A 115343-nucleotide genomic window follows, 5' to 3' on the forward strand; every position below is an offset into this window, starting at 1 on the left:
CAACCTTCCCCGTTTAACGTTTGACGCCCATCCGGCAGCAAACGCACAAGTTACGCTTGGCGACCATAGCGTTTCGGACCCACCCCTTCCCTTCCCGAACAGGACCGTGAAACGAAACCGCGCCGATGATATTGCACACCTCGTGTGAGAAAGTAGGTCATCGCCAGGCATCCCCTCAGAAACCCCCTCCTGATACACTCAGGCGGGGGTTTCGCTTTGGGGAAAGACAAAAAGCATTCGACGGGCCCAGGAAAATTCGACCCCCATGCTGTGCTAGAATCGTCGCCGGCGGGTCTCCCCGCATTGCAGGGTGGTGAACCTGGTCAGGTCCGGAAGGAAGCAGCCACAGCCATTGACTGCAAGTGCCGGGGGTTAGGCTCGCCATTTCCATTTCTCAATCTGCTTCCCGCTTTGACGTCGGACTAGGGACATGAGTTATCAGGTTCTCGCCCGCAAGTGGCGGCCGCGCAATTTCGCCACCTTGGTGGGGCAGGAGCATGTTGTACGGGCGCTTTCGCACGCCCTCGGCGAAGGCCGATTGCATCACGCCTATCTCTTTACCGGTACGCGTGGGGTCGGCAAGACCACTTTGGCACGCATCCTGGCCAAATCCCTGAACTGCGAAGCTGGTATTACCGCGCAGCCTTGCGGTCGGTGTTCGGCCTGCGAGGAAATTGACGGCGGGCGTTTCGTGGATCTGTTGGAGGTCGATGCAGCGACCAATACCAAGGTTGACGAGATGCGGCAGTTGCTGGAGAACGCGATTTACGCGCCCACCCGGGGACGCTTCAAGGTGTATGTGATCGACGAAGTGCACATGTTGTCGAACTCGGCCTTCAATGCCATGTTGAAGACCCTGGAGGAGCCCCCTGAGCACGTCAAATTCATTCTGGCAACGACCGATCCCCAGAAGATTCCGGTGACTGTGCTCTCCCGTTGTCTTCAGTTCAATCTCAAGCAGATGCCGCCGGCGGCTATCGTCGGGCATCTCGCCCGTATTCTCGAGGCCGAAGGGGTCGCGCACGATGTTCCTGCCCTGCAGTTGATTGCCCGTTCGGCTTCGGGAAGCATGCGGGATGCCTTGTCCTTGCTCGACCAGGCGATCGCTCACGGGGCAGGTAAGGTTGAAACGGGTCCGGTACGTGAAATGCTCGGTACGGTGGACCTCGACTATCTCTTCCGCATTCTCGAGTTGCTTGCCGATGGCAACGCCGAAGGCCTTATTCATGTGGCTGACGAGATGGGGCTGCGCAGCCTCTCTTTTGCATCAGCGCTGCATGAACTGGCGTCGTTGCTCACCCGTATCCAGGTCGCCCAGCTTGCCCCGGGAGCCATGGCCGACGAAGAGCCGGAAAGGGCGCGCCTGATTCAGTTGGCGGCTTTACTGGATCCCGAGTTCGTCCAATTGGCCTACCAGATCGTGGTGGTCGGGCGAAATGAATTGGGTCTGGCGCCCGACGAGCAAGCAGGATTTCTGATGACCCTGTTGCGCCTCTACGCCTTTCGGCCCGAGAGCGCAGAACATCGCGTGCTCGCCGTTACGGCCGCCGTTCGGCGCGAGGCTGCGGTGTCCCGGGGGGGCGGAAACGCTGAGATGACGGCCGGTGGGAGTGCCGCATCGGTGCCGGCTCCGGCGGCGCTTGCGAAGGTGGTGCAGGTTGCCCCGGGCGGTTCCGGGGGCCTGCCGCCTGTCGGGAGGGGCGAAGGCGAGTCCTCGTGGCCCCAGATCGTGGCTCAATTGCCAATCAGCGGCATGGCAAAGGAACTTGCACAGCAGTGCGAACTCCGTGAACTGGGTCCTACTGCCTGCTTGTTGCGCCTCCCGCCCGAGCAGCGGCATCTGCTCATGAAGCCTGCGCAGGACAAGGTTCAGCAAGCTATTGGCGAGCACCTCGCGCGGCCCATGGCCCTGCGGATCGAAGTGGCAGCCGTCGACTCGGCAACACCCGCGGCCAGTGCCCAGCGGGATCGGGTAGAACGCCAGGGGCGGGCGGTGGCAGCCATCGAAAGCGACAGTTTTGTCCGTGAAGCTATCGAAACCCTGGATGCGACACTGGTGGAATCCTCAATCAAACCCCTTTTCTGACGGAGCCAAGTAAATGATGAAAGGCGGAATCGCCGGGCTGATGAAGCAAGCCCAGATGATGCAGGAGAACATGAAGCGGGCCCAGGAGCAGTTGGCCCAGACCGAGATCGAGGGTCAAGCCGGCGCGGGCATGGTCAAGGTGGTCATGACCTGTGCCCACGATGTCCGGCGGGTGAGCATCGATGCGTCGGTTCTGGATGACCGGGAGATGCTCGAAGATCTGGTGGCTGCGGCCGTCAACGACGCTGTGCGCCGAGGCGAGGCGCTCACCCAGGAAAAGATGGCCGGGTTCACTGCTGGGCTGAATCTCCCGCCGGGTTTCAAGCTTCCCTTCTGATTCGTGGGCGTTCCCTCAAGCCTCGAGCGCTTGATCGAGGCCCTGCGCTGCTTGCCGGGTGTCGGTCCGAAATCGGCCCAGCGTATGGCTTTTCACCTGCTGCAACGGGATCGGAGTGGGGCGCGGGCGCTTGGCGATGCGCTCCTTGCATCCCTGGAGACCCTGCGTCACTGCGAGCGTTGCAACAATTTCGCCGAAACGACGGTATGCGCGCTCTGTGCTTCGCCACGGCGCGACGGGAGCCTGCTCTGTGTCGTTGAGTCCCCGGTAGACATGAACATGATGGAGCAGACCCATGCTTATAGGGGGCTATATTACGTCATCATGGGGCGTATTTCGCCCATGGACGGAATCGGCCCACGGGATCTGGGTCTTGAGCGGCTCCTTGACCGTGTCCGGGATGGAATTGTGCAGGAAGTGATTCTCGCCACCAATTTCACCAACGAGGGAGAAGCGACGGCGCACTACCTTACGGCCCTCCTCAAACCTGCGGGGATAGGTGTGACGCGTATTGCCCGTGGGGTTCCGGTGGGGGGGGAGTTGGAGTACGTGGATAGCGGTACCTTGGCGCAGGCACTGCGCGAGCGGCGCGCCTGCATGTCCTGAGAGCGTCCGATGGCTTCAAAGAAGGGGCCGGGTGGCGTATAATCAACGGTTTGATTCAAACCCAACAACCTTATCCGTCTAGGGGTCAGCCAAATGAGCAATGAAGGAAAAATGGACTGCGGGAGGCGGCGCCTGATCGTCGCCACCGCGGCAGTGGGCGGGGCGGGGGCCGTTGCGGCGCTCGTGCCGTTCGTGTCCAGCCTTTTGCCGTCGGAACGCGCCAAAGCCGCCGGTGCGCCTGTCGAAGTCGACATCGGCAAACTTGAGCCGGGCCAGATGATGACCGTGGAGTGGCGCGGCAAGCCCGTCTGGATCATCAACCGCAGCAAGGAAATGTTGGAAACACTGCCTAAGCTGGCCGATGCGGTTGCCGACCCCAAGTCGGAAAAAGACATGCAGCCGGATTACGCTCGCAACGATACCCGTTCGATCAAGCCCGAACTCCTCGTGGTGGTGGGCATCTGTACGCATCTCGGCTGCTCGCCTTCCCAGAAGTTCAAGAAGGGTGCCGAAGAGGGTATGACCACGGAGTGGCTCGGCGGCTTCCTGTGTCCCTGCCACGGTTCGACCTTCGACTTTGCCGGACGTGTGTATAAGGCCAAGCCCGCACCAACCAACCTCGAAGTTCCGCCGCACTACTACATGTCCGACAGCCGTATCCTGATCGGCGAAGACAAGAAGGGAGCGTAACAAATGGCCGCTGGCAATTTCGACAAGTACAAGTCCGACGGCACCCTGGCCGGGAACCTGATGGAGTGGGTTGACGCCCGCTTCCCGGCGACCTCCATGTGGAAGGGCCACCTGTCCGAGTACTACGCACCGAAGAATTTCAACTTCTGGTACTTCTTCGGCTCCCTGGCGCTGCTCGTTCTGGTCATCCAGATCGTCACCGGCATCTTCCTGGTCATGCATTACAAGCCGGACGCTGCCCTCAACGCCTTCGGCGTTCCCGTCGCCTTTGCCTCGGTCGAGTACATCATGCGCGACGTGCCGGGGGGATGGCTCATCCGCTACATGCACTCCACCGGTGCATCCGCCTTCTTCATCGTGGTGTATCTGCACATGTTCCGCGGCCTGCTCTACGGTTCCTACCGCAAGCCGCGTGAGCTGACCTGGTTGTTTGGCGTCGGGATATTCCTGTGCCTGATGGGCGAAGCCTTCTTCGGCTATCTGCTCCCCTGGGGCCAGATGTCCTACTGGGGCGCCCAAGTGATCGTGAACCTCTTCGGGGCCATTCCGGTGGTCGGCAACGATCTGTCCATCCTGATTCGCGGAGACTTCGTGGTGGGCGACGCGACCCTTAACCGTTTCTTCTCCTTCCACGTCATCGCCTTCCCGCTGGTTCTGCTTGGCTTGGTGGCGGCGCACGTGCTGGCCCTGCACGAAACCGGCTCCAACAACCCGGACGGTATCGAGATCAAGGCCAACAAGGACGAGAACGGCATCCCCCGCGACGGCATCCCCTTCCACCCGTACTACACGGTGAAGGATATCGTCGGCGTCGTGGTCTTCCTGATGGTCTTCTCGGCGATCATGTTCTTCGCCCCTGAGGGGGGTGGAGCCTTCCTGGAAACGCCGAACTTCTATCCGGCCGATCCCCTGAAGACGCCGCCCCACATTGCTCCGGTCTGGTACTTCACCCCCTACTACTCCATCCTGCGGGCCATGGTGTGGAACTTCTTCGGTCTCGATGCCAAGTTCTGGGGCGTGGTGGCCATGGGTGCTTCCGTGGTGGTGTTTGCCTTCCTGCCCTGGCTGGATCGCAGTCCGGTCAAGTCGATCCGCTACCGCGGCCCGATTTACAAGACCATGCTGACCATTTTCGTCATCTGCTTCGTCATCCTCGGTTACCTGGGTACCCAGTCGCCGTCCTACTGGGGTGAAAGGATTTCCCAGGTGTGCACGGTGTTCTACTTCGGCTTCTTCTTCGCGATGCCCTGGTGGTCGCGGATGGACAAGTTCAAGCCGGTTCCCGATCGTGTGACGATGCAGTGAGGATCAACAACATGAAAAAACTTCTCATCGCCTTCCTGTTTGCGCCCCTGCTGGCCATTGCGAGTACGAGCGTCCATCTCGACAAATGGCCGGGGTCGGTCAGTGACACGGCTGCCCTGCAGAACGGTGCCAAGCTGTTCGTCAATTACTGCCTCAACTGCCACGGCGCGTCCTATATGCGCTACAAGAACCTGACCGCTCTTGGTCTGACCGAGCAGCAAGTCAAGGACAACCTGATGTTCACTTCCGACAAGATCGGTGGGCTGATGGCCGTGGCCGCGCGGGCGGACGAGCAGAAGGTGTGGTTCGGTGCCACGCCGCCGGACCTCACCATCATCGCCCGTGCCCGTGGCGATCTTGGCGCGCCGTACGCCGGGTCGGACTGGCTCTATACCTACCTGCGTTCCTTCTACCGGGACGACAACCGTCCCACCGGCTGGAACAACGTGGCCTTCGAGAACGTCGGCATGCCCCATGTGCTTTACGGGCTCCAGGGCCAGCAGGTGCTCAATCACGAGACCCACAAGCTCGAACTTGCCGTCCCGGGACAGATGTCACCCACCGAGTACGACAAGGCCGTTTCCGACCTGGTCTCATTCATGGTCTGGATGGGCGAGCCGCAGCAGGAGTTCCGCAAGACCCTCGGTTATTTCGTTCTCGCCTTCCTGGCCGTTCTCTTCGTCGTCGCCTACGCGCTGAAGAAGGAATACTGGAAAGACATTCACTGATCCGTCCTGGATCAGACCACGGCATCGCCTCCCCTCGGAAGTCAGCGGGGGGCGATGCCGAAGCGCTTTTAAGGGCTTAGCAATCATGATGAACCTTTACTCGGGCACCACCTGCCCCTTCAGTCACCGTTGCCGCATCGTCCTCTACGAAAAGGGCATGGATTTCCAGGTCATCGACGTGGACATGTTCAACAAACCGGAGGATCTGGCGGTCATCAATCCTCATAACCGGGTGCCGGTCCTGGTCGAACGCGATCTGATCCTGTTCGAGCCGAACATCATCAACGAATACATTGACGAGCGTTTTCCCCATCCCCAGTTGATGCCGGCCGACCCCATCATGCGGGCCCGGGCGCGGCAGTTGCTAGTGGGGATGGAGCGAGAGATCTTCAGCCACATCGAACCCATCGAAAAGAACGCCAAGACGGCCGACAAGGCGCGTCAGGAAATTCGTGCCCGGCTCACGGAAATCGTGCCCATCTTCAGCAAGCAGAAATTCATGCTGGGAGACGAATTCTCCATGCTCGACGTCGCCATCGCGCCGCTCATGTGGCGTCTGGACCATTACGGCATCGACCTGGGCAAGGCTGCGGCGCCGCTCATGAAGTACGCCGAGCGTATCTTCAGCCGTCAGGGCTTCATCGATGCCCTGACGCCGTCTGAAAAAGCCATGCGCAAGTAAGCCATGGATCTGCCCTCCACCAAGCCCTATCTCCTGCGTGCCCTCTGGGAGTGGTGCTGCGACAACGGATTTACCCCTTATCTCTCTGTTGTGGTGGATAGCCGGACACGGGTTCCGCGGGAATTCGTGCGTGACGGGCAGATCGTCCTCAATGTCGGACCCGAAGCCACCAATCGCCTGCAAATCGGCAATGATCTGGTTGAGTTTCAGGCTCGCTTCGGTGGCGTGGCGCGGGAACTCTCGGTCCCCATCGAGCAGGTGGCCGCCATCTACGCCCGGGAGAACGGCGCCGGCATGGCCTTCGAAGTTGGTCCTGCGGGCACCGCCGAAGTGTCGATCGGCGAAGCGCCGTCCGCCGAGACATTGCCCGCCCCGGCTGCGGACGTTGTGCCGCGTGCCCCTGACGATCCGCGCCCTGAAGGAGGGCGCCCGCACCTGCAGCGCATCAAATAAGCGCCTGACGGCGCGGTGGCGCCCCGCTTTGGTGCGCTTTGCTTGGCGCGCCCCCGCAGGTTCCGGCTAAGGCCTTGATTCACGGGCATGGCACGGGGGTTGCTCTCCCCACAGCGGAGAGAAAATGCCATGAAAAACGAAACCCGAACCACCTGCTGCTACTGCGGCGTCGGCTGCGGTGTCATCGTCGAGACCCACGACGACGTCATTAGCGGTGTGCGAGGCGACCCCGACCATCCCGCCAACTTCGGCCGCTTGTGCACCAAGGGTGCCTCCCTGCACTTGACTGCCGGCCTCGACCACCGCCTGCTGGTACCCGAGATGCGCGACCTGCGCGGCCGCCCCGGCCGCGCCATCGGCTGGGATGAGGCCCTCGACGTGGCCGCCGGGCGCTTTGCAGAAATCATCCGCGCCCACGGGCCCGACGCAGTCGCCTTCTACATCTCCGGTCAGCTCCTGACTGAGGACTATTACGTCTTCAACAAGCTGGCCAAGGGTTTGATCGGCACCAACAACATCGATACCAATTCCCGCCTGTGCATGTCCTCGGCCGTGGCCGGCTACAAGCGTACCCTGGGGGCGGACGCTCCGCCCTGCTGCTACGAGGACGTCGCCGCAGCCGGCATGCTGTTCATTGCCGGTGCGAATCCGGCCGTGGCGCACCCCATCGTATTTCGCCGCATCGAGGATGCCAAGGCCGCCAACCCGGCCCTGCGCATCGTGGTGGCCGATCCCCGCCGTAGCGAGACTGCGGCCATGGCGGACCTTCATCTTGCCCTGCGTCCCGGAACCGACGTGGCGCTGATGAACGCCATGCTCCACGTCCTGATCGCCGAGGATCTCATCGACCGCGACTTTATCGCCCGCAGCACCCAGGGCTTTGCCGAAGTCGAGGCCCTTGCCGCCGCCTATCCGCCGGCGGAAGCCGCGCGCATCTGTGGCCTGCGTTCCGAGGACATCGTCAAGGCCGCCCGCTGGTTCGGCCAATCAGCGGCGCCCCTGTCCCTCTACTGCCAGGGCCTCAATCAGTCGGTACATGGCACCGACAACAACGTTGCCTTGATCCATCTGCATCTGGCCACCGGCAAGATCGGCAAACCCGGCTGTGGCCCCTTCTCCCTCACGGGCCAGCCCAACGCCATGGGCGGCCGCGAAGTGGGCGGACTGGCCAATCTGCTCTCGGCGCATCGGGATCTCTCGTCGCCCCAGGATCGGGCCGAAGTCTCCGCCCTCTGGGGCGTGCCCTACGTTCCGGGCCGGCCCGGCAAGACCGCCGTCGATCTTTTCCGCGCCCTGAAGAGCGGCGAAATCAAGGCCGTCTGGATCGCCTGCACCAATCCTGCTCAATCCCTGCCTCACCAGGCCGAAGTGCGTGCCGCCCTGAGCGCTGCCGAATTCGTGGTCCTGCAGGAAGCCTACGGCAACACCGACACGGCGGCCTTCGCCGACCTGCTGCTCCCCGCCACCAGTTGGGGCGAAAAGGAGGGCACGGTGACCAATTCGGAGCGCCGCATCTCTCGCGTTCGCGCCGCCGTCCCAGCGCCTGGCGAAGCTCGTCAAGACTGGCGCATCGCGGTGGACTTCGCACGGCGCCTGGGCGCCTGCCTCCAGCACGACGGCGCCGACCGCCTCTTTCCCTACGCAACACCGGAAGCCATCTTCATGGAGCATCGGGAAAGCACGCGGGGTCGGGATCTCGACATCACGGGGCTTTCCTATGATCGCCTCGAGACGCAGGGGCCGCAGCAGTGGCCCTGTGCCGAAGGCGCGGCCGCCGGGCAGGCCAGGCTTTACGCCGACGGGGTCTTTGCCACCGCAGACGGGCGCGCCCGCTTCCATCCGGTGCGTCACCGCCCGACCGCCGACATTCCTGACAGCCGTCTGCCCCTCAGCCTCCTGACCGGGCGCCTGCGCGATCACTGGCACGGCATGAGCCGGACGGGAAACGTTCCGCGGCTCTACAACCACGAGGACCAGCCGGTGCTCGCCATGCATCCCTGTGACCTGCGCCATCGGGGTCTGGAAAGCGGCGACATCGTGCGCGTCCATAACGATCGCGGCGAAGTCCTGGTGCAGGTCGAGGAACGGGCGGGCCTTGCGAAGGGCCGGGCGTGGATGCCCATGCACTGGGGCAGCCGCTTCATGAGTTCCCCGGGGGCCAACGCCCTCATGCCTGCTTCCTGTGATCCGTTTTCCTTCCAGCCGGAACTCAAGCACGCGGCGGTGCAGGTTCACAAGGCCGACCTTCCCTACCCGCTGGCGGTGATTCGTCGCTGCGCCAATGTCCCCGAGGCCCTGGCGCTGCTGGAAAAGGTTCGGGTGCTCTTGGGGGCCTTCCCCTTCGCCACCGTCGGCCTGTACGGGCATTCCAGCGCCCTGGTGGTCTTGCGTGCGGCAACCACCTGGCCGCTGCCCGAGGCGGGTAGCCTGGCCGAGATCGACCGCCTGTTCGGACTCGAAGGCGATGAGGGCGCCATCGTCTTTTCCGATCCGCGCCGCGGTATCGCCAAGAAGGCTATCGCCGAAGGCGGCCGCCTGCTGGGCGTGCGTCTGGCCGGAGAGACTCTCGCCGTGAGCTGGCTCAAGGACGCCATGGCCGAAGATGACCTCGACCCCGCCCTGATCCGCTTCGCCCTGGCGCCGACGCCCAAACCCCCCATGCCCGTCGTGGCGCGGGAAGTCGTGTGCAAATGCGCCGACGTCAGTGCAACACAGATCAAGGCGGCGGCCGCCGCCGGAAGTACACTGGGGCAGATGCAGGAAACCCTCAAATGTGGAACCTTCTGTGGTTCCTGCCTGCCCGACATCAAGCGACTGGTCGCGGAATCCGCCCAGGGGGAACCCCAGGCAGTCTGACGCCGGCACGGAGGAGATACCATGAATTTCACCCATGTCATCCGGGAGATCGGCCGTGGCGCCGAAGGCTCCCGCGATCTGGGGCGCGATGAGGCCGCCCAGCTTTATGCGGCCATCCTGGACGGAGGCGTCCCCGATCTGGAACTGGGCGCCATCATCCTCGGGCTCAGGGTCAAGGGGGAGTCGCCGGACGAGCTGGCGGGCTTTCTTGCTGCCGCCAACGCCCGGGTCAACGCCCTGCGGGTGCCTCGGGGCCGGGTGAGGCCCGTGGTGCTGCCCAGCTACAACGGCGCGCGCAAGGAAGCCAATCTGACGCCCCTGCTGGCGCTGCTCCTCAAGCGCTTCGGCGTTCCCGTGGTCGTCCATGGCCTGCTCGAAGGTTACGGACGCGTCACCAGCGGCCACATCCTGAGGGAACTCGGCATCATGCCCTCGGCGACCCTGACCCAGGCGCAATCTGCCCTGGACGAGCAGGGTCTGGCCTTCCTGCCCATTACCGCCCTTTGCCCCGGCCTGGCCAGTCAGCTGGCGCTGCGCGCACGCATGGGGGTGCGTAACAGCGCCCACAGTCTGGTCAAGATGATCGATCCCTTCCGGGGCGAAGGCGTCATCGTCGCTGCCGCGACCCACCCGGCCTTCATCGACCTCATGCGTGACATCCTTACGGGGGAGGGCGGCCGTGCCCTCTTGCTGCGGGGCACTGAGGGGGAGCCCTACGCCAATCCCAAGCGCCGCCCGCGACTGGAATACCTCCACGACGGCGCCTGCGACGTGCTTTTCGACGCCGAGCACGACAGCCTCAAGGCCCTGCCCGCCCTGCCCGAGAGTGCCGATGCCGCGGTGACCGCCCGCTGGATCCGCAAGGTGCTCGACAATCACCTCCCCTTGCCGCTCCCCATCGCCAATCAACTGGCGTGCTGCCTCTACGCCAGCGGCTACGCCGAGGATTTCAACCAGGCCAAGGCCATCGTTGCGGTGGAAGGCAACGGGCTGGCCCTGGCGAACGCCTGATTTCGGTCCAAGGGCCGGGGACCGGCACAGACGGCCCTCGAGCGCCGGAAGGGCGCACCGCCATGACTCAAGGCGCACCGCAATGGTGCGGCGCACAATCCGGGTGTCCGGAAAAACCCTTATAAAACCGCGGCCTGCAATGTTGGCACGGGGATTGCAGTAGGACTCCCGACAGCGAACAGACCGCCAGCGCCGGCGGTCCGGGCCGCAAGGCTCCCAGTGGCAACGACGTCATGCGCTGAACAGACTTGTTCCGCCCACCCCGGGCATTTGCATAGATGGAGTCGCCATAATGAAAAAGCCTCGTCTCGTCATGATCGGCAACGGCATGGCCGGTGTCCGTACCGTCGAAGAGCTGTTGAAGATCGCCCCGGATCGCTACGACATCACGATCTTCGGCGCCGAGCCCCACCCCAACTACAACCGCATCCTGCTTTCGCCCGTCCTGGCCGGCGAAATGACCGTCCAGGAGATCATCCTCAACGAACTGGACTGGTACAAACAGAACGGCATCAACCTGCATGTGGGCAAGAAAGTGGTCAAGATCGACCGGGTCAAGCGCCTGGTCGTCGCCGAAGACGGCAGCACCGAGCCCTACGAACGCCTCCTGCTCGCCACGGGCTCCAATCCCTTCATGCTGCCCGTTCCGGGCAACGACCTCCCCGGCGTCATCGGCTATCGCGACATCAAGGATACCGACGAGATGATCGAGGCCGCCAAGCTGCACAAGCACGCGGTGGTCATCGGCGGCGGCCTCCTCGGCCTGGAAGCGGCCAACGGCCTCAAGCTGCGCGGCATGGACGTGACCGTGGTGCACCTGGGATCCTGGCTCCTGGAGCGCCAGCTCGACGAGGTCGCCGGCAAGATGTTGCAGAAGTCCCTGGAAGACCGGGGCCTCAAGTTCCTGCTCGAGAAGCAGACGGAAGCCCTGATCCAGGGCGAGTCCGGCCGCGTCGCCGCGGTGCGTTTCAAGGATGGCATGCAGATTCCCGCCGATCTCGTGGTGATGGCCGCGGGTATCCGCCCCAACTATGCCCTGGCGGAATCGGCCGGCATCTACTGCAACCGGGGCATCGTGGTGAACGACACCATGCAGACCTACGACCCCAAGATTTACGCTGTCGGTGAATGCGTCAGCCACCGCGGCATCGCCTACGGTCTGGTGGCGCCCCTCTTCGAGCAGGCCAAGGTGGCGGCCAACCATCTGGCGGGCTACGGCATCGGCCTCTACACCGGCTCCGTCACCTCCACCAAGCTCAAGGTCACCGGTATCGACCTTTTCTCCGCCGGGGACTACATGGGGGGCAAGGGCACCGAGGAGATCGTGCTCAACGACGCCGCCGGCGGCGTTTACAAGAAGCTGGTCATCAAGGAAAACAAGCTGGTGGGCGGGGTGCTCTACGGCGATACAGCCGACGGCGCGTGGTACTTCCAACTGCTGAAGGACGGCCGCGACATCCACGATCTGCGCGACCATCTGCTGTTCGGCCAGTCCGGCGGCGGCGACGCCGGCCACCAGGGTCAGAACAAGGCCGCCCTGATGGCCGATTCCGCCGAGGTCTGCGGCTGCAACGGGGTGACCAAGGGCACCATCGTCAAGGCCATCAAGGAAAAGGGCCTGTTTACCCTGGATGAGGTCAAGAAGCACACCAAGGCGGCTTCCTCCTGTGGATCCTGCGCGGGCCTCGTGGAGCAGATCCTGGCCTCCACCATCGGCGGTGCCTACACCCCGGCGGCCTCGGCCAAGAAGCCCATGTGCGGGTGTACCGAGCACGGCCACGACTACGTCCGGAAAGTGATCCGCGAGCAGGGGCTGACCTCCATTCCGGAAGCCATGTCCTTCCTCGAATGGAAGACCCCCAACGGCTGCGAAAAGTGCCGTCCGGCGCTCAACTACTACATGATCTCGACCTGGCCCCACGCTGCCAAGGACGATTCCCAGTCGCGCTTCATCAACGAACGGGTGCACGCCAATATTCAGAAGGACGGCACCTTCTCGGTGGTACCGCGGATGTGGGGCGGTCTCACCACCCCTGCAGAGCTGCGCGCCATCGCCGATGCTGCCGAGAAATACAACGTGCCGACGGTGAAGGTCACCGGTGGCCAGCGCATCGATCTCCTGGGGGTCAAGAAGGAAGACCTGCCCAAGATGTGGGCCGACCTCAACGCCGCCGGCATGGTTTCCGGCCACGCCTACGGCAAGTCGATCCGCACCGTGAAGACCTGCGTTGGCATGGAACACTGCCGCTTCGGCACCCAGAAGTCCATGTCCATGGGCGTCAAGCTGGAAAAGATGCTCTTCGATATGTACGCCCCCCACAAGGTCAAACTGGCCGTCTCGGGTTGCCCGCGCAACTGCGCCGAGGCCGGCATCAAGGACGTGGGCGTCATCGGCGTCGATTCCGGCTACGAGATCTATGTGGCTGGCAACGGCGGCATCAAGACCGAGGTCGCCCAGTTCCTGGTCAAGGTAAAGAGCGACGAGGAAGTGCTGGAGTATTCCGCCGCCTTCCTCCAGCTCTACCGCGAAGAGGGCCACTACCTGGACCGTACCTGCCACTACGTGGAGCGGGTGGGCCTCGACTACATCAAGAGCAAGGTGGTCGAGGACGAAGAGAACCGCAAGGCCCTCTACGGCCGCCTGGTCGATTCCCTCAAGGATGCCAAGGATCCCTGGGCGGAACGGGTTGCCGGCAAGCAGAAAAACGAATTCGAAGTACTGGAAGCTTAAGGAGAGCGCCATGAGCGATTGGAAACAAGTGTGCACCCTGGAAGACATCCCCCGTCTGGGATCCCGGGTGGTGCGCCATGAAGAAGACGGCGGCGTCATCGACATCGCCATCTTTCGCACCCAGGGCGAGGTTTTTGCCCTGCGCAACAAATGCCCCCACAAGGGCGGACCGCTCTCCGAGGGCATCGTCCACGGCAAGCAGGTGACCTGTCCCCTGCACGGCTGGAAGCTCTACCTGGAAACCGGCGAAGCGGTCGCGCCCGACGTGGGCTGCGCCCGCCGTTACCCGGTCAAGGTCGAGGACGGCGTCGTCTTCATTCAATTCTGATTCACGCGAAAGATTCCATCATGGACAAGAAAGCCTTCCTCAAAGCCGGTCACACGCCCACGCTGTTCGCCGCCTTTCTCTTCTTCGACCTCGCCTTCATGGTCTGGGTGCTGCTCGGTCCCCTGGGGGTTGCCATCGCCCAGGATCTCGGTCTTTCCCACGCCCAGAAGGGTCTGATGGTCGCCACGCCGGTCCTGGCCGGCGCCATTCTGCGCATCTTCATGGGCATCCTGGTCGATCGCCTGTCGCCCAAGAAGGCCGCCACCATCGGCCAGTTGATCGTCATCGGCGCCCTGGCCTATGCCTGGCTGGCCGGCATCCATTCCTACGCCGAAGTCCTGATCCTCGGCTGCTTCCTGGGGGTTGCCGGCTCCTCCTTTGCCGCGGCGCTGCCCCTCGCCTCCCGCTGGTATCCGGCGGAACACCAGGGTACCGCCATGGGCATCGCCGGCGCCGGCAACTCGGGGACCGCCCTGGCCGCGCTCTTTGCCCCCGGTCTTGCCGCCATCTTCGGTTGGGGCAACGTCTTCGGTCTGGCCCTCATTCCGCTGGTCATCGTCTTCTTCATCTTCATCGCCATGGCCAAGGACGCCCCCAACCCGCCCCCGCCCAAGAAACTGGCCGAATACCTGGCCGTGCTCAAGGACAAGGACGCCTGGTGGTTCATGTTCTTCTACTCGGTGACTTTCGGTGGTTTCGTCGGACTGGCTTCTTCCCTGGTCATCTACTTCAACACTCAGTACGGGCTCGATCCCAAGATGGCCGGCTTCTTCACCGCCGCCTGCGTCTTCGCCGGCTCCCTGGTGCGTCCCATCGGCGGCAACGTGGCTGATCGCATCGGCGGCGTCAAGTCGCTGACCGGCATGTACATCCTGGCCGCCATTTTCCTCACCATCGTCAGCTTCGGCCTGCCGGAAGCCTGGATGGCCCTGCTGGTCTTCGTCTGCGCCATGCTCGCCCTGGGCATGGGTAACGGCGCCGTGTTCCAGCTGGTGCCCCAGCGCTTCAAGAAGGAAATCGGCGTCATGACCGGCCTGGTCGGCATGGCCGGCGGCGTCGGCGGCTTCTACCTGGCCTCCAGCCTGGGCTACTCCAAGCAAATGACTGGCAGCTACCAGATGGGCTTCCTCATCTTCGCCGGCCTCGCCGTCCTCGCCCTGGTCGGCCTCACCGGCGTCAAGACCCGCTGGCGGACGACCTGGGGTGCGAGCCACCTGACGACGGCGAAAATCTAGCGAGCAGCGAGGAGAGGAAGTCAGCGAGGGGTGAGGAGTAGAATCGCCACCCTTCATCCCTCGCTGACTTCCCTCCTCACCGCCCCATGCCGCTCAAGGTCGCCGTCGGCTATGCCTCCCTCACGGGTCCCCGGGAACGGAACGAGGACTTCTGTGGCTTCGTGACGCCGGAAGGGGCGGAACTCGACAACAAGGGCGTGCTCGCGGCAGTGGCCGACGGTATCGGGGGTCACCGCGGCGGGCGCGAGGCGGCCGAATACACGGTGCGCGGCCTGCTCGCCGACTACTACGCCACCCCGGATACCTGGAGCGTTCCCCGGGCGCTGGAAACCGTCACCACCGCCCTCAATCGCTGGGTCATCGCCGAGGCGGCCCGCAACGCCGAACTGGCCGGCATGGCCACCACGCTCTCCGCCCTCATCCTGAGGGGGCGACGCTACACCCTGGGGCACATCGGCGACTCCCGCATCTATCGGCTGCAGGAAGGGGCCTTGCAGCAACTCACGGTGGACCACCTCTGGGAGCACCCGGAACTCAACAATGTGCTGTCCCGGGCTGTAGGCCTCGACCCGCGGGTGCTCATGGATTTCGCCGACGGCGAACTCGCCCGGGGCGACCGTTTTGCCCTGGTTTCCGATGGGGTGTGGGGCATACTCCCGGACCCGCTCATCGCCGAGGTGCTGCTCGACCATCCCGAACCCCGGGCTGCCGCGGCGGCACTGACCAGTCTGGCCCTGGCCCAGGGCGGCCACGACAACGCCAGCGCCGTGGTGGTGGATGTCCTCGACCTGCCGCCCGCCAATCTGCGCGATGCCCTCGAAGGCGAGGGGCGCCTTCCCTTGCCCCATCGCCTGCGTCCGGGGCACGAAATCGACGGCTACATCGTCGACGAAATCCTGCACGATTCCCGCGAGACCATTCTGTACCGTGTCCATCACGGTCGCACCGGCCAGGCCCTGGTACTCAAGACCCTGCAGCCGGTTCTGGAAGGGGACGAAGCCGCCATTGCCAATCTCCTGATGGAGGAGTGGCGTGCCCGTCGCGTGGTGTCCCAGGCATTCCCCCAGGTCGTGCCCGGCGAAGCGCGCAGTTGCCTCTACTACCTCATGACCTGGCACCCGGGCGCCACGCTGCAAAGGCGCCTGGACGCCGGGCAGCACTTTGCCGTGGCCGACGCCGTCCGCCTGGGCATCGCTCTGGCGAAGGCCATCGCCGTCCTGCATCGTCTCGAGATCGTCCATCGCGACATCAAGCCGGACAACGTCCACCTGGGCCAGGACGGCGTGCTGCGCATCCTCGATCTGGGGGTGGCTCTGAGCCCCGCCGAGATCAAGCCCGACGCAGCCATCGGCCAGGCGGGGACGCCCTCCTACATGGCGCCGGAACTCTACGCGGGTGCCGCGCCCGACGCCGGATTCGACCTCTACGCGGCCGGCGTCACGCTCTACCACCTGCTGACGCGCAAATACCCCTACGGTGAAATCGAGCCCTTCCAGACGCCCAGATTCGGCGAACCGCTGCGGCCGACCCGCTGGCGCCCCGACATCCCCGGCTGGCTGGAAAACGTGCTGCTGAAGGCGGTGGCGCGGGAGGCCAAGGACCGTTTCGAAACCGCCGAGGAATTTCTCCTGGCCCTGGAGCGGGGCGCCAGCCGGCCGGTGGCGGCGCCGGGGCGCCAGCCCCTGGCCCAGAAAAACCCGCTGCTGCTGTGGAAAATCGTCGCCGCCGTGTCCCTGGCGGTCAATTTCGTCTTGCTCCTGACCCTGTTGCGTTAGACTGGGGCGCCCTATCTCCGTGGCGGTTCCCATGTCCCAGGCCCTCATCCTCTTCGCCCACGGCGCCCGCGATCCGGAATGGGCGGTACCGATCCGCCGCGTGCAGGCCGCGGTGCGCGACCTGGCTCCGCATCTGGCGGTCGAATGCGCCTTCCTCGAATTCATGACTCCCGCACTGCCCGAGTGCGCCGATGCCCTCGCTGCCCTCGGGGTGGCCCGCGTCGTCGTCCTGCCCATGTTCATCGCCCAGGGTGGCCATCTCAAGCGTGACGTTCCCCTCCTCATCGAGGCCCTGCGCCAGCGCCATCCAGGGGTCCAATTTGTCCTCGCCCCGGCGATCGGCGAGAACGACGCGGTGCTGCGGGCCATGGCGGCCACGGCGGCTGCCCTGGCCGGAAGCTGAAGCTGCCGCCCGCCCCGGGGCGGGCCTTTGGTAAGATCGGGGGCATCGCCCCTCTGGCCCCGGAATTGCTTGTTTTCCCCATGCTCAGCATCCTCGTCATCGACCAATCCCGCACCCGCGCCGGCGACATCTGCGCCGCCCTGGCCCTGGCCGGCTACCAGGTGGCAGCTATCCTGGCCGATGCCAACAGCCTGACCGCCGAAGTCGAGCGTCTCCAGCCCGACGTCATCCTCATCGACACCGACAGCCCCAACCGGGACACCCTGGAGCACCTGGCGGCCATGCACCGCCACATGCCCCGTCCGGTGGTCATGTTCACCCAGGCCGAGGGCGAGACCACCATTCGCGATGCCGTGCGGGCGGGGGTTTCGGCCTACGTGGTCGATGGGGTGGATGCCAAGCGTTTGAAGCCCATCGTCGAGGTGGCGCGGGCCCAGTTCGAGGATCACCAGGCTCTGCGCCGGGAACTCGACGAGCTTTCCAAAAAGCTCAACGACCGCAAACTGGTCGAGAAGGCCAAGGGACTCCTCATGAAGGCCCGCAATCTGGACGAGGAGGGCGCCTACCACGCCCTGAGGAAGCTGGCCATGGAGCGCGGCCAGCCCATGGTGGTGGTGGCCAAGGACGTCATCGACATGGCCAAGCTCCTCCTGTAAATCCCCGAATTCCCCTGTTTCGGTGCAGGGAAATTCCGTGCTGCACCGCAACAGTGCAGCCTGTCCCGCCCCACGCCAAGGGCGAAAACCCCAAAAAAGCACGTAGTTCCAAAGGATTAGTCCGGTAGGGCTAGGCCTGGCACGACCATTGCAGTAGTCCTGCCATGGCGATCCGGTCAAAGGCGGCCGGGTCCAGGACAAAGGCGTCCATCCGGCCCGGGATTCGGGCCGGGTGTGGCGCCTTTTGTGGTTTTTATTCACGAACGAGGTCAAGGAGCACGCAATGGCAAACGACAAACTCGCACCGGATGTCGCCCCCACCGGGGTTTCGAAAACCCGCCGGGACTTCGTCTCGGCAATCACCGGAGCTTCGCTGATGGCCATGGTCCCCCCCGGCATCCGCGGCGCCGCCTGGGCCGCCGGCTCCGACGCGCCGGAGAAGAAGGAAGTCAAGATCGGCTTCATCCCCCTCACCGACTGCGCCTCCGTCGTCATGGCGGCGGTGAACAAGTTCGACGAGAAGTACGGCATCAAGATCATCCCCACCAAGGAAGCCTCCTGGGCCTCCGTGCGGGACAAGCTGGTCAATGGCGAGCTGGATGCCGCCCACGTGCTCTACGGCCTCATCTACGGTGTGCAGTTGGGCATCGGCGGCCCCAAGAAGGACATGAGCGTCCTCATGAACCTCAACCACAACGGCCAAGCCATCACCCTCTCCAATCTGCTGAAGGACAAGGGCGCCACCGACGGGCCCAGCCTGGCCGCGCTGATCGCCAAGAAAGAGCGGGAATACACCTTTGCCCAGACCTTCCCCACCGGCACCCACGCCATGTGGCTCTACTACTGGCTGGCGGCCCAGGGCATCAACCCCCTGAAGGACGTCAAGACCATCACCGTGCCCCCGCCGCAGATGGTGGCCAACATGCGGGTCGGCAACATGGACGGCTACTGCGTCGGAGAACCCTGGAACAACCGGGCCATCATGGACAACATCGGCTTTACCGCGGTCACCACCCAGGACATCTGGACCGACCATCCGGAAAAGGTGCTGGGCACCACCGCCGAGTTCTGCCAGAAGTACCCCAACACGGCGCGGGCCATGATCGCCGCCATCCTGGACGCGGGCAAGTGGATCGACGCGTCGCTGGCCAACAAGCAGAAGACGGCCGAGACCATCGCCCAGAAGGCCTACGTCAATACCGACACCGAAGTCATCGTCGCCCGCATGCTGGGCCGTTACCAGAACGGTCTGGGCAAGAGCTGGGACGACAAGAACCACATGAAGTTCTTCAACGACGGGGCGGTGAATTACCCCTACCTGACCGACGGCATGTGGTTCATGACCCAGCACAAGCGCTGGGGCCTGCTCAAGGATCACCCCAAGTATCTCGAAGTGGCCAAGCAGGTGAATCGCATCGATCTCTACAAGCAGGGGGCCGCTGCAGCCGGCGCGGCCCTGCCCAAGAGCGACATGCGGACCACCAAGTTCATCGACGGTGTGGTCTGGGACGGCAAGGACCCGGCCAGGTACGCCGACAGCTTCAAGGTCAAGGCCTGACAGATGGGGGAGGGGAGACCCTCCCCCCCAGCGACGCAACACGGAGGACATCATGAGTGCATTGACGATGAAGAGCCCCGCGGCGACCGGCGCAAGCCCCGCTCCCCGCGCCGCCAAGCCCGCCCGCCTGCGGGAAGTGGGCGCGACCCCTGCTGAAACCAAGGAAAACACAATGGAAAAGACGCCAGCCGAAGAGCCGGGAATCCCCCTGGGCGAGCGCCTCAACGCCCTGGGCCAGGCCATTCTGCCGCCCCTGCTGGGCATCGTGGCCCTGCTGGGCATCTGGTACGTGGCCACCATGAAGGGGGGCGGCATCCCCGGCCCGGTGCAGACCTGGGACGCGGCCGTGGCCCTGTTCGCCGATCCCTTCTACCAGAACGGCCCCAACGACCAGGGCATCGGCTGGAACGTGCTCTCCTCGCTGCAGCGGGTCGCCGTCGGCTTCGGCTTCGCCGCCGTGGTGGGCATCCCCATGGGCTTCATGCTGGGGCGCTCGAAATTCCTCGCCGCCATGGTCAATCCCATCATCAGTCTGCTGCGCCCGGTGTCGCCCCTGGCCTGGCTGCCCATCGGCCTCCTGGTGTTCAAGAAGGCCGACCCTGCCGCCACCTACACCATCTTCATCTGCTCCATCTGGCCGATGATCATCAACACGGCGGTGGGCGTGCAGCGGGTGCCCCAGGACTACCTCAACGTGGCCCGGGTGCTGGCCCTGTCCGAATGGAAGGTGGTGACCAAGATCCTCTTCCCCGCGGTGCTGCCCTACATGCTCACCGGCATCCGCCTCTCCATCGGCACCGCCTGGCTGGTCATCGTCGCCGCCGAAATGCTCACCGGTGGCGTCGGCATCGGCTTCTGGGTGTGGGACGAGTGGAACAACCTCAAGGTCGAGCACATCATCATCGCCATCTTCGTCATCGGCATCGTCGGCCTCATCCTCGAGCAGAGCCTCATCCTGCTCGCCAGGAAGCTGACCAAGGAATCCGCCTGATCGCCCTCTCCCCCGGCCCCTCGCCCGCGCAGCGGGTGAGGGGAGAAGCCCGAGACGCCAGTGCGTCTGCAACGTGAACGGAGCACATCATGGAAAAGTTCGTACGCATCGAAAAAGTCGGCCAGACCTTCGACACCAAGAAGGGCAAGTTCGTGGCCCTCAAGGACATCGACCTGACCCTGAAGCAGGGGGAATTCGTGGCCCTCATCGGCCACTCCGGCTGCGGCAAGTCGACGCTCCTCAACCTTATCGCCGGCCTGACCAAGCCCACCACCGGCGTGCTCCTTTGCGACGGCCGCGAAATCGCCGGTCCGGGGCCGGAGCGGGCGGTGGTCTTTCAGAACCATAGTCTGCTGCCCTGGCTCACCTGCTTCGAGAACGTCTACCTCGCCGTCGAGCGTGTCTTCGGCACCAAGGAGGGCAAGCAGAAGCTCAAGGCCCGTACGGCAGCGGCCATCAACCTGGTGGGCCTGGACCACGCCAGCAGCAAGTACCCCCACGAAATCTCCGGGGGCATGAAGCAGCGGGTCGGCATCGCCCGGGCCCTGTCCATGGAACCCAAGGTGCTGCTCATGGACGAGCCCTTCGGCGCCCTGGACGCCCTGACCCGGGCCAAGCTCCAGGACGAACTGATGAAGATCTGCGAGGCCACCAAGGCCACCACGGTCATGGTCACCCACGACGTGGACGAGGCGGTGCTCCTCTCCGACCGCATCGTCATGATGACCAACGGCCCCGCGGCGACCATCGGCGAGATCCTGGAGGTGAAGTTGCCGCGGCCCCGGCAGCGCCTGACCCTGGCCCACGACCCGGAGTACATCAATTACCGCGCCGCGGTGCTCGAGTTCCTCTACGAAAAGCAGGCCCACGTGGAAAAGATGGCCGCCTGATCCCCCTGTCTCCACCCCGCGCCGCCCGCCGCGGCGCGGCTTTGGCCCGTCGGTTCCTGCCGGCGGGCCTTTTTGTCTGGGGTAAATTGATCTGTCCCATTGATTTGCCGGGGATTAATGGGCAAATTCGATCTATTACCTTCGTCAAGCCGGCCATGTTGTCGCCCTTCAAGAAGCTTTCCACCCAGATCACCGGCATATTGGTGATCTTCTTCCTGGTTGCCCTGGGGGCCATCGGCATGACCCTGGCGCTGTCCTGGCAACTGGAAGGGGGATCGGCGGCGATCAACGATGCCGGCAGCGAGCGCATGCGCTCCTACCGCCTCAGCCACCTCATGAGTCTGGGCCTGGAAGCGGGGGCGGACCGGCTGCGCATCGACGCTGCGCTGCGGGAGGAAATCGCCCTCTTCGACAAACTCCTGGCCGACATCGGCCAGGGCGACCCCGCCCGCCCCCTGGCCCCGCCGCGCAGCGCCGAAGTGAAACGCCGCCTCGATGCCCTGCGCAACGACTGGCAGCGGCGCATGCTGCCCCTGATCCAGGACTACCTGGCCGGCGAAGGCGCCGAACCGCGCCGGGCGGCCCTGCTGCGCTACCGGGCCGAAGTCGAGGGCTTCGTGGCCGGCATCAATGACCTGGTGCTGGCCATGGAGCAGAACTACGCCTACGGCACCAACCTGCTGCGCACCTATCAATTGGTTCTGGTCCTGCTCGCAGTGTGTGGTACCGGCCTGCTGGTCCGTTTTTTCTTCCGCCTGGTCATCCGGCCGGTGGGGGTGCTGCACGACGGTCTGCGCCGCATGACCGGCGACGACCTGGGGGTGCGCCTCCCCGCGGACCGCAAGGACGAATTCGGCATGCTGGCGCGGGGCTTCAACCGCATGGCCGAGCACCTGCAGGAGGTCCACAGCACCCTGGAAGAGCGGGTCGCCACCAAGACCCGCAGCGTGGCGGAGCGCAACGACGAACTGGGACTGCTGTACGAAACCACGGCCTTCCTCAACGATCCGGCACCCCTGGAGCGGCTGTGCGAGGGCTTCATCGGTCGCGTCGTGGCGGCCACCCGGGCCGACGCGGGGGCGGTACGCCTCTATTCGTCGGGGACCGAGGAACTCATCATGATCAGCCACCTCGGTCTCTCCGAACAGTTCGTCGCCAAGGAGACCACCCTGCGTTGCGGCGATTGCCTGTGCAGCGATGTGATGCAGGGTGCCGACGCGGTCGCTTTCGAGGTCGCTAGGCCGCCGGCCCCCCTGCGGCTCAATTCCTGCGTCCGGGAGGGATTCGCCACGGCCTCGGTGTTCACCATCACCCACAACAAGCGGCGTCTCGGGGTCTTCAACCTTTACTTCAATGCCCCTCGGCCGCTGGGCGAGCGGGAAAAGATCATGCTCGAAACCCTGGGGCAGCACCTGGGCGCCGCGGTGGAAAACCTGCGCCTGCGCTCCCGGGAACGGGAAATGGCGGTCTCCGAGGAACGCAACCTGCTGGCCCAGGAACTGCACGACTCCATCGCCCAGGGGCTGGCCTTCATCAATATCCAGGCCCAGCTTCTCGAAGATTCCCTGCGGCGCAACGACGTGCCCGAGGCGGGGGCCACCCTGGACAGCCTCAAGGAAGGGATCCAGGAGAGTTATGACCATGTGCGCGAGTTGCTCGTCCATTTCCGCACCCGCATGCAGGAAATCGAACTGGAAGCCGCCATCGCCGACACCCTGGTCAAGTTCGAGAGCCAGACCGGCATCGCGACGGTTTTCGAGAAGTCGGGAAGCAGCCTCCCCATGCCCGCCGAAGAGCAGATCCAGGTCGTGCACATCGTGCAGGAATCCCTCTCCAATATCCGCAAGCACGCCCGGGCCACCCGCGTCGCGGTGAAGGTCGAGCGCAGCATGCAGGGCGTGTCCATCCAGGTCGAGGACGACGGCGTGGGCTTCGACCCTCAGAGTTCCCCGGCGCTGCATTCGGATCGCCACGTGGGACTGAAGATCATGAATGAACGGGCCCGCCGGGTAGGGGGGCAGTGCGAGATTGAATCCGCGACGGGGAAGGGGACGCGCGTCTCCCTTTGGCTGCCGCGCCAGAAAATGGAGGCAGCTTGAATGGAAAAGAAGATTCGCGTATTGATCGTCGATGACCACGCCCTGTTCCGCAGTGGCATCAAATCGCTCCTGCAGCGCCATGAGGAATTCGAAGTGGCGGATGTGGCGGGGGACGGACTGGAGGGCGTCAAGCGGGCCAAGTCCCTCAAGCCCGACGTGGTGCTGCTCGATCTGCACATGCCGGGGGTTTCCGGCCGCGATGCGGTGCGCCTCATCGTCGAGGAAGTGCCCGAAACCCGGGTGCTCATGCTGACCGTTTCGGAAGACGCCGAGGATCTGGTCGAGATCCTGCGGGCGGGCGCCAGCGGCTATCTGGTCAAGAATATCGAAACCGAGGCCCTGGTCGATGCGCTGCGCCGCACCGCGGCGGGGGAGTCGGTGGTGTCGCCGCAAATGACCGCCAAGCTGGTGCAGGGGGTGCGGGCTCAGACCCGGGTCGCTCCGGCGGTGGAACACGAGAAGCTTTCCCCCCGCGAGCGCGAAATCCTGGGCTGCCTCGCCCGGGGGGAGAGCAACAAGGAAATCGCCCGCAGCCTGACCCTGGCCGAGAGCACGGTCAAAATCCACATCCAGAATATTTTCAAGAAGTTGAGCCTCTCCAGCCGGGTGCACGCCGCGCTTTACGCCGTCGAGCACGGCTTCGCCGACCGGGCCTGAATTCGTTGCCGTAGTTCCGTTGCCCTAGTTCTACGGGCCAGTCTTGAGGCAACGCGTAGGCCAATTTGCCCGGCGAAATGCCAATCGGCCTAGTTCGCCGAAGCCTCCAGCCCGTCGGGGTCTAGTCCTCCCCCCCTAGAACGTCCCCCCACTGATGCCGCCTGCCGCCCATACCATTGAGGAATGGGCTGAAACCCGCGCCGCCCTTAATCTTGCGGGCGCCGGACGAGGTGGTTCGGAGTGCATTTTCGGGGACAGCGATGGCGAGCCAAAAAACCAAACAAATGTCGGTTCTGGTCATGAGCACACTGGCGTTCACCGTGTGCTTCATGGTGTGGATGATGTTCGCGGTGATCGGTATTCCGATCAAGACGCAACTGGGTCTCAACGAAACCCAGTTCGGCATCCTGGCGGCGATGCCGGTGCTCACCGGCTCCCTGATTCGCCTCCCTCTGGGCATGATGACCGACAAGTTCGGTGGCCGCCCAGTGTTCTTCGCCATCATGGCCGCGACCGTGGTGCCCATCTACCTCATCGGTCACGCTACCGAATTCTGGCAGTTCCTGGTGGCCGGGCTCTTCGTCGGCGTCGCCGGCGGCTCCTTCTCCGTAGGTATCGCCTACTGCGCCCGCTGGTTCGAAAAGAAGAACCAGGGCTTTGCCATGGGCGTCTTCGGTGCCGGCAACGCGGGAGCGGCGCTGACCAAACTGCTCGCCCCGTCCATCGTCGTCGCCTACGGCTGGACCATGGTGCCGACGGTGTTCGCCGCAGCGATGCTGGTCACGGCCCTGGCCTTCTACTTCTTCACCTACAGCGATCCTTCCCACAGGGTCGAATCCCACGTCACCGTCGGGCAGCAACTGGCGGCACTGAAGGATCCCAACGTCTGGAAGATTTGCCAGTACTACTCCATCGTGTTCGGCGGCTACGTGGCGCTGGCCCTGTGGATGACCAAGTACTACGTCCAGGAGTACAGCTTCGACCTGAAGACCGCTGCCTTCCTGGCCGCCTGCTTCTCTCTGCCCGGCGGCGTGCTGCGCGCCCTGGGGGGCTGGTTCTCCGACAAGTTCGGCGCCCACAAGGTGACCTGGTGGGTGCTGTGGGTGTGCTGGATCTGCCTCTTCATCCTCTCCTACCCGCAGACCGAATTCACGGTCAAGACCGTAACCGGCCCGCAGACCTACAACATCGCCCTCAGCCCGACCGTGTTCACCATCCTGATGTTCACCGTCGGCGTGGCCATGGCCGTGGGCAAGGCCTCGGTCTTCAAGTACATCTCCGACGACTACCCCAAGAACATCGGCGTCATCTCCGGCATCGTCGGTCTGGCCGGCGGCATGGGGGGCTTCCTGCTGCCCATCATGTTCGGCGCCCTGGTGGACCTGACCGGCGTCCGCTCCTCCTGCTTCATGCTCATGTACGGCGTGGTCTGGGTCTCCCTGATCTGGATGTACTGGACCGAAGTGCGCGATGCCGACGTGATGCGCGGCAAGCACGAGCTGGTCACCGCCGACAGCCTCGAATAGACAAGCTGCACAGCCTCGCCCCGGGCCAGCCGGCCCGGGTTCGTGGTTGTCGGCTGCGGCAACCATAACCTCGATGCAAAACCTTTAAGCGAAGGAAATTCCTCATGGCAAAACTCGAAAGATGGGAACCGGAGAATCCGCAGTTCTGGGCGGAAACCGGCAGCGCCATCGCCTGGCGCACCTGTGCCATCACGACCTTCTCGCTCATTTTCTCGTTCGCGACCTGGTTCGTGATGAGCGCCGTGGTGGTGCGCATGCCGGCCATCGGCTTCAAATTCACCACCATGGAGCTGTTCTGGCTGGCGGCCATCCCCGGCTTCGCTTCCGGCATCCTGCGCCTGATCCATTCGAATTTCATCCCGGTGCTGGGGACCCGGCCGGTGGTCAGCATCTCCACCATCATCAAGGTCATCCCGATGATCTGGCTGGGTTACGCCATCCAGGATCTCAACACGCCGTGGTCCACCTTCATGATCATCGGCTTCCTGTGCGGCATGGGCGGCGGTGATTTCTCGTCCTTCATGCCCTCCACCAGCATCTTCTTCCCCAAGCGCCTGCAGGGTCTGGCCCTGGGCATCCAGGCCGGTCTGGGCAATTTCGGCGTCTCCATCGTCCAGTTCGTCGCCCCCTGGATCATCGGCTTCGCCGCCCTGGGCGCCGCCGTGGGCGGCCCCCAACTGTTCACCAAGGCCGACGTGCTCAAGGATGTGGTGGTGACCAAGGACGCCGCCGGCATCGTCACCAACGTGGTGCCCAAGAAGCCCGAACTGGCCGCTGCCATCGTCCTGACCAAGGACGGCGAGGTGGTCAAGGACGTGAGCTTCCAGGCCGGTGACGCCACCAAGAACCTCAAGGTGGAGCTGAAGAAGAACGACGCCGGTGCCGTCACCGACGTCGCCCTCAAGAACGTCATCAAGAAGGACATGTGGCTGCAGAACGCCGCCTTCATCTGGGTGCCCTTCCTGGTGGTGGCCTTCATCCTGTCGGCCCTCTTCCTGAAGAGCATCAAGCTGCCGGGCCGTGGTTTCAAGGGCCAGTTCGAGATCCTCAGCTCCCGCAACCGGGCCCGGGTCCACACCTGGAACTGCACCATCACCTACATCTGCTCCTTCGGTTCCTTTTCGGGCTTTGCCGCGGCTTTCCCGATCATGATCAAGACCATCTACGGCAATTTCGACGGCGCGCCCGATCCCCTGGCCTACGCCTTCCTCGGCCCCCTCATCGGCGGTGCCGTGCGGGCGCTGACTGGCGGCCTCTTCGACAAGATCGGCGGCAGCAAGGGCATGCACTGGTGCACCCTGGGCCAGATCGCCGGCTGCGTCTTCCTGGTCTTCGGCGGCTACCTGACGCCCACCGGCGTCGAGCAATTCCAGGGTTTCCTGTGGGGAATGCTGTTCATCTTTCTGATGTCCGGCATCAACAACGCCGCCACCTTCCGCCAGTACCCCATCGTCTTCGCCTACTCCCCCGCCAAGGGCGCGCAGATGCTGGGCTGGACCGGCGCCTGGGCGGCCTTCGGCCCCTTCGTGTGGACCTCCCTGATCGGTGCCTCCATCGCCAACACCGGCAACGCCAAGCTCTTCTTCATCGGTGTCGCGGTGTTCTACGCCTACTCCGCCTTCGTCAACTGGTTCTACTACACCCGCCAGGGTTCCGAGCGCTTCGACTACGGCAACTCCGGCGGCACCTGGTGGGACAAGTTGTCCGAAGCCGAGAAGGAACAGATGCGCCAGATCGACCTCAAGAAGGCCTGATGCCGTGGGGCGGCCCCCGTGGCCGCCCTGCCGGTGCAAAGCCAACGGAACCCCACGACTTGAACAAACCTGATGTCCTTATCAACACGATCGGCCTGGCCTATGGGCTGCTGCTGATCGCCACCGCCTTCGTGCGCAGTGCCTTCACCGAAGCCATGCGCATCGATGCCTTGTTCATCAAGGATTGCACGGAGCGTACGCGGCCGCTCAACCTGCTGGCCGGTCTGCTGGTGTCCGGTTACGCGGGTTACTCACTTTTTTTCTAGGAGCAATCGATGAGTCATTTTCTTGACCGCCTGAAATTCCTCAACAAGGTGCAGAGCACCTTTGCCGATGGTCACGGCATCGTCACCAACGAAGACCGCAAGTGGGAAGATTCCTACCGTAACCGTTGGCGCCATGACAAGGTGGTGCGTTCCACCCACGGCGTGAACTGTACGGGCGGCTGCTCCTGGAAGATTTTCGTCAAGAACGGCCTGGTGGCCTTCGAGATGCAGCAGACCGACTACCCGCGTACCCGCGAGGATCTGCCCAACCACGAGCCCCGCGGCTGCCAGCGCGGTGCCTCCTTCTCCTGGTATCTCTACTCGCCGCACCGCATCAAGCACCCGATGATCCGCGGGCGGCTCCTCGATCTCTACCGCGCCGAAAGGAAGACCGGCAAGGATCCCGTCGAAGCCTGGGAAGCCATCCAGAACGACCCGGCCAAGCGCATCAAGTACGTCGGCGTCCGCGGCCTGGGCGGCTTCGTGCGCACCACCTGGGAAGAAGTCACCGAGATCACCGCTGCCGCCAACGTCTACACCATCAAGAAGTGGGGCCCGGATCGCATCTACGGCTTTTCGCCGATTCCGGCCATGTCCATGATTTCCTACGCCGCCGGTTCCCGCTACCTGTCCCTCATCGGCGGTGCCTGCGGCTCCTTCTACGACTGGTACTGCGATCTGCCCGCAGCCTCCCCCCAGACCTGGGGTGAGCAGACCGACGTGCCGGAAGCTGCCGACTGGTACAACTCCACCTACCTCATCATCACCGGCGCCAACCTGCCGATGACCCGTACCCCCGACGCCCACTTCGCCACCGAAGTGCGCTACAAGGGCGCCAAGATCGTCTCCATGGCCCCGGACTACGCCGAATACGTCAAGTTCGCCGACCTCTGGATGCCGGTCAAGCAGGGTACTGACTCCGCCGCCTTCATGGCCATGGGCCATGTGGCCCTCAAGGAGTTCTACATCCAGAAGCAGGATCCCTACTTCCAGGAGTACGCCCGCAAGTACACCGACCTGCCGATGCTGGTCCTGCTGCGCAAGCACGGCGACGGCTACGTGACCGACCGCAACCTGCGCGCCTCCGACTTCGACGGCGCCCTGGGCGAGTCCAACAACCCGGACTGGAAGACCGTCGCCTTCGACAACAAGAGCAACAGCTACGTCGCGCCCAACGGCTCCATCGGCTTCCGCTGGGGTGAGGATGGCAAGTGGAACCTGCTGGAGAAATCCGGCGCCGGCGCCGAGACCGAACTGGCCCTGTCCTGCATCGATGCCAAGGGTGACGTCGCTTGCGTCGGCTTCCCACACTTCACCCAGGGCGAGCCGAATCTCCTTTACCGCAACGTGCCGGTGCGGAAGTTGAAGCTCGCGAACGGCGAAGAGGCCCTGGTGGCCTCGGTCTTCGACCTGCAGATTGCCCAGTACGGCATCGACCGTGGCCTCGGTGGTGGCAACGTCGCCACCTCCTACGATCAGGCCGATGTGGCCTACACCCCGGCCTGGGCCGCCAAGCAGACCGGCGTCAAGGCCGCCGACCTGGAGCGCACCGGCCGCGAGTTCGCCGACAACGCCTCCAAGACCAAGGGTCGCTCCATGGTCATCATGGGCGCCGCCATCAACCACTGGTACCACAACGACCTGTCCTACCGGTCGATCATGAACCTGCTGCACATCTGCGGCTGCGTGGGCCAGACCGGCGGCGGCTGGGCCCACTACGTGGGTCAGGAAAAGCTGCGTCCCCAGGCCGGCTGGGCGCCCATCGCCTTTGCCACCGACTGGCACCGTCCGCCCCGCCACCAGAACTCCACCTCCTACTGGTATTTCCATACCGACCAGTGGCGCTACGAGACGGTGGATGCCGACGCGCTTCTTTCGCCCGCCGGCAGGAACCGCAACAAGGGCTACACCCTGGCCGACTACAACGTGGACGCCGTCCGCATGGGCTGGCTGCCGGGCGCGCCCCACTTCAACCGCAACCCCATCGAGCTGCTCTCCGAAGCCGAGAAGGCCGGCGCCGCCGATGAAGCCGCCGTCGGCAAGTACGTCGCCCAGCAGTTGAAGGAAGGCAAGCTCGACGTCGCCTTCGCCGACCCGGACAACCCGGTCAACTGGCCGCGCAACCTGATCGTCTGGCGCGGCAATCTGATCGGCACCTCCGCCAAGGGCCACGAGTACTTCTTGAAGCACCTGCTCGGCGCCCAAAACGGCGTCATGCAGGAAGGCACTGCCGGCGCTGCCTGCACCCAGGTCAAGTACCTGGAAGAAGGTCCGGCCGGCAAGCTGGACCTGATGGTGGACATCAACTTCCGCCTCAACTCCACCGGCGCCTACTCGGACATCATCCTGCCCACCGCCACCTGGTACGAGAAGAACGACCTCAACACCACGGACATGCACCCCTTCATCCACCCCCTGGGTGAAGCCGTGACCCCGGGTTGGGAATCCCGCTCCGACTGGCAGATCTTCCGCACTCTGGCCAAGACCTTCTCCGGCCTCGCCGCCAAGCATCTGGGCACCAAGAAGGATCTGGTGGCGCTGCCCCTGCAACACGACTCCGCCATGGAACTGGGTACCCCCTTCGGTCAGGTCAAGAACTGGAAAAAGGGCGAATGCGACCCCATCCCGGGCAAGACCATGGCCGCCATCAAGGTCGTCGAGCGCGACTACGGCCAGACCTACAACAAGTACATCGCCCTCGGCCCCCTGATGACCAAGATCGGCAACAACGTCAAGGGCATCGACTGGAACACCGAGCACGAGTACAAGGAACTGGCCGTTCTCAACAAGACGGTACAGGTGGAAGGCGTGTCCAAGGGCATGCCGTCCCTGGAAGAGGACATCGCCGTCTGCGACTCCGTCATGCGCATGGCGCCGGAAACCAACGGCGAGGTGGCCCACAAGTCCTGGACCGCCCTCTCCAAGAAGACCGGCATCGACCATCACCACCTCTACGCCGGCCGCCACGAGGACAAGATCACCTTCCGCGACATCGTCGCCCAGCCGCGCAAGATCATCACCGCGCCCACCTGGTCCGGCATCGAGTCGGAGACCGTGTCCTACACCGCCGGCTATACCAACATCCACGAGCACATCCCGTTCCGCACCCTGACCGGCCGTGCCCACTTCTACCAGGATCACGAGTGGTTCCTGGACTTCGGCGAGGGCTTCTGCACCTTCAAGCCGCCCGTCGATTTGAAGGCCCACCACACCGTGCCGGCCAATGTGAAGGCCAAGCCGCACCTGACTCTGTCCTGGATCACGCCGCACTCCAAGTGGGGCATCCACTCCAGCTACCAGGACAACCTGCGCATGCTGACGCTCTTCCGCGGCGGCCCCTACATCTGGGTGGCCGAGGACGACGCCAAGTCGGTGGGCATCGAGGACAACGACTGGGTCGAAGCCATCAACGCCAACGGCGCCACCATGGCCCGGGCGGTGGTCTCCCAGCGCGTTCCCCGCGGCATGGCCCTCATGTACCACGCCCAGGAAAAGAACGTGAACGTGCCGGGATCGCCCTCCACCAACAAGCGGGGCGGCATCCTCAACTCGGTAACCCGCGTCGTCGTCAAGCCGACCAACATGGTCGGCGGCTACGCCCAGCTGGCCTACGGCTTCAACTACTACGGCACCGTCGGTTGCAACCGCGACGAACAGGTCGTCCTGCACAAGGTCGAGGATCAGTCCATCGACTGGCTGGAGCGCCCGCTGACGCCGGAACGCGAAGCCCAACGCAACCCCAAGGGCATCGGCAAGCGCTGAGCGTCACGGTAACCAACATTAGGAGAATGAAATGAAAATTCGCGCTCAATTCGCGATGGTATTCAACCTGGACAAGTGCATCGGCTGCCACACCTGCTCGGTCACTTGCAAGAACGTGTGGACCAACCGCAAGGGGGTCGAGTACGTCTGGTTCAACAACGTGGAATCCAAGCCCGGCATCGGCTATCCCAAGGAATGGGAGAACCAGGAGAAGTGGAAGGGCGGCTGGACCAAGATCAACGGCAAGCTGGAACTGAAGGCCGGCGGCAAGCTGAAGAAGATCGTGCAGATCTTCGCCAACCCCAACATGCCGCAGATCGACGACTACTACGAGCCCTTCACCTACGATCACGCCCGTTTGCAGAGCGCGCCCCTGTCCGAAGCGGCGCCGACGGCCCGTCCCATCTCCCTGATCACCGGCGAGAAGATGGACAAGATCACCTGGGGCCCGAACTGGGAAGACGATCTGGCCGGCGAGTTCCACAAGCGGGCCAAGGACCAGAACTTCTCCAACATGGAGAAGGAAATCTACAAGTCTTTCGAGAACACCTTCCACCTCTACCTGCCGCGCATCTGCAACCACTGCATCAACCCGGCCTGTGTCGCCTCCTGCCCCTCCGGCGCCCTCTACAAGCGTGAGGAAGATGGCATCGTCCTGGCCGACCAGGACCGCTGCCGCGGCTGGCGCATGTGCATCTCCGGCTGCCCCTACAAGAAGGTCTTCTTCAACTGGGAATCCTCCAAGGCCGAGAAGTGCATCGGCTGCTACCCCCGCGTCGAATCCGGCATGCCCACGGTGTGCTCTGAATCCTGCGTCGGTCGCATCCGCTACAACGGCATCATCCTCTACGACGCCGACAAGGTGCTCGAAGCCGCCAGCACCGACAACGACCAGGACCTCTACAAGGCCCACCTGGACATGTTCGTCGATCCCTTCGACCCGAAGATCATCGAACAGGCCAGGAAGGACGGCATTCCGCAGTCCTGGATCGACGCGGCGCAAAAGTCGCCCATCTACAAGATGGCCGTCGAATGGAAGATCGCCTTCCCGCTGCACCCCGAGTTCCGCACCCTGCCGATGATCTGGTACGTGCCGCCGCTCTCTCCCGTGCAGTCCCAGATCGACCAGAAGAAGCTGCCCACCGAGTCCGATGGCTGCATCCCCAAGGCCGAAGCCATGCGTCTGCCGGTCAAGTACCTGGCCAACCTGCTGACCGCCGGCCGTGAGGAATACATCGTTTCGGCGCTGAATCGCATGATCGCCATGCGCTCCTACCAGCGCTCGATCCACGTCGAAGGCACGCCGGATACCCGTCCCCTGGTCGCTGCCGGCCTCACCGAGGCCCAGGCCAAGGAGATGTACCGCTATCTGGCCATCGCCAATTACGAAGATCGCTTCGTCATCCCGACCTCGCACCAGGAAATGCAGATCGACGATTACCACGGCTTCCAGGGTCAGAACGGCTTCACCTTCGGCAACGACTCCTCGCAGGGTATCTCCATGAACTCCCTCTTCCCCGAGCGGCGCAAGGAGACCATCGAGCCCCGGGAACTGGCGCCCTTCGCCGTGCCCAAGGACTACTGAGGAACGGCCCATGCAAGTCTTCAAGCTCCTTTCGGCGCTCCTCGACTACCCGACCCCCGACTTCCTGGCGGACCTGCGCCAGGCCGTCGCCGAGGCCGGGCAGGGCGGCGCCCGGGATCTGGTCCTGGGCTTCGACCGGGACCAGATCTTCTCGCCCGACGAGCGGCTGGCCATTGCGCGCTTCATCGACGACCTGCTGTCCGTCGATGAAACCGATGTCCAGTCGCGCTACGTGCAGACCTTCGACCTCACGGCCGAACACAGCCTGCACCTGACGCACCACCTCTTCGGCGAGGAAAAGACCCGCGGTCCGGCCCTCATCGATCTGACCGAGTACCTCAAGACCTTCGGCTTCACCCATCCGGAAACCGAATTGCCCGACTACCTGCCGCTGCTGCTGGAGTTCGTCTCCCAGTTGCGGGAGGACGAGGCCAAGGTCTTCCTGGGCGACGCCGGCAAGGTGCTCAAGGTCATCGCCGACAATCTGGACAAGGCCGGCAGCCCCTACGCCGCCCTCATCCGCATCATCGACAACCATGGCTCGCTGGTAAAGCTGGCGGCCTGAGGAGAAAACGAACATGGATTTCCTGCACAAGCTGATCTTCGCGGTGTATCCGTACATCGCCCTGACGGTCTTCGTCGTCGGCAGCTGGATTCGCTACGACGCCGAGCAATACACGTGGAAGACCGACTCCACCCAGCTCCTGTCCAACGCCAACATGGTGCTGGCCAGCAACTTCTTCCACATCGGCATCCTGATGATCTTCGCCGGTCACTTCGCCGGCCTCGTCCTGCCCCACAGCCTCTGGCTGGCCATGGGGGTGTCCGACATGCAGCACCAGTGGCTGGCCATCTCGGCCGGTACCGTCTTCGGCCTCATGTGCCTGATCGGCGGTTCCATCCTCTGGCTGCGCCGCATGTTCAACCCGCGGGTCCGGGCCGGCAGCCGCTATTCGGACATCTTCATCCTGTCCTGGCTGATGGTTACCCTGCTCCTGGGCCTGTCCACCATCCCGGTCTCGGTCGGCCACGCCAACCACGGCAACCCGGAAGTGATGATCGCCCTCTCCCAGTGGGTGCAGAGCATCCTCACCCTGAACCCCAAGCCTGAGTTGCTGGCGGATGTCGACGCCGTGTTCAAGGCCCACATGCTCTTCGGCATGACCGTGTTCCTGCTCTTCCCCTTCACCCGCCTCGTTCATGTGCTGACCGCGCCCATCAACTACCTGGGCCGCGCCTATCAGATCGTGCGCATGAAGCGCCGGGCCTGAGCCGGACAAAAAGCAGTTCCCGCTGTGCGCCTCAGCACGGGTGGACCTCCCTTTCCCCCCGCCCCCAGGCGGGGGGTTTTTCTTCGGCCCTCCCCATTGCCGGTCCGCCCTGAAGTTCAGGGGTCGAGGCCGAGCAGCCCGCTGACCTTGGCGCGCGGCCCTTCATCCCCTGTGGAAGCGCAGCAAGGCCGCCGTGCAGCCTTGCTTCACTTCCTCCGCGTGCCCAAGCCATGAGCGAGGCACCGGATTCCCTCCTGGTCCTGGAAAGCCCCAGCCGGCTCGCCAACCGCATCACCGCGCTCCTGGTGCTCTTCTTCATCGCCGCGGTGGTTGCCATCGGCCTCACCCTTCTGGTGTCCTGGCAGCTCGAAGGCAGTGCGGCGGCGATCAACGACGCCGGCAGCCAGCGCATGCGCTCCTATCGCATCGGCCTGCTCATGGTCGAGGGCGTGGGAGGAAAACCGGGCACCCGGGAGACCCTGCAGGAAGAACTGCAACGCTTCGACGCGGTGCTGCGCGACCTGGAATCCGGCGATCCGGTGCGCCCCATGGCCCCCCCGCGGGATGCCGACGTGGCGGCGGGGCTTTCCGCGGTGCGGCAGAACTGGCAGAGCACCGGCCGCCCCCTGGTCGAGCGTTACCTGAACGCCCAGGACGCCGCCGGCCGGTTGGCGGCCGCCGAGCTCTACGGCGACTGGGTGAGCGACTACGTGGCGGAAATCAACGCCACCGTGCTGCGCATGGAGCGTCTCTATACCTTCAATGCCAATCTGCAGCGGGTCTTCCAGATTGCCCTGGTCGTGTTGGCCGTGCTCGCCACGGCAGCCCTCATCCGCTTTTTCTTCGTTCTCGTCATCCGTCCCCTGGACCGGCTCTACGCGGGCATCCGGCGCATGGCCGACGATGATTTTTCGGTGCGCCTGCCGGTGGAAACCCGGGACGAGTTCGGCGTCGTTACCCAGGGCTTCAACCGCATGGCGGACCATCTGCAAAAGCTCTACGCCACGCTGGAGGAGCGGGTGGCGGCCAAGACCAGCAGCCTGGAATCCCGCAATCTGGAACTGGGCGTCCTCTACGAGGTGACCGCCTTCCTCAGCGAACCGGCCAGCATCGACGACCTGTGCGAGGGCTTCACCCAGCGCCTGCGCTCGGCCACCCGGGCCAGGGCCGCCTCGGTCCGGCTCTGTTCGGGTCCCGACGACGAGTTGTTCCTGGTGGCCCAGGAGGGGCTTTCGGCCGAATTCGTCGAGTGCGAGCAATCCCTTTCGCGCCATCAATGCGTGTGCGGCGAAGCCCTGGCCAGCGCGGGCCCGGTAGTGGTCAATCTGATGGACAAGCCGGCCAATCTCACCATGTCCACCTGCATCCGCGAGGGTCTGACCACGACCACGGCCTTCACCATCAGTAACGACAAAAGGGTGCTGGGCATCTACAACCTGTATTTCGATACCCCGCGGGAGTTCTCGCGGCCGGAGATCTGCCTTCTGGAAACCCTGGGCCAGCATCTGGGGGTGGCGGTGGAGAACCGCCGCCTGCGCTCCCGGGAACGGGAGTTGGCGGCCTACGAGGAGCGCAATCTTCTGGCCCAGGAATTGCACGACTCCATCGCCCAGGGGCTGGCCTTCCTCAATATCCAGGTGCAGCTTCTGCAACAGTCCCTTGATCGCCGCCGTCCCGACGAGGTCCAGGCCACCGTCGAGCAAATCCGCGAAGGCATCCACGAAAGCTACGAGGACGTGCGCGAACTCCTGGTGCACTGCCGGACCCGGGTCGGCCAGGCCGATCTGGATACTGCCATCCGCACTGCCCTGGACCGCTTGCAGACCCAGACCGGCATCACCACCGCCTTCGAGTCCACCGGCGTCGGCATCCCCTTGCCGCCGGACGATCAGGTGCAGGTCATGCACATCGTGCAGGAGTCCCTGTCCAACATCCGCAAGCACGCCCATGCCGGCCAGGTGCGGGTGCGGGTCGCGCGCAGCCCGCGGGGGACGGTCATCGCCGTCGATGACGATGGTGTCGGCTTCGACCCCGCGCAGCGGGACGAAAGCGGCCGCCACATCGGCCTCAGCATCATGCAGGAACGTGCCTTGCGGGTGGGCGGCCAGTGCGCTGTCCAGTCGGTTCCAGGCGAAGGAACCCATGTGGTTCTGACCCTGGAGCGCCGCAGCGGCAACGCAGAAAATCCAAAGGAGAGAGTGTGAACATGGAAAACAAGATACGTGTCCTCATCGTGGACGACCATGTGCTGTTCAGCCGCGGCATCAAGTCCCTGCTGCAGCGCCACCCGGAATTCGAGGTGGTGGACGACGTGTCCGACGGTCTGGAAGGCGTCAAGCGGGCCCAGAGCCTGCGGCCCGACGTCGTCCTGCTGGACTTGCACATGAAGGGCATGGCGGGGCGTGAGGCGGTCCGCTACATCAGCGAATCGGTACCGGAGACCCATGTGCTCATGCTCACCGTTTCGGAGGACACCGAGGATTTGCTCGAATGCCTCAAGAACGGCGCGGCGGGTTACCTGGTCAAGAACATCGAAACCGAGGCCCTGGTGGACGCCCTGCATCGGGTGGCCCGCGGAGAATCCGTCATTTCGCCCCAGATGACCACCAAGCTGGTGCAGGGATTCCGCACCCGGGGAACCGAGGAAGTGGCGCCGGCGGTGGAGCCAGAGAGGCTTTCCCCGCGGGAAAAGGAAATCATGGGGCGCCTCGCCCGGGGTGATACCAACAAGGAAATCGCCCGCGCCCTGGAGCTTGCCGAAAGCACCGTGAAGATCCACATCCAGAACATCTTCAAGAAGCTGCACATTTCCAGCCGGGTCCAGGCCGCGCTCTATGCCGTCGAACACGGCTACGTGGCCGGTAAGACGTAAGCAAAAAAACCCGACCCCTCGGGGCCGGGCATGGGGCCGGGCAGGGTACCGGCCGTTCCTCAGAGGAGGAAGCGTGGAAGCATCCGGAAAGTCAGGCCGGCGAAGCCGGCAGCGGGTGGGTGCGCTGCAAATGGCGGTAGGTGCACACGAGCTCCTGGGCGTGGGCCGTCTGGCCTCGTTCCAGGGCGTGTTCCATGTTTTCGATGATCATGGTGTGGAGGCGGAAAACGCCTTCCGGGCTGGTCAGGAGGGCCTCGCCCACTTCAGCTGCGACGGCGAGGGGAATGTGTTCATGCTCCGCGACCGCGGCGATTTCACCTTGGTCGAGGTCGCAATAGTCGAGTACGTCTTGCAGGGAGAGCATCGCAACTCCTTTGGCAATCAGCCAGAATGATTGTCATCGGGCCCACCGCTGGGGTGGTTGAGCGTTGTCTTTGTTGTCCCGGTCTTGGGCGTTTTTGTGGGTGACCGGCACTTCCCAGCATAGACCCGGAAATTCTCAGGTCAAGGCGCCTGAACGGCACTTCGCGGCGCCCGCCGGATTCAGTCTCCGCCACCTTCCCCTGCGGTCCCGGAATTCGTCCTGTTGCGGGCAAGCAGGCGCAGCAGTCCCTTGCGTCCCTCCTCCAGCAGCAGGGTGGTCGAGGCCACCAGGACGCTCACGCTCCATTCGGCCGTCGAAAGGTCCACGGTGCCGAACACGGCCTGGGCCGGTGTCCAGTGCACCGCCAGCGCCTGAAGACCAAGCACGGCCAGGAGGGCGAGCCAGAGTTTGCCGTTGGCGAAAAACTGAGCATTGAAGGCGCTGCCGTACTCGGCCCGGGCGTTGAATATATTGAAAAACTGAAACAGGACGAAGGTGGTGAAGGCCAGGGTGGTCGCTTTCGCCTCCTCGCCGGGCGCGGAGAGCCCCCAGGCATACACGGCGAGGGTGCCGGTCGCCATGGTGAGGCCGTAGAGGCCGATGCGCCACAGGCGTTGCCAGGAAAGGATCGAGGCGTCGGCGGCCCGCGGCTTGTCCCGCATGATTCCCGGCCGCGCCGGCTCGACGCCGAGGGTCATGGCCGGCGGGCCGTCCATGATGATATTCACCCAGAGGATCTGGATGGCCGTGAAGGGCGTGGCAAAGCCGAGGAAGGGCGCAACCAGGACGGTGAGGAGGGCGCCGATGTTGGTGGAGAGCTGGAAGCGCACGAATTTGACGATGTTGTCGTAGATGGTGCGCCCCTCCTCCACCGCGCGCACGATGGAGGCGAAATTGTCATCGGTCAGCACCAGCGTTGCTGCCTCCTTCGTTACCTCGGTGCCGGTGATCCCCATGGCTACACCGATGTCGGCCTTTTTCAGCGCGGGAGCATCGTTCACGCCGTCGCCCGTCATGGCGACGACGTGCCCCTGCGCTTGCAGGGCCTCGACGATGCGCATCTTGTGCTCGGGGGCAACGCGGGCGAAAACCGCACTTTTTTCAACCAGCAGGGCAAGTTCTTTGCGGCTCAGCCCGTCGAGATCGAGCCCTTCGTGCGTCTCGCCGCATAGTCCGAGTTCGCGGGCGATGGCGGCGGCGGTGACGGGGTGGTCGCCTGTAATCATCTTGATCTGGATGCCGGCGGCGGTGCAGGTGGTGATCGCCTGCCGCGCCTCGGCTCTGGGCGGATCGATAATGCCCACCAGGGCGAGCAGGGTCAGGTTCTCAACCCAGGGCAGCAGATCGCTGGAGGGATCGAAGGCCTCAGTGGGGATCACGCGCTCGGCCAGGGCCAGAACGCGCAGGGCCTGGCCAGCCAGCGCGTCGTTTTCGGTGATGTAGGCGGCCCGTGCCCCGGCGTCGAGGGCGATGTCCTGGTCGTCGACACGATGGCGGGACGAGCGTTCGAGCAGCACGTCCGGCGCGCCCTTGACGAAAAGGTGGACCTGCCTGCCTTCGTGGTGGAAGGTCGCCATGAACTTGGTGGCGGAATCGAAGGGGATTTCGGCAATGCGGGGCAGGTGGTCGAGGGCGCTCTCTGCGTCCAGCCCGGCCTTTGCCGCCAGGGCGAGCAGGGCGCCCTCGGTGGGGTCGCCGATCAAGCGACCATCCCGAATGCGGGCATCGACGCACAGCGCGGCAGGCAACAGCACGTGGCGAAAATCGTCGTCGCCCTCGATGGCGCCGGCGGCACCGTAACCCTCGCCGCGCACCGGGTGACGGCGGCCATGGCAATAAAGGGCCCGGGCGGTCATCTCATTGAGGGTCAGGGTACCGGTTTTGTCCGAGCAGATCACCGTGGTGCAGCCCAGGGTTTCGACGGCGGCGAGCTTCTTGACGATGGCGCTGCGTCTGGCCATGCGGTGCATGCCTAGCGCCAGGGTCACCGTCACCACGGCGGGCAGGCCCTCGGGAATCGCCGCGACGGCGAGCGCGATGGCGGTCATGGCGGTCTGGAGCAGCGCTTCGCCGCGCAGCAGGCCCATGAGGAACATCAGAGCGACGACGACACTCGCCATCAGCGCCAGACGTTTCCCCAGGCTGTCGAGCTGACGTTGCAGCGGTGTCTCGCCTTCGGCTGTTTCGGCCAGGAGGCCGGCCACACGGCCCATTTCGGTGTCCATGCCGGTGGCGGTGACCATGGCTTCCAGCCGGCCCCGGGTGAGCACGGTATTCATGAATACCATGTCGTGGCGCTCCGCCAGCGCCGATTCTTTTCCGACCGGGTCAGGCCGTTTGGCGACCGCCTGGGACTCGCCGGTGAGAGTGGCTTCCGCCACTTCGACGCTGTGGGCCGACAGCACGCGGGCGTCGGTCGGAATGCGGTCGCCGGCCTCCAGTAGCAGGAGGTCTCCGGGCACCAGTTGGGCGGCGTCGATCAGGCCGGCCTGGCCGTCGCGCCGCACCCGCGCCATCGGGGCCAGCATGTTCTTCAGGGCGGCCAGGGCCGCTTCCGCACGGTGTTCCTGGATAAACCCGAGGCTGGCGTTCAGGAGCACGACAAAGGCAATCACGGCCGCATCCGTGAGATCGCCGATCACCCCCGCCAGCACGGCGGCAGCAAGCAGGATGAGGACCAGCAGACTCCGGAACTGGTCGAAAAACTTCAGCCATGTCGGGCGCGGCGGCCTCTCGGCGAGACGGTTAGGGCCCTGGGCGGCGAGGCGCCGTGCGGCTTCTGCGCTGCTCAGGCCCTCCTTGCCGTCGCTTGCCAGCGCCTCGGCGACCGCTTCGGTCGAGAGGGCATGCCAGGCATTGACTGGATGGGATTGCATGAAGGGTTTGGTCCTGCAGGTTGGAAGTGACCCGACAAGCCCGCACGCAGGGGCAGTCGTGAGTGTCGGCGGCGAATCGCTGGTCAGTCGAGGCGTTCAGGAGCGCGCATGGCGGAGTTGATAGCCCAGATTATCCTGGAAACCTCGGTTGGACGAGCCCGTTGGTGCGTTGGGGCCGGATTCTGGCCCGCAGCGACAATGCGGCAGGTGGAGCCTTTGCCGCTGTGGGGCTTGCGGCAAGCGCTTCACCGCGCGGCATTCATCGCCACAGGCTCAAGGGCGGGTCGTTGATGACGGCGCGCAGCACATCGCTGCGCGAGACGAAACCAAGGAGCCTACCATCGTCGCCGACGACGGGCACGCCATCGACGCCGCCGGAGAGCATCGCTCCGGCCACCCGCCGGATGTCGGTGACCAGCGCGGCCGCGACGACGGGGCTGGTCATCACGTCGCGTACCCGGCGGTGGAGGGTCTCGATGACCTTGCAGCCATCGATGTCGATCACCCGCAGCAGATCGCGCTCGCTGACGATGCCGACCAGATGGCCTGCAGCGTCGAGCACCGGCGCCTGGTGGATGTGCCTGTCGCGCAGGAAGCGCCACGCCTCGGCCGCCGTGGCATCGGCCTGCACCGTGATGGCTGGACGGCTCATCACCTGGACCGCGTGGATGAGGGGGCCGCGCTCCAGATCCTCCGGCAACACGGTGCGATAGGCCTGCACCGCTTCCTGGGTCGGCCTTGGCAGCGGCGCCTCGACGCCCATCTCTTCGCCTTCCCGGGCGATCGCGCGGGCGTGTTGCGCGCGGGATAGGCGGTGCACGCGCCCCATTTCCTCCAGGGTGCCGGTGAAGACCCGTCCCGTGATGCCGTAGATCGAAAACATGCTGCTCAAAACTCCCGGGCAGGCGCGTACAGCAGGTGCCCCTGGATTCCGGGGCAAGGATAGGCCGCTGAGCGCCGCCTCACGAACGGCTGCGCCTTCGCTGTGCGACGACCCGCCACGCCCATGCCTGGGATATCAGCAGGTAGGCGGCAGCGGCGGAGAAGGTCGCCGTGATCCCGAGGCCGGCGAACAGGGGCACGCCGATGGTGCCGATGTTCTCCCAAAGACTGGCGGGATCGCTCAATGACAAGGTCGCCGCTGCGGTAGATCCCGTGGCCCAGGCCCCGAGTTGATAGGCCCCGTAGTAGAGGGGTGGGACGGTCAGCGGGTTGGTGACGAGCGTGCCGGCTGCGGCGACTGGCAGATTGACGCGTAGGAAAACCGCTGCGGCCGCCGCAAGCAGAATCTGGGCAAGCGGAATGGCAAAGCCGATGAACAGCCCGACGGCAGCGCCCAGCGCAACGCCCCGGCGCGACCAATGCCACAGCTTGGGATTGCCGAGCCAGGGCGCCAGCCGGCGCAGCGAAGGATGGGCCTCGAGCTGCTCACGGCTGGGCGTCAGGGCCCGCAATCGCCGGCTCCAGGACGTCATCATGCTCAGTCGTCCCCGCCCAGGAAGCCAAGCAGTTGCAGCAGGCTGGTGAAGAGGTTGAAGATCGAGACGAAGAGCGTCACCGTGGCCAGGACGTAATTGGTCTCGCCGCCATGGATGATGGTGCTGGTCTCATAGAGAATCAGACCGGACATCAGCAGCACGAAGGCCGCAGAAACCGTGAGCGACAGCGCTGGAATTTCGAAGAAGATCGCCGCCAGGCCGGCCAGGAAGGCCAGGAGAATGCCGACCATGAGAAAGCCGCCCATGAAGCTGAAGTCCCTCTTGCTGCTCAGGGCGTAAGCGGAAAGGCCGATGAAAATCACGGCCGTGGCCCCCATTGCCTGCATGACGATCTCGCTGCCGTTGGGCAGGCCGAGATAGCGGTTGACGATGGGGCCCAGGGTATAGCCCATGAAGCCGGTCAGGGCGAAAACGGCGAGGATGCCCCAGCCGCTGTCCTTGAGCTTATGCACGGCGAAAAGCAGGCCGAAGAAGCCACCCAGCGTGAGCAGTATCCCTGGATGGGGGAGCTTGAGCGCGGCGGAACCGCCTGCCGTGAGGGCGGAGAATGCCAGTGTTGCGGACAGAAGCAGATAGGTGTTGCGGATGACCTTGTTGCTCGCAAGAACCGACTGCGCACCTGCCTGTGGGAGAGCGATGGCGGGGCTGCCGGGGTATCTGGGGTTCATTTGCTTCTCCTTTGGGGTTGATAAGTCGCGGGGTCGGTGCGCCATGCCCTAAGGTACGAGCACGACGGGCAGGGGGCAGCGATGCATCACCTTGTAGGCCACCGAGCCGAACAGCAGGCCATCGATGCTTCCCAGGCCCCGGCTGCCGATGACGACGGCTGTGGCATGAAGCCGCACGGCCCGTTCGACGATGCGTTCAGCCGGATCGCCCAGCATCGCGTGCAAGCGCCAGGGCAAACGCGCGGCGTCCAGGAGGGCGATCGCCGGTGCTGCCGCCGCCAGCGCGCGGTGTGGGAACTCCGCCTCTGCCGCTTCCCTGGAGAGCCAGGGTTGCACATGCACGAGATGCAGGGCGCAGGCGCTCATGGCGGCAGCCTGGGTGGCCGCATGAGTCACGGCGCGCAGGGCGTTGTCCGAAGGATCCACAGCGATCAGCCAGGGACTGGCTGCCGGCGCAGCGAGCGGCGGCGTGCTGTCGTAGACCAGGCAGACGAGCCGGTGGTCGGCGTCGTGTTCGGCCACGGCGGGGGTGGGGGCAAGCGGGGCAGCGTTCATGCTTCGTCTCCTGCCGTCACGGGCTTCGCTTTTGTCAGCGCCAGACTGGCTACGACGGAGATGAGGATGATGCTGGCGACCATGGAAAGCGACCATTGAATGGGAACGTGGAACCAGGGCATGGCCAGCATCTTGCCGCCGATGAAGACGAGTACGAGGGCAAGGCCGTACTTGAGCAAATGGAAGCGTTCGGCCATGTCCGCCAGGAGGAAGTAGAGGGCGCGCAGGCCCATGATGGCGAAGATGTTCGAAGTGAATACGATGAAGGGGTCCGTGGTGACCGCGAAGATGGCCGGAATGCTATCCACCGCAAAGACGACGTCGCTCGCTTCGATGAGCGCCAGGACGAGGAACATCGGCGTAGCCCAGAGCACCCCCGCCTTGCGCACGAAGAACTTCTCGCCATGGAATTCGGGCGTGATGCGCAAATGGCTGCGCAGCCAGCGCAGCAGCGGGTTTTTCTCCAGGTCCGGCTGGGCCTCGGCGAAGATCAGCATCTTGATACCGGTGACGACCAGAAAAGCGCCGAAGACGTAGAGGATCCAGGCGAACTGCTGCACCAGCCAGACACCGGCCAGGATCATTCCGGCGCGCATCACGATGGCGCCCAGCACCCCATAGAGCAGCACGCGACGCTGCAATTCCGGCGGTACGGCGAAATAGGTGAAGATCATGACGAAGACGAACATGTTGTCCACCGACAGCGATTGTTCGATCAGGTAACCGGCGAGGAATTCGAGGGTCTTGGTTCGTGCTACCTCGGCGCCTTGGGTATCGTTCAGATACCACCAGAGCAGCCCGGCGAAGGCGAGGGCGAGGCCGACCCAGACAGCGACCCAGGCGGCCGCTTCCTTGACATGCACGCGGTGCGCCTTGCGTCCGCCGAAGACGAAAAGATCGAGGGCCAACATGATCAGCACGAAGGCAATGAACCCGGCCCACATCGGCCCCGTGGCAAAACTGATGGCAGTAGTTTCGTTCATGAAGTCATCCTGGCTGCTTGAGCCGCGCTGCCTGCGGGACGGCCCCTCGTCGCCACGGCGGGGTGGGGTCGGGGGAGAGGGCAGCGCAACGGGCGGCGAGGGTCGTCATTCGACAGAGGGCAGGCACTCAGGCGCGCATCAGCGCCATCACCTGGCTGGGGTCGAGGCTTGCCGCTTTTTGCTGTATCTGCGGCAAGTATTGCGTCTGCAACTGCCGGGCGGGCCCAAGCAGTTCGCTGAACGATGCGCGCAGGACTTCGGTGCTCATGCTGCGCCCGCCGGCGTAGTAGCGCCGGGCCACATGGCCCAGGGCATAGGTCGTGGCAAAGGAGAAAGCCACGCCGGTCGCAGCGTTGCCGATCCCGCCGAAAGTCTTGCCCGCCGCCTTGCCCAGCAGTCCCCCCAGCAGTTTTCGTCCGAACTGTTCCAGGGTCTGCGAAGTCAGCCCGACGCCGGCCGCGGCAATGAATTCCTTGATGTGCCCCTGGTCCAGGCTTACCCCGTGGGACTTGCCGATGCCATACACCAGCTTGATCTGGAGCGGGATGATCGCCATGGACGCCCAGGACTGGGGAAGCAGTTCCAGGGCGCCCGCCAGCAGCGCGTGGTTGAGGATGGACTTCTCCTGTTCGGCGTCGGGAACGACGGAGGGGGCGGGGAGCGCGGACGCTGCCGGAGGCGGCGACACGAAGCCGTTGTGCTCGACCAGTTGATCGACTTTGCCGGCGATGTGGTCGGCCTCCTCTTCAGGCAATCCAAGCGCAAGTTTCAGTTCGCCGAGGAAGCGCCGCTCGGCCTCGCCCAATCGCCCGTCGGCCTCGCACACACAGAAGGCCATCTCGTAGGCCAACTGACGCTGAGCAGAGTCCGTGAGCATCGAGGCCGCCGCGGAAAGCGGCAGACGCTTGAGGAGCACGTCCTGATACAGGCGCGACAGATCCGGGCTGCCATTCTCGTCGCCCAGATTCTCGGCAACGCGGCGCACGGCTTCGCGCTCCCTTTCGTCCTTGGCTCCATCCGCAAAAGCCGCATGGATGGCGATAGCCAGGAGAGCTCTGAGTTCGTCGTGGGTCATGGTTTTCTTGGCGAGTGAGCCCGGCGGGGCAGGCGAAATATCGGCGGGGGGAGCGCGACGTCGATCCGCTTGGCAGCGAGGCGACGTCAGGCGCTCACGAGGAGGTTGGCAAGCCGTCAGAGCCTGAGATATTTCCCAGGCTTGCCGGGCCTTATTGGACCTGCTGAATGCCCGCCAGCACCCAGCCGCCGCTGCCCTGGCGCGGCTTGACCATGTGCCAGATCTCATCGACGCTCTCGGCGGGGCCGTTGTCTTCGCGGATCTGCCCGGTAAAGCGGGTGCTCACCACGTAACGGCCGTCCTCCTCGGCCACGTCGATGATCTCGGCTTCGATGGCCACGACGTCGGTGACTTGGCTTTGACCCGTGCGCTCCGCGAAGGCGAGCTTGATTTCGGCGAACATCTCGGGAGTGGTGAATTCGCGGATGTCGTCCAGATTGCCCGCGTCGTTGGCGGCTTGCAGGCGGATGTAATGCACCTTGGCGTTACGGACGAAGCCTGCCACGTCGAAATCGGCAGGAACGTTACCGGATGAGGTGACCGCATTGGCGAGGGCGCCACCCGCCGCGGCAGCGGGCATGGCCACATCGTAGCCGCGCGCTGCGGCTTGGCCCGGCTCGATCCGGTTGGCCGCGTACTGGGACGCATGGGCCGCGCTGCTCGCATTGGCGCCGGCCAAGGCAGGGTTTTGCGCCTGGGCGCGCTTGCGCAGGAAGAAACCGACTGCGGCCATGACGACAACCGCCAGCAGCGCCATCATCATGAACGAGGCCAACTCCTCGCCAAATCCGAAGTGCGAGGCCAGCGCGGCGAGCCCCAGGCCGGCCGCCAGACCGGCGACCGGGCCCATCCACGAGCGTCCGCTACTCGCGGCGGCGGCCGGGGCAGCGGCGGCAGCCGGTGCTGCGGCGTTGGCGGGAGTTGCCTGCTTCTGGGCGGGCGAGGCGTCGGGGGTTTTGGCGGGGGGCGTCATCTCCCGTTGCATACCGGAGGATTTTCCGGAACCGAGGCGCTTGGCCGCCTCTGCGTCACCCACGCCCATGGAAAGGCCGAGGGCGACAATGACGGCAAGCAGTGAAAGGGATTTCATCGAGTTCTCCTGTGAATTGAGGTAGTACCCGAGGGAGGATAGAGGCCGCAAAAGCAAAAGAAAAACAGAATAAAGCGTACCCGGTCATCCAGAAATACTTACATTCCATCCGGTCCGGCCGGGGGATCCTGCATCAGTTGCAGGGCGATGCGCAGGCCGATGACGACATTGGCCAGGGCAAAGCCTGCCAGGATCAGGGTGATCGAGGTCGGGAAATCATGGCTGCGCAGAAGATGGGAAATCCCGGTGGAGAGCAGGTTGAGGACCACGAGCAGCCAGAAGCGGGGATTCCTGGGCTGGTAGAGGCGTGAGAGTTTCATGCTGCCGTCCCGGGGTGATCCGTCTTGCGCCCCTCCAGGGCGTCAGACTTTGGCTTTCTTGGAACCCTGGCCGCCGAACATGTCGTGCTGCGCGAATTGGCAAATTGCGGACACGATGGGGTGCGTGAGCTTGCGTTCGTTGGTGATGGCGTAGATCTGCTCGCGCACCACTTCGATGCGCCCAGCGACTTCAACCTCGTACTGGTGAGCGATGTAATCCTCGATGGCGGTGGGAGCGGCGAAGAAGCCCGCGCCCGCCTGGCCGAAGGCCATCAGCAGCGCGCTGTCGTCAAACTCGCCGACGATGCGCGGCCGCAAACGTTCGGACTCGAACCAGCGCAGCAAGCGCGAATGCAGGGCGACATCCGCACCGGGCATCAGAAATGGCTTATTGTCCAATCCCCGGGGAAACGCGGCGGCGGCCCGGGTCTGGAGCGCCGGGGCGGCAAAGATGCTGACGCCGCTTTCCCCGAGAAAATGGGCGTAGCCGCGCACGTTCACGTTGTCTGGCATGGGTCGGTCGGCGATTACCATGTCCAGCCGGTGCACGGCCATGTCGCCCAACAAGGCGGTGAGCCTTCCCTCCCGGCAGATGAGTTTGATGGGCTCGCTGCTGCCCAGGGAGGGTTCGACCAAACGATAGGCCACCATCTTGGGCACCGAGTCCGCGATGCCCACCCGGAAAGGCGTGGCTTGGGGCAAGGCGTCTTCGCGCAGGGATTCGAGAAGTTCATTGCCGAGAGTGAAGATTTGCTCGGCGTAGCTCAGCATGCGCTGGCCGGTCTCGGTCAGTTCGAGTCCCCGGCCGGCGCGGCGGAAAAGTTGCACCCCCAGCGCGTTTTCAAACTCGCTCAATTGTCCGCTGATGGACTGGGGCGTGACGTGCAGCATCTCGCTCGCCCGGGCGATGCTGCCCGATTTGGCGACCATCCAGAAATACCGTAGATGCTTGAAGTTCAATCCGGCCATGGTTATTCCTGTTCTCCCCCGAGTTGCCTCACGGCTGGTGAATGATCAGGGCGTGACGAGGGGATTGAGCAAGGCTTGCGCAGGCTATCAGGCATCGGGTTCGAACACCCAGACGGCGTAGCCGTCGCGCAGTTCGCGCAGAAGCGTGGCCAGGAGCCAGGCGGGGATGCGCAGGCGTCCGGCCTCGCGGGCGCGCTTGACGATGGAGGACCAATGGCGAACCCGGAATCCGGCCGCCTCGATGGCGTGGCGCGGGTGGGCCTCGCGGGGGGCGAAGCGGGCGCCCAGACGGCCGAGTTCGCGGCGGATGCCGCCGCCGAAGCGCCGGTTGAAGGCGCTCGTCATCAGGTCGCAGACCAGGGTGGCACGGGGCAGCGCCCGGCGCACCGCGCTGGCAGTGGCGGTGAGGGCTTCGTCCGTGAGGTACATGCTGACTCCCTCCAGAATGACCAGAGCCTCGTCGTCCCCCGCCAAGGGTGCGAGATGGGCCTCGAGGCCTTCCCGCGCGAAATCGACCCCCACGCGGACCAGGGGGTTGGGCGCCTGGGCCGCCGGCAGCCGCGCCTCCTTCAGCGCCAGCAGGCCGGGATCGTCAAATTCCCACCACCGGCCTCCGGGCAAGCGGAAGGCACGGGTGTCGAACCCGGCGCCGACGATGAAGATGCGCTGCCCCGGCCGGGCGGCAATGGTTTGCCGGGCCAGGTCATCCACCAGGCGGTGGCGGGCGACATTGCTTTCACTCGGTCCGCGGAAGCGCAGCAGGGGCGCGAGTTCGGCCCGCAGGGCGCCGTCCAGGAACAGCGCCGCCTGGCGATCACCGCACAGCGGGTGGGGGCCTTCCGCATCCGTCGCCCGCAGCAGGCAGCAGTAATAGGCAGTGCGGGCGACGGGCGGGAGAGGAGTCATCCCCGAAGCCTCGGTTGGGGCTCGTAGCGCCGCCGTTCGGGGGATGATCGCTTCGCAGTGCCGCAGAGGCCCAGAGCACAAGGCATTCCGGGCATCGACAAGCGGTCGACCGAGGTTTCCAGGATCATTGGCTACGGCCGTAGCGTCCCGTCAGGGTCGCCTTGCCCAGGGCGTTGGCGTTGATCATGAAACCGGCGATGCCGGCCGTGGTGCCCGGGGGAAGATCCAGCTTGTCCACCTTGAGGGCATAGACCGTGAAGTGGTAGCGGTGGGGCTTGTCTCCCACCGGCGGGCAGGGACCGCCCCAGCCGGGGGCGCCGAAGTCGGTCGTCACCTGCACGGCGCCGGCGGGCAGGCCGGAACCGTCACCCTTGCCGGCGCCGGCCGGCAGCCCGGTGGTGTCGGGCGGCAGATTGGCCACCAACCAGTGCCAGAAACCGCCGCCGCCGGTGGGGGCGTCCGGGTCATGGACCAGGATGGCGAAACTGCGGGTGCCCTTGGGCGGGTTTTTCCAGCTCAAGGCCGGGGAGAGGTTGCCGCCAGCGCAGCCGAAGCCCTGGAAAACCTGCGCTGACTTGATCGTTCCCCCCGGGGAAAAGTCAGGGCTGCTCAGGGAAAAGCCGCCGGCCTGGGCGGTGCCGCAGCTTGCGGCGAGGGCGAAGGCGGCGAGCGAAAGGTGGAAGGCAGGGCTGGGGCGCGGCATGGCGAGTCTCCGGGAGTGGGGTGCAAGGATTCTAAACGGGTTCGGCCGGAGCGGAAGCGCCGACGGTTGTGGCTATGTGTTGAAAAACCAGCAATTGCGTAGGGTGTGGCAGGGGAGGACAATGGACCCATGTCCAGCTTTGACGCCATCGATATCCATCGTCCGGACCTGGCCCGCAGCTATCTCCAACTGCTGGCCAGCCAGCCGGGGCGGCCCCTGGCCCTGTTCGGCCCCCGCCGGGTGGGCAAGACCTGGTTCCTCGACCACGATCTGGCCCCAGCCGCCCGGGGGGCCGGCCTCCTGCCGGTCTATGCCGATCTGTGGCTCAACAAGGCCGCTCCCCTTGAGGCGATCAATCATGCCCTGGAGGAAGCCCTCGACGATCTGCACGTGCCGCTCGGCACCATCGGGCGCCTGGCCCGCACCCCGGTCAAGAAGATCGGCGCCCTGGGGGCCAGCATCGATCTGGGCGACGAGCCCCACCGCCGCACCCTGCCCGACGATGCTGCCCTGCGCTTCGATGCCCTGGTGGTCCGCCTGGCCCTCGAACATGGCGCCCGGGTGCTCCTTCTCCTGGATGAGGCCCAGACCCTGGGGGACACGGCCAGGGCCGGCGACCTGCTCGCCACCCTGCGCGCCGTGCTCCACAAGCGCCAGGACCAGGTGGAGGCGGTGCTTACCGGATCGTCCCAGGAAGCGCTCGCCCGCATCCTTTCCGCCGCCGGGACACCCATGTACCAGTTTGCGCAACTGCTCACCTTTCCGCCCTTGGGAGACGAATTTCTGGTGCGCCTGACGGACCGCTTCGCCGAAGTGCATCACGGCCGGGCGCCGCGTCTCGACGATCTGCGCCAACTCTTCGCCCGCGTCGGCTACAAACCCGCTTTGCTGCGGGACATCGTCAAGGCCATGTCGGCCGAGGGCGAAATCGACCCGGAGGCCGGTCTGGCCCACTTCATGGCCGACGCCCGCCAAGTGGCCGGCTGGCAGGCTCTGCTCAACACCCTGGACGCCTTCGAGCGTGGTGTTCTGGTCGCCATGGCTCAAGGGCTGCCCCCCTTGGGAAAAGAGACCCGGGCGCGACTGGCAGCCATTCCCGGGGCCACGCCCACCGTAGCCAAGGTGCGAACCGCCCTGGAGAAACTGAAACGCTCCGGCCTGCTTACCCGAACCGGCAGCGGCCTGGGCCTGGAGGACGAACTGTTGGCCGAATACCTCGCCGCGAGGGGCGGCGGTCGCTGATTCCCATGGATGGATCCCTGCCGGCGCAGACGCACGAGGAGGCCTGGGAAGCGCTTTCCGACCTGTTTGTCGATAACGAAGTCGACATCGCCGGGATTGCGGCCCGCCTTGCCGGGATTCCGCCGGACCTGCTTGAGGAAATCCTGTTTGACGAAGTCGCCCCTTATTGCGCGCCCAACCTCCTCGCGCCGGTACCCCCGGTATGGTCGGGTTTTGCCCGGGAACCGCTGCTTGCCGGGATCAAGGCCCAGTTGCAACAGCGCCGCCACTCGCGTCTCCGCGCACTCGCCGCCTGCCTGAGCGGGCGGTTCTGGCGCTGGCGGTACGCCCGCGAGTGGCGCGAATTGCGCCAATGCCTGGCCCGTGGAGCCGACGCGAACTTCGGTTAGGGTCCGACCCAGGCCGGCGCCAGCCCGAGGCCGCGTCGGCTTGCGCGGTGAGCGCTGGCCTGGCGCAGGTCGCCCGATTCGCGTGAGGCGCGCCGTCGCGTTGGGCTCCAGACTCTGTCGGCATGGCTTTTGAGGACGGCGTAGTGAGCCTCTCCGCCAAGTGCGGCAGAGTATTCATGCTTGCCGTCATGCACGCCGCGCGTTAATATGCGCCAATGGCGATCAAGAGCTTCAAATGCAAGGACACTGAGGCGCTTTTTCGCGGCGAACGTGTTCCTCGTTGGGTGAATGTTGAGCGGCCTGCACTTCGCAAGCTGGAGCAACTGGACTTGTCCGCTGTCCTTGAGGATCTGCGAGTTCCCCCTGGCAATCCGCTGGAAGCCTTGAAGGGAAGCCGTAAGGGCCAGCACAGCATCCGGATCAACGACCAATGGCGCGTTTGCTTTGCTTGGACGCCGGAAGGACCAAAGAACGTCGAGATCGTCGACTATCACTGAAGGAATTCGATCATGCGTACCCTTCCTCCTGTTTCCCCCGGCGAGATGCTGGAAGAGGAATTTCTCAAGCCCCTCGGCCTGACGAAATATCGCTTGGCCAAGGACATCGGTGTGCCCCCTCAACGCATTGGCGACATCGTTGCCGGCAAGCGGGCCATTACCGCCGATACTGACCTTCGGCTGTGTCGGTATTTCGGACTTAGCGATGGTTGGTGGCTGCGAGGGCAGGCCAACTACGACACCGCGATCGCCCGTGAAGTCATGGGCGAGACGCTCTCGCGCATTTCCCGCTGTCCCCTGCTGGCTGCCTGATCCCACGGTGCAAGGTCAGGTCATTCAGCCAAGAGGCCGCCTGCACTTTCCCCAAGGGGCAAGCCCCTGTCCGCCCGCGCGTGAATTGCACCTGTCGTCGCTCCGGCACCTTGTGGGCGGGGGCCTTTGCGTCGGCCTGCCGGTCGGCGGAGGGATCGTTCCAACCCGGCCCGCCGGAGGACCAGCGAAGCGCCGGCCGCGGGCCGGTCCGCCCTATTCGCGCCAAGCGCTGAAGACGAAGTCCTTGTCCTTCTGTGCCCGGTGACAGGCGTGACAGTCCGCCTGGGCCTTGGCGTCGAGGCTTCCCTTGCCGGTCTTGGGGTCGAAGACCTGGTAACCCCAGCCATGGGTGGCGCGGAACTTCCGGCTGTCCTTGGCCATCACCAGCACGGCCTTGCGGGCACCTTCGCTCACCGCGTTATCCTTATCCACCGCTTCGAAGAGGTCGAAGACGATCACCGCGCCGTCGGCGAAGCGGCCGGCCTTGTAGCCCGCCAGGGCCTTGGGGTTGGCGTAGAGGTGATGCAGGCCGCCCACCGCGTCGTAGAGGGGGTGGCCCTTGTTGAGGAGCATGGATTTGACGTGGTCCCAGTGGCGGAATCCGGTCGGATAGCCCACATCGGCGAGGGCGGGAAGGCTGGCGGCGGCGAGGAGCGAGGCGAAGACGAGGCTGCGGGTCATGATGATCTCCTTGGGGTTGGCTGGGAATTCGGTATCGAATCGATACAAAAAAAGTATCGGCTTTCACTCCACGCTCTGTCAACATAGTTTTTAATCGATACTATTGCGCCATGGCCGAGTCCCCCCTGCATTCCCTTCTACTCTGTCTTTCCCGCGCCCTGCAGCACGAGCAGCGGCAGGCCGCCCTGGGCGGCGGCCTGCTGCCGGTGCAATGGGCAATCCTGGCCTATCTTCGGGACGCCAACCGTTACAGCAACACCCCCCAGGCCCTGGCGGAGTACCTCTCCCTGACCAAGGGCACGGTGTCCCAAAGCCTCAAACTCATGGAATCCCACGGCTGGATCACCCGCAGCGGCGACGCCTCCGACCGGCGCATCGTCCGCCTCGCCTTGAGCGAAGCCGGGCGGGCCCACCTCGCCCCTGCGGCAGAAGAGGCCTGGCTGGCGGCCATCGCGGCGCTTCCGGCCCCCGATCAGGTCACGGCGGAGCATGCCCTGCGCCGGCTGCTGGCCGGCTGGCAGCACATCCGGCAGGGGAGAACCTTCGGCGTCTGTCGCAGTTGCCGGCACTTCCACCCCGGTTCGCCGGAACACCGCTGCGGCCTCACCGGCGAGGCCCTGAGCGACGAGGACAGCACGCGCCTGTGCCGGGAGCACGAACTGGCCTTGCCCGCACCATGAGCGCATCCACCGCGTCGTGAGTCGCTTTCCGGTCCACCCTTCCTCGCGCCCCGCGCACCCCTGAGCATGGCTGCCTTCCGCCTTCCCCCGCTGCACGCCCTGGCCGCCTTCGAGGCCGCCGCCCGCCATCTGTCTTTCCAGAAAGCCGCCGACGAACTCTGCGTCACCCAGTCGGCCATCAGCCACCGCCTGCGGCAACTGGAGGACGACCTGGGGGTGAAGCTCTTCCTGCGCATCAGCCGCAATGTGGCCCTGACGCCCCAGGGCGAGGCCTACCTCATTGCGGTCAGGAAAGCCCTGGTCGATATCGAAGTGGCGACCCGGGGCATCGCCCGGGCGGCGCGGCACACCCTGCGGGTCAGCGTCGCCCCCGGCATCGGCGCCAAGTGGCTGGTCACCCGGCTGGCCGATTTCCAGCGCGCCCACCCGGAGACCGACCTCATCCTTTCCGCCTCGATGCACCTGGCCGACATCAAGTCCGGCGAGATGGATGTCGGCGTGCGTTACGGCAACGGCCACTGGCCGGGTCTCCTGGCCCTCAAGCTGAGCGACGAGGTGCTCATGGCCGTGTGCGCCCCCGCCTATCCGGCCGGAATCGGCGGACTCAGTCAGCCCGCGGACCTAGCCCGGGCTCAGTTGCTCCGTCTGCGCCACGGCAGCCTGCCGTGGAAAACCTGGTTCGAGGCCGCCGGCCTGGACTGGCCAGAACCCACCGGCGGCATGCAGTTCGACGACCCGGTCATGCTGCTGGAAGCCGCGGCAGCCGGCAACGGCGTGGCCCTCAGCGCCGGCAAGCTGGTGGAGCCCTACATCGCCGCCGGCACCCTCATGCAGCCCTTTGCCATCACCCCCCGGGACCGCGGCTACCACGTCGTGCTGGCGCCGGAATCCCGGGAAAAGCCCTGGGTGATGGCCTTCGTGGATTGGCTGGTGCAGACGGCCCGGCAAGACGCTCAGGGCGCCAGGGCGACCTGACGGGGAGCCTCGCCCAGGCTCAGGCGGTGCTCTCCCCGGCGGGTGGCGACGATCAACAGCCTCTCGGCCCGCCGGCACTCCAGCCCGGTGATCTCCCCGCCGCGATGCACTGGCTGCGCTGCGACGCGTCCCTGGGCGCTCTCCCGATACACCGCCAGGCGGTTCCGGTCGGTGAAGAAAGTGGGCGCCTGGGCACCGCAGGTGGCCAGCAGGGAGCGCTCCGGGTCGTAGCCCACCACGCGGCGCTGGTCGGTGGCCCGGGCCACCGCCACCAGAAGGACGATGCCCAGGACGGTCAACAGGGTCAGGCCGATGCGGCGGGAAGCGGTTTCGGGGTTCATGGCACTCTCCTCACGGGATGACGAGGCCATTGTGCCGAGGCAGGAACGCCCGTGGGACGAGGGATTTTCATCGTCCGCAAGAAAGAAATTCATGGAAGACGGGCCGCAGCGAAATCACGCGCAAGCCGGCGAATCCTGCGGCGCCTCCGGGCTCCCGAGTCCCGCGGGGCGCGCTAGCGCGGGACGGGAAAAATCGGCTTGACGCCCAGCTTCTTGATGGTTTTGCGAAATCCCCGGTAGGTCTGGCTGCCCAGGTGAACGATGAACAGGCGGACGGGGTAGGGACCGGTGGCCAGGGCCTTGCACATGGCAGGGCCTTTGTCGCCCAGGGTGAAACGCCGGGTCTCGAAGGTCAGGACGTAATCCGGGACATCGGGGTCACTGGCCAGGATGCGGCGCAGCAGATAGGCGTTGCGCACGTATTTGCCGTCGCGGGCGACCAGGGCGGCGATTTCCGCCACCACTTCCGCGGGTAGTTCGGCGGGGGCGAGTTGGGCCTTGGGCGGCAGGCTGGCGAGTTCCTGCTCGACCCGCTGCTCGTAGTCGGCGCGCTCCTGCCAGCGGCGGCGGTGGGCCTCGGCTGCGGCGGGATCGCTCTCCTGGGCATGGCGCCAGAGAATTTCGCAACCGCTCAAGGTGGCGCCGGGGTCGGCGGTCATCACAGCCTCGATGTCCTCGGCGCCTTCGGGCTCGCCCGCTTCCAGCCGCAGCCGTCCGCGCAGGAAACGGGCCGAGAGATGCTGGGGCTCCACCGCCAGCAGGGCCTCGACCTCGGGCCGCAGGTCGGTGGCGGGGTCGAGTTCCTGCATGAGACGGATGCGCTCCCAGCGCTCACCGGGGGCAAACCCGGCCTGTCCGTCCAGTTGGCTCAGGCGTGCGCGGCATTCGGTCAGGTGGCTGTGGCGGGCCTGCCAGCGCTCTGCGACAGTCTGGCGCCAGGTCTGATCCAGGTCGGCCTCGATGCGGGCGAGCGAGCCGGCTAGCCAGACCGTCGCGGCGCTGTGGTCCAGGGAGGGAGGCGGACGGGGCGCTGTGTCATCTCCGGCCATGGCGGCAAGCCGATCCCGCAGACAAGGGTGGGTGTCGTGGTGGTCGGTGACGCGTTTCAGGGCGCGCTCCAGGCAAGCCGCGCTCCCCAGTTCCAAGGGGCTGGCCGCCGCCAGTTGCGCCCAGCGGCGGCTGCGGTCGGCGATGGGCTCCGATTGCCTGGCGGCCGTGCGGTCTATCTCCGGCCAGAAGCGCTCCTGCTCCACCAATCCGGCGATGTTGATGCGGACCAGGGCCTGGCTGGCCACGTTGCTGCCTACGACGTCCGCGGAGAAGCGGTCGGCAGCGTATTCGTGCTGCCGGGCGAGGACGAAGGTGTAGGCGTTGAAATAGGGGGCATACCAACGGAAGAGTCGGGCGATGAGGCGGGAGCCCCAGTCGTTCCACTGCTCGGAGAGCGCCTGCAAGCGGCCCCAGGCGGCGCGCAGGCGATAGATGAAGCCTCCCAGGCGGCCGTGGCAGCCGGCCAGGTGGCCGTACTCGTGGGCCACCACGGCCAGGGCCTCGGGTTCTTCCAGGGCCTGCAGGAGCGGCAGCCCCAGAATGAGGATGTTCTTTTCCCAACCGAAGAGACCGAAGCGGGGGTGTTGGACGATGGCCGCGTTGAGTTCGTCAGTGACCAGGACGGTATGGATGCGCGGGCCACGGAGCCGGCTACGCAGGGCGTCGAGGTGGGCGAAAAGGGCGGGCGCCTCGCCACGGGTCAGGGGGCGGCCGGCGGGGTGGGGAAAACGGGCGAAGAGCAGGGTAAAGGCGGCGCGCACCATGGCCCAGGCGGGCAGGACAAGGAGGATCAGGAGCTTGCCCAGCTTGGCGATGAAAATCAGTGCCTTGCCTCCGCTGGCGACCACGGCAAAAACCAGAAGTGCCAACGCCAGAAGTGCCAGGGCGGTGAGCCCGATGGCCAGGCCGAGAATCAGGAAGCCCAGGAGGGCGACCCCGACCACGGCCCGCACATAGCGGGCGGGTGCTCGGCGGGCGGTATCCTCCAGGCGGGTGATGAGGGCGTCGTAGCGGGCGAGGTCCATGGCATGTCCATAAGGCGGAAACGATGCCATTGTATTCTAGTATGCCGAATGCGAAAACCCTGTGGCGCGGGTCATCGCCAGGGCTCGATGCGCGGGGGGCCTCAGAGGTCTCGCGTCTTGTCCCGCTCGATCAGGGCGTAGGCGGAGTGGTTGTGGATGGACTCGAAGTTCTCGGATTCCACCACGTAGGCGGCGATGCGGTTTTCGGCATTGAGGCGGGCGGCGACATCGCGCACCATGTCTTCGACGAATTTGGGATTGTCGTAGGCCCGCTCGGTGACATATTTCTCGTCCGGTCGCTTGAGGAGCCCGAAGAGTTCGCAGGACGCTTCGGCCTCGACCAACTGGACGATTTCCTCGATCCACACGAAGTCGTGGCAGCGGGCGGTGACGGTGACGTGGGAACGCTGGTTGTGGGCGCCGTACTCGGAAATCTTCTTGGAGCAGGGGCACAGGCTGGTGACCGGCACCACGACCTTGACCGAGGTGGCGATCTGGCCGTGGCAGATGTCGCCGATCAGGGTGACGTCGTAGTCCATCAGGCTGGGCACGCCGGAAACCGGCGCCAGCTTGTTGATGAAGTAGGGGAAGTTCATCTCGATCTGGCCGGTCTGGGCTTCCAGCTTCTCGACCATTTCCCGCAGCATGGCGGGGAAATTCTCCACCGAGATTTCGCGTTCGTGGCTGTTGAGAATCTCCACGAAGCGCGACATGTGGGTGCCCTTGAAGTTGTGGGGCAGGCCGACGGTCATGTTGAAGACGGCGATGGTGTGCTGGGTGCCGGCGGACTTGTCCTTGACCCGGACCGGGTGGCGGATGGCCTTGATGCCGACCTTGTCGATGGCGATCTGGCGGGTGTCGGTGGAACCCTGGACATCGGCCATGGGCGAGGGGGCTTGGGGTGCGTTCATGCTTTCAGTGTCCTGCGGCCTGCCGCGCCGCGATGGCGCGGACGATGCCGTCCTTGTCGAGGCCGAGTTCCGCGAGAAGCTGGCCCTGGTCGCCGTGGTCGACGAAGCGGTCCGGGAGTCCCAGGCGGAGCAGGGGGGTGGCAATCCCCTTGTCTTCCAGAACCCGCGCCACTTCCGACCCGGCACCGCCGATGGCGGCATTTTCTTCGATGCTGACCAGGAGCGAATGGTTCCCGGCCAACTCGGCCACCAGGTCGGCGTCGAGGGGCTTCACGAAGCGCATGTTGGCGACCGTGGCGTCGAGCGCCTCGCCGGCTGCCAGGGCGGCGGGAAGGACGCTGCCGAAGGCCAGCAGGGCGACCTTCTGGCCCCGGCGGCGGATTTCCGCCTTGCCGACGGGCAGGGTGTCCAGGTTGTTGCCGGGAAGCGCGCCAGTACCGCCGCCGCGGGGGTAGCGCACGGCGGTCGGGCAGTCCAGATGGAAGGCGGTGGACAGCATACGGCGGCATTCCGCCTCGTCCGCCGGGGTCATGATGACCAGGTTGGGGATGCAGGCGAGGTAGGAAAGGTCGAAGGTGCCGTGGTGGGTGGGGCCGTCGGCGCCCACCAGGCCGCCCCGGTCGATGGCGAAGACCACCGGCAGGTTCTGCAGGGCCACGTCGTGCACCAACTGGTCATAACCGCGCTGCAGGAAGGTGGAGTAGATGGCCACCACCGGCTTCAAGCCCTCGCAGGCCAGCCCGGCGGCAAAGGTGACGGCATGCTGCTCGGCGATGCCCACGTCGTGGTAGCGGTCGGGGAACTGCTGGGCGAAGCGGACCAGGCCGGAGCCTTCGCGCATGGCCGGGGTGATGCCCACCAGCCGCTTGTCGGCGGCCGCCATGTCGCACAGCCAGTCGCCGAAGACCTGGGTATAGGTGAGTTTGCCGCCGCCCTTGCCCGAGGAAGCAGGGATGCCTTCCACGGGGCAGAATTTGGCCACGCCGTGGTACAGGATGGGGTCCGCCTCGGCCAGCTTGTAGCCCTGGCCCTTCTTGGTGATGACGTGGAGGAACTTGGGACCCCGCATCTGGCGCAGGTTGTCCAGGGTGGGGACGAGGGCGTCCAGGTCGTGGCCGTCGATGGGGCCGTAGTAGTGGAAGCCGAATTCCTCGAACAGGGTGCCCGGGGTGATCATGCCCTTGACGTGCTCCTCGGCGCGGCGGGCGAGTTCGAGGAGCGGCGGGGCGAAACCCAGCATGTGGCGGGCACCCTGGCGGGCGGCATTGTAGGTCTTGCCCGACATGAGGCGGGTGAGGATGGTGTTGAGCGCTCCCACCGGCGGAGAAATGGACATTTCGTTGTCGTTGAGGATGACCAGCAGGTCGGCCCCGGCGACGCCGGCGTTGTTGAGGGCCTCGAAGGCCATGCCGGCGGACATGGCGCCGTCGCCAATGATGGCCACGGCCTTGCGCCCCTCCCCCTTCAGCTTGGCGGCGAGCGCCATGCCCAGGGCGGCGGAAATGGAGGTGGAGGAATGGCCGACGCCGAAGGTGTCGTAGGGGCTCTCGGAACGCTTGGGGAAGCCGGACACGCCCCCCGCCATGCGCAGCCGGTCCATGCCGGCGCGGCGGCCGGTGAGAATCTTGTGGGCGTAGCACTGGTGCCCCACGTCCCAGACCAGGCGGTCCTCCGGCGTGTCATAGACATAGTGCAGGGCGACGGTGAGTTCGACGGTGCCCAGGTTGGAGGACAGGTGGCCCCCGGTGCGGGAGACCGATTCGATGAGGAACTGGCGCAATTCGTCGGCCAGTTGGGGCAACTGCCGGCGCTCCAGGCGGCGCAGGGCAGCCGGATCGCCGACGGTGTCGAGCAGCGGAAAGGTGGGCATGGTCAGAACTGCCGGTGGCAGATGAAGTCGGCCAGTTGCTGGAGGCGGGCGGCGCGGAGACCGCAGGGGGCGAGGGCGGCCAGGGCGTCCGCGCGCAGTTGGCGGGCGTAGTCGCGGGCCCCGTCAAGTCCCAGGAGGCTGACGTAGGTGGGTTTGTCGGCGGCTTCGTCCTTGCCCGCAGTCTTGCCGAGGGTGGCGGTGCTGGCCGTGCAATCGAGAATGTCGTCTACGACCTGGAAAAGCAGGCCGGCGCGCTTGGCGAAACGATCCAGACCCTCGCGTTCCTCCGCGGCCAGAAGGCGGCCGCTGAGGGCGCCCAGCAGCACCGCGGCACGGATCAGGGCGCCGGTCTTCAGGGCGTGCATCAGCTCCAGTTCCGGTTGCTCCAGGGCGTGGCCGACCGATTCCAGGTCGATGGCCTGGCCGCCGGCCATGCCGCGGGAACCCGAGGCGTGGGCGAGGAGGGCGATCATTTCCAGTTGCCGGGCGGGCTCGGCGAGGCCGGGGCGGGCGAGCAGCTCGAAGGCCAGCGTCTGGAGGCTGTCCCCCACCAGGAGGGCGGTGGCTTCGTCGTATTCCACGTGGCAGGTGGGGCGGCCGCGGCGCAGAACATCGTCGTCCATGCAGGGCAGGTCGTCATGGACCAGGGAATAGGCGTGGATCAGCTCGACGGCGCAGGCGGCGGCGGCCAGAGGCTCCGGCGCCGCCCCGCTCACCTCGCCGGCGGCGAAGACCAGCAGCGGACGCACCCGCTTTCCGCCCCCCAGGGTGGCATAGCGCATGGCGCCGTGCAGGCGGGCGGGGATGTTGGCGGCAGCAGGCAGGCTGGCCGCGAGGGCAGCCTCGACGCATTCCTGGGTGCTCGCCATCCACGCGGTGAAGGCGGCCTGGGTCAACTCAGGTCTCCGGCCGGGTCAGCGGCCCGTTCCTCGCCGTTTTCGACAATGCGCAACTGAGTTTCGGCGGCGTCGAGCTGCCGCTGGCAGTGTTTCATCAATTCCATGCCGCGGCGGTAGGCGGCGATGGATTCCTCCAGTTCGAGGCTGCCGGCTTCCATGCTCTGGACGATGGCTTCGAGTTCGGCCAGGGCTGTCTCGAATTTCATCTCGGCGATGGGGGTTTGAGGCATGGCTGGGGCTCGCGGGAAACGGCGAAAAATACCCTATGGAGGGGCTTCTGGTCAAATCGGGGCCAGGGTAGAATTGCTGGCTTTTCAATCCGTTGGAGGCGTGGAATGACCGATTTGGGCAATCAGTCCCGGTTGGTCCCCGCAGTTTCCCAACTGCCGGTGGACTGGTATTTCGACGAGAACATCTTCGCTCAGGAGAAGAAGCTCCTCTTCGATGCCGGTCCGGGCTACGTCGGGCACCAGCTCATGGTTCCCGAAGCCGGCGACTACCGTACCCTGGAGTGGCTGGACCACGGCCGCATGCTGGTCAATGGCGGCGCCGGCGGCCCCCATGCCGGCACCTGGCTCATGTCCAACGTCTGCCGCCACCGCCAGGCCATCATGCTGCAAGGTTCCGGCCATCTTGACGGGCCCCTGGTGTGCCCCATCCATCGCTGGACCTACGATCAGGGCGGGCGCCTCATCGGGGCTCCCCATTTTCCCCAGAACCCCTGCCTCAACCTCGACAAGCTGCGGCTGGAGAACTGGAACGGCCTCCTCTTCCAGGGCCCGCGTTCGGCCAACGCCGACCTGGCCGGCATGCGGGTGGCGCGGGATCTCGACTTCACCGGCTACACCCTCGACCACGTCGAGATGCATACCTGCCACTACAACTGGAAGACCTTCATCGAGGTCTATCTGGAGGACTACCATGTCGCGCCCTATCACCCGGGCCTGGGCAATTTCGTCACCTGCGACGACCTCACCTGGCAGTTCGGCGATTGGTATTCGGTGCAGAAGGTGGGTATCACCTCCCTTAAGAAGTCGGGCTCCCCGGTCTACGAGCGCTGGCAGAAGGTGGTGCGCGAGTACTACGGTGACCGCGGTGAAACCCCGCCCCAGGGCGCCATCTGGCTGACTTACTACCCCAATATCATGGTCGAGTGGTATCCCCACGTGCTGGTGGTGTCCACCCTGATTCCCCAGGGCGTCGATCGCACCCTCAACGTGGTCGAGTTCTACTACCCCGAGGAAATCGTCGCTTTCGAGCGCGAATTCATCGAAGCGGAACGCGCCGCCTACATGGAAACCGCCATCGAGGACGACGATATCGGCGAACGCATGGACCGCGGCCGCCGCGCCCTCATGAAGGCTGGCAGGAACGAAACGGGCCCCTACCAGAGCCCCATGGAAGACGGCATGCAGCACTTCCACGAGTTCTATCGGCGCATCGTTGAAGGCGGGGAGAAGTGAGGGGTGAGGGGTAAGTAGCCTTCCCTTCTCCCTTTCCTCTTCCCCGCTTCCCCCCATGCAATCCCTCTGGATGCTCGCTGCCAGCCTCCTGTTCGCCTGCATGGGTGTTTGCGTCAAGCTGGCGGCGGCGACGCACTCGGCGGTGGAAATCGTTTTCTACCGCAGTTTCATTTCGCTCCTCATCATGGCCGCTCTGGTGCGCTATTCCGGCATTGCTTTCGCCACACCCCACTGGCGCTGGCAGCTCGGGCGGGGCCTGGTGGGCTTTCTGGCGCTGTTTGCCTATTTCTGGGCCATCACCCTGTTGCCGCTGGCGACGGCGGTGACCCTCAACTACACCTCGGCCATCTTCCTCGCCCTCTACCTGGCCCTCGCCGGCTGGCGCCTCACCGGGGGCATGCTGGCCGCTCTGGCCGTGGGGCTGGCCGGGGTGGTCCTGCTGTTGCGGCCGACCTTCCACGCCGATCAGTTGGGCGGGGGGCTCATGGGCCTGGCTTCGGGAATCCTGGCCGGCATGGCCTATTTCAGTGTGCGGGAGCTCGGAGCCCGCGGCGAGCCTGAGGCCCGCACGGTCTTCTATTTCTCTCTGGTGGCGTCGCTGGGGTCGGGAGTCTGGGCGGCCCTTTCCGACTGGCACGCGGTCGACCTTTCCAGCGGGCCTCTGCTCGCCGGCGTGGCGCTCTTCGCCACCGCGGCCCAACTGGCCATGACTCGTGCCTACACCCGGGGCAAGACCCTGCTTGCGGCGGCCCTGGCTTACAGCACGGTCATCTTTTCCAGCTTCTTCGGTGCCTTGTTGTGGGATGAAACCTTGCCACCCTCGGCCTGGGTGGCCGTCGCGCTCATCGTCGCCTCCGGCATCGCCGCGACCCACTTCTCACGCGCCAGCCCGGCGGAACAGGATTAAACCCGGAAACCTCAGTTGACCGCTTGTCGAACCCCGGAATGCCTTGTGCCGTGGAGCTCCGCGCCCCACCGAATCGCACACCCGGTGGGTAGCATCGCTACGAGCCCGTTGGCGCATCCGGGCGGGCGCCTGGCTTTGGCGCTCCTCCTTGCAGGCATCAGCCTGCCGTGTCGTCGCTTCGCGCCAGACACCCGCCCGAACGCACCAACGGGCCCGTCCAACTGAGGTTTCCAGGTTAAACTTTCCTGCAAACACAAGGAGGAGCGTTCCATGATCGTCGTCGATCACCAAGCCAACCGGGTCAGCGTCAGTGTCTTCGGCGAATTTACCTTGGCCGACTACAAGGAATTCGAGGAGATCGTCAATTACAAGGTCAAATTCGAAGGCCCCGTCGACCTCTACTTCGACCTGCGGGAAATGGCCGGTTTTACCCTTGATGTGGCCTGGGAGGAGATGAAGTTTTCCCGCGCCCATGCCCACGATTTCAACTGCATTGCCGTGGTGAGCGACAGCCAGTGGGTGACCTGGAGCGCCTGGATTTCGCAGAATTTCGTCGACGCCGACGTCGAGGTCTTCGACAACCCCGAGGAAGCCCAGGCCTGGCTGGACGGCGAAGCGTGAGCTTCACCACCCTGGCGGACGCCGGCATCCTGGCCGCCCACCGGAATGACCCGGGCTGGCGGGTTTTTGACCTGCGCCATCAGCTGGCCGACCCCGGCTACGGTGAGCGTGCCTACCACGCGGGCCATATCCCCGGTGCCCGCTTCCTGCACTGCGATCGCGATCTTTCCGGGCCGTGCACGGGACGCAACGGCCGCCATCCCCTGCCCGATGCGCAGCGCCTGGCCGCCCGGCTTGCCGAGGAGGGCGTCGGGCCCGGGGTCCAGGTTGTGGCCTACGACGACGCCCAGGGCATGATCGCCGGTCGCCTGTGGTGGCTGCTGCGCTGGCTGGGACACAGGGAAGTTGCCGTGCTCGACGGGGGGCTGGCTGCGTGGCAGGAGGGCGGCCGGGAACTGGAAAGCGCGCTGCCGCCGCCGCGGCCGGCGTCCCCCTGGCTCCCTTGCCTGGCGGACGTGGTGGTCGATGCGGCCAGTGTTGTCCAGGGTATCGGGCGACCAGGCGGACTTCTGGTGGATGCGCGCAGCCCGGACCGCTACCGGGGCGAGAACGAGACCCTGGACCCTGTGGCGGGGCACATTCCCGGGGCGGTCAATCGATTCTTCGGTGACAATCTCGCACCGGACGGGCGCTTCAAGGCGCCGGAGGTGCTGCGCGCCGAGTGGCAGGCCGTGCTCTCGGGAACAGATTCCAGAGAGGTCGTGCATCAGTGCGGTTCCGGCGTTTCCGCCTGCCACAACATCCTGGCCATGGAAATTGCAGGTCTTGCGGGATCGCGCCTCTACGCCGGATCCTGGAGCGAGTGGTGCGCCGACCCGGCCAGGCCGGTGGCGACCGGAACACCGGGATAGCCTGGGACTACGTCACGGGACGCCACCCCGGGGCTGGCAGGGGCACAGAAACGGGGAACGCCAGTCTCAGGCGGCTTCGACCAGGAGATACTCTTCCAGTTGCCGGTCGTAATCCTGGAAGTGGGCGAAAAGGCTGGCTCTCACCTGGGTGATGCCCTCGATGGCCTGGACCCCGTTGCCATCCTGGCGGAAGACGACGCGGATGGCCTTCAATTCTTCCGCAATGGCCAAGTGGGCTTGATTGTGGGCGATACGGTGGGCGTCGGGCACGCTCTCGCCCATGAAGGTCGATTCCACCAGATTGTGCTTGAGGGTCACTTCCACGAAGGCCCGGATCAACTGCTCGATATTGCCGTGGCAGAGTTCCCGATGCTCAAAGCGACACTGGTTGCAGTGGCTGAGGACGCCGATCTGGTCGCAGGACGCCTCGATGCGGTCGAGGAGTTCGATCATGTATTCGTGGTCACTGCGGATTTTTTGGATGGCCATGGCAGGGTGCATGTGGGACTTCAGTCGGGGGGGCGCAAGGCCTTGATGGGAATCGTTTTTGGATTGCTCAGGGTAGTCAGGGGGGCTAACGGTGTCAAGGCATGTTTTCACGGCCTGGCGAGCCGCTGGAGCGCCCAGGCCACATGTTCGCGTACCACGGGGTCGGGGTGGTCCTGGCGCCTTGCCAGCGCTATCCGGGCTTCCGGCGTCGGGAGGCCGTTACCCAGGGCGACGGCGAGATTGCGCAGCCAGCGGCGATGGCCGATGCGGCGAATGGGGCTGCCGCTCAAGCGGGCCTCGAATTCGGTCTCGGTCCAAGCGAACAATTCGGTCAGGGGCGCGCTGTCCAGTTCCTGGCGCGGGGCGAAGTCCGGGTCGCCGTACTGGGCGAAGCGATTCCAGGGGCAGCACAGCTGGCAGTCGTCGCAGCCGTAGATGCGGTTGCCGATCAGGGGGCGCAATTCTTCGGGGATGGGGCCGTCGAGTTCGATGGTGAGATAGGAAATGCAGCGCCGGGCATCGACCCGGTAGGGGGCGACGATGGCACCCGTGGGACAGGCGCCGAGGCAGGCGGTGCAGCGACCGCAATGCGACTGCGCAGGGGAATCCGGCGGCAGGGGCAGGTCGGTGTAGATGTCGCCGAGAAAGCGCCAGGAGCCCTGCCGGGAGAGGAGCAGGGTGTGCTTGCCCCGCCAGCCCAGGCCCGCCTGGCGGGCGAACTCGACTTCCATGACTGGCGCCGAGTCCGAAAAAACGCGGTAGCCGTAGGGGCCGACCAGAGCGGCGATGGCTTCGGCCAGCTTTTGCAGGCGCTGGCGCACCGTCTTGTGATAATCGCGGCCCAGAGCGTAGCGGGACACGTAGGCGCGCTGGGGATCGGCGAGTATCTCTGCGGGTGCGGCCCCTGGCGGCAGATAGTCGAGGGCAGCGGAAACGACGGTCACGGTCCCCGGTACCAGGAGATCCGGCCGGGCACGCAATTCGGCATGGCGGGCCATATAATCCATGGCCCCGTGGCAGCCGGCGTCCAGCCAGTCCTTGAGCCGCTGCCCGGCTTCGCCGACCTCGGCCCGGGCGATACCCAGGGCGGCAAACCCCAGTTCACGCCCGTGGGCCTTGATGGTTTCGGCCAGCGCCGCGTAGTCCCTCCCGGAGTCCCGATCTTGCATTCCGCCGATCTTACCGCCGTTTTCGATCTGCCCGACGAAGCCGCCACCCAGGCGGCGGGAGCGGCCCTGGGCGCGGCCCTGCAGCCGGGAATGGTGGTGTGGTTGCAGGGGGATCTGGGGGCGGGCAAGACGACCCTGGTGCGGGCCCTGCTGCGCAGCCTTGGGCACCAGGGGCCGGTGAAGAGCCCGACCTATTCCCTGGTTGAAGTTTACGTAATTTCGAGCTTATACTTATATCACTTTGATTTTTATCGCTTCGAGTCACCAGAGGAGTTTCTCGATGCGGGAATGGACGAGTATTTTCGCAATGACGCCGCATGCTTGGTCGAATGGCCGGAACGAGCTCAGGGCTGCGTTCCGCCGCCGGACCTCGGCCTGGTGCTGCGCCACGCCGGAGCCGGACGCCGGGTCGAAGTCACCGCCTACGGCGAAGGAGGCGCTGCATGCGTAAGGGAGCTTGCTTCTCGACTATCCGCCGGCGCCTCGTGCACGGCGGCGGTGCCGCCCTCGTCCTCGCCCTGACGCCCTTGGCGCAGGGGGCAGCCCGGCTGCCGGCCATCCTGGCCGTCCGCGTGTGGCCTGCCGCGGACTACACCCGCGTGACCCTGGAGCACGACGCTCCCCTCAAGTTTTCCCATTTTCTGGTCGAGAATCCGGACCGGCTGGTGGTCGATATCGAAGGGGCTGAGTTCGACAGCGTGCTGGACAGCCTGGCCCGCAAGGTGGCCACCGACGATCCCTACATCAAGCTCATCCGGGCCGGACGCTTCAAGCCCGGTGTGGTGCGGGTGGTCATGGAACTGAAAACCAAGGTGGCTCCCCAGGTGTTCGTGCTCAAACCGGTGGGCGAGTACGGTCACCGCCTGGTGCTCGACGTGTATCCGGTGGAGGCTCCCGACCCGCTCCTGGCGCTCATGGAGGGCAAGAAGGAAGCGGTGGAACCTTTGCCGCCCGAAGCGCCGGCTGAGAATCGGACCCCCCAGAAGGCAGAAGCGGTGGAGGCTCCCGAGGTCCATACTTCGCGCAAGTCGGCCCGGCCCGTGGTGGACCGCCTGGTGACGGTCACCCTGGACCCCGGCCACGGCGGCGAAGACCCCGGTGCGGTGGGCAAGGGCGGCACCTACGAGAAGGAAGTGACCCTGGAGGTGGCTCGCCGGCTCAAGGCCCGTATCGATAGCGAAACCAATATGCGGGCCGTGCTGACCCGGGATTCGGATTTCTTCGTCCCCCTCGGGACCCGGGTCCAGAAGGCGCGCCGTGTCCATTCCGACCTCTTCGTATCGATCCACGCCGACGCCTGGATCAAGCCCGACGCCCGGGGCTCGTCGGTCTTCGTGCTTTCCGAGCGGGGCGCGTCGAGTTCGGCGGCCCGCTGGCTGGCGCAGAAGGAGAACGAGGCCGACCTCATCGGCGGGGTCAATCTCGACGTCAAGGATCCCTTCCTGGCGAGGACATTGCTCGACCTCTCCCAGACCGCCACCATCAACGACAGCCTCAAGCTGGGCAAGTACGTCCTGGGGGAACTGGGTTCCATCAATACCTTGCACAAAGCCCAGGTGGAGCAGGCGGGGTTCGCGGTGTTGAAAGCACCGGATATCCCTTCCATCCTGGTCGAGACGGCTTTCATCTCCAATCCGGAGGAGGAGCGGCGTCTGAACGACGCGCGCTACCAGGACAAGCTCGCCGACGCCATCGTGCGCGGAATCCGGCAGTATTTCGCCAAGCATCCGCCGGTTCCCCGGGCTCGCCTGGCGGCGCTGGGCTGAAGGAAAAGCGCCGGGGTTTTCCCGTCGTCCCTCGAAGTGCCATGCGTGGCCCGCCGCTCGATGCGGCTCAAAACAGCTCGATATCGCCTGACTGAACGTCCTTGACCTCCAGGGTGCCGCTGTCCACCAGGTGCTCATAGCAGGCGACGCGATTGCGGCCGTTCCCCTTGCAGTAGTAGAGGGCCTCGTCCGCCCTGTCGATGACGTCGGTCGGCGTGTCGGTCGCCTTGAGGCGGCTGAAGCCCACGCTCACCGTCACCTTGCCCACCTGGGTGAAGTTATGGGACTCGACGTTGGTGCGGAAGCGCTCCAGGGCTTTCAGCGCGTCTTCGGCGCGGGCGGGTTGCAGCACGACGACGAACTCCTCGCCGCCGAAGCGGAAGAGCTGGTCGTCGAAGCGAAAGCTGCGGCGCATGATCTGCGATAGGGTGACCAGGACTTCGTCGCCCATCAGGTGTCCATGGTTGTCGTTGATGGACTTGAAGCGATCGATGTCGCAGACCGCCAGCCAATGGGCCGAGGAACCAGCGGCCTTGCGGCGGGACTGGCGGGGGGAGGGCGCGGCGCTGGCGGAATCGTCCTGGGCGCGGCCCAGGAGTTCGAAGAGATGCTTGTCGAAGGTCTTGCGGTTGGAGAGCTGCGTCAGGGTGTCGGTTTCACCGTAGTCCAGCAGGCCGATGTGATTGCCGAAGTATTCCGCCACACCCAGGAGCAGCACACGCAAGTCGGCGGGGAATTCCTCGGAAACGACGATCTCTATGGCATAGACAAGCTGGTTCAACTGGATGACGGGAAAAGCCAGGCGATCTGCTCCTCCGGGCAGGGACTCCAGCGCCACGGAACGTTCCCGGCGGCAGCGGGCGAGGAGCGGTTCCTCGTCGATGGGGCGGCAATAGCGGCGATCGGGAAGATAGGCGTTGTGGACGTAACGCTCCCCGGAGGCGATTCCGGCACAGGCGAAGAGCATCGTTCCCCGGCTGCTGGGATAGCAGCGGTAGATGGTGACCGAAACCGGGTTGAACAGGTCGGCCATGGCATCGATCAGCGCCGCGTTGATCTCGGTGCGATCGCGCCTCGAAGACGTGCGGACGATGTGACTGATGAGTTGGAGCATGGGTCCGGAAACGGGGTCCGAGGGCGCGGGGTGACGAGGAACGAGCGAATCGCGGAATTATATCTTTCGGTTCGGGCGGAGGAATTCGTTTTTCCTGATGCGACGGGCGTGTGGCGCCCCGGCCGCGGGGCTCGAAAACGTTATAATTCAGGCTTTTTTTGGGTCTGGCATGCGCGTTTTTCGCGGATTCTCAACGCCGGTGCCGGCGCCTACGGTGCTTGCAGTGGGCAATTTTGACGGCGTCCACCGGGGCCACGCCGCCCTGGTGGCGCGTTTGGGTGCCGTGGGTCGCGACAGCGGATTGACGCCTACAGTCCTGACTTTCGAACCGCATCCGCGGGAATTCTTCAGCCCGGAATCCGCACCTGCCCGCCTCACCACCTTGCGCGAAAAACTTGAGCTATTGGCCGAATGCGGCGCCCAGCAAGCGATGCTGTGCCGTTTCGATGCGCGCTTCGCTGCTCTGGAGGCCGAGGATTTCATCGACCAGGTCCTGCTTGGGGTCCTGCGCGTCCGGCATGTGGTGGTCGGTGACGACTTTCGCTTCGGCCGCCGCCGGCGGGGCGATTTCACCCTCCTGGAACAGGCGGGTCGCAAGCGCGGTTTCGTGGTGGAGGCCATGGGGTCGGTCACCGTGGATGGCGAGCGGGTTTCCAGTTCCGCAGTGCGGGAAGCCCTGGCGGGCGGCGACATGGAGCGGGCCGCGCGCCTTGTCGGCCGCCCGTACATCATCGATGGCAAGGTCGTCCACGGCGACAAGGTGGGGCGGCAGCTCGGTTTTCGCACCGCCAATATCCGCATCAAGCACAATCCGCTGCCCATGACCGGCGTTTTCTGCGTCGAGGTGGGCGGCCTGGGGGAGCGGCCCCTGCCCGGCGTCGCCAACCTTGGCATCCGTCCGACCCTGGGCGGCACCCGGCCCCTGCTGGAAATCCATCTCTTCGACTTCGACAGCGACATCTACGGCGCCCACCTTTCGGTGCGCTTCGTCCATAAGTTGCGGGACGAGCAACGTTTTCCCAATTTCGACGCCCTCCAGGCGCAGATCGCGGCCGATGCCGCCGCTGCCCGGGCCTACTTCAAGCTGTGAGCACGCAAAATGGCTGATTACAAGGACACCCTCAATCTTCCCGACACTCCCTTCCCGATGCGGGGCGACCTGCCCAGGCGCGAGCCGCTGTGGGTCAAGGAATGGCAGGAGAAGCAGCTCTACCAGAAGATTCGCGCGGCCTGCGCCGGCCGCCCGCGCTTCGTGCTCCACGATGGCCCTCCCTACGCCAATGGCGACATCCACATCGGCCACGCGGTGAACAAGATTTTGAAGGACATCATCGTCCGCTCCCGCACCCTGGCCGGCTTCGACGCCCCCTACGTGCCGGGTTGGGACTGCCACGGCCTGCCCATCGAGCACCAGATCGAAAAGCAGCACGGCAAGGCCATTCCTGCCGACCGCGTGCGCGAGCTTTCCCGCGCCTACGCGGCCGAGCAGGTGGAACGCCAGAAGAAGGACTTCATCCGCCTGGGCGTGCTGGGCGAATGGGACAACCCCTACCTGACCATGGCCTTCAAGGCCGAGGCCGACGAAATGCGTGCCCTGGGCAAGATCCTGGAGCGAGGTTATCTCTACCAGGGCTTGAAACCGGTGAATTGGTGCCTGGACTGCGGTTCCGCCCTGGCCGAAGCCGAGGTGGAGTACGAGGACAAGACCTCGCCGGCCATCGACGTCGCCTTCCCCATCCATGACAACCATGCCGACAAGGTGGCCCACGTCTTCGGTCTCACCCACCTGCGGGGCCCGGCCTTCGCCGTCATCTGGACCACGACGCCGTGGACCCTGCCCGCCAACGAGGCGGTGAGCGTCCATCCCGAGCTGACCTACGACCTCATCGAAACCCCCAAGGGAGCCCTCATCCTGGTCCGCGAGCTGGCCGCGGCCTGTCTCAAGCGCTACGGCCTGGAAGGAACCGTGGTCGGCTCCTGCAGCGGCGACAAGCTGGACCAGGTGGCCCTCCGCCATCCCTTCCAGAACCGGGACGTGGCCATCATCTGCGGCACCCACGTGACGGTGGATGCCGGTACCGGCCTGGTGCACACCGCCCCCGCCCACGGCGTGGATGACTACAACATCGGCAAGAAGTACGGGCTGCCGGTGAACAACCCGGTGGGCAACGACGGCAAGTTCCTTGGCAACACGCCGGCTCTCTCGGTCGGCGAACTGGCCGGCAAGTCGGTGTGGGAAGCCAATCCCCTGGTCCTGCAGGAGCTGGAAGCTCTCGGTCGCCTGCTCAAGGCCGAAAAGATCCAGCACAGCTACCCCCATTGCTGGCGCCACAAGACCCCCATCATCTTCCGCGCCACCACCCAGTGGTTTATCGGAATGGAAAACAAGTCCTCGGACGAAGCGCCCACTCTGCGCTGGATCGCCGAGCGGGCGGTGGACGAGACCCAGTTCTTCCCGGCCTGGGGCCGCGCCCGCCTGGAAGCCATGATGAAGACCCGTCCCGACTGGTGTGTTTCCCGCCAGCGCAACTGGGGGGTGCCGATTCCCTTTTTCCTGCACAAGGAGACGGGACAGCCCCATCCGCGCACGGCGGAGCTGATCGAGCAGGTGGCCCAGCGTGTCGAGCAGGCCGGTATCGAAGCCTGGTTCAGCCTGGACGCCGCCGGGCTGCTGGGGATTGATGCCGACCGGTACGTCAAGATGAAGGACACCCTGGACGTCTGGTTCGATTCCGGCACCACCCACTGGCACGTCATGCGCGGCTCCCATGCCGCCCAGCATGCTTACCCTGCTGACCTCTACCTGGAAGGTTCCGACCAGCATCGCGGCTGGTTCCAGTCCTCGCTCCTTTCCGGCTGCGCCATTGACGGCCGCGCGCCCTACAAGGCCTTGCTCACCCACGGCTTTGTGGTGGATGGCAAGGGCCACAAGATGTCCAAGTCCAAGGGCAACGTCATTGCCCCCCAGCAGGTGTCGGACAAGATGGGCGCCGAAATCCTGCGCCTGTGGACGGCCTCCACCGACTATTCCGGCGAGCTGTCCATTTCCGACGAAATCTTGAAGCGCGTGGTGGAGGCCTACCGCCGCATCCGCAACACCCTGCGCTTTCTGCTCGCCAACACCGCCGACTTCGATCCGGCGGCGCACATGCTGCCCGTCGAGCAGTGGCTCGAGATCGACCGCTACGCCCTGGCCCTGACGCGGGAACTGCAGGCCGACTGCACCGCCGCCTTTGATCGCTACGAGTTCCACCGCGTCGTCCAGGCCCTGCAGACCTTTTGCTCCGAGGATCTCGGCGGTTTCTACCTGGATATCCTCAAGGACCGCCTCTACACCACGGCGCCTGCCTCCGTCGCCCGCCGCTCGGCCCAGTCGGCCCTGTGGCACGTCCTGCAGGCTTTCGTACGGTTGATGGCGCCCATCCTCACCTTCACCGCCGAGGAAATCTGGGCCATCGTCAGCGGCAAGGCCGACGATTCGATCATGCTGCACCTCTGGCACGACCTGCCCAAGCCGGCCGGGGAGGGCGATCTGCTGGCCAAGTGGAGCCAGGTGCGTGCCGTTCGCGGCGAAGTCACCAAGGCCCTGGAAGAACAGCGGGAGGCCGGCAGGATCGGCTCCTCGCTGCAGGCCGAGGTGGAAATTCGCTGTGGTGGCGAGAAGCACAACCTGCTGGCCGCCCTGGGCGATGACCTCAAATTCGTGCTCATTACCTCCAAAGTGACCGTAGTCCAGGCCGATGCCGAGGCGGTGGTGGTGTCTCCAGCACCCCACCAGAAGTGCGAACGCTGCTGGCACGTGCGGCAGGATGTCGGTGCCAACGCTGAGCATCCCACCCTCTGTGGCCGCTGCGTCAGCAACCTGTACGGCGAAGGCGAGGCCCGTACCCATGCCTAGATCGGCCCGTTGGTACGGGCTGGCGGCGGCGGTCATCGTCCTCGACCAGATCAGCAAATGGGTGGTTCTCGCCAACCTGCACTTCGGCGAGACGATCTACGTCGCTCCCTTCTGGAACTGGGTGCTCACCTACAACCCGGGGGCGGCCTTCAGCTTCCTCGCCGACCAGCCGGGCTGGCAGCGCTGGTTCTTCGCCGCCCTGGCCATTGGCGTTTCCGCCTGGATCGCCCTCATGCTGCGCCGTCATGCCGGCGAACGCCTGCTGGCCACGGCCCTGGCCCTCATCATGGGCGGCGCCCTGGGCAATGTCGTCGACCGCATCCGCTTAGGGGCGGTTGTCGATTTCGTGCAATGGCACGCTGCCGGCCACTATTTCCCTGCCTTCAACGTGGCCGATTCGGCCATCACCATCGGCGCCGTCCTCCTGGTCTGGGAACAGCTTTTCCTCGCCAAGGGCAAGGCTGCCAAGGAATAAAGTCATGACAGATGCCGCCAAGACGGTCCGTTCCGACAGCTACCTGACGCTGCACTACCGCATCACCACCCTCGAGGGCGAGGAGTTCCTCTCCACCTTCGACATGAGTCCCGCCACGCTGCAAATGGGCAGCGGCCAGTTGGCGGAAAACCTGGAATCCTGCCTGGTGGGCCTGCCCGCCCACGAACGCTTCGTCTTCCAGTTGGAGCCGGAAGAGGCCTTTGGCGTGCATAACCCGCGCCTCGTCGAGCGCATCGCCCGCGCGGCGCTACCTGCGGACATGGAACTCAAGGAGAACTCTGTCGTCGAATTCGGCGCCCCCAACGGCGCTACCTTTGCCGGGTTTCTGCGGGAACTCGCCGCGGACTCCGCACTCTTCGACTTCAACCACCCCATGGCGGGCAAGCCCATCCGCTTCGAGGTGGAAATCATCGGAATCATGTGATGCAGGTCATCCTCGCCAACCCCCGCGGCTTCTGCGCCGGTGTCGAACGCGCCATCGCCATCGTCGAACGCGCCCTGGAGAAATTCGGCGCCCCCATCTACGTGCGCCATGAAGTCGTGCACAACAAGTTTGTCTGCGACGATCTGCGCGCCAAGGGGGCTGTGTTCGTGGAGGAACTGGACGAGGTGCCTACTGGCGCAACGGTCATCTTCAGCGCCCACGGGGTTTCCAAGGCCGTGCGTGAGGAAGCGGAAAAGCGTGGCCTCAAGGTCTTCGACGCCACCTGTCCCCTGGTCACCAAAGTCCACGTCGAAGTTGCCAAGATGCGCGCCCAGGGCCGCGAGGTCATCATGATCGGCCATCGTGGGCATCCCGAAGTCGAAGGGACCATGGGCCAGGGGGGGGGTGGTATGTACCTCGTGGAACGGGTCGAGGATGTTGCGCGCCTGCACGTCAGCGACGTAGCGTGCCTCGCCTACGTGACCCAGACTACCCTGTCGGTCGAGGATGCCGCGCAGGTCGTAGGGGCCCTGCGCGAGCGATTTCCTGAAATCGTGGGGCCCAAGAAAGATGACATCTGTTATGCGACACAAAACCGCCAGGATGCCGTTAAGCACCTTTCTCGGGACGCCGATCTGGTCATTGTGGTTGGATCGCAAAACAGTTCCAATTCCCGGCGCCTAAGGGAAGTGGCCCTTCAGCATGGGCGCAGGGCACATTTGGTGGATGGGCCGCAGGATATCGATCCGCAGTGGCTGGATGGGGCGCGGGTTGTGGGGCTCAGCGCCGGGGCCTCTGCGCCGGAGACCTTGGTCGGCGGTGTCGTGGCTCGCCTGCGTGCCCTCGGAGTCGAACAGGTGGCCGATCTGGAAGGTAAGCCCGAAACCGTCAGTTTTCCAATGCCCCGGGGTTTGGGCTGACGAGGTATCCACTGATCCGCGAAGCCGTGCCGTTCGTCCGCAGGGCCTGGAACGGGCAACTGTGCCGGCGTAGAGTGCAGCTATCAATTTGTGAGTCGAGGGCCGACCTAGGTCCGGGAAAGTGTCACGGGGAGCGTATGGGCTGCATGGCTTACAGGCGTGGGCAGAGGGGTTTCACCTTTATAGAACTGATCACCGTGACAGTGGTGATGGGCATTGTCCTGGCCATCGCAGTCCCCAACTTTGCAGATTTGGTCCGCAGCTCTCGCATGACCACCCAGGCCAATGATTTGATGGCGGACCTGCTTTATGCACGTAGCGAAGCGGCTGCGCGGGGGGTAAGGGTGGTTGTTTGCGCCAGTGCCGACCAAACCAGTTGTTCTGCTAACGCCACCGATTGGTCCAATGGGAGACTCATTTTCGCGGATGCGGACAATGATCAGGTCCTGGATGCCGGCGAGGAAGTGCTGCAAGTCCGCAATGCCCTGACCGGTCAGTCTGTTCTGACGCCCGTGAGCTTTAATAGCACTCTCCTCGTCCGTTTTAATCCCTATGGCGCAATTGAACCCCTGGGTTCGACAGGGAATTTCACGCTTTGTCCTCCGGGCTATCCTCAGGGGCGGCAGATTGCAGTCGAGATGAATGGGCGCCCCGCGGTCACCCGAATCTCGAATTGTCCTTGAGGCGTCCGTCATGTCCATTGTCTGCGCATCGCGCCCCCCGAAATCCCAGGCTGGCTTTTCCCTGATCGAGGCGTTGATTTCGGTGCTTATCCTCGCGCTCGGTCTGCTGGGAACCCTCGGCATGATCGTCAATAGCCTCAAGCTTTCCTCGTCGTCGGCCTATCGCACGGTTGCCTCCCAACAGGCGTATTCCATGGCGGATCAGGTGCGTGGCACTCCCCTCGCCATGGTGGTTAGCACGGGCAACGACTCGTTCGATACCTACTCGTCGTCGGCGACGCTTACTGCGGACTGTCTGAAGGCGGGCGGCTGCGTGCGTGCCAATTACGTCAATACCACGGTGCTCATGTGGCGCGCGCAATTGGCAGCTGTACTGCCCGGTGGGGACGGGACAGTCTGTCGGGACGCCAACCCCAATACCAATGTACCGACTCAGGCGGCGGCCGGGACGGTGTCCTCGTGGAATTGCAGCAATAGCGGCAACTATGTCGTCAAGGTCTGCTGGAATGAGCAGCGTATCAACGCCTCGAGTCCGACCGTCGGTACCGGGGGGCTTCTGTGCACATGGGCGACGATCTAGCATGAAAAAGCATTCGGGTTTTTCCCTGGTCGAGTTGATGATCGCCATGATCATCGCGATGATCGTCCTGCTGGTGGTCAGCCAGGTTTACGTGGGCGGCCTGCGGACGCAACGTGCCCAGACCGAGGTGCTGCGCCTCAACGAAAGTGCGCGCTTCGCTTTCGATCTGGTCACGCGCGAATTGCGCAAGGCCGGGCACCGCAACGTATGGCAGCTGGGATCGACGGCGAATGAATTCTGCAATGTCCCCGGTCCCGGAGAAGAGGCCCGCCCTGCCTTCGTCGGCCTCAACGACCCGGCGACCCTCAATCCGGCGGCGAATACGAGCAACTGGACTACGCTGGCGCCGCTCACCAATATCTACTCGCCCGCCGTCGGAAGATATAACGACGTCATTCGTGTTCGCTACTATGGCGAAAATGCGACCAGTACCTCGCCCGTCCACGATTGCCATGGCTATAACGTCCTCGAGAACGTTCTGGTCGAGGACACCCTTTACCTCGCGGTGGACCCGGCCAACAACAACGAGCCGACGCTTTACTGCCATACCAGCAATCCCAATCCGGCCCGCGGGACCGCGCCGGCGACGCTTCCCCTGGTGGCGGGCGTGGAGGGGATGCAGTTCCTCTATGGCGAGGATACCGACACGGATGTGGATGGCATCGTCAATCGCTACGTTCCCTGGCATCTGCTTGGGTCTGCCAGCCCCGACAAGGTATTCAGTGTCAAGGTGTCCATTCTCGTGCGCTCCGCCAACGCCGTCTCCAATGACGGGGCGACCGTGGGGGGCGGACCGCTCGTGCATTTTGGCGCTGGATATAGCGGCGTGGCGGCGACCAATACCGACGATAGCGCCCTGTTTCCTTCGGCGGGAAGCGATGTGCCCAACGATGGACGCAAGAGGCTGCTGCTCTCCACCGACGTGAACTTGCGTAACATCAACTACTGCAATTGATCATGGCCCTGCAAACGACCCAGCGAGGGTTTGCCCTGGTGGCAGCCCTCATCTTCATGGTGGTTCTTTCGATTGTCGCGGTAGGACTTTCGGGGACGACGACCTCCGAGGAACGGATGGCGCGGAACTTCCGCGATCAGGATACGGCATTCGCCGCGGCCGAGGCCGCCCTGCGGGATGGTGAGCTATTCGTTGAAGGGAGCTGGCACTATCCCTACGCGCCCCCGCCCCTGGAGTGGTTTCACGCGGAGTGCGATGGCGGCACTGGTGCCATTGATAGCGATGGAGATGGGAATGACGACAACAACCTGACGATTTCCCTCAAAGGGCTGTGTGATTTCCCGGTCGGATACACGGGGCTTCCGGTACATAAACTAGATTTCTTTGCCACCAGCGACATCGGGTCGCGGAGCGTCATGCTGGGATCCGTGACCCAGACGCCCGCGCTCCCCGGGCTGACCTCCCAGCCCCGCTACATGATCGAGTTGGTTACCAACATCAAAGGCCCGCAAGATGCCAATGGCAACTCTAGTCGGGCTTTCCGCATTACGGCGATGGCGCGCGGGCGCCTATCGACGACGAGTGTGGTTCTCCAGGAAGTATACGTGGTGACGAAACATGCCAACTTATGAGCAACGGATGATGGTTGATATTGGAGGCAGGTCATGAATTCCCTGACAAAACTGGCGCTTTCCCTGGTTTTTTCCGTCTTGTCCGGAACGCTGGCCGTCGCGGGCACCGTGGCAGACATTCCCCTGAGCACCCGCGTCGCCGTGCCGCCCAACGTCATGCTGGCGCTTTCGGTCGAATTCCCGACGGCGAATACCGCCGCGTATCAGGATGCCTCGAGTTACTCCGCCAATAGCAAGTATCTGGGTTATTTCGACATGGACAAGTGCTACGACTACGACAGCGGGAATGGATGGTTTGTCCCTCAGGGTGTGTCGACCAATCGTCGCTGTTCGGGGGGGCTTTTCGGTTATTGGAGCGGGAATTTCCTCAACTGGGCGACCATGACCGGTCTGGACGAATTCCGCTTCGCCATGACCGGAGGCAATCGCTCGTCGGATACGGCCACCCTCACCGTCCTCGAGCGTACCTACCAGTCGGGTCAGGGCGGTACGGCCAATTTTCCGGACAAGACCTTTACCGACGGCCCCGGTACGACGATGCCCTTCGGGACTGGCGCAAGCATCACGATCCAGAATCAGGGGCGCGGCATCCAGATGCAGGCGGCCGCCGCAGGGTCCACGGCGACCGTCGACTGTCTGAGCCCGTCGGATGGGGCCGGTTCTCCACCCATCAACTGCACCTTCACTGTAAGGGGGGCGGTCGATACAGGGAACTGCACGGCCTGGACCGGGTCCGGCACCTTGGCAAGTCCCTATAGGTGTACTGCCTTTTCCGGATTCGCCGGGGGCAGTCCTTCGGTCATCACCCCGCAGACGCCTGCGGCGGTTGTCGGACTGTCCAATACCAATAGCGTGACCTGTGCGAACCCGACACTCTCCCTGACGGGCTTGTTCGATTGTTCCCTTACACTCAATACCGGCAGTACGGCGACCTGTAGCAACTGGCTGGGTACCGGAACCGCGGGCGATCCGTTCCGCTGCGGTGCCTTCACGTCATTTTCGGGGGGCGAGACCTTCTACCCCAATGGCACCTACGTCGTGGCCACGTTCACTGGCACGACCCTCTCGCCATCCATCGACCCCAGTTCGACGGGACGTCTCACCTGTACCGTGGCCAGCGGGACGCCGGTGGTGACCACCTGCCCACTGAGTGCGACGACGGGAACGGCAAGCTGCTCGGCCTATTCCGGGACCGGAACTTCCTCCAATCCTTATGTTTGTACGAGTTTCGGCTACGATGGTACGCAAGTCCATGTCAGCAATTCGCACTCGACCGGCAGTCTGGTGCAGGTGGCCAGCAAGTATTACGCCAGCCGTTATCGCCTGACCTATAACGTTCCCAATACGGGTACGCAGAGCTACGTCTCGTCGTATACCGGCGGGCCAAGCGCTTCGCCGCACTATTACACATCCGCCTACAGCGTGGTCTTCGGGGCCGCTCAGACCTTCAATGTACGTGTCAAGGTTTGCGATGCCGCGTTTCCCGAGAGCAATTGCAAGCGGTATGGCAGTTCCCTGAAGCCTACCGGGGCCCTGCAGGACAGTTCGGACAAGGTGCGCTTTGGCGTGACTTCCTATTTTCAGGCCAACGACGTCGATAACGCGGTCCTCCGGTCAAAGATGAAGTACATCGGACCGCAGCAGTTTTCGGCGGCCAGCGGCCTCACGGCCAACCCGCTCGCCGAGTTCTCGGCGGCTGATGGAACCCTGGTGACTCACCCGGACGCCAGCGATGCGGCGACCAACAATTCCTATATCGGAACCGTGAGTAATTCTGGGGTCATCAATTATATCAATAAGTTCGGCAGCGCCTCGCACACCTACAAGACGTATGACGTCGTGGGGAAACTCTATTACGAAACTCTGAATTACTTCCGTCACATTTCGCCGACCACACGCTACTACCAGGGTGCTCGCACGGCCAACGCTGATGGCTTCCCGGTGATTACGCAATGGGACGATCCGATTCAGTACTCCTGCCAGAAAAACTACATCCTCATGATGGGGGACACCCATACCTGGTGCGACAAACGGCTCCCTGGTGGCACCCATGGCGCGGCCAACAACTCGGTCTGCAATGCCTACACCGACAGCAATGCCAACGCCCACACGGCCGACCTGGGAAGCTTATCGGGGGACAGCGGGGTCAATGTGACGAGCGAGATGAACTTGGTCGGGACAACCGAAGGCATGGGGAATATCGCCACCACTTATACCGGTGCCGGGAATTCTGCGGGTTTCGGCATGGCTGGACTGGCCGGCTGGGCGGCGCGCAGCGATATTCGCCCCGGGACGACGGACCACGCCGAGAAGCAGACGGTGCAGACCCTGATCGTGGATGTCGAAGAGTACAGGGACTGCGGCTATCAATCCCAGTTCTGGCTGGCGGCCAAGTATGGCAATCCCGATTCCTACGGCACGGCGGGCAACTGGACGGCCGGGAATCCGGTCTGGTCTTCGAGCAATAGCTTGCCCGCCGGAGCCTGCGCCTCGCGTGCTCCGCCCGGGTACAACGCGGGGGGCGGGGCGGTCACCTGGCCGAAAAATCTTCTCCGGGCGGGGGATCCTTTGTCGATGATCAGTTCGGTCAGGAACGCGATCGAGGAAATCATCCGCGAAATCGGTGATGAGGCGGCGCTGGCGCAGTCCTCGGGCAACCTGGATACCGGTACCGGGGCGTATCTCTACCAGGCCTTTTTCGTCTCGGGAGACTGGACCGGCGAAGTTCAGGCGCTTCCGGTGAGCCAGACGGGCGAAGTGAGCGCAGTTCCGGCCTGGAAAGCTTCCGCAAAACTGCCGGCCCACGGTTCCCGCCACATTTTCACCTTCAACGATGCCACTCGGACCGGCGTCGCGTTTGATCCTGCGAGTTTCACGACCAATTTCTCCTCGGCACAACAGGCCTTTCTGGACGCCAACGAGTTTGGCATATCGGATGGTCGCGGTGCCGATCGGGTGGCCTACCTGCGCGGGGATCAATCCAAGGAGGCGACTTTGGCGGGTACGACGACCCCCAATGCCTCGGGGCACGGCTGGCGCTCGAGGAGTTTTCAGAATCCGGATCAGTCGGCCGTCGAGATCAAGCTGCTCGGCGATGTGGTGAACTCCAACCCTCTTTTCGTGGGGCCACCCGCAGCGGGCTATTCGGATCCCGGGTATCGTGAATTTGCCTTGAGTCACGCGAATCGGGTGCCCGCGTTGTACGTGGGGGGCAACGACGGGATGCTGCACGGCTACGACGCGGATTTCAAGGTAACTTCCGAGTCCGGCGGCCTTCCCGTGGCTAAGGTGTCAAGTGGCACCGAGGTTTTCGCTTACGTTCCGGCGGCCGTGTACCGCAATCTGAGCCAGCTCACCGCGCCGTCCTACTCCCACAAATTCTTTGTCGATGGTTCTCCGGTTGCGGTGGACGCTTATTTCGGCGGGGCGACGGCGTCCTGGAAAACGCTGCTGGTGGGCGGCCTCAATGCCGGTGGTCAGGGAATCTATGCGCTGGATGTTACCAACCCGATCAATGCCGGCGACCCGAATACCAGTAATTTCACGGCTTCCAATGTGCTGTGGGAATTCAATGACGGCGACGATGCGGACCTCGGCTTCACCTTTGGACGACCTCTGGTGCGCAAGCTGAACGACGGGAACTGGTACGTCATTTTCGGCAGTGGTTACAACAACAGCTATGCCGACGGAGCGGCAGGCAATGGACGCGCCCACCTGTTCATCCTCAAGGTCGAGGGACCGGGAGCCGGTAATCCGTGGGTGCTTGGGACCAACTACTTCAAGATTACCGTCAAGTCGCCCAGTGAAGGAACGGCGCCCACCTTGCCCCTCAGTCCCGCCAACGGACTGGCGTTCATTGCCGGACTCAATCCCGACTTCGACGGCACGACGGATTACATCTACGGTGGTGATCGATCGGGAAATCTGTGGAAATTTGATCTGAGCGACGACGATCCCAGCAATTGGAAAGTGGCGTTTGGCACCGTGGCTTCCCCGCTGCCGCTCTTTACGGCCACCGACGCCGGGGGCGCGGCGCAGCAGATCACGACCGGGCTGGAACTCCTGTCTCATCCCAATGGCGGCTATTTCGTCCTGTTTGGAACGGGCTCCTGGGTGGATATCGAGGATCCCCTGGCAAACGACGCGCAATCGTTCTACGGCATCTGGGACAAGATGGATGGCGCCACGCGGGTGTCCAGCCGCAGTCTGCTCCAGCGCCAGAAGGTCGTGGCCAATCTCGCGGTTTCTCTGGAAGATGCGGATCTCGATGGCGCGATCGACGATACGGTCGTGACCTCGTGTGCCTATGGTTCGACGGGATGCTCGCCCGTTTATTCAGCGTGCCAGCCCAACTATACGGAAAGCGCCGCCGACAGCAATCTGTCCGAACCCCTTTGCCCCTCCGATATTGCCTTCCCGGACGGAACCGATGTGCAGCTGGGCTGGGTATTCGACCTCCCCGGGACGGGTGAGCGGACGCGATCGTCCATTCCCAGGCTCCAGGGGAGCAATATCGTGTTCACGACGCTGACGCCGACTTCTGCAGATCCTTGCACTGCCAGTACGACCGGCGTCGAGCACCATCTGTCCTATCGGACGGGTGGTACGCCGACCTCTCCAGTGTTTATTCTGAGCGGGCACGAGAGCAATTACATCAATTTGCCGGCGGGTTTCTTGGGAAGCGGATCGGCGGCGGTGCGTGTCGTTCTGGGGGGAAGAACCCTGGCCGGGGGAGGTTCCGAACTCGGAACCTCATTCAATGCACGGCCGCCCGCGGACCTCGTTCCTCCGGTGGCGGGTCTCCCGGCCGCGCCGCCTCCGGGAACCTATTGCGTGGGCGACGGCTGTGCCAGCCACGGCTATGTCTCAGGGTTCGGCTTTGTTTCCAATCTCGTCAGGGGCGGCAAGTACGTGTTGGTCTGTAATCCGTCGGGTAGTGTTGTCAACTGTGTATTCCAAACGAAGAGCGCTAATATCGGCCGAATTCAGTGGAAGCAGATCGAACACTAAAGGCTCAATCGATGTCGACGGATGAGGAGAACTGAAGCCGTGTACAAGAAAACTCGCGGATTTACCCTGGTCGAACTGATGGTCGTCGTGGTCATTCTTGGAATTCTCCTCGGCATTGCGGTGCCTTTTTATGGGGATTACATGCGCAAGGCTGCGCGGGCGCAGGCTAAGAGCGTCGCTCTCGACCTGGCCCAGATGGAAGAGCGATTTTTTACCAACAACACGACTTATCGCGTTGTCGCTTCCGGATCGGGGGCCTCGCTGCCGACGGGTTGGCAGAACTATTCCGGTTCGGATTTTGCGTCCAGGAAATATGACGTTACGGTTGCCGCTGGCGCAACCGGAGACATTGCGACTTCGTTCACGATCACGGCAACGCCGGCGAACGGCTTCACGGACCCAACTTGTGGCACGATGACACTCGATAGCCGGGGAACGAAGTCGCCTGCAACCTGCTGGTAATACCGTTTGCTATTCACTGGGTGAAACAGCGATGGCGATTTCCATCGACCCGGTGACCGGAAGGCCATTGAGCATTGCGGGACGGTAGCGTGCACGCAGGAATTGGGCAGTCACGAGCTTTTCGACCGGGGCGGGCAGCGTTGAGTGAAGTGTCCGGACCGCGAGTGGGCGCCCTTCACGGTCAATCGTGATTTCCAGCCGGAATTCTCCACGCACGACCAAGCCCTCGGGAAACTGGATGTCCGAGGGGCCGTTGGCAATGATTTCAGGTGGGCGGTAGTCCGAGTCGTTTTCCGCTCTTTCAGCTGCCGGGAAAGGCCGTGGGGTGGGACCGGGTTGCGCGGGGCGCTGTTCCTCTGCCTGGGCACGAATAGGCGCAGATTCGCTCCGAGGCTGCGCGGACGGCGTGGTGGGTTGCTCGGGCGGTGGAAGCCGGGTGGTCGATTCGAGCCTTGCGGAAATCCGGTGCGGATGTGCCACAGGGGCATTCACGGCTGATTTCCGAATGAGCAAGTCTCCACCGGCGATGATTAGCAGGTGCAGCGTCACAGAGAGCAGCAGGGAGCGTAGGAAGGCGCTATGCATGTCCGTCGTGGGTCGGTGACCCTGGAAAGAATTGGCGCCCGCGTCCCGGTGGGTCTGGCCAAAGTGCTGTTGCCAGCATTGACGTTCTGTGGCGTGAAACGTAGAATACGCACCCTTTAAGAATTTTTCCGAAGAGACCCCTATGGCCAATAGCGCACAAGCCCGCAAACGCGCCCGTCAAGCCGACAAGCAACGTTCCCACAATGCGAGCCTGCGCTCGACGCTCCGCACTGCCATCAAGCGCGTGCGTCAAGCGATTGAGGCTGGCGACAAGGCAGCGGCGCAAGGCGTTTTTCAACAGTCTGTCGCGGTCATTGACCGCATTGCCGATAAGAACATCGTTCACAAGAACAAGGCTTCCCGGTCCAAGAGCCGCCTTTCCGCCCAGATCAAGGCGCTTGCTGCCTGATAGGTGTAAAACCGGTCCAATACAAAACGGCGCCTGCGGGCGCCGTTTTGTATTTCCTCGGCGGAGAAGGTTTATTTCTTTCTGCTGTCGAGCATGCATACGCCATCGACGATCTGTAGGTCGTTGTCCTGGGCGAAATTAAGCATGAATCGATAAGCCATGGGTTCGATTTCTCCTAGGCGCCCATCGATGAAGACGGCTTTCTCGCCGCCATAATCACCGGGTCCGACGTAAGGGGAGTACTTCATCTTGCGCTCGGCGCCGAAGGCGGACATTACGCCGCACAGTCGTTCTGCCCAGTCGCTCGGGCGGAATTTCTTCCCGTCCCGAGTGAGGCCGACAATGATGAAGGCAGTTGTCTCCGGCGTTGTCATGTCCACTCAGCTTGTATTGTCGGCTCTGGCGGCCTCGGTGGCGGCATTCTAGCAGACCGGGGGCGTTCTGTGGCTGAGGCGCGACAGGAAGAATAATAAAGTCCTTATCTGTTAATGAGATATTTTGAATTTCTAGATTTCACTGCATATACTTCACCCACCTATATGATCCTAAGGTGGTTTTATGGCGCCAGCCTTGATTGTCAAGTATGACTTCAGGATAAGAACCCGCAATGGGGCGGTTGTCGAAAACCTCTCGATCTCGGGTCGCGACGAACTGGAGGCGGAGCGTAAGCTGCGCCAGATCTACCAGGGATGTGAAATCCTTGAAGCCCACCGCAGGCAAGCCGCATTGAACGGGCGGGGCACGGTGAGCTACGAAGACGTCATGGATTTGATCACGGCGTCCAGGGCCTGAACCTGGCCTGCGAACCGGGCTTGTCAGGGCGCCCTTGTCCCCGCCAGGAAGCCGGCCTCAGTCAGTTCCCGGTGGAGTGCAAGGTAATCGGCCGCACCGGTGCTCGAGGAATTCTGACGAAAAATGTCGCGATTGCGGGCCGGACTCTCGGCAACTGAAACGTTTTCGGAAATGACCGTATCCAGGACTTCGTCCCCATAACGGTCGCGCAGGCGGCTGCGGATGTCCTCGCTCATGCGGCGGCGCCGGTCGAAGCGGGTCAGGAGGTAGCGGCGTTCGACGCGGCGTTTCAGAACGGGCTCCAGCACGCGGAGGGTGCGGGTGATCTGGTCGGCGGCCTGCAAGGACAGGTAGTCGGTGGAAATCGGAACCAGTATCAGATCGCAGGCGAACACCGCGTTCAGCGCTAGAACGCCTATGTAGGGGCAACAGTCGATATAGGTCGGTCGCCCTGGGGTCACTGTTTCCAAGTGATCGAGGCCGCCCTTCAGGCGGTTGAGTATGGTCGGACCCTTGCCGAAGATTGAATCGACCTTGATGAGTTGCTGGTGGGCGGGGATGAGATGGCCGATTTCCGGCCACTCGATTTCGACCTCGCCCAGGCTGCGGGTCTCCTGATAGAAAGCGAAGATGCTCCGGGCCGCTTCGGCGGGGGCGCCCCCGTGGATATTGCTCAGGTGCCCCTGGGGGTCGAGGTCGATCAGGAGGCAGGGATTGCCGGTCCGGTGGGCGGCGGCGGCCAGATTCAGGGCAGTCGTGGTTTTTCCGACCCCACCCTTCTGGTTGAAGATGGCGATGCGCATGATGTGTCGGCGCTCGCCATGCGGGGGCAGCGGCCGGTTCTCCTTATGTACAAGGCGCTATTTTTCCCTTAAGATTCGCGCCTCTGCAACTGTTTTCCTGGTTGCTTCGGTTCCGGCGGCGTTGGCCGCCGTTTTCGTTTCTTGCCGCTCCAAAATCCGGTTCTCCGGCAGCGTCACGGCCGGTAGGGTTCCGGATTGGCGGGGCCGATTGCAGGTTCTGCTCATGTCGCATGTCATGAATACCTACGCCCGCCTGCCCGTGGCATTCAGCCATGGCAAGGGCTCCCGGATAGTTGATACAGAAGGGCGGGAATATCTCGACGCCCTCTCCGGTATTGCCGTGAATACCCTGGGCCATGCCCATTCCCGGCTGGTCGAGGCGATCGCTGCCCAGGCCGGTAGCCTGTTGCACACCTCCAATCTGTACCGTGTGACGGGCCAGGAAGTACTGGCGGACAAGCTGGCCGCCCTGTCAGGCCTCCAGGAAATCTTCTTCTGTAATTCCGGCTGCGAGGCCAATGAGGCGGCCATCAAGCTGGCGCGCTACTACGGCCACAAGAAGGGCATCGAGACGCCGACCATCATTGTCATGGAAAAGGCTTTTCACGGCCGCACCATGGCCACGCTATCGGCCACCGGAAACCGCAAGGCCCAGGCCGGCTTCGAGCCCTTGGTGGCCGGCTTTGTGCGGGTGCCTTACGACGACATCGAGGCGATTCGCAGTGTGGCAGAACACCACGCCAACATCGTCGCGGTGATGCTGGAGATCGTTCAGGGCGAAGGCGGCATCAACCTGGCCTCCGAGCAATTCCAGCGGGAACTGCGTGCTCTCTGCGACGAACGCGAGTGGCTGATGATCTGCGACGAGGTCCAGTGCGGCATGGCCCGCACCGGCACCTGGTTCGGTTACCAGCATGCCGGCATCCTGCCGGACATCGCCACCCTGGCCAAGGGCCTCGGTTCCGGAGTGCCAATCGGCGCCTGTCTGGCAGGGGGCCGGGCGGCCGGTCTCTTCGGGCCGGGCAACCACGGCTCCACCTTCGGCGGCAACCCGCTGGCCTGCACGGCCGCGTTGACCACCATCGACACCATCGAACGGGATGGCCTCATGGCCGCTGCAGAGCGCGTCGGCGCCCGCATTCGTTCCGGCATTGCCGCTGCCCTGGTCGGCGTTGCGGGTATCGTCGATATCCGAGGTCAGGGGCTGATGATCGGTATCGAACTGGATCGGCCCTGCAGCGAACTGATCACCAAGGCCCTGGCGGCCGGTCTGCTCATCAACGTAACCGCCGACAAGGTGGTGCGCCTGCTGCCGCCGCTGGTCTTCACGGAGTCCGAGGCAGATGAACTGGTGCAGCGCCTCGCGCCGCTCATCAAGGAATTCCTGGGGGGCTAAGACGATGGAACGACCCCCACGCTCACGGCCTTCGCTGCCCCCCGCGGGGGTACAGTCCCCCCTTGGGGCGGCCCGGCGGGAGGACTGAATGGCGATCAAGCATTTTCTGCAGTTCAAGGATTTCAGCGCCGACGAGTTCGCTTACCTGTTCGAGCGCAGCCGCGCCATCAAGGAGCGGTTCAAGGCCTACCAGCAGTACTGGCCGCTGACCGACCGCACCCTGGTCATGATCTTCGAGAAGGCCAGCACGCGAACGCGCCTGTCCTTCGAGGCCGGCATGCAGCAACTGGGCGGTTCGGCCATCTACCTCAATACCAGAGATTCCCAACTGGGGCGCGGCGAGCCGGTGGAGGATGCGGCCCAGGTCATCTCCCGCATGAGCGACATCGTGATGATCCGCACCTTCGAGCAGGAGATCATCGAGCGCTTCGCCGCCAACTCCCGGGTGCCGGTGATCAACGGCCTGACCAACGAATACCATCCCTGCCAGATCATGGCGGACATCTTCACCTACATCGAGCATCGCGGCCCCATCCAGGGCAGGACGGTGGCCTGGGTGGGCGACGCGAACAATATGTGCAACACCTGGCTTCAGGCCGCCGAGGTACTGGATTTCAAGGTCCACGTATCGACGCCGCCGGGTTACGCCCTCGACCCGGCGCTGATCGCCGGCGTTTCTGCCGCCCGCTACCAGGTTTTTGCCGATCCCATGGACGCCTGCCGCGGCGCCGACCTGGTGACCACCGACGTATGGACCTCCATGGGGTTCGAGGCGGAAAACGAAGAACGCCTCAAGGCCTTCGCCGACTGGTGCGTCGACGGCGACATGATGCGGGTGGCGGATGCCCAGGCGGTGTTCATGCACTGCCTGCCGGCCCATCGCGGCGAAGAAGTGACGGCGGAAGTCATTGACGGACCCCAGTCCGTGGTCTGGGACGAGGCAGAGAATCGGTTGCATGTTCAGAAGGCCCTCATGGAGTACCTCCTCCTGGGCAAGGTCGAAACGAAATAAGGGAAGCGAAATGAGCGACATCAAGAAGGTGGTGCTGGCCTACTCCGGCGGTCTCGATACCTCGGTCATCCTCAAGTGGCTGCAGGACGTCTACAAGTGCGAAGTGGTGACCTTCACCGCCGACCTGGGACAGGGCGAGGAACTGGAACCGGCCCGCGCCAAGGCGCTGAAGGCCGGCATCAAGGCGAAGAACATCTACATCGACGACCTGCGGGAAGAGTTCGTGCGCGACTTCGTCTTCCCCATGTTCCGCGCCAACACCGTCTATGAAGGCGAATACCTACTCGGCACCTCCATCGCCCGCCCGCTGATCGCCAAGCGCCTGATCGACATCGTCAATGCAACCGGCGCCGACGCCATCTGCCACGGCGCCACCGGCAAGGGCAACGACCAGGTGCGCTTCGAACTCGGCGCCTACGCGCTGAAGCCGGGCATCAAGGTCATCGCCCCGTGGCGCGAATGGGACCTGATGTCCCGCGAAAAGCTGATGGCCTATGCCGAAAAGCACGGCATCGAGATCGACATGAAGCACAAAAAGGGCGGCTCGCCGTATTCGATGGACGCCAACCTGCTGCACATCTCCTACGAAGGCCGTCACCTGGAAGATCCGGCTGCCGAGGCCGAGGAATCGATGTGGCGTTGGACCGTCTCGCCGGAAAAAGCCCCCAACAAGGCGGAGTACCTCGACCTCGAATTCGCCAAGGGCGACGTCGTTGCCGTCAATGGCAAGAAGCTGAAGGCCCATGAAGTGCTGGCCCTGTTGAACGAACTGGGTGGCAAGCACGGCATCGGCCGTCTCGACCTGGTGGAGAACCGCTACGTGGGCATGAAGTCCCGCGGCTGCTACGAAACCCCGGGGGGCACCATCCTCCTGCGCGCCCACCGCGCCATCGAATCGGTCACGCTCGACCGCGAAGTCGCCCACCTCAAGGACGACCTCATGCCCCGTTACGCCAGCCTGGTCTATAACGGCTACTGGTGGAGTCCGGAGCGCCGCGCCCTGCAGGTGCTCATCGACCACACCCAGCAGACCGTGAACGGGACGGTGCGCCTCAAGCTCTACAAGGGCAACGTCATCGTCGTCGGCCGCGATTCCAAGAGCGATTCCCTGTTCGACTCCACCATCGCCACCTTCGAGGATGACGCCGGGGCCTACGACCAGCGGGATGCCGGCGGCTTCATCAAGCTGAACGCCCTCCGGATGCGCATTGCGGCCAATCTGGCCGCGCGCAAGGCCGGCAAGACGGCGGCGCCGAAAGCTGCGAAGGCGGCTCCCGCCAAGGTCGCAAAGCCTGCCGTCGCCAAGGCTGCCAAGCCGGTGGCCAAAAAGTCTGCGGCCAAACTCGCGGATGCCCAGCAAGCTTCGGCCAAGCGGGCTGCGAAGCCCGTCAAGTCGGTGGCCTCCAGGAACTCCACGCAGGGTGCCAAGAAGGCTCCGGCCAAGGCTTCCGGGAAGAAGGCCTAAGGTATGGACGGCGGCGGACTCTTCGGACTCACCGAGGAACAGATCGCGGATTTTGGCGCCACCTACGGCATAGGTGCCTTCATCCTCTTCATGCTTTTCATCATCGGTGAGATCGCCTGGAAGTCCAAGGCGGGCAAGACGGGCACCTTTGTGCTCTTCTTCGTCCTTGCCTTCGGGATGGTGGGCTTTCTTGCCAAGGCGGTCATTCAAAAAATCTGGGGAATCTGATGTCTCAATTCGACAGCGTATCCGTGGTCAAAAAGGCCAATGTCTATTTCGACGGTAAGTGTGTCAGCCATACCGTCCAGTTTGCCGATGGCAGCAAGAAGACCGTTGGCGTCATCCTGCCCTCCAGCCTGACCTTCAATACCGGTGTGCCGGAAGTGATGGAAGGGGTGGGCGGTTCCTGCCGCGTCAAGCTCAAGGGCGAGAGCGAGTGGAAGACCTACGGCGACGGCCAGTCTTTCAACGTTCCGGGCAATTCCAGCTTCGAAATCGCTTGTGACGAGCCCTACCACTACGTCTGCCACTTTGGCTGAACGCTCGGTGGCCTGAACGATTCGACTGCCCGGCCTTGTGCCGGGCGTTTTCATTAAGGAGTTGCAAATGCCTTCTTTCGATTTCACTTCCGAGGCCGACATGGTGGCACTCAAGAACGCCGTCGATGTGGCCGCCCGGCAGATCGAGAACCGTTACGACTTCAAGGGCACCTCGGCCAAGGTCGAGTTGAGCGAGAAGGACAAGCTCATCACCCTGCACGGGGATTCCGACTTCCAGTTGGATCAGATCAAGGACATCCTCTTTCCCGCCATGGAGAAGAAGGAGGTCGAGAGCACCAAGCGCCTCGACCACCAGCCGGTGCAGAAGGTCTCCGGCAACAAGGTGAAGCAGGAGCTGAAGATCAAGATGGGCATCGAGACCGAACTGGCAAAGAAGATCGTCAAGCTGGTCAAGGATGCCAAGCTCAAGGTGCAGGCTTCCATCCAGGGCGACGCCGTGCGCGTCCAGGGCGCCAAGCGGGACGACCTGCAGGAGTGCATCGCCCTGATCCGCAAGTCCATCACCGACTTTCCCATCAAGGCGGGAAACTTCCGCGACTGAGCGCGGCGTGCCCGGCTGCGAAAAAGGCACCTGCGGGCGCCTTTTCTACGCCTTCAGACCCGTGATCCAGACACCGTAGAGCCGGTCCGCCAAGGCGCGCATGACCGGCAGGCGGGCGGCAGCCTCGCCGAGCATCGCTTCCGGCTTCTGCACGCTGGGCTGGTCCGCGACGGCGGCGGCTTCCTCGGCCCACTGGCAGCACCAGGTGGCGATCATCTCCGGCGTCATTTCCACATGGCACTGCATGCCCAAGTGGGGGCCGCAGACAAACACTTGGTTGGCGCAGTAGGCGTTGGCGAAAAGGCGTGTGGCGCCAGGGGGAATGCTGAAGGTCTCGCCATGCCAATGGAATACCGTGCCGGCTCGGCCCGCATGTTCGCCCAGCCACTGGCGGGCAAGGTCGCTCTGCTCGGCCAGGGCCTCGCCCCAGCCGATTTCCCTGACCGGGTTGCGGGTAATCTGGCCGCCCAGGGCCTTGCTCATCAACTGGCCTCCGAGGCAGTGGCCGATTACCGGAATGTCCTTGGCGACGGCATCTTGGATCAGCGCACACACCTGATCAATCCAGGGCAGGGGATCGTTCACGCTCATGGGCCCACCCATGAAACAGAGGCCCGCATAGGCGTCGGCCCCGGCGGGCACTGGCTCTCCGGCATCGATGGCGATGAGGCGCCAGGGAATCCCGTGGCGTTCGAGGAATATGGCAAAATAGCCCGGACCCTCGCTGGGGGAATGGCGGAAAATGGCGACAGGACGCATGAGGGGACGGATGCAGGAAAAACGAGGCTGGCATTTTATGCCCTGGCTGCTGCTTGCGCTATCGTCTGTTTCTCTGGCTGCTGATGTCGGTCTGGCGGGAGTCATGGGAAGCAAGGCCATGCTCACTTTAGGTGGCGGAGACCCGGAAGCGGTGGCCATCGGCCAGAGCTATGGGGGGGCGCGGGTGGTGGCCATACAGGGCGACCAGGTGATCGTCGAGATCGATGGTCGTCGGCGTCCGCTCAAGGTCGGACAGCACGCTGTTGGGAATGCGGGCGCAGGCGAGGGCAGCAAGGCGATTCTGACCTCTGATGGACAGGGGCACTTTTATGCCAACGGAACCATCAATGGCCGTTCGGCACGTTTTCTGGTCGATACCGGGGCCACCATGGTTTCGTTGGGGGCGGGAGACGCCAAACGCCTGGGGCTCGATCCCGCCAAGGGAAAGCGTGGCTACAGCCAGACCGCCAACGGCCAGGTCGAAGTCAGCAAACTTACCCTGGATTCGGTCCAGGTCGGCGACATTACGTTGCACCAGGTGGACGCCATCGTGCATGCGTCGGGGGATTTGCCCTTCGCGCTTCTCGGGATGAGTTTCCTCAACCGGACCGAAATGGTCCGGGATGGGGATACACTGACCCTGCGCCGCCGTTATTGACAGGAGGGGCCATGCCTCAAAAGGATCAGGAAGTCACGCTTCTACGCCAGGAACTCGAACTGCTCATGGGCGAGCGCCAAGTGCTCCTGCAGGTGGCGGGGGCGGCGGCGGCGCTGATTGCGACCTTGGACAGCAAGCGTCTGCCGGTGGGGGCCATCGAGGCCGCCGACGTCGTTGCCACATCGATCAACCGCCTGAGCGAAGAGACCCTGCGCGACGCGCTCGATTCGGTTCATGCGGAAATCGAGGGAGATACCGCAGCCGCATGAGCCTCGATGTCCACCGCCTGCGGGCCTGCCTGCTGCCCGAACCGGCGGTGGGGGAATTCGTTGCCGAGGACGGTGCCCGGGAATGCGAACTGACGCCCGCGGCGGTGCTCTTTCCCATCGTATGCCGCGACGATGGGCCTACCGTCCTCCTGACCCAGCGCACGGCCCACTTGCGCGACCATCCCGGCCAGATCAGCTTTCCCGGTGGACGGGTGGAGGAGGGCGATTCCGGGCCCGTGGCCACGGCTCTGCGCGAAAGTCTGGAGGAAGTCGGGCTGCCGGCGGCCTGTATCGAAGTCATCGGGTTTCTGCCTGAGTATCGGACCGGGACCGGGTTCCGGGTGACTCCCGTGGTGGCCCTGGTGACCCCCCCCTTTCCCGTACGGCCCGATCCTTTCGAAGTGGCGGAAGTCTTCGAAGTGCCGCTGCAATTTCTCCTTGACCCTGCCAACCACCGGCGCGAGGCCGTCCATGTGCGGGGCGCCCTGCGCCAGTATTACGCCATGCCGTACGGTGACTACTTCATCTGGGGGGCCACGGCCGGGATGATCCGCTCCCTCGTCAGTCGCCTGGGACTGGTTGCCGAGGGAACCTGAAACAGTCGGGTGGCAGCTCGACCGTTTCCGTCGGCACCCGGCCAAATCGCGCCGCGAGTCATAGCCTGAGGGGCGTTTTGCCGTGGTTTACCCGCGATTTCGTCAAGTTTTCCGGCGCGGTTTTCGGTATCATCATCCCGTCGCCGTTGCACTGCTCGGCGATCGCCTTCTTTGCCATCGGCGAACGGATCGGCCACCGGCAGATGTGCTTCGAGCGGCAGGCTTCTGGGTCGGGGCAGTGGGTCGCAGGGTGCCAGGCACCGGCGGTCGGGGGGCAAAAGCAATGCGTTGGGCGACCGTGCGGAGTTTTTTGAGGTCCGTGCGCAGTCGATTTCAAACCGGGTGCGTCGGGCCTCGTCCGGCGGGCCATTGCCCTTGGGCGCTTTTTTTGTCGAGCCTCGCCGCCGTGCCAGGCTGAGTGTTTTTTATCAGGAGAATCATAATGAGCAGAGATGTTGTCGTTCTGAGCGCTGTCCGTTCCGCTATCGGTGCCTTTGGCGGTTCCCTGGCCGATTTCGAGGCCAGCGAGCTGGCTGGTGTCGTGATGAAGGAATCGGTCGTCCGCTCCGGCGTCGATCCCCAACTGATCAACTACGTCACCGTCGGCAACTGCATGCCGACCGACGCCCGCTACCCCTACGTTTCCCGCGTCGCCTCCATCCAGGCCGGTCTGTCCATGGACTCAGTTGCTATGCAGGTGAGCCGCCTGTGCGCCTCCGGCCTGCAGGGCATCGTCACCACCGCCCAGAACATTCTGCTGGGTGACTGCGACTACGGCATCGGTGGCGGCGTTGAAGTGATGTCCAAGGCGGCCTACATGCTGCCTGCACTGCGTTCCGGCGCCCGTATGGGCGACACCAAGGCCATCGACTCCATGGTTGCGGTGCTCACCGATCCCTTTGGCGTCGGCCACATGGGCGTGACTGCCGAGAATCTAGCGGTCAAGCATGGCATCTCCCGCGAAGAGCAGGATGCCTTCGCCGTCGAATCCCAGCGCCGCGCCGCGGCCGCCATCGACGCCGGCCACTTCAAGTCCCAGATTCTCCCCATCGTGAAGCAGACCAAGAAGGGCGAAGTGGTTTTCGATACCGACGAACACCTCAAGCGCGGCACCACCATGGAATCCCTGGCCAAGATGAAGCCGGCCTTCAAGAAGGACGGGGGCACGGTCACGGCAGGCAACGCCTCCGGCATCAACGACGGTGCCGCCTTCTTCGTTCTGGCCGATGGTGACACCGCGGTCAAGGCCGGCTACAAGCCCATGGCCCGTCTGGTCTCCTACGCCGTGGCCGGTGTGCCCAACGACATCATGGGTGAAGGCCCGATTCCCGCGTCTCGCCTGGCCCTCAAGAAGGCCGGTCTGACGCTCGACCAGATGGACGTCATCGAGTCCAACGAAGCCTTCGCCGCCCAGGCCCTGTCCGTCATGAAGGTGCTGGGTCTCGACCCGGCCAAGACCAACCCCAACGGTGGTGCCATCGCCCTGGGCCACCCGGTCGGCTGTTCCGGCGCCTTCATCGCCACCAAGGCGGTGTATGAAATGAACCGCATCGGTGGCAAGTACTGTCTGGTGACCATGTGTATCGGGGGCGGGCAGGGTATCGCCGCCATCTTCGAGCGCGTCTGATCTCCTGCGCTCCAGGACAGGAAACCGCCGGCTGGTCCGGCGGTTTTTCTTTTCTGCTGCCAGCAAGATGAAAGTACGGCCGCGCCTCCAGCGCGTAGACCATGGGTTCAGAAATGCAGGAAGACCGGGGAGCCACCGAATAGCCCGGATCTTCCGGGGGCAGTGGGGATTGCCGAACCCTTGGGTTCCGCCTTGAGGGCGTGTAACTTGTTCTTGCTTCGCAAAGAAAATGTCACCAAAAAGAAGGCGACCCCAGGGGCGACGCCGGGCGTTGCCCGGTCCCGTGCGCGACTCGGGCTCCCGGGCGGGTCGCTAAACTCGCCTGCGGCTCGGACAACGCGACCCGAAGGCCCCCGGAAGCCCTGCGTTGCTCAGCGTCTTCCATGGGGGGGACAGGCGTCCGGGCTCAAAAGTCGGGTCGGCGGCCTTGGCTGCCTTAGTTCGGAGCGTGGGTGAGAGGCGGTTGAACCGTTCAGTCCGGCCGCTTCTGGGCCCCTTGAGAGGAGCCGAGCAACGCAGGGGGCTTGGGGGAAGTCGGCTCGCGTTGTCTGAGCCCCCGGGGCGAGTTTAGCGAGCCGCCCAAGCCCCCGAGTAGCGCAGGGTACCCCGCAACGCGGGGCTCCGACCCAGGGGTGGCTTCTAGCTACTTTCTTCTTGCCACCAAGAAGAAAGTACGCCCGCGCATCAGGCGCGGAAACCATGGTTTCAGAAAAGCGGGCATGCCGGGCAGCCACCGTATGGCCCGGCTTTCCCGGAAGCATCACGGACTGCGGAAGCTATCTGCGGGCCAGGCTAATAGAATGCGGATTCCCTGTCCTGGGGCGAAGTGGTGCAGGGTTGCCACGCATTGCCCAGGAATGGTGCGGGAATGGCCTGGTCGGGCCACCAGAAGGGGAATACCGGTGGCTCGGCTTTTGCTAATGCTGCCCCATATATCGATCGGAGAACCCCGTGTCCATTCACGTCGCCCTCAACCACGTTACCCACTACCACTACGACCGCCTGGTCGGCCTCGGCCCCCAGGTCATCCGCCTGCGGCCCTGTCCCCATTCGCGGACCCGCATCCTGTCCTACGCGTTGAAGGTCGGGCCGGCAGAGCATTTCATCAACTGGCAGCAGGATCCCCAGGGCAACTACTTGGCCCGCCTGGTCTTCCCGGAGAAGACCCGGGAGTTCCGCATCGAGGTCGATCTGGTGGCCGAGATGTCGGTCATCAACCCCTTCGATTTCTTCCTGGAACCCCACGCCGAGCACATTCCCTTTGCCTACGAGGCCTGGCAGCGCCACGAACTGACGCCCTACCTCTACCAGTTGCCGGCGACGCCGCGCTTCCAGCAGTACCTCGACGCCATTCCCCGGGCCAGGGCCCGCAGCGTCGATTTCCTGGTCGCCCTGAACGCCCGCCTGCAGCAGGACATCGCCTACACCATCCGCATGGAGCCCGGCGTGCAGACGCCGGAGGAAACCCTGGTGAAGCGTTCCGGCTCCTGCCGCGATTCGGCCTGGCTGCTGGTGCAACTCCTGCGCCACCTGGGCCTCGCCGCCCGCTTCGTCTCCGGCTACCTGATTCAACTGACGCCGGACGTCAAATCCCTCGATGGTCCCTCGGGGCCGGAAGCCGATTTCACCGACCTCCACGCCTGGGCCGAGGTCTATCTGCCCGGTGCGGGCTGGATCGGCCTCGATCCCACCTCCGGCCTCTTCGCCGGGGAAGGCCACATTCCGCTTGCCTGTACGCCGGAACCTGCGTCTGCTGCGCCGCTCACCGGCGCCATCGACGAATGCGAAACGACATTCGGCCACACCATGCGGGTCACCCGCATCTGGGAAGCGCCCCGGGTGACCAAACCGTACAGCGACGAGCAGTGGGCGGAGATCGAAAGCCTCGGCCATCGCATCGACGCCCGGCTCACGGCCCGCGACGTGCGCCTGACCCAGGGCGGCGAACCCACCTTCGTGGCCGTGGACGACCCCGACGGCGCCGAGTGGAACACCGACGCCCTCGGGCCCACCAAGCGCCTGCTGGCGGCAGACCTCTTCCATCGCCTGCGGGAAAAATACGGTGCCCAGGGCTTCATGCACTTCGGCCAGGGCAAGTGGTACCCCGGCGAGCAACTGCCGCGCTGGAGCCTCAACTGCTTCTGGCGCAAGGACGGCCAGCCCCTGTGGGGCAACCCGGCCCTCTACGCCGACGAGAAGAAGGACTACGGCGTCACCGAGGCCCAATCGGCGGCTTTCCTGGAGCGGGTGGCCCGCAACCTGGGCCTCGACTCCGGGGACATCTTCCCTGCCTTCGAAGACGTTTTCTACTACCTGTGGCGGGAGCGGCGCCTGCCCGGCAACGTCGATCCCTTCGACTCGCGGGTGGACGATCCCTTGGAGCGGGCCCGCCTGATGAAGGTGTTTTCCCAGGGCCTGACCCAGACCGTCGGCCACGTCTTCCCGGTGATGAGGGACGTCGCTGGCCGGTGGCAGACCGGCCCCTGGTTCCTGCGCTCCGAGCGCTGCTACCTGTTCCCCGGCGACTCGCCCATGGGCTGGCGCCTGCCGCTGGATTCCCAACCCTGGGTCGCCAAGGCCGACTACCCCTACCAGCATCCCCTCGATCCTTCCCAGGTGCCGGCGCCCCTCAAGTCCTACGCCGAAATCCGCCGGCAATTCGCGGCCGTGGTGGAGGCCGCCCGGGCCCGCCAGGTCGCTGCCGGCCGGGGCGAGGGCAAGGCTGCCGCCCCTGACACCGTGCCAGGCTTCAAGGAATCCGCCGCCTTGATCACCCGGCTGGCCATGTGCGCCCAGCCCCGGGACGGCAAGCTCTACGTCTTCATGCCCCCCACCGGCGGGCTCGACGATTACCTGGAGCTGGTGGCCGCCTGCGAGCAGGCCGCCGAGGCCATGAACCTGCCGCTCATTTTCGAGGGCTACCCGCCCCCCGCCGACCCGCGCCTGGCCCATTTCAGCGTCACCCCCGACCCCGGGGTCATTGAGGTGAACGTGCATCCAGCCAGATCCTGGGACCAACTCGTGGAGCGGACCACCCACCTCTACGACGCCGCCCACCTCTCCCGCCTGACCAGCGAGAAGTTCATGCTCGACGGCCGCCACACCGGCACCGGCGGCGGCAACCACTTCGTCCTCGGCGGCGCGACGCCCAACGATTCCCCCTTCCTGCGCCGGCCGGATTTGCTCAAGAGCCTTATCGCCTACTGGCACAACCACCCCAGCCTCTCCTACCTGTTTTCCGGCCTGTTCATCGGCCCCACCAGCCAGGCGCCGCGGGTGGACGAGGCGAGGAACGACGCCCTCTACGAACTGGAGATCGCCTTCCGGGAAATCGCGCGCCAGGGCGACAACACGCAGCCCTGGCTCATCGACCGCATCCTGCGCAACCTGCTGGTCGACGTTACCGGCAATACCCACCGGGCCGAATTCTGCATCGACAAACTCTATTCGCCTGACGGTCCCGCCGGCCGCCACGGGCTCCTGGAACTGCGCGCCTTCGAGATGCCGCCCCACGCCCGCATGTCGCTGGCGCAGCAGCTTCTCCTGCGCGGCCTCATCGCCCGCTTCTGGGACCAGCCCTACGATCCGCCCCGGCTGGCCCGCTGGGGCACCGAACTGCACGACCGCTTCATGCTGCCCCATTTCGTCGAGCAGGATTTCCGCGACGTGGCGGAGGACATGCAGCAGGCCGGCTTCCCCTTTCAGGCTGAGTGGTTCGCCCCTCATTTCGAATTCCGCTTTCCCAAGTACGGCGACTTCGCCGCCAAGGGCATCGACTTCGAGCTGCGCCACGCCCTCGAACCCTGGCATGTCATGGGGGAGGAGGGCAATGTGGGGACCACCGTGCGCTTCGTCGATTCCTCGGTGGAGCGGGTCCAGGTCAAGGTCGCCGGCATGGCGCCGGACCGCTACGTGCTCACCTGTAACGGCCGTGCCGTTCCCCTGCAGCCCACCGGCACCAACGGCGAGTTCGTCGCCGGCGTGCGTTACCGGGCCTGGCAGCCGGCCTCCTGCCTGCACCCCACCGTCGGCGTCCATGGCCCCCTGGTCTTCGATCTGGTGGATACCTGGATGCAGCGCTCCCTGGGCGGCTGCCAGTACCACGTGGCTCACCCCGGCGGGCGCAATTTCGAGGCCTTTCCGGTCAATGCCTTCGAGGCGGAAAGCCGCCGCCTGGCCCGCTTCTTCCGCTTCGGCCACACGCCGGGACGGATGCAGGTCCAGGCCCCCGAGATCAGCGCCGAACACCCGTTTACGCTAGACTTGCGGCGTTTCTAACGCCGAATGACGGCGCGCTGCGGCGCGCCGTTCTTGCCTTTACGACCGTCCATGGCCCGCACCCTGCTCGCCATCTATCCCCGCAATACCCGGCGCTTCGACGAAATGTTGACAGCCACGGGGGTGGTGCGGCCCCATTGGCGGCAATTCCTGGGCCATCTGGACGCGGCGGCGCCGGAGGTGATGCGGGAGCGGGTCGAGTTCGTCGATCGCCGTATTCAGGAAAACGGCGTCACCTACAACGTCTATGCCGATCCCAACGGGGCCGACCGGCCCTGGGCTCTGGATCCGCTGCCCTTCATCATCGCCGCCGACGAGTGGCGTCAGATCGCGGCGGCGGTGGCGCAGCGGGCCGCTGTCCTGAACCGGGTGCTGGCCGACCTCTACGGTGAGCAGCGTCTGCTGGCCGAGGGCCTCCTGCCCCCCGCCCTGGTCTACGGCCAGCACGGCTACCTCTGGCCCTGCCGCGGACTGCGGCCGCCGGGCAATACCTGGCTCCATTTCTACGCCGTGGACCTGGCCCGCTCGCCCGACGGGCGCTGGTGGGTCATCGCCGACCGCACCCAGGCCCCCTCAGGTGCCGGCTACGCCCTGGAAAACCGGCTCATCATCTCGCGGGTCTTTCCCGAACTGTTCCGCGACCTGCGCGTCGAGCATCTGGCGGATTTCTTCCGCGCCCTGCAGGATTCCCTCTCCGGCCTGGCACCGGTGGCCCGGGGCGAGCAGCCCCACGTCGTACTCCTGACACCCGGCCCCTACAACGAAACCTATTTCGAACACGCCTATCTGGCCCGCTACCTGGGCTTTCCCCTGGTGGAAGGCCAGGATCTCACGGTGCGGGGCGACACGGTCTTCCTCAAGACCCTGCGGGGGCTGAAGCGAGTGCATGTCATCCTGCGCCGCCAGGACGACAGTTTCTGCGATCCCCTCGAACTGCGGGGCGATTCGGCGCTGGGCGTCCCCGGGCTCTTGAATGCCGTGCGCGCCCGCCAGGTGGTGGTGGCCAACGCCCTGGGCAGCGGCCTCATCGGTTCCGGCGCCCTCATGGGCTTCGTCCCCGCCCTGTGCGAACGTCTCCTGGGCGAAAGGCTCGCCATGCCCGCGGTGGCCACCTGGTGGTGCGGCGAGCGGCCGGCCCTGGACTACGTGCGGGAGCACCTGGACGAACTGGTCATCAAGCCGGCCTTTCCCACCCAGCATTTCGAGCCGACCTTCGGGCGCGACCTCCAGGGCGAGGCGCGGGAGGAGATGCTGCGCCGTATCGACACCCGGCCCCACGCCTACGTCGCCCAGGAACTGGTGCATCTGTCCCAGGCCCCCATCTGGAGCCGTGCCCACGAACGTCGCCTGCTGGCCCGGGCGGTGGGCCTGCGCGTCTATGCGGTGGCCACGCCGGACGGTTATACGGTGATGCCCGGGGGCCTCGCGCGGGTGGCCAGCGCCGCCAACGCCCTGGTGATCTCGATGCAGCGGGGCGGCTCGTCCAAGGACACCTGGGTGCTGACCGAAGGCCACGTCAGCGACTTCAGCCTGCTGAAATCGTCCCTGGGGATCGGCGACCTGGTGCGCGGCGGTGCCAATCTCTCCTCGCGGGTGGTAGAGAATCTCTACTGGGTCGGGCGCTATTCCGAGCGCTTCGACTGCACCGCCCGCCTGCTGCGGGTCGTCCTCGCGCGTCTGGTCGAAGCCGGGGGAGAACTCACCCCGGCCCTGGTGGCGGTGCAGCAACTGGCCGAGGAGATGGACATCGTTCCCACCCGGGAGGAGGACGAGGCCTCGCCCAGACATGCCGAACATCGCCTGCTGGAGGCCATCTACGATCCCGACCAGACCGGCAGTCTGGCGGGGGCCATCCGCAGCGTGATGTGGTCGGCGACCCACGTGCGGGAGCGTCTCTCCCTCGACCACTGGCATTCCCTCAACGGCCTGCAGAGAAGTCTCCAGAACGCCCGTTGCAAGACCCCTTCGCTGCCCGAGGCCATCGCCTTCCTGGATCGGGTGCTGCTCGTCTCCTCGTCCCTCACAGGCTTCGCCGTGGACAACATGACCCGGGACGACGGTTGGCGCTTCCTGGTGGTGGGGCGGCGCATCGAGCGTCTCGTGACCCTCGCCACGGCCATGGCGCACTTCCTCCGCCTGCCCTCGGCCCGGGCCCCCGGCACCCTGGAGTGGCTGCTGGAACTGATGGACAGCATCATTACCTTCCGCTCCCGCTACTCCCGGCCGCCGGAACTGATGCCGGTCCTCGATCTTCTGGTCTTCGACGAATCCAACCCCCACGGCGTCGCCTTCCAGATCGAAAGCCTCATCCGCTACCTGGAGCGCATGGACCGGGATCTGGGCGACATTCGGGACGAGCGCCTCATCGCTGCGGGCAAGGCCTTGCGGGCCACTGACCTGGGGCGCTTTGCCGGCGTCTCCTTCCACGACTGCCGCGAGTGCTCACCCTGCGAGGAACTGGCCGCCCTCCTGGACGAAGTGGTGGCCGCGGTGCATGCCCTGTCCGACCGCCTGGCCATGCGCTTCTTCACCCATGTCGGCGACGTCAGCCACCAGACCCTTGCCCTTTGAGAGCCTGTGAAAATTTCATTCACCCCCGCTCGTCATGCCCAGCCGCGCCCGCTCGGCGTTGCCAATGCTCGCCATAGCCCACGCTATGGCTGTGCTTGGCGCCTTGATCGTGCACCGCTGTGCACGCCGCTCGGGCGCGCCCGAAAAATTCACAGGCTCTGATCATGGCCCGCTACCACGTTGCCCACGAAACCCGCTACGCCTACGGCGCGCCGGTGTCGCTCTCGCAGCAGCAATTGCACCTCTCGCCCCGCATCCTGCCCTGGCAGCATTGCGAAGCGCATCACATCGACATCGACCCCCCGCCCAACTGGCGGCGTTACGGGCGCGATGCCTTCGACAACCCGGTCCTGTGGGTCAGCTTCGAGACTCCCCACGAGGCCCTGACGGTTCATTCCACCCTGACCGTCGAGGTGATGCCCCATCGGCCCACCTTCGCCCCGGAGGAAACGCTGCCCTGGGAGACGGTACGGGACCGGCTGGCCTATGGCGCCACGCCCCCCGACGAAGACGACCTCGTCGCCACCCGCTTCCTCTTCGAATCGCCCTTCGTGCGGATCAAGCACGAATTCGCCGCCTACGCCGGCGAGTGCTTTCCCGAGGGCCAGCCCCTGCTGGCCGGGGCCATGGCCCTGATGGAAAAAATCCACCGCGAATTCGAATTCGACCCGGAAGCCACCACGGTGGCCACCCCGGTCCTCGAAGTGCTGCAGAGGAAGCGCGGCGTATGCCAGGATTTCGCCCACCTCATGATCGCCTGTCTGCGTTCCCTGGGGCTGGCCGCCCGCTACGCCAGCGGCTACCTCCTCACTCATCCGCCGCCGGGGCGGCCACGTCTGGTGGGGGCCGACGCTTCCCACGCCTGGGTTTCCCTCTATTGCCCCGGGGGTGGTGACGGCTGGGTCGATCTCGACCCCACCAACAATCTCCTGCCCGACACCGAGCACATCACCATCGCCATGGGGCGCGATTTCAGCGACATCTCGCCCCTGCGCGGCGTCATCCTGGGGGGCGGCAGTCACGAGCCGGAGGTCGCCGTGACGGTGACGCCCCTCGACCCGGAAGAGGTCGAGGCCGCTCCCGATGTCCCCTGAGCCGTACCGCCTGCCGCAAGCCGCGGCGTTGGCGGTGGTGGGGGCAGGCCCCGCCGGTCTGATGGCCGCCGAAGTCCTCGCCGCCCGCGGTCTGACCGTGGAGGTCTATGACGCCATGCCGTCCCCGGGGCGCAAATTCCTCATGGCCGGGCGCGGCGGGCTCAACATCACCCACTCCGAAGCCTTCGACCGCTTCCTCGCCCGCTACGGCGCAGGGCGCGGATTTCTGGAGCCCTCGCTCGCCGCCTTCGGCCCCGACGCCCTGCGGCAATGGATGGCCGGGCTGGGCATAGCGAGCTTCGTCGGTTCCTCGGGCCGGGTTTTTCCCGAAGGCATGAAGGCGGCACCCCTGTTGAGGGCCTGGCTGCACCGGCTGCGCGCTGCCGGGGTGCGCCTGCACGTGCGCCATCGCTGGCAGGGGTGGGACGCCCAAGGCGCCCTCTGCTTCGCGACTCCAGCCGGTGCTCTTGCCCTGCGGCCTGCGGCGACCGTGCTCGCCCTGGGAGGCGGGAGCTGGCGCCGGCTAGGGTCCGACGGCGCCTGGGTGCCCTGGCTGGCCGGGCGGGGCATCGAGGTGGTGCCGCTGCAGCCGGCCAATTGCGGCTTCGATGTGGCCTGGTCGCCCTATTTCCGGGAGCGATTCGCCGGCCAGCCCCTCAAGGCCATCGTCGCGCGCCACGGCGGCCAGGCGGTGCCCGGTGAGTGTGTCGTGAGCGCCCGGGGCATCGAGGGAGGCGCAGTCTATGCGCTCTCCGCCGCCCTGCGCGAAAGTCTGGCGCGGGGCGAGGCGACGGCCCTGGTGCTCGACCTGGCGCCGGGGCGTGACGCGGCGGTCCTGGCCGAGCAACTCGCCCGGCCCCGGGGACGGGACAGCCTGGCCAACCACCTGCGCCGCCGGGCCGGGATCGAGGGCGTCAAGGCGGCCCTGCTGCGGGAATTCCATGCCCCGGCCGAACTGGGCGATGCGGCATTTCTGGCCCGGGCGATCAAGGCCCTGGCCATCCCGCTCCAGGCGCCGCGGCCCCTGGACGAAGCCATCAGCAGCGCCGGGGGGGTCGCCCTGGCGGAATGCACCGACGCGCTCATGCTCAAGGCCCTGCCCGGAGTGTTCTGCGCCGGGGAAATGCTGGACTGGGAGGCGCCCACCGGCGGCTATCTCCTCAGCGCCTGCCTCGCCACCGGCCGGCGGGCCGGGGAGGGCGCGGCAGCCTGGCTGAAGAGCGCCAGCGGGGCTTGATCCCGGCGCGTCAGCACGGCGCGATCCATGGTAAGTTTGCGCTTCACCGTCGCCGGCATGCCGGCCGCAACCCAGGAACCGGAGCCATGCCCCCCAGCGTACTTGTCGTCGAGGACGAACCGATCAACCAGGAACGCCTGGTGGAGACCCTGGCCGAGGAGGGCTACCGGGTGGTTGCCGCCTCCTCCGGGGGCGAGGCGTGGGAGCACCTGCAGGGGGCGAATGCCGGTTTCGACGTGATCCTGCTGGACCGCATGATGCCGGACATGGATGGCATCGAAATCCTGCACCGGCTCAAGGCGCGGGAAGGGTGGGAGCACGTGCCGGTCATCATGCAGACCGCCATGACCGCCGATGCCGACGTGGCCGAGGGCCTGCGGGCGGGGGCCTTCTATTACCTGACCAAGCCTTTTTCCGCCGATACCTTGCTGGCCATTGTCGGCGCGGCGCTGGAAGATCGTCTCGAACACCAGGAACTACGACGGGAAGCGGCCCGCATCGGGCAGAGCTTCGGCTGCCTGCAGCAGGCGACCTTCGTCTTTCGCACGCCGGAGGAAGCGCGCAACCTCGCCACCCTGGCCGCCAACGCGGCGCCGGACCCCGCCCGGGTGGTGCTGGGTCTTTCGGAACTGATGCTCAACGCGGTGGAGCACGGCAATCTGGGCATCAGTTACGGCGAGAAGTCTGCCCTCATCGAGCAGGGCACGCTGCCGGACGAGATCGCCCGCCGCTTGGCCTTGCCCGAATATGCGGGGCGGGTGGGCCTACTGGAAATCCGCCGCGAGGCCGGAAGCCTGATCTTCACCGTGCGGGACCAGGGGGCCGGGTTCGACTGGCACCGCTACCTGGAACTTTCGCCGGAGCGGGCCTTCGATACCCACGGCCGCGGCATCGCCATGTCGCGCATGCTCAGCTTCGATGCCCTGGAGTATCGGGGCAGGGGCAACGAGGTCGTCGCGACCTTGACGCTCTGAGCTTGTGAAAAAAGTGCAGGGAGCGAAGCAGGCTCCCGAGTAGTGCCCGCGCATCAGGCGCGGAACCCATGGGTTCAAAAAACCGGGCAGGCCGGGGAGCCACCGAATGGCCCGGTTTTTCCGGAGGCAGTGGGGATGGCTGAATCTTGGGGTTCAGCCATCCCCACTGCCCATCGCTGACCCGGGAGACGCCACGATGGATCATGACCCTCTCTGGGCCGGCGCTTTGAGCCTGGTTCTCCTGCACGAAGAGACCGGATGCCCCCATTCCGCGCTCCATGCCGCACGCCGGCTGGAGCGCATCAGCGAGCTGCCGGAGATCGACGGGAGCACCCGCGACCTGACCGGTCGCCGCAGCCACGATACGTCCCACGCCCGCTCCCAGCCCCGCCGCAGCCGGCAGGCGTCCCATCCGCGCTGTCACGCTTCCCCAATTCCCATGCCGACCCGCTTTCCCGCTCCCCAACGCCCGGCGACCGCCTTCCCCGCCCAGTCGTCCGAAACGCCCTGCCACGTTGCCGGCGGCGCCATCCGCCTGTCCCTGTCCTCGGACCTGCAAGGGCCTGCCGGGGAAGAAGCCTCGCCCCGCAAGGGTTCCCGCCGCCAGCGCCTGTGGGAACTGGGCCACAAGTGCCACTGCCCCATCGTCGGCGTGTGTTTTTCGGTGGAGGAACTGCGAAAACGGCCATTTGTAACTCGCAAATTCATTTGAGCTGGTGAGCATCGGGGGCATGGATTGAATCGATTTAAGGAAAGGCCTTTGCTTCTCTTCGCCTACATCCTGTCGTAATTCAAAATGCATAGCAATTGTGATGGGCCATCCCTGGCCGGTGGGAAGTAACTGCGAGCACTGAGATGGTCGCCTTGGACCGACGCCCCTCCACTCCCCGCCACCCCCCCGCCCCGCTTCCCGCCAACCTTGGCGCCTTGCCTATCGCGTCGCGGGTGGCGATGGTAATCTCTTCTCCCAACCGTGGAACCCCTTGCCCCTTCGCCCTTCGCCGATCTTGAACCCGCTGCCGTGTGGCGGCACTTTGCCATGCTGTGCGCCGTTCCCCGGCGTTCCAAGGAAGAGGGGGCGGTGCGGGATCAGGTGGTGGCCTGGGCGGTGCAAGGGGGGCTGGAGACGCGGGTCGATGGGGCCGGGAACCTGCTGATCCGCAAGCCGGCGTCGGCGGGGCGCGAGGCGGCGGCGGTGCTTGTCTTGCAGGGCCATCTGGACATGGTGTGCCAGAAGAATGCCGGTTGCGAACACGATTTCTCCCGCGATCCGATCCGCCCGCAGTGCCGGGACGGCTGGCTGGTGGCGGACGAGACGACCCTGGGGGCGGACAATGGCCTGGGTGTGGCCCTGATTCTGGCCCTGCTGGAGGATCGCGAGGCCGTCCACGGTCCCCTGGAGGCGCTGCTGACGGTGGATGAGGAAGCCGGCATGGGCGGCGCCCGGGGGCTGGACGCCGATCTGGTCGGCGGGCGCCTCCTGCTCAATCTGGATACCGAGGAGTGGGGCGAGTTCTACGTCGGCTGCGCCGGCGGGCTGGACGTCAATGTGGAGCGGCGGGGCCCGGCGGAGATGCCGCCGGCCGGCCACCGTGCGTATCGCATCGTGCTATCCGGCTTGCAGGGCGGCCATTCGGGGATCGACATCCATCGCGGCCGGGGCAATGCCATCAAGCTGCTGGTGCGTGTGCTGCGGGATCTGGAAGGGGAGGGGCTGCGCCTCTCCGAGCTGCGGGGGGGAACCGCCCGCAACGCCCTGCCGCGGGAGTGCGAGGCGGTGGTGACCCTTCCCCTGTCCGGCGCCGCCGCGCTGGAGGCCCGGCTGGCGGAGTGGCAGGCGCTGCTGCGCCGGGAGCTGGCGGGGGCCGACGAGGGCTTGCGGCTGGCGGCGGTGCTGGCCAGCCCCGGCCAGGTCATGGCGCCTTCCGAGCAGGCGATCTGGCTGGCGTCCCTGCACGCCGCGCCCCAGGGCGTGCGGCGCATGAGCGTCGCGTTCCCGGGGGTGGTGGAAACTTCCGACAACCTGGGAGTGGTGGAACTGGGACCGGATGGCGGTGCCTGCACCTTCATGGTCCGCTCCCTGCACGGCAGCGGCAGCCTCGCCCTGGCCGACGAGATCGTCAGCCTCTTCGCCCTTTCCGGCACCCGGGCCACGCCTTCGGGCCAGTATCCCGGCTGGGCGCCCCAAGCCGCCTCGCCGCTCCTCGTCCGCTGCCAGAAGGTCTATCGGCGGGAATTTGGCGCGGCGGCAGGCGTCCAGGTCATCCACGCCGGGCTGGAGTGCGGCCTCATCGGCGCGCGCTTCCCGGGGATGGATATGGTGTCCTTCGGGCCCACCATCCGGGGCGCCCATGCCCCCGGCGAACGGGTGGAGATTGCCTCGGTGGAGCGCTGTTGGCGCCTGCTGCGCGCCATCGTGGCCGAGGAGGCCGCGGCCGGCTCTTGAGGCGGGTGGGGGGCCGCGCAGCGGCGAAACCCTTGGCCGCCGCCTTCAGCGCGCCGCCACCACCCGATTGCGGCCGCTGGCCTTGGCCTGGTAGAGGGCGCCGTCCGCGGCGGCGACCAGGGCAGGGGCGTCAGCCAGGGCGGGGGTGGTGACGGAGGCCCCGACGCTGACCGTAATGGGAATGATCCAGTCTTCCCATTCGAAGGTCGCCTGCTCGACGGCCAGGCGGATGCGTTCGGCCACCTCCCGCGCCGTGTCCAGGCCGGTGGCGGGGAGGACGACGGCGAATTCCTCGCCGCCGTAGCGGAAGACCAGGTCCCCGGCCCGGGAGCCGGCCGCCAGCAGGACGGCCAGACGGCGCAGGACGGCGTCGCCGGCGGCGTGGCCCCAGGTGTCGTTCACCGTCTTGAAATGGTCGATGTCCAGCATGAGCAGGGCGATGGGCTGGCCGGCGGCCTGGGCGGCTTCCCACTCGCTGCCCAGGAAGTCGAGGCCATGGCGGCGGTTGGGCAACTGGGTCAGGGGGTCGGTCAGGGCCACCTGGATGAGGCGGCGATGGGAATCGGCGAACTCGCCAGCGCTGCGCACGAGGTCCTGGCGCTCCCGGCGCATTTCGCCGCGCAGGGCCATCAGGCGCCGGGCGATGGCCAGGCGCAGGCGCAGGCCTTCGCCGCGGCCGGCCTTGTCGAGGATGTCGTCGGCCCCCGCCTCCACCGCGCCCAGGGCGCTGGCGTCCCAGGGGCGGGCGCTCAGTGCCAGCACATAGGGTTCGTTGCCGCGGGGGCATTGGCGCAGATGCTCGCAGAAGGCCACGCCGTCCAGGCCGGGGCAGTCCAGGTCCACCAGCACCAGGGGCGGCGGTGCTGCGCACACGGCGGCCAGGGCGCGGGCCGGATCGGCCTGGAGCGTGGCGCACAGCCCTTCGTCGGCCAGCAGCGCCGCCCAGGCGGCGGCATCGGGGCCGGCCGCGGCGAGCAGCAGGGCGGGGGTTCCCGCCGCAGCCACTTCCTCCGCCCCGCCCCGGGGCGGGCTGGCGGCGAGGAGATCGGCAAAGGGCGGCAGATCCCGGGTGCGCACCTGGAGCACCGAGCCCCAGTCCTTCCAGCGTGCGGCGATGGCATCGACCCGTTCCCCCAGGGCGCCGGGATCGACCCCCAGGCGGGCGGAGCGATTGACCAGATCGGGCAGCAGGCCCCAGCGGTCCTCGTCCGGTGCCACGCAGACTTCGGCCAGGGCACGGGCGAAATCGAGGGTGCGGCACAGGGTGTCCTGGCGCGAGCCTTCCGGCAGGCCGGAGTCGTCCGGGAATTCGTGGTGGTAGGCGGCGCGCAACAGCAGTTCCGGCAAGCCCCAGTCGGCCAGCATGCTGGCGGTGAGCGCCCGGTGGTCGAAGCCGAAGCGCTCGTTTTCCAGCACGAGCAGCGCCCGGGGCGCCGGTCGGCCGGCCAGCAGCGCGCCGTAGGCGTCGGGAAAGAGGGTCGCCAGCCCCAGTTCGCCGACCCGGGCCAGGAGGCCCAGGGTGAAGATTTCCTCGTCCGGAACCTGGGCCCGGGGCGCCAGTTCCTGGCAGGCGATGGCGGTGGCCAGGGAGCGGCTCCAGAAGCCTGCATAGTCGAAAGTGCGGCACTGGCCGGCCTGATGGTGGCGCAGGAGCGAAAAGCCCACCACCAGATCGCGCACGCGCAGTGCCCCCAGGGCGAGGATGGCCTGGCGCAGCGCCACCAGGGGCCGCGGCCGGCCCCAGGCCGCGGCGTTGGCGACCTTGAGCAGGCGCCCGGCAATGGCCGGGTCCGACTGCACCAGATGGACCAGTTGTTCGACGGGAAAATCATCCCGCTCCAGGAGCCGCACGATGGCGGCAGCGACGCCCTTGGGCGATGGCAAGCGGCCGCGGGCCTTCAGTTCGGCGAAACGTTCCGGAGGAAGGAGAAGCACGGGGGCATCCATGATTCAGCAACGTGCTGTCATGCTAGCACCGCCGGGCCCGGGGCGGTGCATGCCCCGACGGCCGGGCGGCTTTCCGCGAGTGACGGACGTCCTGCCCGGTCATTCCCCTCGGTCACGGGGTTTCAGCGCCGTTCGGCGCACCCATCTCCGGCCGTTTTGTCGTGCGTCCCCGATTTTCCGGGGAGGGACCTCAATACGTCTTGTAGGGCAGGAACTTGCCGCTCATGGTGATCCGCACGCGATCGCCCTTGGGGTCCGGCTCCCGGGTCAGGTCCATGTTGAAGTCGATGGCGCTCATGATGCCGTCGCCGAATTCCTCGTGGATGAGGGACTTGAAGGTCGTGCCGTAGACGTTGATCAATTCGTAGAAGCGGTAGATCAGCGGGTCGGTGGGCACGGCGGTGGGCAGCGAACCCTTGTAGGGCACGACCTGGAGCTGGGTGACGGCCTCTTGCGGCAAATCAAGCGCGGCGCCCACGGCCTTGGCCTGGGCTTCGGTGAGGGTCATCTGGCCGAGCAGGGCGGCGGTGCTCCATTCCTTGCTGTGGCCCACCACTTCGGCCAGCTGGGCCCAGGTGAGCTTCTTCTTGATCTTCTGGGTGACGATCAGGTCGGTGACTTCTTCGCGGTTCATGGCGCTCTCCTTGTGAAATTAAGCGGCGATGGGGGCGGGGGCCGGTTCGTCTTCGCCGGGGCGGACGACCGGAGGATGGGTCTGGCCGGCCGGCCTGGGGTCTTTCGACCGGCTGACCAGAAAATCGACCAGATGGTTGCGGATGCGGTAAAAGCGCGGGTCGTGGTGAATGTCGTGCCGCGTGCGGCCGCGGGGCAGGGTCACTTCGACGATTTCGGCGATACGGGCGCGGGGGCCGTTGCTCATGAGCAGGATGCGGTCGGAAAGCAGGATCGCCTCATCCACGTCGTGGGTGATCATGAACACCGTCTGCGCCGTGGCCTGGACGATCTTGAGCAGTTCGTCCTGGATGGTGCCGCGGGTCAGGGCGTCGAGGGCGCCGAAGGGTTCGTCGAGCAGCAGCATCTTGGGCTGGATGGCGAAGGCCCGGGCGATGCCGACCCGCTGCTTCATGCCGCCGGAGAGCATGGAGGGCTTCTTGTGCAGGGCGTGGCCGAGACCAACCATTTCCAGGTACTTGGCGGCCTGGGCCTCCACCTCTGCCTTGCTCCAGTCCGGCCAGCGGGAGCGGACGCCGAATTTGACGTTGTCGATGACGCTCATCCAGGGCATGAGCGCGTGGCTCTGGAAGACGACGCCGCGATCCAGCCCCGGCCCGACGACTTCCCGGCTGTCCATGGTGATGTCGCCGCCGCTGGCGCTTTCCAGCCCGGCCAGGGCGTTGAGGATGGTGGTCTTGCCGCAGCCCGAGTGGCCGATGATGCAGACGAATTCGCCCTTCTCCAGGGTGAAATTGACGTTCTCGAACACCGGCGCGTCGTTGCCCGGGTAGGCCTTGGCGAGGTTTTCCACATGCAGGAAGGCCATGGCTTACTCCGTGTAGCTGACCAGCTTCTGCAAGCCGGCGAAGCAGCGGTCGAGGATCATGCCGACGACGCCGATGACCAGAATGGCAAAAATCACGTTGGGCAGGGCCAGGTTGTTCCACTCGTTCCACACGAAGTAGCCGACGCCGGTGCCGCCCACCAGCATCTCCGCGGCGACGATGACCAGCCAGGCGATGCCCATCGAAATGCGCATGCCGGTCAGGATGGTGGGCGCGGCGGCGGGCAGGATCACCGTCAGCGCTTTCCTGAGGCGTCGCACTTCCAGGGTGCGGGCGACGTTGAGCCAGTCGCGGCGCACGTTGGCGACGCCGAAAGCGGTGTTGATGAGCATGGGCCACAGGGAGCAGATGAAGATGACGAAGATGCCCGAGAGGTCAGAATCCTTGATGGTGTACAGGGCCAGCGGCATCCAGGCCAGGGGCGATATGGGCTTCAGGACCTGGATGAAGGGGTCCAGGGCCCGGTAGAGCAGGGGCGACATGCCGATGGTGAAGCCCAGGGGCAGCGCCACCAGAATGGCCAGCGCAAATCCCAGGCCGACACGGCCCAGGGAATGGCCGAGCTGGATGGCGATGCCCTTGTCGTTGGGGCCGTTGTCCTTGAAGGGGTCGGACAGGTGGGTGACGATGGCCTTGCCGATTTCCTGGGGCGGCGGAAAGCCCCCCGACTTGGCGGCGCCCTTGCCCATCAGGGCGGCGTATTCGTCCTGGGCCGCGGCCTGCTGGGCGCTCTCCTTGGGCTGGGTGGCGACGAACCACGCCCCCAGGAAGAGCACCAGCAGCAGCGCCGACAGCAGCAAGCTTTTCCAGTGCTCCCGCGCCATCTCAGCTCCGCTTCAAGGCGAAGGAATTGACGTAGGCCTCGGCCTTCATGGGGTCGAACTCCTTGCCCATGACCTTGAACTTGGCGTAGCCCTCCTTGGGCGCCGGCATGTCGATTTCGGCCATGCGCTTCCTGGCGTCGGTGAGCAGGTAGACGCGTTCGGCGATCTCCTTGTAATTCACGTCGCCCTTGATGTAGCCCCAGCGCTTCATCTGGCTGAGGATCCACACCGCCATCGAATACCAGGGGAAGGGGTCGAAGTCGGCGCGGGTGGGCACGTTCTGCACGCTGCCCAGGCCGTCGGCGAACTTGCCGGTGAGCACCTGTTCCAGCACCGTCTTGGGCTGGTTCAGGTAGCTGGGGGGCGACAGCACCTCGGCCATGATGGGCCGGTTTTTCGGGTCGCGGGCCATCTTGGCGGCGGTGAGGATGGCGCGGTACAGCGCGGCGAAGGTATTGGGGTTCTGCTTGACGAAGTCGGCCGGCACGCCGAAGGAGCAGCAGGGGTGGCCGTCCCAGATTTCCTTGGAGAGGATGTGGATGAAGCCCACCTCGTCGAACACCGCCCGCTGGTTGAAGGGGTCGGGGCCCAGGTAGCCGTCCAGGTTGCCGGCCCGCAGGTTGGCCACCATCTCCGGCGGCGGCACGACGCGGATCTGGATGTCCTTGTCCGGGTCCAGGCCGTGCTCCGCCACGTAGTAGCGCAGCAGGAAGTTGTGCATCGAATACTCGAAGGGCACGGCGAACTTGAAGCCCTTCCACTGCTTGGGATCGCGCTTGTCCTTGTGCTTGACGTGCAGGGTGATGGCCTGGCCGTTGGTGTTCTGGATGGTGGCCACGTTGAGGGGCATGGGATTGGAGCCGATGCCCATGCTCATGGCGATGGGCATGGGGGCCAGCATGTGGGAGGCGTCGTATTCCCGGTTGAGTACCTTGTCGCGGATCAGCGCCCAGCCGGCGGTCTTGACCACCTGCACATTGAGGCCCTGGGCCTTGTAGAAGCCCAGCGGGTCGGCCATCAGCAGGGGGCTGGCGCAGGTGATGGGGATGAAGCCGATCTTGAGATCCTTCTTTTCCAGGGGGCCTTTTTCCTGGGCCATGGCTTCCAGGGCGCCGAGGGGAAAGAAGCTGGAAAGGGCCGCCAGCGCGGTAGAACGACCCACGGCGCGCAGGAAGCGGCGGCGCTCGCCATCATCCGGGAAGACGGCGCGCATGATGGCCGATTCCAGGGTGCGGCGGTTCAGCGCCTCCTCATTGGCCTCGATGGGCAGGTCGGCAGCCCGGGCCTGGGCCGCGTCGTGCGCGGCCTGGGAAGCGTGCTTGCCGCAGGAACAACTGCCGAGTTTGATGCCGTCGCTGAACGGGTCCTTGAAAGCAGACATGGCGATCTCCTTCTGGAAATGAGGTCAAAGGGCGGGTTCGTGAAATTCGATGTCGTGCCGGTAGAGCTCGTAGGCCCGGTGGTATTCCATGACGCGGGCCACGTCGTGGATGAAATCCTCGTCGTAGCCGGCCCGGCGCAGCAGGTGAAAGCCCATCTCCATGCCCGAGGCGATGCCGCCGGCGGTGACGATGCGCCCGGCATCCACCACGCGGGCGCGGCTCACCCGGCAGGCCGGTGCCATCTCCGCCAGGCGGTCGATGGGCGTCTTGCCCATGTGGGAAGCCTCCAGCCGATCCGGCTCCTTGCGGTTGGTGGCCGGCAGGCCATCTAGGAGGCCCATGCGGGCGTAGATCCAGGAACCGGTGCACACGCTGGTCAGCAGGCAATCCGGCGCCAGGCCCCTGATGTAGCGGTGCAGGTTGGCGTTATGCATCTCCTGTCGCGTGCCGAAACCGCCGGGGATCAGGAAGGCATCCATGGCCGGCGCGTCGGCAAAGGCGTAGTTGGGCACCACGGTAAAGCCCGCCTGGGTCTGCACCGGCCGCATGGCCTCGGCGATCAGGAAGGTATCCAGCTCCGGATCCAGCCGCCGCGCCACCGAAAAAACCCCGGCCGGCGCCGCGTAATCGACGATCTCCGCATCCTTGAAGACATAGATGCCCAGCCTGAAACCCGCCTTGCGCGCCATGGAACGCCCCCCGGTAGAGAAGATTCAGCCAGCCGCCGCAAGTGCTGAAAGCGACTGCCTGTTGGGAGTGATATTCGGGGAATGCGGGTTTGTCGTGTATCACGACAAATGTGATTCGCTTGTAGGGGGCGCACTACATGGGCGGATTGGGCTGGGCGGCGGGGTGGGGCGGGAATGCTACGGTCGACCGGGAAAAATGGTCGAAATTGGAATTTGGTCGGGGGATAGGCTGTCGGTCTGGTTGTCGGCCTTTGCTGACGTTCGATCCCACTCATGAAACTGACTGCTCTGGATAGCAAAGCTGTCCGCCCCGCTGTCCAGAATTGGCGTGGCGATTCAGTATTTCAACAGCCGGCTAGTCCAACTGCACAATCAACTTTGCGTGGTTCTCAACTACGCTAATGCCCTTCACTTGGATGTCGAACTCATAGACGCCTGCGAACTGAGGGGCATCAATGGTCAGCCCAAGCGTATCTATCGGGGCGCCGTCGTAACTCACAGGCATTCGGCTGATGACCGATGGAGCCGCCAACTCATTGCCGTCACTGCCCGTAAGCTTGACCACAACAATTTCGACGTCGAGATGTCCCGTTGGTTGGTTGAAGAACAGCACAACGGGTTGCTTGGACTGCGGTGATACAACCTCATCGCGCATGCTGATCCGCACGTGGTCAGGCCTAATCTCAGACGACAACACGCCTTGCTTACCCAGTAATGCACCGAGCGTGCGCAATACCTCGGGGGTCTTGTACAAGGTGCCATGGTCTCCGCCTACCGCAAGCTGTTGCATTCCGGCGATGGACGCGCTCCAACTCGGAACCGTCCCATCCCCGCCGTCAGCTATGTCCACGCCTTCAGGTCTGGGGCCGTTGACATAGGCCCTCCCGTTTCCATCCTTGAACGCAAAATTGCCTTGCACGTTGCAAATGGTGTTTTGCCTCGTACCGATGAAGCAGAAATACACAATGCCCTTGGGCTTCTTCGTTGTATCCAAGGCCGAGTGAAACGCTTCTGCCGAAGCAAGATTCTTGGCGTTCAGACCTAGCACCTTCGCAGTGTCATCCTCGTAGAGGTTTGCTGGCTCAAGCCTCGCCTCCGGATCCGTGTTCCAAAGGTAAGGTTCGCTCTTCGGAGGCATCAGCTGATAGAGCGCAGGGAAGTCATCCTTATCAGCGATCTGCTTTACCTGCTGTGCGTTCAGAAAGAGACGTTTGATTTGCCCCATCGCGGCGCATAGCGCCAAAGGTGCTCCCCGATGAGGCGTGCCGATGGTAATCAACCGACGAACCTGCTCAAATCCCTGGCAGTTCGCTTCGGTGTAGATGCCAGACTCAAGGAAGTAGCGGCCTACTAAGCCTCCCATCGAATGCGCGACGATGTTGATAACGACGTCGACACCATGATCGACGCGCAGCTTCTTGACGTGCTCAGCTAGGAGCTCAGCAGCCAGCCTGTTGTCCTTTCGCCAGTCGTATGGGCAGACGATCAGCGTCGCTGGGGTGGCTTTTTCGTCAAATCCGCACTGCTTGAAAGCTGCAATCAGGCTGGCGTATTGGTTGGCGATGGAAACCGAGCGAATGATGTCTCCGACCCGCAGGTTCGGGTTCAGTAGTTGCCCCATCTTCTGGTACGGGAACAGCAACTCAGCCGGAGTGCCAGGCCAGATGATGTCATTTTCGAGGTAGAGCTGCGATCCCATGATGCCGGGAACGAAAACGACAGTTTCAGCCACGTTGTGTCTCCTTCATGCGTGCAAGTGCCATGATCAGGCTCTTCGCGCTCTTCGCCTCATCCTGATCCTTGAAGCACTTCAAGCACTCAGCGTCGATATGCATTCCTCGAATACTCTCGACCAGGTCTGCGCGGTTGGCGTCGAAGTCAAAAATGCACCCACGCGTCTCGTCGTGGTATTTCATGTCGTTTCGAAGAGCGAGAACCTGGGCTGCTATCAGCATCCCCACAGCCGCCTCGTACGGCTTGCCAGCGCGTGCGGCGTACTCTCGAAGGTCGAAAGTGGAGATCACCGATGCCTTGTCTCTCCCAACCGAGAAGTAATTCCAGCACGGCCCGTCTTCGTCCTCAAAGGCAATCATCGCTGGCGTCAGACCAACGATTTGATCAAGCTTGTTCTGCACTCGAACCGACTCAGCAAAATAGAAGAACTCGTCGGCAAGCATGTTGCGAAACAAGTCACTGGATTCCTTCTTTTTTAGCGGCCGGCCGAGCAGCGTCACCGCCCATTTTTCAAGCGGTTCCTTCGTCTTGATGAGTCCGGCTGGCACTGAAGTTTGAATCTCAAGGAAGACCAAAGAGTCTTGGCTCTCATTCATCACCTTCAAGAGCTTTGGTAGCCTAGAAACCCAGGAGCCCAGATCAAGCACTCCCACAGTCGACGCAACGTTTCCATTCGCTGCCCGCTCGATAACCTTGACTACGCCCGCTGGGAGTACAGCAGGTGTCGCGGTCACGGACTTGG

General features: G+C 64.8%; 106 protein-coding genes, 1 rRNA gene, 1 other RNA gene and 1 pseudogene (1 of these 109 running past the window's edge). 74 read left to right on the forward strand and 35 right to left on the reverse strand.

Annotation, left to right across the window (positions count from 1 at the left end):
- Positions 1-55 precede the first annotated feature (55 nt).
- The 32 genes from rrf to IPM73_03610 all read left to right on the forward strand — a co-directional run bounded on the left by rrf (position 56) and on the right by IPM73_03610 (position 37113).
- Positions 56-169: ribosomal RNA gene (gene rrf / locus IPM73_03455) — 5S ribosomal RNA — on the forward strand.
- Between the two features lie 118 nt (positions 170-287).
- Positions 288-386: signal recognition particle sRNA small type (gene ffs / locus IPM73_03460), an RNA gene on the forward strand.
- A gap of 44 nt (positions 387-430) precedes the next feature.
- On the forward strand, positions 431-2086 hold the full coding sequence (gene dnaX / locus IPM73_03465; protein MBK8917124.1) for a DNA polymerase III subunit gamma/tau: 1656 nt from the start codon (positions 431-433) through the stop codon (positions 2084-2086).
- Positions 2087-2099: 13 nt separating this feature from the next.
- Entirely contained in the window at positions 2100-2423 is a 324-nt protein-coding gene (locus tag IPM73_03470) for a YbaB/EbfC family nucleoid-associated protein (protein MBK8917125.1), read from the forward strand.
- Between the two features lie 3 nt (positions 2424-2426).
- On the forward strand, positions 2427-3029 hold the full coding sequence (gene recR, locus IPM73_03475) for a recombination protein RecR (GenBank protein MBK8917126.1): 603 nt from the start codon (positions 2427-2429) through the stop codon (positions 3027-3029).
- Between the two features lie 93 nt (positions 3030-3122).
- Entirely contained in the window at positions 3123-3719 is a 597-nt protein-coding gene (petA, locus tag IPM73_03480; GenBank protein ID MBK8917127.1) for a ubiquinol-cytochrome c reductase iron-sulfur subunit, read from the forward strand.
- Between the two features lie 3 nt (positions 3720-3722).
- Complete coding sequence (locus tag IPM73_03485; GenBank protein MBK8917128.1) at positions 3723-5024, forward strand: cytochrome b N-terminal domain-containing protein; 1302 nt, start codon at positions 3723-3725, stop codon at positions 5022-5024.
- 11 nt (positions 5025-5035) lie between these two features.
- Positions 5036-5752: a cytochrome c1 gene (locus IPM73_03490; GenBank protein ID MBK8917129.1), complete on the forward strand. Its 717-nt coding sequence runs from the start codon at positions 5036-5038 to the stop codon at positions 5750-5752.
- Between the two features lie 85 nt (positions 5753-5837).
- Entirely contained in the window at positions 5838-6434 is a 597-nt protein-coding gene (locus IPM73_03495; protein MBK8917130.1) for a glutathione S-transferase N-terminal domain-containing protein, read from the forward strand.
- Positions 6435-6437: 3 nt separating this feature from the next.
- The gene (locus tag IPM73_03500) at positions 6438-6887 is read left to right on the forward strand and encodes a ClpXP protease specificity-enhancing factor (protein ID MBK8917131.1); all 450 of its coding nucleotides are present in this window, start codon (positions 6438-6440) and stop codon (positions 6885-6887) included.
- Between the two features lie 129 nt (positions 6888-7016).
- The gene (locus IPM73_03505; GenBank protein MBK8917132.1) at positions 7017-9743 is read left to right on the forward strand and encodes a molybdopterin-dependent oxidoreductase; all 2727 of its coding nucleotides are present in this window, start codon (positions 7017-7019) and stop codon (positions 9741-9743) included.
- A 21-nt stretch (positions 9744-9764) separates the two neighbouring features.
- A complete protein-coding gene (ybiB, locus tag IPM73_03510) occupies positions 9765-10754 on the forward strand; it encodes a DNA-binding protein YbiB (GenBank protein MBK8917133.1) in 990 nt (329 codons plus the stop codon).
- Between the two features lie 292 nt (positions 10755-11046).
- Positions 11047-13485: an NAD(P)/FAD-dependent oxidoreductase gene (locus tag IPM73_03515; protein ID MBK8917134.1), complete on the forward strand. Its 2439-nt coding sequence runs from the start codon at positions 11047-11049 to the stop codon at positions 13483-13485.
- 10 nt (positions 13486-13495) lie between these two features.
- Positions 13496-13813: a nitrite reductase small subunit NirD gene (gene nirD / locus IPM73_03520; GenBank protein MBK8917135.1), complete on the forward strand. Its 318-nt coding sequence runs from the start codon at positions 13496-13498 to the stop codon at positions 13811-13813.
- A 20-nt stretch (positions 13814-13833) separates the two neighbouring features.
- On the forward strand, positions 13834-15048 hold the full coding sequence (locus tag IPM73_03525; GenBank protein MBK8917136.1) for a NarK/NasA family nitrate transporter: 1215 nt from the start codon (positions 13834-13836) through the stop codon (positions 15046-15048).
- Positions 15049-15134: 86 nt separating this feature from the next.
- Positions 15135-16823 (forward strand): bifunctional protein-serine/threonine kinase/phosphatase, encoded by a 1689-nt coding sequence (locus IPM73_03530; protein MBK8917137.1) that lies wholly within the window; start codon positions 15135-15137, stop codon positions 16821-16823.
- 31 nt (positions 16824-16854) lie between these two features.
- Positions 16855-17226, forward strand: coding sequence for a CbiX/SirB N-terminal domain-containing protein (locus IPM73_03535; GenBank protein ID MBK8917138.1), 372 nt, complete (start codon positions 16855-16857; stop codon positions 17224-17226).
- An 80-nt stretch (positions 17227-17306) separates the two neighbouring features.
- Positions 17307-17882: an ANTAR domain-containing protein gene (locus tag IPM73_03540; protein MBK8917139.1), complete on the forward strand. Its 576-nt coding sequence runs from the start codon at positions 17307-17309 to the stop codon at positions 17880-17882.
- Positions 17883-18165: 283 nt separating this feature from the next.
- Entirely contained in the window at positions 18166-19440 is a 1275-nt protein-coding gene (locus IPM73_03545; protein ID MBK8917140.1) for an ABC transporter substrate-binding protein, read from the forward strand.
- 67 nt (positions 19441-19507) lie between these two features.
- Positions 19508-20431, forward strand: a complete 924-nt coding sequence (ntrB, locus tag IPM73_03550) for a nitrate ABC transporter permease (protein ID MBK8917141.1) — start codon at positions 19508-19510, stop codon at positions 20429-20431.
- Between the two features lie 89 nt (positions 20432-20520).
- Positions 20521-21321, forward strand: a complete 801-nt coding sequence (locus IPM73_03555; GenBank protein MBK8917142.1) for an ABC transporter ATP-binding protein — start codon at positions 20521-20523, stop codon at positions 21319-21321.
- Positions 21322-21476: 155 nt separating this feature from the next.
- Complete coding sequence (locus tag IPM73_03560) at positions 21477-23420, forward strand: type IV pili methyl-accepting chemotaxis transducer N-terminal domain-containing protein (GenBank protein ID MBK8917143.1); 1944 nt, start codon at positions 21477-21479, stop codon at positions 23418-23420.
- A complete protein-coding gene (locus IPM73_03565) occupies positions 23421-24077 on the forward strand; it encodes a response regulator transcription factor (GenBank protein ID MBK8917144.1) in 657 nt (218 codons plus the stop codon).
- A 260-nt stretch (positions 24078-24337) separates the two neighbouring features.
- Positions 24338-25603: a NarK/NasA family nitrate transporter gene (locus IPM73_03570; protein ID MBK8917145.1), complete on the forward strand. Its 1266-nt coding sequence runs from the start codon at positions 24338-24340 to the stop codon at positions 25601-25603.
- Between the two features lie 104 nt (positions 25604-25707).
- Positions 25708-27357 (forward strand): NarK/NasA family nitrate transporter, encoded by a 1650-nt coding sequence (locus IPM73_03575; GenBank protein MBK8917146.1) that lies wholly within the window; start codon positions 25708-25710, stop codon positions 27355-27357.
- A 59-nt stretch (positions 27358-27416) separates the two neighbouring features.
- Complete coding sequence (locus IPM73_03580; protein MBK8917147.1) at positions 27417-27623, forward strand: hypothetical protein; 207 nt, start codon at positions 27417-27419, stop codon at positions 27621-27623.
- Positions 27624-27632: 9 nt separating this feature from the next.
- Positions 27633-31385, forward strand: coding sequence for a nitrate reductase subunit alpha (locus IPM73_03585; GenBank protein MBK8917148.1), 3753 nt, complete (start codon positions 27633-27635; stop codon positions 31383-31385).
- Positions 31386-31416: 31 nt separating this feature from the next.
- Positions 31417-32970 (forward strand): nitrate reductase subunit beta, encoded by a 1554-nt coding sequence (narH, locus tag IPM73_03590; GenBank protein MBK8917149.1) that lies wholly within the window; start codon positions 31417-31419, stop codon positions 32968-32970.
- Positions 32971-32980: 10 nt separating this feature from the next.
- Positions 32981-33535 (forward strand): nitrate reductase molybdenum cofactor assembly chaperone, encoded by a 555-nt coding sequence (gene narJ / locus IPM73_03595; protein ID MBK8917150.1) that lies wholly within the window; start codon positions 32981-32983, stop codon positions 33533-33535.
- 13 nt (positions 33536-33548) lie between these two features.
- Positions 33549-34241: a respiratory nitrate reductase subunit gamma gene (gene narI, locus IPM73_03600; GenBank protein MBK8917151.1), complete on the forward strand. Its 693-nt coding sequence runs from the start codon at positions 33549-33551 to the stop codon at positions 34239-34241.
- Between the two features lie 230 nt (positions 34242-34471).
- Positions 34472-36445, forward strand: a complete 1974-nt coding sequence (locus IPM73_03605) for a type IV pili methyl-accepting chemotaxis transducer N-terminal domain-containing protein (GenBank protein ID MBK8917152.1) — start codon at positions 34472-34474, stop codon at positions 36443-36445.
- Between the two features lie 2 nt (positions 36446-36447).
- Entirely contained in the window at positions 36448-37113 is a 666-nt protein-coding gene (locus tag IPM73_03610; GenBank protein ID MBK8917153.1) for a response regulator transcription factor, read from the forward strand.
- A gap of 91 nt (positions 37114-37204) precedes the next feature.
- Here IPM73_03610 and IPM73_03615 read toward each other — a convergent pair whose 3' ends face one another.
- From IPM73_03615 to IPM73_03675, 13 genes are all read right to left on the reverse strand, one after another.
- Positions 37205-37477, reverse strand: a complete 273-nt coding sequence (locus IPM73_03615) for a hypothetical protein (protein MBK8917154.1) — start codon at positions 37475-37477, stop codon at positions 37205-37207.
- A gap of 179 nt (positions 37478-37656) precedes the next feature.
- A complete protein-coding gene (locus IPM73_03620) occupies positions 37657-40353 on the reverse strand; it encodes an HAD-IC family P-type ATPase (protein ID MBK8917155.1) in 2697 nt (898 codons plus the stop codon).
- Positions 40354-40612: 259 nt separating this feature from the next.
- Complete coding sequence (locus IPM73_03625; GenBank protein ID MBK8917156.1) at positions 40613-41236, reverse strand: CBS domain-containing protein; 624 nt, start codon at positions 41234-41236, stop codon at positions 40613-40615.
- Between the two features lie 79 nt (positions 41237-41315).
- Positions 41316-41828 (reverse strand): DUF2062 domain-containing protein, encoded by a 513-nt coding sequence (locus tag IPM73_03630; GenBank protein ID MBK8917157.1) that lies wholly within the window; start codon positions 41826-41828, stop codon positions 41316-41318.
- Between the two features lie 5 nt (positions 41829-41833).
- A complete protein-coding gene (locus tag IPM73_03635; GenBank protein ID MBK8917158.1) occupies positions 41834-42520 on the reverse strand; it encodes a Bax inhibitor-1/YccA family protein in 687 nt (228 codons plus the stop codon).
- Between the two features lie 48 nt (positions 42521-42568).
- Positions 42569-43075 carry a universal stress protein gene (locus IPM73_03640; GenBank protein MBK8917159.1) on the reverse strand — a complete coding sequence of 169 codons (507 nt, stop codon included), beginning with the start codon at positions 43073-43075 and terminating at the stop codon, positions 42569-42571.
- On the reverse strand, positions 43072-44019 hold the full coding sequence (locus tag IPM73_03645; GenBank protein MBK8917160.1) for a TerC family protein: 948 nt from the start codon (positions 44017-44019) through the stop codon (positions 43072-43074). The genes IPM73_03640 and IPM73_03645 overlap by 4 nt, the downstream gene beginning before the upstream one ends.
- A gap of 166 nt (positions 44020-44185) precedes the next feature.
- Positions 44186-45361, reverse strand: a complete 1176-nt coding sequence (locus IPM73_03650; GenBank protein MBK8917161.1) for a DUF533 domain-containing protein — start codon at positions 45359-45361, stop codon at positions 44186-44188.
- Positions 45285-46223, reverse strand: a complete 939-nt coding sequence (locus IPM73_03655) for a Tim44 domain-containing protein (protein MBK8917162.1) — start codon at positions 46221-46223, stop codon at positions 45285-45287. Before IPM73_03655 ends, IPM73_03650 begins: the two co-directional genes overlap by 77 nt.
- 98 nt (positions 46224-46321) lie before the next feature.
- On the reverse strand, positions 46322-46543 hold the full coding sequence (locus IPM73_03660; protein MBK8917163.1) for a hypothetical protein: 222 nt from the start codon (positions 46541-46543) through the stop codon (positions 46322-46324).
- A 42-nt stretch (positions 46544-46585) separates the two neighbouring features.
- Positions 46586-47512, reverse strand: a complete 927-nt coding sequence (gene nhaR / locus IPM73_03665) for a transcriptional activator NhaR (protein ID MBK8917164.1) — start codon at positions 47510-47512, stop codon at positions 46586-46588.
- Between the two features lie 87 nt (positions 47513-47599).
- On the reverse strand, positions 47600-48418 hold the full coding sequence (locus IPM73_03670) for a class I SAM-dependent methyltransferase (protein MBK8917165.1): 819 nt from the start codon (positions 48416-48418) through the stop codon (positions 47600-47602).
- A gap of 124 nt (positions 48419-48542) precedes the next feature.
- Positions 48543-49121, reverse strand: a complete 579-nt coding sequence (locus IPM73_03675; protein MBK8917166.1) for a YbhB/YbcL family Raf kinase inhibitor-like protein — start codon at positions 49119-49121, stop codon at positions 48543-48545.
- A 129-nt stretch (positions 49122-49250) separates the two neighbouring features.
- Here IPM73_03675 and IPM73_03680 point away from each other — a divergent pair, with 129 nt between their 5' ends.
- The 4 genes from IPM73_03680 (at position 49251) to IPM73_03695 (ending at position 51561) form a co-directional block, all read left to right on the forward strand.
- On the forward strand, positions 49251-50363 hold the full coding sequence (locus IPM73_03680; GenBank protein MBK8917167.1) for an ATP-binding protein: 1113 nt from the start codon (positions 49251-49253) through the stop codon (positions 50361-50363).
- A 5-nt stretch (positions 50364-50368) separates the two neighbouring features.
- Positions 50369-50752 carry a hypothetical protein gene (locus IPM73_03685; GenBank protein MBK8917168.1) on the forward strand — a complete coding sequence of 128 codons (384 nt, stop codon included), beginning with the start codon at positions 50369-50371 and terminating at the stop codon, positions 50750-50752.
- A gap of 215 nt (positions 50753-50967) precedes the next feature.
- A complete protein-coding gene (locus tag IPM73_03690; GenBank protein MBK8917169.1) occupies positions 50968-51249 on the forward strand; it encodes a type II toxin-antitoxin system RelE/ParE family toxin in 282 nt (93 codons plus the stop codon).
- Positions 51250-51261: 12 nt separating this feature from the next.
- A complete protein-coding gene (locus IPM73_03695) occupies positions 51262-51561 on the forward strand; it encodes a HigA family addiction module antidote protein (GenBank protein ID MBK8917170.1) in 300 nt (99 codons plus the stop codon).
- A 213-nt stretch (positions 51562-51774) separates the two neighbouring features.
- Here IPM73_03695 and IPM73_03700 read toward each other — a convergent pair whose 3' ends face one another.
- A complete protein-coding gene (locus tag IPM73_03700; protein MBK8917171.1) occupies positions 51775-52242 on the reverse strand; it encodes a cytochrome P460 family protein in 468 nt (155 codons plus the stop codon).
- Positions 52243-52352: 110 nt separating this feature from the next.
- On the opposite strand from IPM73_03700, the gene IPM73_03705 reads away from it, so the two are divergent.
- Positions 52353-52922 carry a MarR family transcriptional regulator gene (locus tag IPM73_03705; protein MBK8917172.1) on the forward strand — a complete coding sequence of 190 codons (570 nt, stop codon included), beginning with the start codon at positions 52353-52355 and terminating at the stop codon, positions 52920-52922.
- A gap of 66 nt (positions 52923-52988) precedes the next feature.
- Positions 52989-53897 carry a transcriptional regulator GcvA gene (gene gcvA / locus IPM73_03710; GenBank protein MBK8917173.1) on the forward strand — a complete coding sequence of 303 codons (909 nt, stop codon included), beginning with the start codon at positions 52989-52991 and terminating at the stop codon, positions 53895-53897.
- On the opposite strand, the gene IPM73_03715 is transcribed toward gcvA, so the two are convergent.
- The 6 genes from IPM73_03715 to xseB form a co-directional block, all read right to left on the reverse strand.
- On the reverse strand, positions 53876-54238 hold the full coding sequence (locus IPM73_03715; protein MBK8917174.1) for a hypothetical protein: 363 nt from the start codon (positions 54236-54238) through the stop codon (positions 53876-53878). The genes gcvA and IPM73_03715 overlap by 22 nt on opposite strands.
- Positions 54239-54411: 173 nt before the next feature.
- On the reverse strand, positions 54412-56313 hold the full coding sequence (locus IPM73_03720) for a M48 family metalloprotease (protein MBK8917175.1): 1902 nt from the start codon (positions 56311-56313) through the stop codon (positions 54412-54414).
- A 101-nt stretch (positions 56314-56414) separates the two neighbouring features.
- Positions 56415-57224: a GTP cyclohydrolase I FolE2 gene (locus IPM73_03725; protein ID MBK8917176.1), complete on the reverse strand. Its 810-nt coding sequence runs from the start codon at positions 57222-57224 to the stop codon at positions 56415-56417.
- A 4-nt stretch (positions 57225-57228) separates the two neighbouring features.
- Positions 57229-59094: a 1-deoxy-D-xylulose-5-phosphate synthase gene (gene dxs, locus IPM73_03730; protein MBK8917177.1), complete on the reverse strand. Its 1866-nt coding sequence runs from the start codon at positions 59092-59094 to the stop codon at positions 57229-57231.
- Positions 59095-59096: 2 nt separating this feature from the next.
- The gene (locus IPM73_03735) at positions 59097-59963 is read right to left on the reverse strand and encodes a polyprenyl synthetase family protein (GenBank protein MBK8917178.1); all 867 of its coding nucleotides are present in this window, start codon (positions 59961-59963) and stop codon (positions 59097-59099) included.
- Between the two features lie 23 nt (positions 59964-59986).
- Positions 59987-60223, reverse strand: coding sequence for an exodeoxyribonuclease VII small subunit (gene xseB / locus IPM73_03740; protein MBK8917179.1), 237 nt, complete (start codon positions 60221-60223; stop codon positions 59987-59989).
- A gap of 105 nt (positions 60224-60328) precedes the next feature.
- Between xseB and IPM73_03745 the strand changes: the two genes are divergently transcribed.
- The 4 genes from IPM73_03745 (at position 60329) to IPM73_03760 (ending at position 63835) form a co-directional block, all read left to right on the forward strand.
- Entirely contained in the window at positions 60329-61456 is a 1128-nt protein-coding gene (locus tag IPM73_03745) for an aromatic ring-hydroxylating dioxygenase subunit alpha (protein ID MBK8917180.1), read from the forward strand.
- A gap of 55 nt (positions 61457-61511) precedes the next feature.
- Entirely contained in the window at positions 61512-62363 is an 852-nt protein-coding gene (locus IPM73_03750) for a DMT family transporter (protein MBK8917181.1), read from the forward strand.
- A gap of 270 nt (positions 62364-62633) precedes the next feature.
- Positions 62634-62984, forward strand: a complete 351-nt coding sequence (locus tag IPM73_03755; GenBank protein MBK8917182.1) for an STAS/SEC14 domain-containing protein — start codon at positions 62634-62636, stop codon at positions 62982-62984.
- A complete protein-coding gene (locus IPM73_03760) occupies positions 62981-63835 on the forward strand; it encodes a sulfurtransferase (GenBank protein ID MBK8917183.1) in 855 nt (284 codons plus the stop codon). Before IPM73_03755 ends, IPM73_03760 begins: the two co-directional genes overlap by 4 nt.
- A gap of 66 nt (positions 63836-63901) precedes the next feature.
- Here the strand turns inward: IPM73_03760 and IPM73_03765 are convergent, their stop codons facing one another.
- Complete coding sequence (locus IPM73_03765; protein ID MBK8917184.1) at positions 63902-64324, reverse strand: hypothetical protein; 423 nt, start codon at positions 64322-64324, stop codon at positions 63902-63904.
- 107 nt (positions 64325-64431) lie between these two features.
- The gene (gene queG, locus IPM73_03770) at positions 64432-65424 is read right to left on the reverse strand and encodes a tRNA epoxyqueuosine(34) reductase QueG (protein ID MBK8917185.1); all 993 of its coding nucleotides are present in this window, start codon (positions 65422-65424) and stop codon (positions 64432-64434) included.
- Here queG and tsaE point away from each other — a divergent pair.
- A complete protein-coding gene (gene tsaE / locus IPM73_03775; protein MBK8917186.1) occupies positions 65311-66015 on the forward strand; it encodes a tRNA (adenosine(37)-N6)-threonylcarbamoyltransferase complex ATPase subunit type 1 TsaE in 705 nt (234 codons plus the stop codon). The two genes, queG and tsaE, sit on opposite strands and share 114 nt — an antisense overlap.
- Positions 65937-67259 carry an N-acetylmuramoyl-L-alanine amidase gene (locus IPM73_03780; GenBank protein ID MBK8917187.1) on the forward strand — a complete coding sequence of 441 codons (1323 nt, stop codon included), beginning with the start codon at positions 65937-65939 and terminating at the stop codon, positions 67257-67259. The genes tsaE and IPM73_03780 overlap by 79 nt, the downstream gene beginning before the upstream one ends.
- A 67-nt stretch (positions 67260-67326) precedes the next feature.
- Here IPM73_03780 and IPM73_03785 read toward each other — a convergent pair whose 3' ends face one another.
- On the reverse strand, positions 67327-68373 hold the full coding sequence (locus IPM73_03785) for a GGDEF domain-containing protein (protein MBK8917188.1): 1047 nt from the start codon (positions 68371-68373) through the stop codon (positions 67327-67329).
- Positions 68374-68542: 169 nt separating this feature from the next.
- Here IPM73_03785 and IPM73_03790 point away from each other — a divergent pair, with 169 nt between their 5' ends.
- The 11 genes from IPM73_03790 (at position 68543) to IPM73_03840 (ending at position 82433) form a co-directional block, all read left to right on the forward strand.
- Positions 68543-69463, forward strand: coding sequence for a bifunctional riboflavin kinase/FAD synthetase (locus IPM73_03790; protein ID MBK8917189.1), 921 nt, complete (start codon positions 68543-68545; stop codon positions 69461-69463).
- 9 nt (positions 69464-69472) lie between these two features.
- Positions 69473-72271 carry an isoleucine--tRNA ligase gene (gene ileS / locus IPM73_03795; GenBank protein MBK8917190.1) on the forward strand — a complete coding sequence of 933 codons (2799 nt, stop codon included), beginning with the start codon at positions 69473-69475 and terminating at the stop codon, positions 72269-72271.
- A complete protein-coding gene (locus tag IPM73_03800) occupies positions 72264-72746 on the forward strand; it encodes a lipoprotein signal peptidase (protein MBK8917191.1) in 483 nt (160 codons plus the stop codon). The genes ileS and IPM73_03800 overlap by 8 nt, the downstream gene beginning before the upstream one ends.
- A 4-nt stretch (positions 72747-72750) precedes the next feature.
- Positions 72751-73191 (forward strand): FKBP-type peptidyl-prolyl cis-trans isomerase, encoded by a 441-nt coding sequence (locus IPM73_03805; protein MBK8917192.1) that lies wholly within the window; start codon positions 72751-72753, stop codon positions 73189-73191.
- The gene (ispH, locus tag IPM73_03810; protein MBK8917193.1) at positions 73191-74111 is read left to right on the forward strand and encodes a 4-hydroxy-3-methylbut-2-enyl diphosphate reductase; all 921 of its coding nucleotides are present in this window, start codon (positions 73191-73193) and stop codon (positions 74109-74111) included. The genes IPM73_03805 and ispH overlap by 1 nt, the downstream gene beginning before the upstream one ends.
- A 146-nt stretch (positions 74112-74257) precedes the next feature.
- Positions 74258-74794: a GspH/FimT family pseudopilin gene (locus IPM73_03815; GenBank protein ID MBK8917194.1), complete on the forward strand. Its 537-nt coding sequence runs from the start codon at positions 74258-74260 to the stop codon at positions 74792-74794.
- Positions 74795-74804: 10 nt separating this feature from the next.
- A complete protein-coding gene (pilV, locus tag IPM73_03820; protein MBK8917195.1) occupies positions 74805-75374 on the forward strand; it encodes a type IV pilus modification protein PilV in 570 nt (189 codons plus the stop codon).
- A gap of 1 nt (position 75375) precedes the next feature.
- The gene (locus IPM73_03825) at positions 75376-76329 is read left to right on the forward strand and encodes a PilW family protein (GenBank protein ID MBK8917196.1); all 954 of its coding nucleotides are present in this window, start codon (positions 75376-75378) and stop codon (positions 76327-76329) included.
- A gap of 2 nt (positions 76330-76331) precedes the next feature.
- On the forward strand, positions 76332-76961 hold the full coding sequence (locus tag IPM73_03830) for a hypothetical protein (protein ID MBK8917197.1): 630 nt from the start codon (positions 76332-76334) through the stop codon (positions 76959-76961).
- 33 nt (positions 76962-76994) lie between these two features.
- Positions 76995-81971 carry a hypothetical protein gene (locus IPM73_03835; GenBank protein MBK8917198.1) on the forward strand — a complete coding sequence of 1659 codons (4977 nt, stop codon included), beginning with the start codon at positions 76995-76997 and terminating at the stop codon, positions 81969-81971.
- A 39-nt stretch (positions 81972-82010) separates the two neighbouring features.
- Positions 82011-82433 (forward strand): type IV pilin protein, encoded by a 423-nt coding sequence (locus IPM73_03840; protein ID MBK8917199.1) that lies wholly within the window; start codon positions 82011-82013, stop codon positions 82431-82433.
- 9 nt (positions 82434-82442) lie between these two features.
- On the opposite strand, the gene IPM73_03845 is transcribed toward IPM73_03840, so the two are convergent.
- A complete protein-coding gene (locus tag IPM73_03845; protein MBK8917200.1) occupies positions 82443-83018 on the reverse strand; it encodes a hypothetical protein in 576 nt (191 codons plus the stop codon).
- Positions 83019-83160: 142 nt separating this feature from the next.
- On the opposite strand from IPM73_03845, the gene rpsT reads away from it, so the two are divergent.
- Positions 83161-83427 carry a 30S ribosomal protein S20 gene (rpsT, locus tag IPM73_03850; protein ID MBK8917201.1) on the forward strand — a complete coding sequence of 89 codons (267 nt, stop codon included), beginning with the start codon at positions 83161-83163 and terminating at the stop codon, positions 83425-83427.
- A gap of 71 nt (positions 83428-83498) precedes the next feature.
- Here rpsT and IPM73_03855 read toward each other — a convergent pair whose 3' ends face one another.
- Positions 83499-83801: a DUF3579 domain-containing protein gene (locus IPM73_03855; protein ID MBK8917202.1), complete on the reverse strand. Its 303-nt coding sequence runs from the start codon at positions 83799-83801 to the stop codon at positions 83499-83501.
- Between the two features lie 196 nt (positions 83802-83997).
- On the opposite strand from IPM73_03855, the gene IPM73_03860 reads away from it, so the two are divergent.
- On the forward strand, positions 83998-84219 hold the full coding sequence (locus tag IPM73_03860; protein MBK8917203.1) for a hypothetical protein: 222 nt from the start codon (positions 83998-84000) through the stop codon (positions 84217-84219).
- A 23-nt stretch (positions 84220-84242) separates the two neighbouring features.
- On the opposite strand, the gene IPM73_03865 is transcribed toward IPM73_03860, so the two are convergent.
- A complete protein-coding gene (locus IPM73_03865; GenBank protein MBK8917204.1) occupies positions 84243-85025 on the reverse strand; it encodes a ParA family protein in 783 nt (260 codons plus the stop codon).
- Positions 85026-85245: 220 nt separating this feature from the next.
- On the opposite strand from IPM73_03865, the gene IPM73_03870 reads away from it, so the two are divergent.
- From IPM73_03870 to IPM73_03895, 6 genes and pseudogenes are all read left to right on the forward strand, one after another.
- Positions 85246-86418 (forward strand): aspartate aminotransferase family protein, encoded by a 1173-nt coding sequence (locus IPM73_03870; protein ID MBK8917205.1) that lies wholly within the window; start codon positions 85246-85248, stop codon positions 86416-86418.
- An 88-nt stretch (positions 86419-86506) separates the two neighbouring features.
- Positions 86507-87430, forward strand: coding sequence for an ornithine carbamoyltransferase (gene argF / locus IPM73_03875; GenBank protein MBK8917206.1), 924 nt, complete (start codon positions 86507-86509; stop codon positions 87428-87430).
- A 10-nt stretch (positions 87431-87440) separates the two neighbouring features.
- Positions 87441-88664, forward strand: a pseudogene (locus IPM73_03880) (argininosuccinate synthase).
- Between the two features lie 234 nt (positions 88665-88898).
- The gene (locus IPM73_03885; GenBank protein MBK8917207.1) at positions 88899-89123 is read left to right on the forward strand and encodes a DUF2788 domain-containing protein; all 225 of its coding nucleotides are present in this window, start codon (positions 88899-88901) and stop codon (positions 89121-89123) included.
- The gene (locus IPM73_03890; GenBank protein ID MBK8917208.1) at positions 89123-89434 is read left to right on the forward strand and encodes a pyrimidine/purine nucleoside phosphorylase; all 312 of its coding nucleotides are present in this window, start codon (positions 89123-89125) and stop codon (positions 89432-89434) included. The genes IPM73_03885 and IPM73_03890 overlap by 1 nt, the downstream gene beginning before the upstream one ends.
- A 67-nt stretch (positions 89435-89501) precedes the next feature.
- Complete coding sequence (locus IPM73_03895; GenBank protein MBK8917209.1) at positions 89502-89996, forward strand: YajQ family cyclic di-GMP-binding protein; 495 nt, start codon at positions 89502-89504, stop codon at positions 89994-89996.
- A gap of 45 nt (positions 89997-90041) precedes the next feature.
- Here IPM73_03895 and IPM73_03900 read toward each other — a convergent pair whose 3' ends face one another.
- Positions 90042-90755, reverse strand: coding sequence for a type 1 glutamine amidotransferase (locus IPM73_03900; protein ID MBK8917210.1), 714 nt, complete (start codon positions 90753-90755; stop codon positions 90042-90044).
- Between the two features lie 10 nt (positions 90756-90765).
- Between IPM73_03900 and IPM73_03905 the strand changes: the two genes are divergently transcribed.
- The 11 genes from IPM73_03905 to IPM73_03955 all read left to right on the forward strand — a co-directional run bounded on the left by IPM73_03905 (position 90766) and on the right by IPM73_03955 (position 106505).
- Positions 90766-91413, forward strand: coding sequence for a TIGR02281 family clan AA aspartic protease (locus IPM73_03905; GenBank protein MBK8917211.1), 648 nt, complete (start codon positions 90766-90768; stop codon positions 91411-91413).
- A gap of 11 nt (positions 91414-91424) precedes the next feature.
- Positions 91425-91682 carry a hypothetical protein gene (locus tag IPM73_03910; protein MBK8917212.1) on the forward strand — a complete coding sequence of 86 codons (258 nt, stop codon included), beginning with the start codon at positions 91425-91427 and terminating at the stop codon, positions 91680-91682.
- Positions 91679-92278, forward strand: a complete 600-nt coding sequence (locus IPM73_03915) for a CoA pyrophosphatase (GenBank protein MBK8917213.1) — start codon at positions 91679-91681, stop codon at positions 92276-92278. Before IPM73_03910 ends, IPM73_03915 begins: the two co-directional genes overlap by 4 nt.
- 442 nt (positions 92279-92720) lie before the next feature.
- Positions 92721-93905 carry an acetyl-CoA C-acyltransferase family protein gene (locus IPM73_03920; GenBank protein MBK8917214.1) on the forward strand — a complete coding sequence of 395 codons (1185 nt, stop codon included), beginning with the start codon at positions 92721-92723 and terminating at the stop codon, positions 93903-93905.
- A 951-nt stretch (positions 93906-94856) separates the two neighbouring features.
- Positions 94857-98183 (forward strand): transglutaminase family protein, encoded by a 3327-nt coding sequence (locus tag IPM73_03925; GenBank protein ID MBK8917215.1) that lies wholly within the window; start codon positions 94857-94859, stop codon positions 98181-98183.
- Between the two features lie 51 nt (positions 98184-98234).
- Positions 98235-100754, forward strand: coding sequence for a circularly permuted type 2 ATP-grasp protein (locus tag IPM73_03930; protein ID MBK8917216.1), 2520 nt, complete (start codon positions 98235-98237; stop codon positions 100752-100754).
- 164 nt (positions 100755-100918) lie between these two features.
- Entirely contained in the window at positions 100919-101848 is a 930-nt protein-coding gene (locus IPM73_03935; GenBank protein ID MBK8917217.1) for a transglutaminase family protein, read from the forward strand.
- Positions 101838-103085, forward strand: coding sequence for a TIGR03862 family flavoprotein (locus IPM73_03940; protein MBK8917218.1), 1248 nt, complete (start codon positions 101838-101840; stop codon positions 103083-103085). The genes IPM73_03935 and IPM73_03940 overlap by 11 nt, the downstream gene beginning before the upstream one ends.
- An 86-nt stretch (positions 103086-103171) precedes the next feature.
- A complete protein-coding gene (locus tag IPM73_03945; GenBank protein MBK8917219.1) occupies positions 103172-104059 on the forward strand; it encodes a response regulator in 888 nt (295 codons plus the stop codon).
- A gap of 196 nt (positions 104060-104255) precedes the next feature.
- Entirely contained in the window at positions 104256-104771 is a 516-nt protein-coding gene (locus tag IPM73_03950; GenBank protein MBK8917220.1) for a hypothetical protein, read from the forward strand.
- A 327-nt stretch (positions 104772-105098) separates the two neighbouring features.
- Entirely contained in the window at positions 105099-106505 is a 1407-nt protein-coding gene (locus IPM73_03955; GenBank protein ID MBK8917221.1) for an aminoacyl-histidine dipeptidase, read from the forward strand.
- A gap of 45 nt (positions 106506-106550) precedes the next feature.
- On the opposite strand, the gene IPM73_03960 is transcribed toward IPM73_03955, so the two are convergent.
- From IPM73_03960 to IPM73_03995, 8 genes are all read right to left on the reverse strand, one after another.
- Entirely contained in the window at positions 106551-108440 is a 1890-nt protein-coding gene (locus IPM73_03960) for a diguanylate cyclase (GenBank protein ID MBK8917222.1), read from the reverse strand.
- A 202-nt stretch (positions 108441-108642) separates the two neighbouring features.
- On the reverse strand, positions 108643-109086 hold the full coding sequence (gene cynS, locus IPM73_03965; protein ID MBK8917223.1) for a cyanase: 444 nt from the start codon (positions 109084-109086) through the stop codon (positions 108643-108645).
- A gap of 18 nt (positions 109087-109104) precedes the next feature.
- Positions 109105-109953, reverse strand: coding sequence for an ABC transporter ATP-binding protein (locus IPM73_03970; GenBank protein MBK8917224.1), 849 nt, complete (start codon positions 109951-109953; stop codon positions 109105-109107).
- A gap of 3 nt (positions 109954-109956) precedes the next feature.
- Positions 109957-110796, reverse strand: a complete 840-nt coding sequence (gene ntrB, locus IPM73_03975; GenBank protein ID MBK8917225.1) for a nitrate ABC transporter permease — start codon at positions 110794-110796, stop codon at positions 109957-109959.
- Between the two features lies 1 nt (position 110797).
- Positions 110798-112177 (reverse strand): ABC transporter substrate-binding protein, encoded by a 1380-nt coding sequence (locus IPM73_03980; protein ID MBK8917226.1) that lies wholly within the window; start codon positions 112175-112177, stop codon positions 110798-110800.
- A gap of 24 nt (positions 112178-112201) precedes the next feature.
- Positions 112202-112867, reverse strand: coding sequence for a DJ-1/PfpI family protein (locus IPM73_03985; protein ID MBK8917227.1), 666 nt, complete (start codon positions 112865-112867; stop codon positions 112202-112204).
- Positions 112868-113222: 355 nt separating this feature from the next.
- Positions 113223-114599, reverse strand: coding sequence for a hypothetical protein (locus tag IPM73_03990; protein ID MBK8917228.1), 1377 nt, complete (start codon positions 114597-114599; stop codon positions 113223-113225).
- Positions 114592-115343 carry the 3' portion of a hypothetical protein gene (locus IPM73_03995; protein MBK8917229.1) on the reverse strand. Its footprint extends 217 nt past the window's final position, so the window shows 752 of its 969 coding nt (coding positions 218-969); its start codon lies off the right edge, out of view; its stop codon occupies positions 114592-114594. Before IPM73_03995 ends, IPM73_03990 begins: the two co-directional genes overlap by 8 nt.

This window comes from Betaproteobacteria bacterium, assembly GCA_016720065.1.
In the GTDB taxonomy this organism is placed as follows: domain Bacteria; phylum Pseudomonadota; class Gammaproteobacteria; order Burkholderiales; family Rhodocyclaceae; genus SSSZ01.

Bases quoted from the DNA above. Each gene is read 5' to 3' on its own strand.
- dnaX (MBK8917124.1), top strand. From the start codon at position 431: ATGAGTTATCAGGTTCTCGCCCGCAAGTGGCGGCCGCGCAATTTCGCC.
- IPM73_03470 (MBK8917125.1), top strand. From the start codon at position 2,100: ATGATGAAAGGCGGAATCGCCGGGCTGATGAAGCAAGCCCAGATGATG.
- petA (MBK8917127.1), top strand. From the start codon at position 3,123: ATGAGCAATGAAGGAAAAATGGACTGCGGGAGGCGGCGCCTGATCGTC.
- IPM73_03485 (MBK8917128.1), top strand. From the start codon at position 3,723: ATGGCCGCTGGCAATTTCGACAAGTACAAGTCCGACGGCACCCTGGCC.
- IPM73_03490 (MBK8917129.1), top strand. From the start codon at position 5,036: ATGAAAAAACTTCTCATCGCCTTCCTGTTTGCGCCCCTGCTGGCCATT.
- IPM73_03495 (MBK8917130.1), top strand. From the start codon at position 5,838: ATGATGAACCTTTACTCGGGCACCACCTGCCCCTTCAGTCACCGTTGC.
- IPM73_03500 (MBK8917131.1), top strand. From the start codon at position 6,438: ATGGATCTGCCCTCCACCAAGCCCTATCTCCTGCGTGCCCTCTGGGAG.
- IPM73_03505 (MBK8917132.1), top strand. From the start codon at position 7,017: ATGAAAAACGAAACCCGAACCACCTGCTGCTACTGCGGCGTCGGCTGC.
- ybiB (MBK8917133.1), top strand. From the start codon at position 9,765: ATGAATTTCACCCATGTCATCCGGGAGATCGGCCGTGGCGCCGAAGGC.
- IPM73_03515 (MBK8917134.1), top strand. From the start codon at position 11,047: ATGAAAAAGCCTCGTCTCGTCATGATCGGCAACGGCATGGCCGGTGTC.
- nirD (MBK8917135.1), top strand. From the start codon at position 13,496: ATGAGCGATTGGAAACAAGTGTGCACCCTGGAAGACATCCCCCGTCTG.
- IPM73_03525 (MBK8917136.1), top strand. From the start codon at position 13,834: ATGGACAAGAAAGCCTTCCTCAAAGCCGGTCACACGCCCACGCTGTTC.
- IPM73_03530 (MBK8917137.1), top strand. From the start codon at position 15,135: ATGCCGCTCAAGGTCGCCGTCGGCTATGCCTCCCTCACGGGTCCCCGG.
- IPM73_03535 (MBK8917138.1), top strand. From the start codon at position 16,855: ATGTCCCAGGCCCTCATCCTCTTCGCCCACGGCGCCCGCGATCCGGAA.
- IPM73_03540 (MBK8917139.1), top strand. From the start codon at position 17,307: ATGCTCAGCATCCTCGTCATCGACCAATCCCGCACCCGCGCCGGCGAC.
- IPM73_03545 (MBK8917140.1), top strand. From the start codon at position 18,166: ATGGCAAACGACAAACTCGCACCGGATGTCGCCCCCACCGGGGTTTCG.
- ntrB (MBK8917141.1), top strand. From the start codon at position 19,508: ATGAAGAGCCCCGCGGCGACCGGCGCAAGCCCCGCTCCCCGCGCCGCC.
- IPM73_03555 (MBK8917142.1), top strand. From the start codon at position 20,521: ATGGAAAAGTTCGTACGCATCGAAAAAGTCGGCCAGACCTTCGACACC.
- IPM73_03560 (MBK8917143.1), top strand. From the start codon at position 21,477: ATGTTGTCGCCCTTCAAGAAGCTTTCCACCCAGATCACCGGCATATTG.
- IPM73_03565 (MBK8917144.1), top strand. From the start codon at position 23,421: ATGGAAAAGAAGATTCGCGTATTGATCGTCGATGACCACGCCCTGTTC.
- IPM73_03570 (MBK8917145.1), top strand. From the start codon at position 24,338: ATGGCGAGCCAAAAAACCAAACAAATGTCGGTTCTGGTCATGAGCACA.
- IPM73_03575 (MBK8917146.1), top strand. From the start codon at position 25,708: ATGGCAAAACTCGAAAGATGGGAACCGGAGAATCCGCAGTTCTGGGCG.
- IPM73_03585 (MBK8917148.1), top strand. From the start codon at position 27,633: ATGAGTCATTTTCTTGACCGCCTGAAATTCCTCAACAAGGTGCAGAGC.
- narH (MBK8917149.1), top strand. From the start codon at position 31,417: ATGAAAATTCGCGCTCAATTCGCGATGGTATTCAACCTGGACAAGTGC.
- narJ (MBK8917150.1), top strand. From the start codon at position 32,981: ATGCAAGTCTTCAAGCTCCTTTCGGCGCTCCTCGACTACCCGACCCCC.
- narI (MBK8917151.1), top strand. From the start codon at position 33,549: ATGGATTTCCTGCACAAGCTGATCTTCGCGGTGTATCCGTACATCGCC.
- IPM73_03605 (MBK8917152.1), top strand. From the start codon at position 34,472: ATGAGCGAGGCACCGGATTCCCTCCTGGTCCTGGAAAGCCCCAGCCGG.
- IPM73_03610 (MBK8917153.1), top strand. From the start codon at position 36,448: ATGGAAAACAAGATACGTGTCCTCATCGTGGACGACCATGTGCTGTTC.
- IPM73_03615 (MBK8917154.1), bottom strand. From the start codon at position 37,477: ATGCTCTCCCTGCAAGACGTACTCGACTATTGCGACCTCGACCAAGGT.
- IPM73_03620 (MBK8917155.1), bottom strand. From the start codon at position 40,353: ATGCAATCCCATCCAGTCAATGCCTGGCATGCCCTCTCGACCGAAGCG.
- IPM73_03625 (MBK8917156.1), bottom strand. From the start codon at position 41,236: ATGTTTTCGATCTACGGCATCACGGGACGGGTCTTCACCGGCACCCTG.
- IPM73_03630 (MBK8917157.1), bottom strand. From the start codon at position 41,828: ATGACGTCCTGGAGCCGGCGATTGCGGGCCCTGACGCCCAGCCGTGAG.
- IPM73_03635 (MBK8917158.1), bottom strand. From the start codon at position 42,520: ATGAACCCCAGATACCCCGGCAGCCCCGCCATCGCTCTCCCACAGGCA.
- IPM73_03640 (MBK8917159.1), bottom strand. From the start codon at position 43,075: ATGAACGCTGCCCCGCTTGCCCCCACCCCCGCCGTGGCCGAACACGAC.
- IPM73_03645 (MBK8917160.1), bottom strand. From the start codon at position 44,019: ATGTGGGCCGGGTTCATTGCCTTCGTGCTGATCATGTTGGCCCTCGAT.
- IPM73_03650 (MBK8917161.1), bottom strand. From the start codon at position 45,361: ATGAGATCTGGCACATGGTCAAGCCGCGCCAGGGCAGCGGCGGCTGGG.
- IPM73_03655 (MBK8917162.1), bottom strand. From the start codon at position 46,223: ATGAAATCCCTTTCACTGCTTGCCGTCATTGTCGCCCTCGGCCTTTCC.
- IPM73_03660 (MBK8917163.1), bottom strand. From the start codon at position 46,543: ATGAAACTCTCACGCCTCTACCAGCCCAGGAATCCCCGCTTCTGGCTG.
- nhaR (MBK8917164.1), bottom strand. From the start codon at position 47,512: ATGGCCGGATTGAACTTCAAGCATCTACGGTATTTCTGGATGGTCGCC.
- IPM73_03670 (MBK8917165.1), bottom strand. From the start codon at position 48,418: ATGACTCCTCTCCCGCCCGTCGCCCGCACTGCCTATTACTGCTGCCTG.
- IPM73_03675 (MBK8917166.1), bottom strand. From the start codon at position 49,121: ATGCCGCGCCCCAGCCCTGCCTTCCACCTTTCGCTCGCCGCCTTCGCC.
- IPM73_03680 (MBK8917167.1), top strand. From the start codon at position 49,251: ATGTCCAGCTTTGACGCCATCGATATCCATCGTCCGGACCTGGCCCGC.
- IPM73_03685 (MBK8917168.1), top strand. From the start codon at position 50,369: ATGGATGGATCCCTGCCGGCGCAGACGCACGAGGAGGCCTGGGAAGCG.
- IPM73_03690 (MBK8917169.1), top strand. From the start codon at position 50,968: ATGGCGATCAAGAGCTTCAAATGCAAGGACACTGAGGCGCTTTTTCGC.
- IPM73_03695 (MBK8917170.1), top strand. From the start codon at position 51,262: ATGCGTACCCTTCCTCCTGTTTCCCCCGGCGAGATGCTGGAAGAGGAA.
- IPM73_03700 (MBK8917171.1), bottom strand. From the start codon at position 52,242: ATGACCCGCAGCCTCGTCTTCGCCTCGCTCCTCGCCGCCGCCAGCCTT.
- IPM73_03705 (MBK8917172.1), top strand. From the start codon at position 52,353: ATGGCCGAGTCCCCCCTGCATTCCCTTCTACTCTGTCTTTCCCGCGCC.
- gcvA (MBK8917173.1), top strand. From the start codon at position 52,989: ATGGCTGCCTTCCGCCTTCCCCCGCTGCACGCCCTGGCCGCCTTCGAG.
- IPM73_03715 (MBK8917174.1), bottom strand. From the start codon at position 54,238: ATGAACCCCGAAACCGCTTCCCGCCGCATCGGCCTGACCCTGTTGACC.
- IPM73_03720 (MBK8917175.1), bottom strand. From the start codon at position 56,313: ATGGACCTCGCCCGCTACGACGCCCTCATCACCCGCCTGGAGGATACC.
- IPM73_03725 (MBK8917176.1), bottom strand. From the start codon at position 57,224: ATGAACGCACCCCAAGCCCCCTCGCCCATGGCCGATGTCCAGGGTTCC.
- dxs (MBK8917177.1), bottom strand. From the start codon at position 59,094: ATGCCCACCTTTCCGCTGCTCGACACCGTCGGCGATCCGGCTGCCCTG.
- IPM73_03735 (MBK8917178.1), bottom strand. From the start codon at position 59,963: ATGGCGAGCACCCAGGAATGCGTCGAGGCTGCCCTCGCGGCCAGCCTG.
- xseB (MBK8917179.1), bottom strand. From the start codon at position 60,223: ATGCCTCAAACCCCCATCGCCGAGATGAAATTCGAGACAGCCCTGGCC.
- IPM73_03745 (MBK8917180.1), top strand. From the start codon at position 60,329: ATGACCGATTTGGGCAATCAGTCCCGGTTGGTCCCCGCAGTTTCCCAA.
- IPM73_03750 (MBK8917181.1), top strand. From the start codon at position 61,512: ATGCAATCCCTCTGGATGCTCGCTGCCAGCCTCCTGTTCGCCTGCATG.
- IPM73_03755 (MBK8917182.1), top strand. From the start codon at position 62,634: ATGATCGTCGTCGATCACCAAGCCAACCGGGTCAGCGTCAGTGTCTTC.
- IPM73_03765 (MBK8917184.1), bottom strand. From the start codon at position 64,324: ATGGCCATCCAAAAAATCCGCAGTGACCACGAATACATGATCGAACTC.
- tsaE (MBK8917186.1), top strand. From the start codon at position 65,311: ATGGCGGGCCATATAATCCATGGCCCCGTGGCAGCCGGCGTCCAGCCA.
- IPM73_03780 (MBK8917187.1), top strand. From the start codon at position 65,937: ATGCGTAAGGGAGCTTGCTTCTCGACTATCCGCCGGCGCCTCGTGCAC.
- IPM73_03785 (MBK8917188.1), bottom strand. From the start codon at position 68,373: ATGCTCCAACTCATCAGTCACATCGTCCGCACGTCTTCGAGGCGCGAT.
- IPM73_03790 (MBK8917189.1), top strand. From the start codon at position 68,543: ATGCGCGTTTTTCGCGGATTCTCAACGCCGGTGCCGGCGCCTACGGTG.
- ileS (MBK8917190.1), top strand. From the start codon at position 69,473: ATGGCTGATTACAAGGACACCCTCAATCTTCCCGACACTCCCTTCCCG.
- IPM73_03800 (MBK8917191.1), top strand. From the start codon at position 72,264: ATGCCTAGATCGGCCCGTTGGTACGGGCTGGCGGCGGCGGTCATCGTC.
- IPM73_03805 (MBK8917192.1), top strand. From the start codon at position 72,751: ATGACAGATGCCGCCAAGACGGTCCGTTCCGACAGCTACCTGACGCTG.
- ispH (MBK8917193.1), top strand. From the start codon at position 73,191: ATGCAGGTCATCCTCGCCAACCCCCGCGGCTTCTGCGCCGGTGTCGAA.
- IPM73_03815 (MBK8917194.1), top strand. From the start codon at position 74,258: ATGGCTTACAGGCGTGGGCAGAGGGGTTTCACCTTTATAGAACTGATC.
- pilV (MBK8917195.1), top strand. From the start codon at position 74,805: ATGTCCATTGTCTGCGCATCGCGCCCCCCGAAATCCCAGGCTGGCTTT.
- IPM73_03825 (MBK8917196.1), top strand. From the start codon at position 75,376: ATGAAAAAGCATTCGGGTTTTTCCCTGGTCGAGTTGATGATCGCCATG.
- IPM73_03830 (MBK8917197.1), top strand. From the start codon at position 76,332: ATGGCCCTGCAAACGACCCAGCGAGGGTTTGCCCTGGTGGCAGCCCTC.
- IPM73_03835 (MBK8917198.1), top strand. From the start codon at position 76,995: ATGAATTCCCTGACAAAACTGGCGCTTTCCCTGGTTTTTTCCGTCTTG.
- IPM73_03845 (MBK8917200.1), bottom strand. From the start codon at position 83,018: ATGCATAGCGCCTTCCTACGCTCCCTGCTGCTCTCTGTGACGCTGCAC.
- rpsT (MBK8917201.1), top strand. From the start codon at position 83,161: ATGGCCAATAGCGCACAAGCCCGCAAACGCGCCCGTCAAGCCGACAAG.
- IPM73_03855 (MBK8917202.1), bottom strand. From the start codon at position 83,801: ATGACAACGCCGGAGACAACTGCCTTCATCATTGTCGGCCTCACTCGG.
- IPM73_03870 (MBK8917205.1), top strand. From the start codon at position 85,246: ATGTCGCATGTCATGAATACCTACGCCCGCCTGCCCGTGGCATTCAGC.
- argF (MBK8917206.1), top strand. From the start codon at position 86,507: ATGGCGATCAAGCATTTTCTGCAGTTCAAGGATTTCAGCGCCGACGAG.
- IPM73_03885 (MBK8917207.1), top strand. From the start codon at position 88,899: ATGGACGGCGGCGGACTCTTCGGACTCACCGAGGAACAGATCGCGGAT.
- IPM73_03890 (MBK8917208.1), top strand. From the start codon at position 89,123: ATGTCTCAATTCGACAGCGTATCCGTGGTCAAAAAGGCCAATGTCTAT.
- IPM73_03895 (MBK8917209.1), top strand. From the start codon at position 89,502: ATGCCTTCTTTCGATTTCACTTCCGAGGCCGACATGGTGGCACTCAAG.
- IPM73_03900 (MBK8917210.1), bottom strand. From the start codon at position 90,755: ATGCGTCCTGTCGCCATTTTCCGCCATTCCCCCAGCGAGGGTCCGGGC.
- IPM73_03905 (MBK8917211.1), top strand. From the start codon at position 90,766: ATGCAGGAAAAACGAGGCTGGCATTTTATGCCCTGGCTGCTGCTTGCG.
- IPM73_03910 (MBK8917212.1), top strand. From the start codon at position 91,425: ATGCCTCAAAAGGATCAGGAAGTCACGCTTCTACGCCAGGAACTCGAA.
- IPM73_03915 (MBK8917213.1), top strand. From the start codon at position 91,679: ATGAGCCTCGATGTCCACCGCCTGCGGGCCTGCCTGCTGCCCGAACCG.
- IPM73_03920 (MBK8917214.1), top strand. From the start codon at position 92,721: ATGAGCAGAGATGTTGTCGTTCTGAGCGCTGTCCGTTCCGCTATCGGT.
- IPM73_03930 (MBK8917216.1), top strand. From the start codon at position 98,235: ATGGCCCGCACCCTGCTCGCCATCTATCCCCGCAATACCCGGCGCTTC.
- IPM73_03935 (MBK8917217.1), top strand. From the start codon at position 100,919: ATGGCCCGCTACCACGTTGCCCACGAAACCCGCTACGCCTACGGCGCG.
- IPM73_03940 (MBK8917218.1), top strand. From the start codon at position 101,838: ATGTCCCCTGAGCCGTACCGCCTGCCGCAAGCCGCGGCGTTGGCGGTG.
- IPM73_03945 (MBK8917219.1), top strand. From the start codon at position 103,172: ATGCCCCCCAGCGTACTTGTCGTCGAGGACGAACCGATCAACCAGGAA.
- IPM73_03950 (MBK8917220.1), top strand. From the start codon at position 104,256: ATGGATCATGACCCTCTCTGGGCCGGCGCTTTGAGCCTGGTTCTCCTG.
- IPM73_03955 (MBK8917221.1), top strand. From the start codon at position 105,099: ATGCTGTGCGCCGTTCCCCGGCGTTCCAAGGAAGAGGGGGCGGTGCGG.
- cynS (MBK8917223.1), bottom strand. From the start codon at position 109,086: ATGAACCGCGAAGAAGTCACCGACCTGATCGTCACCCAGAAGATCAAG.
- IPM73_03970 (MBK8917224.1), bottom strand. From the start codon at position 109,953: ATGGCCTTCCTGCATGTGGAAAACCTCGCCAAGGCCTACCCGGGCAAC.
- ntrB (MBK8917225.1), bottom strand. From the start codon at position 110,796: ATGGCGCGGGAGCACTGGAAAAGCTTGCTGCTGTCGGCGCTGCTGCTG.
- IPM73_03980 (MBK8917226.1), bottom strand. From the start codon at position 112,177: ATGTCTGCTTTCAAGGACCCGTTCAGCGACGGCATCAAACTCGGCAGT.
- IPM73_03985 (MBK8917227.1), bottom strand. From the start codon at position 112,867: ATGGCGCGCAAGGCGGGTTTCAGGCTGGGCATCTATGTCTTCAAGGAT.